General features: G+C 73.4%; 87 protein-coding genes and 2 pseudogenes. 42 read left to right on the top strand and 47 right to left on the bottom strand.

Features of this window, described 5'->3' with window-relative positions:
- A partial coding sequence (locus tag GA0070215_RS24495) for a glutamine synthetase beta-grasp domain-containing protein (protein WP_091050283.1) occupies positions 1-953 on the bottom strand: 953 nt, incomplete at its 3' end.
- 129 nt (positions 954-1,082) lie between these two features.
- On the opposite strand from GA0070215_RS24495, the gene GA0070215_RS24490 reads away from it, so the two are divergent.
- Positions 1,083-1,538, top strand: a complete 456-nt coding sequence (locus GA0070215_RS24490; RefSeq protein WP_091050279.1) for an RDD family protein — start codon at positions 1,083-1,085, stop codon at positions 1,536-1,538.
- A 61-nt stretch (positions 1,539-1,599) separates the two neighbouring features.
- Here GA0070215_RS24490 and GA0070215_RS24485 read toward each other — a convergent pair whose 3' ends face one another.
- From GA0070215_RS24485 to lipA, 3 genes are all read right to left on the bottom strand, one after another.
- Positions 1,600-2,289 (bottom strand): DUF4191 domain-containing protein, encoded by a 690-nt coding sequence (locus GA0070215_RS24485; RefSeq protein ID WP_018785400.1) that lies wholly within the window; start codon positions 2,287-2,289, stop codon positions 1,600-1,602.
- 133 nt (positions 2,290-2,422) lie between these two features.
- Positions 2,423-4,138 carry a DUF423 domain-containing protein gene (locus GA0070215_RS24480; RefSeq protein WP_244167132.1) on the bottom strand — a complete coding sequence of 572 codons (1,716 nt, stop codon included), beginning with the start codon at positions 4,136-4,138 and terminating at the stop codon, positions 2,423-2,425.
- Positions 4,139-4,198: 60 nt separating this feature from the next.
- The gene (gene lipA, locus GA0070215_RS24475; RefSeq protein WP_167361566.1) at positions 4,199-5,245 is read right to left on the bottom strand and encodes a lipoyl synthase; all 1,047 of its coding nucleotides are present in this window, start codon (positions 5,243-5,245) and stop codon (positions 4,199-4,201) included.
- A 353-nt stretch (positions 5,246-5,598) separates the two neighbouring features.
- Between lipA and aspS the strand changes: the two genes are divergently transcribed.
- Complete coding sequence (gene aspS / locus GA0070215_RS24470; protein ID WP_091050303.1) at positions 5,599-6,885, top strand: aspartate--tRNA(Asn) ligase; 1,287 nt, start codon at positions 5,599-5,601, stop codon at positions 6,883-6,885.
- 508 nt (positions 6,886-7,393) lie between these two features.
- On the opposite strand, the gene GA0070215_RS24465 is transcribed toward aspS, so the two are convergent.
- The 3 genes from GA0070215_RS24465 to GA0070215_RS24455 all read right to left on the bottom strand — a co-directional run bounded on the left by GA0070215_RS24465 (position 7,394) and on the right by GA0070215_RS24455 (position 10,408).
- A complete protein-coding gene (locus GA0070215_RS24465) occupies positions 7,394-7,786 on the bottom strand; it encodes a VOC family protein (RefSeq protein ID WP_091050268.1) in 393 nt (130 codons plus the stop codon).
- A gap of 5 nt (positions 7,787-7,791) precedes the next feature.
- Positions 7,792-8,433 carry a lipoyl(octanoyl) transferase LipB gene (lipB, locus tag GA0070215_RS24460; protein ID WP_091050264.1) on the bottom strand — a complete coding sequence of 214 codons (642 nt, stop codon included), beginning with the start codon at positions 8,431-8,433 and terminating at the stop codon, positions 7,792-7,794.
- A 70-nt stretch (positions 8,434-8,503) separates the two neighbouring features.
- Positions 8,504-10,408 carry a DUF6311 domain-containing protein gene (locus GA0070215_RS24455; protein ID WP_081635918.1) on the bottom strand — a complete coding sequence of 635 codons (1,905 nt, stop codon included), beginning with the start codon at positions 10,406-10,408 and terminating at the stop codon, positions 8,504-8,506.
- 81 nt (positions 10,409-10,489) lie between these two features.
- On the opposite strand from GA0070215_RS24455, the gene GA0070215_RS24450 reads away from it, so the two are divergent.
- The gene (locus GA0070215_RS24450; RefSeq protein WP_091050262.1) at positions 10,490-11,725 is read left to right on the top strand and encodes an extracellular catalytic domain type 1 short-chain-length polyhydroxyalkanoate depolymerase; all 1,236 of its coding nucleotides are present in this window, start codon (positions 10,490-10,492) and stop codon (positions 11,723-11,725) included.
- Between the two features lie 28 nt (positions 11,726-11,753).
- Here the strand turns inward: GA0070215_RS24450 and GA0070215_RS24445 are convergent, their stop codons facing one another.
- A complete protein-coding gene (locus GA0070215_RS24445; RefSeq protein ID WP_018785392.1) occupies positions 11,754-12,653 on the bottom strand; it encodes a TIGR01777 family oxidoreductase in 900 nt (299 codons plus the stop codon).
- Positions 12,654-12,776: 123 nt separating this feature from the next.
- Here GA0070215_RS24445 and GA0070215_RS24440 point away from each other — a divergent pair, with 123 nt between their 5' ends.
- Complete coding sequence (locus tag GA0070215_RS24440) at positions 12,777-13,247, top strand: helix-turn-helix domain-containing protein (protein WP_018785391.1); 471 nt, start codon at positions 12,777-12,779, stop codon at positions 13,245-13,247.
- Positions 13,248-13,258: 11 nt separating this feature from the next.
- Entirely contained in the window at positions 13,259-13,807 is a 549-nt protein-coding gene (locus GA0070215_RS24435; RefSeq protein ID WP_091050259.1) for a PIN domain-containing protein, read from the top strand.
- A 28-nt stretch (positions 13,808-13,835) separates the two neighbouring features.
- Here the strand turns inward: GA0070215_RS24435 and GA0070215_RS24430 are convergent, their stop codons facing one another.
- The 3 genes from GA0070215_RS24430 to GA0070215_RS24420 are packed head-to-tail and all read right to left on the bottom strand — an operon-like array spanning position 13,836 to position 16,102.
- Positions 13,836-14,846: an aldo/keto reductase gene (locus GA0070215_RS24430; RefSeq protein ID WP_091050255.1), complete on the bottom strand. Its 1,011-nt coding sequence runs from the start codon at positions 14,844-14,846 to the stop codon at positions 13,836-13,838.
- An 11-nt stretch (positions 14,847-14,857) separates the two neighbouring features.
- Positions 14,858-15,220 carry a hypothetical protein gene (locus GA0070215_RS24425; protein ID WP_244167131.1) on the bottom strand — a complete coding sequence of 121 codons (363 nt, stop codon included), beginning with the start codon at positions 15,218-15,220 and terminating at the stop codon, positions 14,858-14,860.
- 3 nt (positions 15,221-15,223) lie between these two features.
- On the bottom strand, positions 15,224-16,102 hold the full coding sequence (locus tag GA0070215_RS24420) for an oxidoreductase (RefSeq protein WP_018785387.1): 879 nt from the start codon (positions 16,100-16,102) through the stop codon (positions 15,224-15,226).
- A 259-nt stretch (positions 16,103-16,361) separates the two neighbouring features.
- Here GA0070215_RS24420 and GA0070215_RS24415 point away from each other — a divergent pair, with 259 nt between their 5' ends.
- Positions 16,362-16,577, top strand: coding sequence for a hypothetical protein (locus GA0070215_RS24415; protein ID WP_244167130.1), 216 nt, complete (start codon positions 16,362-16,364; stop codon positions 16,575-16,577).
- 62 nt (positions 16,578-16,639) lie between these two features.
- On the opposite strand, the gene sucB is transcribed toward GA0070215_RS24415, so the two are convergent.
- Together sucB and lpdA are read right to left on the bottom strand one after the other, a co-directional pair.
- Entirely contained in the window at positions 16,640-18,499 is a 1,860-nt protein-coding gene (sucB, locus tag GA0070215_RS24410; protein ID WP_091050252.1) for a 2-oxoglutarate dehydrogenase, E2 component, dihydrolipoamide succinyltransferase, read from the bottom strand.
- A 66-nt stretch (positions 18,500-18,565) separates the two neighbouring features.
- On the bottom strand, positions 18,566-19,957 hold the full coding sequence (gene lpdA, locus GA0070215_RS24405) for a dihydrolipoyl dehydrogenase (protein WP_091050248.1): 1,392 nt from the start codon (positions 19,955-19,957) through the stop codon (positions 18,566-18,568).
- A 179-nt stretch (positions 19,958-20,136) separates the two neighbouring features.
- On the opposite strand from lpdA, the gene GA0070215_RS24400 reads away from it, so the two are divergent.
- On the top strand, positions 20,137-20,466 hold the full coding sequence (locus GA0070215_RS24400) for a hypothetical protein (RefSeq protein WP_018785383.1): 330 nt from the start codon (positions 20,137-20,139) through the stop codon (positions 20,464-20,466).
- Positions 20,467-20,531: 65 nt separating this feature from the next.
- Here the strand turns inward: GA0070215_RS24400 and GA0070215_RS24395 are convergent, their stop codons facing one another.
- A complete protein-coding gene (locus GA0070215_RS24395) occupies positions 20,532-22,100 on the bottom strand; it encodes a leucyl aminopeptidase (protein ID WP_091050244.1) in 1,569 nt (522 codons plus the stop codon).
- A 166-nt stretch (positions 22,101-22,266) separates the two neighbouring features.
- Between GA0070215_RS24395 and gcvT the strand changes: the two genes are divergently transcribed.
- Complete coding sequence (gene gcvT, locus GA0070215_RS24390; RefSeq protein ID WP_167361565.1) at positions 22,267-23,391, top strand: glycine cleavage system aminomethyltransferase GcvT; 1,125 nt, start codon at positions 22,267-22,269, stop codon at positions 23,389-23,391.
- A gap of 7 nt (positions 23,392-23,398) precedes the next feature.
- Here the strand turns inward: gcvT and GA0070215_RS24385 are convergent, their stop codons facing one another.
- From GA0070215_RS24385 to GA0070215_RS24370, 4 genes are all read right to left on the bottom strand, one after another.
- Positions 23,399-24,688, bottom strand: coding sequence for a DUF2314 domain-containing protein (locus GA0070215_RS24385; protein WP_018785380.1), 1,290 nt, complete (start codon positions 24,686-24,688; stop codon positions 23,399-23,401).
- A gap of 63 nt (positions 24,689-24,751) precedes the next feature.
- Positions 24,752-25,525 (bottom strand): adenosylcobinamide-GDP ribazoletransferase, encoded by a 774-nt coding sequence (cobS, locus tag GA0070215_RS24380; protein ID WP_026267871.1) that lies wholly within the window; start codon positions 25,523-25,525, stop codon positions 24,752-24,754.
- Complete coding sequence (locus tag GA0070215_RS24375; protein ID WP_091050241.1) at positions 25,515-27,467, bottom strand: bifunctional adenosylcobinamide kinase/adenosylcobinamide-phosphate guanylyltransferase; 1,953 nt, start codon at positions 27,465-27,467, stop codon at positions 25,515-25,517. The genes cobS and GA0070215_RS24375 overlap by 11 nt, the downstream gene beginning before the upstream one ends.
- 48 nt (positions 27,468-27,515) lie before the next feature.
- Positions 27,516-27,725 carry a hypothetical protein gene (locus GA0070215_RS24370; RefSeq protein ID WP_018785377.1) on the bottom strand — a complete coding sequence of 70 codons (210 nt, stop codon included), beginning with the start codon at positions 27,723-27,725 and terminating at the stop codon, positions 27,516-27,518.
- Positions 27,726-27,896: 171 nt separating this feature from the next.
- Here GA0070215_RS24370 and GA0070215_RS24365 point away from each other — a divergent pair, with 171 nt between their 5' ends.
- The gene (locus GA0070215_RS24365) at positions 27,897-28,097 is read left to right on the top strand and encodes a hypothetical protein (protein ID WP_018785376.1); all 201 of its coding nucleotides are present in this window, start codon (positions 27,897-27,899) and stop codon (positions 28,095-28,097) included.
- Positions 28,094-28,891, top strand: coding sequence for a site-2 protease family protein (locus GA0070215_RS24360; RefSeq protein WP_018785375.1), 798 nt, complete (start codon positions 28,094-28,096; stop codon positions 28,889-28,891). The genes GA0070215_RS24365 and GA0070215_RS24360 overlap by 4 nt, the downstream gene beginning before the upstream one ends.
- Before the next feature lie 49 nt (positions 28,892-28,940).
- Here the strand turns inward: GA0070215_RS24360 and GA0070215_RS24355 are convergent, their stop codons facing one another.
- Positions 28,941-29,939 (bottom strand): aldo/keto reductase family protein, encoded by a 999-nt coding sequence (locus GA0070215_RS24355; protein ID WP_091050238.1) that lies wholly within the window; start codon positions 29,937-29,939, stop codon positions 28,941-28,943.
- Between the two features lie 44 nt (positions 29,940-29,983).
- Entirely contained in the window at positions 29,984-30,643 is a 660-nt protein-coding gene (locus GA0070215_RS24350) for a TetR/AcrR family transcriptional regulator (RefSeq protein WP_018785373.1), read from the bottom strand.
- Between the two features lie 80 nt (positions 30,644-30,723).
- Between GA0070215_RS24350 and GA0070215_RS24345 the strand changes: the two genes are divergently transcribed.
- Entirely contained in the window at positions 30,724-31,230 is a 507-nt protein-coding gene (locus GA0070215_RS24345) for a cupin domain-containing protein (RefSeq protein WP_091050236.1), read from the top strand.
- Between the two features lie 43 nt (positions 31,231-31,273).
- Here GA0070215_RS24345 and GA0070215_RS24340 read toward each other — a convergent pair whose 3' ends face one another.
- Positions 31,274-33,361 carry a WG repeat-containing protein gene (locus tag GA0070215_RS24340; protein WP_244167129.1) on the bottom strand — a complete coding sequence of 696 codons (2,088 nt, stop codon included), beginning with the start codon at positions 33,359-33,361 and terminating at the stop codon, positions 31,274-31,276.
- A gap of 3,126 nt (positions 33,362-36,487) precedes the next feature.
- Between GA0070215_RS24340 and GA0070215_RS24335 the strand changes: the two genes are divergently transcribed.
- From GA0070215_RS24335 to GA0070215_RS24325, 3 genes are read left to right on the top strand one after another with little or no spacing between them, the layout of a single operon-like run.
- Positions 36,488-37,339, top strand: coding sequence for an ABC transporter permease (locus GA0070215_RS24335; protein WP_018785367.1), 852 nt, complete (start codon positions 36,488-36,490; stop codon positions 37,337-37,339).
- A gap of 55 nt (positions 37,340-37,394) precedes the next feature.
- Positions 37,395-38,195: an ABC transporter permease gene (locus tag GA0070215_RS24330; protein WP_091050294.1), complete on the top strand. Its 801-nt coding sequence runs from the start codon at positions 37,395-37,397 to the stop codon at positions 38,193-38,195.
- On the top strand, positions 38,192-39,169 hold the full coding sequence (locus GA0070215_RS24325) for an ABC transporter ATP-binding protein (RefSeq protein WP_091050232.1): 978 nt from the start codon (positions 38,192-38,194) through the stop codon (positions 39,167-39,169). Before GA0070215_RS24330 ends, GA0070215_RS24325 begins: the two co-directional genes overlap by 4 nt.
- On the opposite strand, the pseudogene GA0070215_RS24320 reads toward GA0070215_RS24325, so the two are convergent.
- The 4 genes and pseudogenes from GA0070215_RS24320 to nadA all read right to left on the bottom strand — a co-directional run.
- Positions 39,153-39,351 (bottom strand): annotated as a pseudogene (locus tag GA0070215_RS24320) (cupin domain-containing protein); the annotation flags it as partial. The gene GA0070215_RS24325 and the pseudogene GA0070215_RS24320 sit on opposite strands and share 17 nt — an antisense overlap.
- Positions 39,352-39,627: 276 nt before the next feature.
- The gene (locus GA0070215_RS24310) at positions 39,628-40,236 is read right to left on the bottom strand and encodes a DUF3043 domain-containing protein (protein WP_018785362.1); all 609 of its coding nucleotides are present in this window, start codon (positions 40,234-40,236) and stop codon (positions 39,628-39,630) included.
- 79 nt (positions 40,237-40,315) lie between these two features.
- Entirely contained in the window at positions 40,316-41,671 is a 1,356-nt protein-coding gene (gene murA, locus GA0070215_RS24305) for a UDP-N-acetylglucosamine 1-carboxyvinyltransferase (RefSeq protein WP_036345331.1), read from the bottom strand.
- Between the two features lie 214 nt (positions 41,672-41,885).
- Positions 41,886-43,061 (bottom strand): quinolinate synthase NadA, encoded by a 1,176-nt coding sequence (gene nadA, locus GA0070215_RS24300; RefSeq protein ID WP_091050230.1) that lies wholly within the window; start codon positions 43,059-43,061, stop codon positions 41,886-41,888.
- A 43-nt stretch (positions 43,062-43,104) separates the two neighbouring features.
- Here nadA and GA0070215_RS24295 point away from each other — a divergent pair, with 43 nt between their 5' ends.
- The 4 genes from GA0070215_RS24295 (at position 43,105) to GA0070215_RS24280 (ending at position 46,477) form a co-directional block, all read left to right on the top strand.
- On the top strand, positions 43,105-44,265 hold the full coding sequence (locus tag GA0070215_RS24295) for a glycerate kinase family protein (RefSeq protein ID WP_091050227.1): 1,161 nt from the start codon (positions 43,105-43,107) through the stop codon (positions 44,263-44,265).
- 140 nt (positions 44,266-44,405) lie between these two features.
- The gene (gene erpA / locus GA0070215_RS24290; protein ID WP_013287705.1) at positions 44,406-44,774 is read left to right on the top strand and encodes an iron-sulfur cluster insertion protein ErpA; all 369 of its coding nucleotides are present in this window, start codon (positions 44,406-44,408) and stop codon (positions 44,772-44,774) included.
- Positions 44,775-44,954: 180 nt separating this feature from the next.
- A complete protein-coding gene (locus tag GA0070215_RS24285; protein ID WP_018785358.1) occupies positions 44,955-45,929 on the top strand; it encodes a carbohydrate kinase family protein in 975 nt (324 codons plus the stop codon).
- The gene (locus GA0070215_RS24280; RefSeq protein WP_091050224.1) at positions 45,926-46,477 is read left to right on the top strand and encodes a P-loop nucleotide/nucleoside kinase family protein; all 552 of its coding nucleotides are present in this window, start codon (positions 45,926-45,928) and stop codon (positions 46,475-46,477) included. Before GA0070215_RS24285 ends, GA0070215_RS24280 begins: the two co-directional genes overlap by 4 nt.
- A 60-nt stretch (positions 46,478-46,537) precedes the next feature.
- Here the strand turns inward: GA0070215_RS24280 and GA0070215_RS24275 are convergent, their stop codons facing one another.
- Both GA0070215_RS24275 and GA0070215_RS24270 read right to left on the bottom strand, forming a co-directional pair.
- The gene (locus tag GA0070215_RS24275; protein WP_018785356.1) at positions 46,538-46,756 is read right to left on the bottom strand and encodes a sulfurtransferase TusA family protein; all 219 of its coding nucleotides are present in this window, start codon (positions 46,754-46,756) and stop codon (positions 46,538-46,540) included.
- Between the two features lie 55 nt (positions 46,757-46,811).
- Positions 46,812-47,963, bottom strand: a complete 1,152-nt coding sequence (locus GA0070215_RS24270) for a cysteine desulfurase family protein (protein ID WP_018785355.1) — start codon at positions 47,961-47,963, stop codon at positions 46,812-46,814.
- A gap of 171 nt (positions 47,964-48,134) precedes the next feature.
- Here GA0070215_RS24270 and ctaC point away from each other — a divergent pair, with 171 nt between their 5' ends.
- Positions 48,135-49,106: an aa3-type cytochrome oxidase subunit II gene (ctaC, locus tag GA0070215_RS24265; protein ID WP_018785354.1), complete on the top strand. Its 972-nt coding sequence runs from the start codon at positions 48,135-48,137 to the stop codon at positions 49,104-49,106.
- Between the two features lie 10 nt (positions 49,107-49,116).
- Positions 49,117-49,542, top strand: a complete 426-nt coding sequence (locus tag GA0070215_RS24260; RefSeq protein WP_018785353.1) for a cytochrome c oxidase subunit 4 — start codon at positions 49,117-49,119, stop codon at positions 49,540-49,542.
- A gap of 685 nt (positions 49,543-50,227) precedes the next feature.
- On the opposite strand, the gene GA0070215_RS24255 is transcribed toward GA0070215_RS24260, so the two are convergent.
- From GA0070215_RS24255 to GA0070215_RS24240, 4 genes are all read right to left on the bottom strand, one after another.
- Complete coding sequence (locus GA0070215_RS24255) at positions 50,228-50,437, bottom strand: hypothetical protein (RefSeq protein WP_018785352.1); 210 nt, start codon at positions 50,435-50,437, stop codon at positions 50,228-50,230.
- 171 nt (positions 50,438-50,608) lie between these two features.
- Entirely contained in the window at positions 50,609-51,655 is a 1,047-nt protein-coding gene (trpD, locus tag GA0070215_RS24250) for an anthranilate phosphoribosyltransferase (protein ID WP_018785351.1), read from the bottom strand.
- An 80-nt stretch (positions 51,656-51,735) separates the two neighbouring features.
- Entirely contained in the window at positions 51,736-52,134 is a 399-nt protein-coding gene (locus tag GA0070215_RS24245) for a response regulator (RefSeq protein WP_018785350.1), read from the bottom strand.
- A 104-nt stretch (positions 52,135-52,238) separates the two neighbouring features.
- Positions 52,239-53,192 (bottom strand): cytochrome c oxidase assembly protein, encoded by a 954-nt coding sequence (locus tag GA0070215_RS24240; RefSeq protein ID WP_018785349.1) that lies wholly within the window; start codon positions 53,190-53,192, stop codon positions 52,239-52,241.
- A 108-nt stretch (positions 53,193-53,300) separates the two neighbouring features.
- On the opposite strand from GA0070215_RS24240, the gene ctaE reads away from it, so the two are divergent.
- The 5 genes from ctaE to GA0070215_RS24215 all read left to right on the top strand — a co-directional run bounded on the left by ctaE (position 53,301) and on the right by GA0070215_RS24215 (position 58,468).
- A complete protein-coding gene (gene ctaE / locus GA0070215_RS24235; RefSeq protein ID WP_026267866.1) occupies positions 53,301-53,900 on the top strand; it encodes an aa3-type cytochrome oxidase subunit III in 600 nt (199 codons plus the stop codon).
- 72 nt (positions 53,901-53,972) lie between these two features.
- On the top strand, positions 53,973-54,806 hold the full coding sequence (gene qcrC, locus GA0070215_RS24230; protein ID WP_018785347.1) for a cytochrome bc1 complex diheme cytochrome c subunit: 834 nt from the start codon (positions 53,973-53,975) through the stop codon (positions 54,804-54,806).
- Between the two features lie 67 nt (positions 54,807-54,873).
- Positions 54,874-55,962: a cytochrome bc1 complex Rieske iron-sulfur subunit gene (qcrA, locus tag GA0070215_RS24225; RefSeq protein ID WP_018785346.1), complete on the top strand. Its 1,089-nt coding sequence runs from the start codon at positions 54,874-54,876 to the stop codon at positions 55,960-55,962.
- The gene (qcrB, locus tag GA0070215_RS24220; RefSeq protein WP_026267865.1) at positions 55,959-57,590 is read left to right on the top strand and encodes a cytochrome bc1 complex cytochrome b subunit; all 1,632 of its coding nucleotides are present in this window, start codon (positions 55,959-55,961) and stop codon (positions 57,588-57,590) included. The genes qcrA and qcrB overlap by 4 nt, the downstream gene beginning before the upstream one ends.
- A gap of 209 nt (positions 57,591-57,799) precedes the next feature.
- Positions 57,800-58,468 (top strand): DUF4142 domain-containing protein, encoded by a 669-nt coding sequence (locus GA0070215_RS24215; RefSeq protein ID WP_018785344.1) that lies wholly within the window; start codon positions 57,800-57,802, stop codon positions 58,466-58,468.
- Between the two features lie 61 nt (positions 58,469-58,529).
- On the opposite strand, the gene GA0070215_RS24210 is transcribed toward GA0070215_RS24215, so the two are convergent.
- From GA0070215_RS24210 to GA0070215_RS24190, 5 genes are all read right to left on the bottom strand, one after another.
- Positions 58,530-58,817, bottom strand: coding sequence for an Lrp/AsnC family transcriptional regulator (locus tag GA0070215_RS24210; RefSeq protein WP_013287689.1), 288 nt, complete (start codon positions 58,815-58,817; stop codon positions 58,530-58,532).
- Positions 58,818-58,869: 52 nt separating this feature from the next.
- The gene (locus GA0070215_RS24205; protein WP_091050221.1) at positions 58,870-59,745 is read right to left on the bottom strand and encodes a nucleotidyltransferase family protein; all 876 of its coding nucleotides are present in this window, start codon (positions 59,743-59,745) and stop codon (positions 58,870-58,872) included.
- Positions 59,742-60,269 carry an NUDIX domain-containing protein gene (locus GA0070215_RS24200; protein ID WP_091050218.1) on the bottom strand — a complete coding sequence of 176 codons (528 nt, stop codon included), beginning with the start codon at positions 60,267-60,269 and terminating at the stop codon, positions 59,742-59,744. Before GA0070215_RS24200 ends, GA0070215_RS24205 begins: the two co-directional genes overlap by 4 nt.
- A gap of 39 nt (positions 60,270-60,308) precedes the next feature.
- On the bottom strand, positions 60,309-62,096 hold the full coding sequence (locus GA0070215_RS24195) for a RelA/SpoT family protein (RefSeq protein ID WP_026267863.1): 1,788 nt from the start codon (positions 62,094-62,096) through the stop codon (positions 60,309-60,311).
- A gap of 129 nt (positions 62,097-62,225) precedes the next feature.
- Positions 62,226-63,980 carry a DEDD exonuclease domain-containing protein gene (locus GA0070215_RS24190; protein WP_091050214.1) on the bottom strand — a complete coding sequence of 585 codons (1,755 nt, stop codon included), beginning with the start codon at positions 63,978-63,980 and terminating at the stop codon, positions 62,226-62,228.
- 127 nt (positions 63,981-64,107) lie between these two features.
- On the opposite strand from GA0070215_RS24190, the gene GA0070215_RS24185 reads away from it, so the two are divergent.
- The 4 genes and pseudogenes from GA0070215_RS24185 (at position 64,108) to GA0070215_RS24170 (ending at position 68,472) form a co-directional block, all read left to right on the top strand.
- On the top strand, positions 64,108-65,505 hold the full coding sequence (locus GA0070215_RS24185; RefSeq protein WP_091050211.1) for an NYN domain-containing protein: 1,398 nt from the start codon (positions 64,108-64,110) through the stop codon (positions 65,503-65,505).
- Between the two features lie 204 nt (positions 65,506-65,709).
- Positions 65,710-65,917 (top strand): annotated as a pseudogene (locus tag GA0070215_RS24180) (hypothetical protein); the annotation flags it as partial.
- 174 nt (positions 65,918-66,091) lie between these two features.
- On the top strand, positions 66,092-67,351 hold the full coding sequence (locus GA0070215_RS24175) for a M48 family metallopeptidase (RefSeq protein ID WP_091050204.1): 1,260 nt from the start codon (positions 66,092-66,094) through the stop codon (positions 67,349-67,351).
- Positions 67,348-68,472, top strand: coding sequence for a glycosyltransferase family 4 protein (locus GA0070215_RS24170; protein ID WP_091050200.1), 1,125 nt, complete (start codon positions 67,348-67,350; stop codon positions 68,470-68,472). Before GA0070215_RS24175 ends, GA0070215_RS24170 begins: the two co-directional genes overlap by 4 nt.
- 75 nt (positions 68,473-68,547) lie before the next feature.
- On the opposite strand, the gene GA0070215_RS24165 is transcribed toward GA0070215_RS24170, so the two are convergent.
- From GA0070215_RS24165 to GA0070215_RS24145, 5 genes are all read right to left on the bottom strand, one after another.
- Positions 68,548-70,224 carry a putative bifunctional diguanylate cyclase/phosphodiesterase gene (locus GA0070215_RS24165; RefSeq protein ID WP_244167133.1) on the bottom strand — a complete coding sequence of 559 codons (1,677 nt, stop codon included), beginning with the start codon at positions 70,222-70,224 and terminating at the stop codon, positions 68,548-68,550.
- A 76-nt stretch (positions 70,225-70,300) separates the two neighbouring features.
- A complete protein-coding gene (locus tag GA0070215_RS24160; protein WP_091050194.1) occupies positions 70,301-71,113 on the bottom strand; it encodes an SAM-dependent methyltransferase in 813 nt (270 codons plus the stop codon).
- 199 nt (positions 71,114-71,312) lie between these two features.
- Positions 71,313-71,981 carry a response regulator transcription factor gene (locus GA0070215_RS24155; RefSeq protein ID WP_013287678.1) on the bottom strand — a complete coding sequence of 223 codons (669 nt, stop codon included), beginning with the start codon at positions 71,979-71,981 and terminating at the stop codon, positions 71,313-71,315.
- Between the two features lie 7 nt (positions 71,982-71,988).
- Positions 71,989-73,683, bottom strand: coding sequence for a sensor histidine kinase (locus GA0070215_RS24150; RefSeq protein ID WP_018785333.1), 1,695 nt, complete (start codon positions 73,681-73,683; stop codon positions 71,989-71,991).
- 14 nt (positions 73,684-73,697) lie between these two features.
- The gene (locus GA0070215_RS24145; protein WP_091050290.1) at positions 73,698-75,500 is read right to left on the bottom strand and encodes an AMP-dependent synthetase/ligase; all 1,803 of its coding nucleotides are present in this window, start codon (positions 75,498-75,500) and stop codon (positions 73,698-73,700) included.
- 167 nt (positions 75,501-75,667) lie between these two features.
- Between GA0070215_RS24145 and GA0070215_RS24140 the strand changes: the two genes are divergently transcribed.
- The 6 genes from GA0070215_RS24140 (at position 75,668) to GA0070215_RS24115 (ending at position 81,214) form a co-directional block, all read left to right on the top strand.
- Positions 75,668-76,144, top strand: coding sequence for an SRPBCC family protein (locus GA0070215_RS24140; protein WP_018785331.1), 477 nt, complete (start codon positions 75,668-75,670; stop codon positions 76,142-76,144).
- Positions 76,145-76,165: 21 nt separating this feature from the next.
- Positions 76,166-76,798, top strand: a complete 633-nt coding sequence (locus tag GA0070215_RS24135; RefSeq protein WP_091050191.1) for a hypothetical protein — start codon at positions 76,166-76,168, stop codon at positions 76,796-76,798.
- A 73-nt stretch (positions 76,799-76,871) separates the two neighbouring features.
- On the top strand, positions 76,872-77,819 hold the full coding sequence (locus GA0070215_RS24130) for an ROK family glucokinase (RefSeq protein ID WP_026267860.1): 948 nt from the start codon (positions 76,872-76,874) through the stop codon (positions 77,817-77,819).
- Position 77,820: 1 nt separating this feature from the next.
- Positions 77,821-78,519 (top strand): endonuclease/exonuclease/phosphatase family protein, encoded by a 699-nt coding sequence (locus GA0070215_RS24125; RefSeq protein WP_026267859.1) that lies wholly within the window; start codon positions 77,821-77,823, stop codon positions 78,517-78,519.
- A 461-nt stretch (positions 78,520-78,980) separates the two neighbouring features.
- Positions 78,981-80,387, top strand: a complete 1,407-nt coding sequence (locus GA0070215_RS24120) for a flavin-containing monooxygenase (protein ID WP_018785326.1) — start codon at positions 78,981-78,983, stop codon at positions 80,385-80,387.
- Positions 80,384-81,214: an alpha/beta hydrolase gene (locus GA0070215_RS24115; protein ID WP_091050188.1), complete on the top strand. Its 831-nt coding sequence runs from the start codon at positions 80,384-80,386 to the stop codon at positions 81,212-81,214. Before GA0070215_RS24120 ends, GA0070215_RS24115 begins: the two co-directional genes overlap by 4 nt.
- 15 nt (positions 81,215-81,229) lie before the next feature.
- On the opposite strand, the gene GA0070215_RS24110 is transcribed toward GA0070215_RS24115, so the two are convergent.
- From GA0070215_RS24110 to GA0070215_RS24100, 3 genes are all read right to left on the bottom strand, one after another.
- Positions 81,230-82,648 (bottom strand): alpha,alpha-trehalose-phosphate synthase (UDP-forming), encoded by a 1,419-nt coding sequence (locus tag GA0070215_RS24110; RefSeq protein ID WP_026267858.1) that lies wholly within the window; start codon positions 82,646-82,648, stop codon positions 81,230-81,232.
- A 171-nt stretch (positions 82,649-82,819) separates the two neighbouring features.
- Positions 82,820-83,659 carry a DUF308 domain-containing protein gene (locus GA0070215_RS24105; RefSeq protein ID WP_091050184.1) on the bottom strand — a complete coding sequence of 280 codons (840 nt, stop codon included), beginning with the start codon at positions 83,657-83,659 and terminating at the stop codon, positions 82,820-82,822.
- Positions 83,660-83,867: 208 nt separating this feature from the next.
- Complete coding sequence (locus tag GA0070215_RS24100; RefSeq protein ID WP_091050181.1) at positions 83,868-87,335, bottom strand: ATP-binding protein; 3,468 nt, start codon at positions 87,333-87,335, stop codon at positions 83,868-83,870.
- Between the two features lie 139 nt (positions 87,336-87,474).
- Here GA0070215_RS24100 and GA0070215_RS24095 point away from each other — a divergent pair, with 139 nt between their 5' ends.
- Positions 87,475-87,717, top strand: coding sequence for a hypothetical protein (locus tag GA0070215_RS24095; protein ID WP_026267857.1), 243 nt, complete (start codon positions 87,475-87,477; stop codon positions 87,715-87,717).
- A 79-nt stretch (positions 87,718-87,796) separates the two neighbouring features.
- Here GA0070215_RS24095 and GA0070215_RS24090 read toward each other — a convergent pair whose 3' ends face one another.
- Positions 87,797-88,489 carry a Crp/Fnr family transcriptional regulator gene (locus GA0070215_RS24090; RefSeq protein WP_013287664.1) on the bottom strand — a complete coding sequence of 231 codons (693 nt, stop codon included), beginning with the start codon at positions 88,487-88,489 and terminating at the stop codon, positions 87,797-87,799.
- 247 nt (positions 88,490-88,736) lie between these two features.
- Here GA0070215_RS24090 and GA0070215_RS24085 point away from each other — a divergent pair, with 247 nt between their 5' ends.
- The 5 genes from GA0070215_RS24085 to GA0070215_RS24065 all read left to right on the top strand — a co-directional run bounded on the left by GA0070215_RS24085 (position 88,737) and on the right by GA0070215_RS24065 (position 92,722).
- Entirely contained in the window at positions 88,737-89,240 is a 504-nt protein-coding gene (locus tag GA0070215_RS24085) for a polyadenylate-specific 3'-exoribonuclease AS (protein WP_018785320.1), read from the top strand.
- Between the two features lie 58 nt (positions 89,241-89,298).
- Positions 89,299-89,802, top strand: coding sequence for a pyridoxamine 5'-phosphate oxidase family protein (locus GA0070215_RS24080; protein ID WP_091050179.1), 504 nt, complete (start codon positions 89,299-89,301; stop codon positions 89,800-89,802).
- A 178-nt stretch (positions 89,803-89,980) separates the two neighbouring features.
- Positions 89,981-91,009, top strand: coding sequence for a 6-phosphofructokinase (locus GA0070215_RS24075; RefSeq protein ID WP_091050286.1), 1,029 nt, complete (start codon positions 89,981-89,983; stop codon positions 91,007-91,009).
- Between the two features lie 81 nt (positions 91,010-91,090).
- Complete coding sequence (gene proC / locus GA0070215_RS24070; protein ID WP_091050175.1) at positions 91,091-91,903, top strand: pyrroline-5-carboxylate reductase; 813 nt, start codon at positions 91,091-91,093, stop codon at positions 91,901-91,903.
- A gap of 264 nt (positions 91,904-92,167) precedes the next feature.
- Positions 92,168-92,722 (top strand): maleylpyruvate isomerase N-terminal domain-containing protein, encoded by a 555-nt coding sequence (locus GA0070215_RS24065; protein WP_341845026.1) that lies wholly within the window; start codon positions 92,168-92,170, stop codon positions 92,720-92,722.
- Positions 92,723-92,736: 14 nt separating this feature from the next.
- On the opposite strand, the gene GA0070215_RS24060 is transcribed toward GA0070215_RS24065, so the two are convergent.
- Together GA0070215_RS24060 and GA0070215_RS24055 are read right to left on the bottom strand one after the other, a co-directional pair.
- Positions 92,737-93,285, bottom strand: coding sequence for a cysteine hydrolase family protein (locus GA0070215_RS24060; RefSeq protein WP_091050171.1), 549 nt, complete (start codon positions 93,283-93,285; stop codon positions 92,737-92,739).
- A 52-nt stretch (positions 93,286-93,337) separates the two neighbouring features.
- A complete protein-coding gene (locus tag GA0070215_RS24055; protein WP_341845025.1) occupies positions 93,338-93,682 on the bottom strand; it encodes a 5-formyltetrahydrofolate cyclo-ligase in 345 nt (114 codons plus the stop codon).
- A 243-nt stretch (positions 93,683-93,925) separates the two neighbouring features.
- Here GA0070215_RS24055 and GA0070215_RS24050 point away from each other — a divergent pair, with 243 nt between their 5' ends.
- The gene (locus tag GA0070215_RS24050) at positions 93,926-95,326 is read left to right on the top strand and encodes an IS1380 family transposase (protein ID WP_091050167.1); all 1,401 of its coding nucleotides are present in this window, start codon (positions 93,926-93,928) and stop codon (positions 95,324-95,326) included.
- Positions 95,327-95,470 lie beyond the last annotated feature (144 nt).

Raw genomic sequence — 95,470 nt, 5'->3', positions numbered from 1 at the left:
GGGTTGGTGAAGGCGAGCAGCGACGGGGCGTGGTGCAGCAGGCCGCCGATGTACCAGCGGGCGGTGTCGGACAGGCCGGCGTAGCCGGTCTCGTCGTAGAACAGCGGTTCGCCGCCGCGCCAGAGGCTCTGGTGGGTGTGCATGCCGGAGCCGTTGTCACCGAACAGCGGCTTCGGCATGAACGTCGCGGTCTTGCCGGCGGCCCAGGTCTCGTTCTTGACGATGTACTTGAACAGCTGGAGCTGGTCGGCGGCGTGCAGCAGGGTGGAGAACTTGTAGTTGATCTCCGACTGGCCGGCGGTGCCGACCTCGTGGTGCGAGCGCTCGACGGTGAAGCCGCCGTCGACGAGGCGCCGCACGATCCGGTCGCGCAGGTCGGCGTAGTGGTCCACCGGGGGCACCGGGAAGTAGCCGCCCTTGTACGCGGTCTTGTAGCCGCGGTTGCCGCCCTCCTCGATCCGGCCGCTGTTCCAGGCGCCCTCGATCGAGTCGATGTAGTAGAACGACTGGTGCGCGGAGGTCTCGTGGCGGATCGAGTCGAAGATGTAGAACTCCGCCTCGGCGCCGAAGTACGCGGTGTCGGCGATACCGCTGGCGGCGAGGTAGGCCTCGGCCTTCTTCGCCACGTTGCGCGGGTCGCGGGAGTACGCCTCGCGGGTGAACGGGTCGTGGATGAAGAAGTTCAGCGCCAGCGTCTTCTGCGCCCGGAACGGGTCGATGAAGGCGGTGGCGACGTCCGGCAGCAGCAGCATGTCGGACTCGTGGATGGCCTGGAAGCCGCGGATCGAGGATCCGTCGAAGGCGAGGCCGTCGGTGAAGACACTGTCGTCGAACGACTCGACCGGCAGGTTGAAGTGCTGCATCACGCCGGGCAGGTCACAGAAACGTACGTCGACGAACTTCACGTCCTCGTTGGCGAGGTATCGCAGGAGTTCCTCGGAATTGGCGAACACACGTCCTCCTGGCAGGTCCACTCCGGTAGCTGGCTACTGGCGACGCTATGACCGGGGGGTTGCCCGGCCGTGTCTCGTCTGTTTCCGCCGTGTTACGTCGCTTGCGGAGCGTCATCCCGGCACGCTCTGATGCTGTATGTCGTATTTTTCGTCAAGGATGGGAGCGGCGCTACCCTGGCCGCTGTGACCGATACCGCCGCCGCACCGGTGCCGCCCGCCACCGACCCCGCCTTCACCCCGCCCAGCCTCGGCCGCCGCTTCGGCGCCCTGGTCATCGACTGGGTGCTGTGCCTGATGGTGGCCCGGGCCTTCTCCGACCCGGTCCGCGACGGCTGGCCGCCGGTCCTGGTGCTGATCCTGGAGTACGGCTTCTTCATCGGCCTGTTCGCCCAGACCCCCGGCATGTACCTGACCCGGCTGCGCTGCGTGTCCTGGGCCGACGGCGGCCGGATCGGGCTGCTCCGGGGGCTGCTGCGCGGCCTCCTGCTGGCCCTCGTGGTGCCGGCCCTGCTGATGGACGAGCACCGGCGCGGCCTGCACGACCGGCTCGCCGGGTCGGTCGTCACCGACGCCCCGCGCCGCTGACCCGGACGAACAAGGAGCCGGCCCCGCACGGGGACCGGCTCCTTTCCGTGTACGCCGCAGGTCAGCGACCCCGGGTCTGCCGGAACGCGCCACGCGCCGGCCGCATGTTCTTCGGGATCGCGCCCTTGGGCATCTGCGGCCGTGCGGTGAGCGCCTTGAGCCGCTTGTCGAGGGCGTTGACGTCCTTCGGGGACAGGGCACGCGGCAGCCGCATCAGCGTCATCCGCAGCTTGCGGACCGGCAACTCACCCTCGCCCTGCCCGATCACGTAGTCGTGCAGCGGAGCCGTGCCGATCACCTTCGCGAGGCGGCGCTTCTCCTGGCCGAGCAGGCCACGGACGCGCTGCGGGTTGCCCTCGGCCAGCAGGATCACGCCCTGCCGGCCCACCACCAGGTGCACCATGTCCATCTGCGTGGTGGAGCTGACCGCCGGGGTGACCCGCCAGTCGCCGCGCATGCTCTCCATGATCTGCGCCGCCGCGCCCGGCTGCCCCTCGGCGGCGTTCATCATCGCCTTGTTGGAGCGCAGGTTGAGCACGATCAGCACGGCGAGCAGGGCGAGCAGGATGCCGATCGGCAGCCAGATCCAGCCCCAGGCGAGCACCGCGACCACGGTGAGCGCGAGCGGGATCAGCACCGCCGCAGCGGTCAGCGGCGCGAACCACTTGTCCTGCTTGGCGGTGAACCGGAACACCATCCCGATCTGCTTCAGCCGCTGGCCGAACGAGACCTTCTCCTGGGGCTTTGCCATGCCGCAGAGTCTAGTGGTCGGCGCGCATCACGTTGATCCGTGGCCGCCTGTTCCGCCGCGGGCTGAGTACCTTGCCGCCGTACCGGCCCGAACCGGCCCGCCGGTAAGGAGGCGAATCCGCGCCGGGTCCGGGTCAGCGGCGCGGCAGGTAGATCCGCCAGCCGGCCACGGTGACGACGTCGAGCGCCCCCGATTCGGCGCCGACGCGCTCGTCCAGCCGCGCGGCCAGCGGCGAGCCGACCGGTGCCACCCACGCCGCGTCCGGGTCGGCGGCCACTTCCCGCCGGTACGCGGGCAGCCTGTCGAAACCGGGGCTCAGGTCGTCGTCGACCACGGCGCAGACCACGTTCTCGCCGGTCGCGTAGGTGAGCCGGTTGCACGTCCAGTAGCCGCCGCGGACGTTCCGCACGCCGAGCGCGCCGAGCGTGTCCACGAGTGACCGGTGCCGGTCGGCCTCGGCGTGCACGTCGGGCGCGGTCCGCACCACGTCCACGGTGGCCGCCACGCCGGTGCCGAGCACCCCCGCGACAACCGTCAGCGCCCCGATCCCCGCCATCCGGGCCATCCTCCCGGCCGGCCGCCCGCCCGTCGCCTTGATCGACTCCACTTCGGGGGGGTGGCGGTATCCGCCCTCCCCCGATGCCGCCACCTCGGCGAACTGGCGCTGCGCCGTCAGCCGGTGTGCGGCGAGCGTGCGGGCGGCCTGCCGCAGTGGCCAGAACAGGGCTGGTAGGGCGACCGCCAGGCACGACAGGTAACGGCTGCTCTCGATCGGCGTCTGCCCGGCCGCGTTGCTCACCGCGTACGCGGCGATGACCCCGGCCGCGCCGCCGAGCAGCGCCAGCCGCACCCCGGCCGACACCCGCTCCGCCGAGCCCGGACCGCCGCCGACGCGGCGCAGGGTGTGCCAGGCGGTGAGCGCGGCGAGCACCAGCAGCACCGGGAACGCCACCGCCCACCAGAGCTGCCAGGTGGCGCACCGGCCGGGTGAGCAGAAGCCCGTCGCCAGCGACGGACCGAGGACCAGCGCGCCGTGCAGCCGGTCCGCCCAGTCCGACGGCGCGCCCGTGCCACCTGCGGCCAGCACCGCGGTCGCCGGGTTGCGGCCGTGCCCGATGCTGTCCACGAGCATCGGGGCCGCGCCCAGCAGCAGCGCGCCGGTCAGCACCACCCCGGCCCGCCCGGCCAGTTCCCGCCACCGCCGGGCCACCAGCAGCGCGCCGAGCGTCAGCACGTACGGCAGGATCAGCGGGTCCACCCAGAGCAGCACCCCGCAGATCAGGCCCCAGGCCGCCCAACGGGGCAGCCGCGCGCCCGCCCCGGTCAGGCAGAGCCCGACCGTCAGCAGCGCCAGCGCCGCACCGGCCGGGTTCAGCTCCGGATAGCCGCCACCGGCGATCAGCTGGTTCTTCACCACCCGGTCCGAGCCGAGCGCCAGCACGGCGACGACGAGCAGGGCGTACCAGCGGTCGCCGCCGAGCCGCCGGGTCAGCCGCCAGGACAGCAGCAGGAACGAGGCGTACAGCGCCAGCGTGGGCAGCCGCAGCACGAGCACCGACGGTCCGGCCAGCGCGACCAGCGGCGCGGCCAGGTACGCCTCCAGCGTGCCCATGTAGGCCTGGCCGTAGAACCAGATCGGGAAGTCGTCGCCGCGGGCGATGTGCAGGGCGGCCAGCCCCATCGTCGCCTCGTCGCTGTTCGTGGGCGGCACGTCGGCGAACAGCAGCGCCAGCCGGTAGCCCACCCCGGCGAACCCGACGAGCAGGGCGAGCAGTGTCGGCAACGGCAGCCGCCGGGGCGTACGAGGGTGTGCTGTCTCGCGTGGCTCCTCGCGTACCCCGGCGGTCATGCCTGTGATCATGGCATCCGGCGGGTGGCCGGCGGTGGGTGACGCGGTGTCCGGCCGGCCTCAGCCGGCGACGGCGACCTGCTCGCGGGCGGCGAGCGCCTGCTGGTAGAGCCGACCCGCCCGGTACGACGAGCGGACCAGCGGGCCGCTCATCACGCCCGCGAAGCCGATCTCCTCGGCCTCCTCGTGCAGCTCGACGAACTCCTCCGGCTTGACCCAGCGGGTCACCGGGTGGTGCCGGGGGGAAGGTCGCAGGTACTGCGTGACGGTGATCAGCTCGCAGCCCGCCTCGTGCAGGTCGCGCAGCGCCTGGGACACTTCGGCGCGCTCCTCGCCCATGCCGAGGATCAGGTTGCTCTTGGTGACCAGGCCGTCGGCCCGCGCCTGGCGGATCACGTCAAGCGAGCGCTCGTAGCGGAACGCCGGGCGGATCCGCTTGAAGATGCGCGGCACGGTCTCCACGTTGTGCGCCAGCACCTCGGGCCGCGAGCCGAAGACCTCGGCGAGCTGCTCGGGTACGGCGTTGAAGTCGGGGATCAGCAGCTCGACACCACAGCCGGACTGGAGCGCGTGGATCTGCCGGACCGTCTCGGCGTAGAGCCAGGCCCCACCGTCGGGCAGGTCGTCGCGGGCGACACCGGTGATGGTCGCGTAACGCAGCCCCATCGCGGCGACCGACTCGGCGACGCGGCGCGGCTCGTCGGCGTCGAACTCGGCCGGCTTGCCGGTGTCGATCTGGCAGAAGTCGCAGCGCCGGGTGCACTGGTCACCACCGATGAGGAAGGTGGCCTCCCGGTCCTCCCAGCACTCGTAGATGTTGGGGCAGCCGGCCTCCTGGCACACGGTGTGCAGCCCTTCGCGCGAGACGAGCCCGCGCAACTGGGTGTACTCCGGGCCCATCTTGGCCTTCACCTTGATCCATGGCGGCTTGCGCTCGATCGGCGTCTCGGCGTTGCGTGCCTCGATCCGCAGCATGCGCCGCCCCTCCGGGGCGACCGTCGCGGGGCGCGCAGGCTGCTCAGTCGTCGGCGCGGATTGCTCGATCGTCACAAAACCGAGCGTACGCCGGTCGGCGCCGGTCGATGAACGGCGGGCGACGGCCGTCACGCCGGAATCGCTGTGACACCGGACACCAGGGGCGAAAAAAACCGGTCACAGCGCGGCGGGTGCGGTGCTAGCGTGCCGGGCAGAGCTGTGACGGAGCCGAGTAACGGGCCGATCCGCCAGTCGAGAGAGCCGCCGGTTGCTGCGAGGCGGTCTGGCACCGGCCCGCGAAGACCCTCCCGAGCTGCGGGAAGAACGGCGCGACGCGCCCAGTAGAGCCCGCCCGGCCGGCCCCGGTGAAAAGGCGACGAACGAGGCTCCCGCTCCGGCGGGGGCGAAGGTGTGGTGGCACCGCGAGGTTCCCGCTCGCCCACACCTCCCTGGGGATCGCGTTGCGATTGGTCAAGGAGGTAGTCGTGCAACGCATCCTGTCCACCCAACTCCCCGCCCATGTGGGCGCCACCGTGCGGCTCGCCGGTTGGGTCCACCGCTGCCGGCTGCTCAAGTCGGTGGCCTTCCTGATCCTCCGCGACGCCGCCGGGCTCGCCCAGGTGGTGGTGGCCGCGCCCGCCGTGCGGGAGCAGATCGAGACGCTCACCGAGGAGACGGTCGTCGAGGTGGTCGGCACCGTGGCCGCGAACCCCGCCGCGCCCGCCGGGGTCGAGGTCGTCGAGCCGACGGTACGTCCGCTCGGGCCGCCCGCCGTTCCGCCTCCGTTCGACCTGTACCGGCCGGTGCTCGCCGCCACCCTGCCCACCCAGCTCGACCACGCGCCGACCGCGTTGCGGCACCCGAGCCGATCCGCCGCGCTGCGGATCTCGGCGGCGGCCGTGTCCGGCTTCCGGGCCACGCTCGACGGGCAGGGCTTCGTCGAGGTGCACACGCCGAAGGTGGTCGCCTCGTCCACCGAGAGCGGCGCGAACGTGTTCGCGTTGGACTGGTTCGGTCGGCCCGCCTACCTGGCCCAGTCGCCGCAGTTCTACAAGCAGCTCATGGTCGGCGTCTTCGAACGGGTCTACGAGGTGGGGCCGGTGTTCCGCGCCGAGCCGCACGACACGGCGCGTCACCTGGCCCAGTACACCTCGCTCGACGTCGAGCTGGGATTCGTGGCCGACCACCGGGACGTGATGGCGGTGCTGCGGGACACCCTGGCCGGGATGGTGGCGACCGTCGGCGATCGGGCCGGCGGTGCGCTGGCCACGCTCGGCGTGACGGCGCCCGCGGTGCCGGACGAGATCCCGGCGGTGCACTTCACCGAGGCGCTGAAGATCGCCGGGGCGCCGGCCGACGAACCCGACCTGGCGCCGGGGCACGAGCGGGCGCTGGGGGAGTGGGCACTGCGCGAGTACGGCAGCGACTTCCTCTTCGTCACCGGGTACCCGATGGCGAAGCGCCCCTTCTACACCCACCCGGACCCGGCCCGGCCCGCGTACTCGAACGGTTTCGACCTGTTGTTCCGGGGCGTGGAGCTGGTCACCGGCGGGCAGCGGCTGCACCGGCACGCCGACTACCTGGCCGCCCTGGCGGCGCGGGGCGAGCCGGTGGAGCCGTACGCCGGGTACGTGGACGCGTTCCGGCACGGCATGCCACCGCACGGCGGTTTCGCGATCGGGCTGGAGCGGTTCGTCGCGCGGCTGGTCGGCGCGGCGAACGTCCGGGAGGTGACCGCCTTCCCGCGCGACCTGCACCGCCTCACGCCCTGACGGCGGCGGGGCGTGGGCTCGCCGAAGCTGCCGCCCTCCCGAACCGGTTCCGTTCGACCACCGAGAGTGATGAGAGGTCGGCGCGCCTCGCCGTCACGCTCGGTGAGGGCGGGTTCGGAGTGGCTGGGATGCCCTCGACGCCGCCAGGTCGCGCTGAGCTGGGGTTATGTCGAACGGGCCTCGGGAGGGAGGGAAGGGTGTCTGCGCACTTTGCTCTGCAGCCCATGACGCAACAGTCGACCAGGAGTGACTGTTGCGGATCCGGCTGCAGAGCAAAGTCGGCGGGAGGCCACCCGCGGTGGGCGCGGCATTGTCACCTACCGTGATCGATGGCGGATGGTCCTGAGCGGTTGGCGATACGGACCGGCCGCCGCCGCGCCGCCGACCGGATGCGCGGACCGGATGCGCGGACCGGATGCGCGGTGGCCGAGGGCGGGACCACGCAGACCGCACAGGCGGGCGGCTCGGGTGGGACGAGGGTTCGGAGGCGAGGGAGGCAGGGGAGCGGTCAGGCCGGGCCGAGCAGGTCCCAGGGGTTGCCGGCGATGTCGCGGAAGACCGCGACCCGGCCGTACGGCTCGGTGCGGGGCGGCCGGACGAACTCGACGCCCGCGTCGAGCATCCGCCGGTACACCGCCTCGAAGTCGTCGACCTGGAGGAAGAAGCCCACCCGGCCGTGGGTCTGGTCGCCCACCGCGCCGGCCTGGTGCTCCCCGTCCGCCCGGGCCAGCAGCAGGCCGGTGCCGCCGCCCGGCGGGCGTACGACAACCCAGCGCTTGGGCCGGCCGTCGTTCGTCAGCGAGGGCGTGTCCTCGGCCAGCTCGAAGCCGAGCACCTCGGTGAAGAACGCGATGGCCGGGTCGTACTCGGCCACGACGAGCGTGACCAGGTCGAGCCGCACCGGGCTCAGGCCCGCGTCAGCGTCGGCAGGTGCCGCTCGACCACCGGCAGCACGTCGGCGACGGTGATCGGCCGGCCCAGCTCGGCGGTCAGCGAGGTGACTCCGGCGTCGCGGATGCCGCAGGGCACGATCCGGTCGAAGAAACCCAGGTCGCAGTCGCAGTTGACGGAGAAGCCGTGCAGCGTGACCCCGCGGGCCACCCGGATGCCGATGGCGGCCACCTTGCGGGCCGGCCCCCTGTCGTCCTCCGGCACCCACACGCCGCTGCGCCCCTCGACCCGGCCGGCGGCCAGGCCGAACTCGGCGCAGACGTCGATCAGCAGCTGCTCGGTGCGCCGGACGTACGCGACCACGTCGACCGGGTCGGGCAGCCGGACGATCGGGTAGCCGACCAACTGCCCCGGACCGTGCCAGGTGATCTTCCCGCCGCGGTCCACGTCCACTACCGGGGTGCCGTCCATCGGCCGGTCCCACGGCTCGGTGCGCTTGCCGGCGGTGTAGACGCTGGGGTGCTCCAGCAGCAGCACCGTGTCGCCCTGCTCGCCGGCCACCACCGACTCGTGCAGTCGGCGCTGCTCGTCCCAGGCGGCCTGGTAGTCGAGCAGGCCGGCGCGGACAGCGGTCAGCCCGGAAGTCGTCACGCTCACCCGTCCAGCCTAGTCCCGCCCTGCGGGAACCGGACCCGTGAGCCTCGTCGCCGTCGCGCCGCGGCGGCGATCAGGCGGGCACCCGCCACAGCCAGACGTCCTCCACCCGCTCGGGCGGGCCGAGCAGTGCGGTGGCGGTGCGCCGCAGCGCCTCCTCGTCGACGTCGTACTTGGCGCCGTGCACCCGGTCGGGCAGCACGACCGCGCGTACCCCCCAGTAGCGCAGGTCCGCCTGCGACGCCCGGATGCTGCCGTCGGTGATGATCGGCACCAGCCCGGTCTTTCCGGCCTGGTCCATCAGCGAGTCGAAGGTGCGCGGCACCGGGCCGATCCGGCCCCGGCCCTCCGGCCCGCCCGGCCCGAGGAAGAAGCCGGCCGGGATGCGGAACTCACCCTGCCGGTGGGCGAGCGCGTGCGCCTGCCAGCGCTGCCCGTCCGGGTAGACGTCGACGGTCAGCGGCAGCGGGGTCAGCACCCCGTCGGGCGGGACGTAGCGTTGCCACGCGCCGCTGGTGATGAACGCCGGGATCGGTTCCCGGACGCTGGTCAGCAGCGGGGTCGGCACCAGCGGCAGCAGCGCGGCGACGAAGCCGAGCGTCCAGGCGAGCCCGCTCACCCGGTGCCGTGGCGGCCGGGCGCGCAGCGTGTCGATCGCGTACGCCAGCAGCAGGCCGATGACCGGCGCGACGACGAGCGCCAGCCGGGACGGCAGCGCCGCGTTGATCACCGGCAGGTTGTCCAGCACCCCGAACGGCAGCGTCTGGTCGAAGCGGCGGCCGTTCCACTTCACGGTCGGCCCCCAGGACAGCACCGCGAAGACCACGGCGGTCACCCCGAGCGCGGCCAGCGTGGCCCGGAACGCCCGGTCCGCGCGCCACCACAGCAGCGCGAAGCAGGCGACGGCGAGCACGAGCAGCGGTACGCCGAAGAACGAGTTCTCCTCCGTCGGGTTTGGTGCCAGCGAGGTGCCCCACCCGGCCCACCCGGCCAGTGACCGGCGCGGGTACGACCCGTACGCGGCGATGTCCTCGGAGTGGATCAGTGGGTCGAACCCGGTGCCGTGGAACCGCTGCGGTCCGAGGAAGTGCAGCCACAGCGGGTACGCCAGCAGCACCCCGGCGACGAGCGCGGTCACGCCGAGCCCGGCGGCCAGCCGGGGCAGCGCGGCACGTACCTCGGACCGGCGGGCCGGGTGCAGCGCCCACACCGCGAGGAACACCCCGAGCGCCAGCGCGGTGAAGAACAGCCCCTCGGCGGCGATCGAGAAGGCGACCGCGACCAGCAGGCCGAGCACGACCCCGCCGGTGACCGCCCGGCCCGGGCGCCGAAGCCGGAACACGCCCCAGATCAGCAGCGGCACCAGCCAGCCGGCGGTCCAGTTCAGGTGCGCGTTCGCGTGCGACACCATCGCCGGGCAGAAGGCGATGAACAGGGCGCCCACGCCGGCGGCCAGCCGGCTGCCCACCAGGTGGCGGCTGAGCAGCCAGTACCAGGCCACCGCCGTCGCGGCCAGGTTGAGCGTGAGGATCACCAGGAACGTCGCGGGCGGCCCGATGAGGTACGTCAGCGGTGCGAAGACCGCGGCGTACACGGTGATCGAGGTGTTGACCGCGAGGTTCACCCCGTCCGGAACGTTGATCAGCGTGGTGAACAGGGGGTTCTGTCCGTGCGTCAGCGTGTGCCCGCCGAACGCCAGCAGCCACTCGAACAGCGCCTGGTCGCTGGAGTTGACCGTGATCGCGCGGCTGTTCGGATCCCGCCACATGCCACTCGTCACCCAGAGGGCCAGGGCCAGTGCGGCGAGCGTGACCAGCAGGTCGGCGCGCCGGTCGCGGGCGCGCGTCGGCGCCGGGCCGGCGGCCGGGGACAGGGAGGAGGGCACGCAGCGGACGTTACCAACCGGACCTGGGCAGACCGCCCGGACCCGGAACTCGCCGCACACTTCGGTGGCCGTAGATGTGTGAGCGGCGGCCATTCCGGTGTGATGAAACACGGCCGTAACGTCGCGGCAACTCGGAGGTGACTCAGTTCACATTCCACGATCGGGAGGTCCCCCGTGCCCCGCTCCTCATCCCTCATCGCCCGCGTCGCCGGGGCGGCGGCCGGGGTCGTGCTGGCCGCGGCCACCGCGCTGGTCGCCGCCCTCCCCGCCCAGGCCGCCTCGCTGACCCCGGTCACCGGGTTCGGGTCCAACCCCGGCAACCTGGCCATGTACGCGTACCGCCCGGACGGCCTGCCCGCCGGTGCGCCCGCCGTGGTGCTGCTGCACGGCTGCGTGCAGAACGCCTCGACGTACGTCGCCAACTCCGGCTGGCAGAAGTACGCCGACCAGTGGAAGTTCACGCTCATCGCGCCGCAGCAGCCCAGCGGCAACAACGCCAACTCCTGCTTCAACTGGTTCGAGACCGGCGACACCGCGCGCGGCCAGGGCGAGGCGCTGTCGATCAAGCAGATGGTCGACTACGCCAAGAACACCTACGGCACCGACGGCGCCCGCGTCTACGTCAGCGGTCTCTCCGCCGGTGGCGCGATGAGCGCCACAATGCTCGCGACGTACCCGGACGTCTTCGCCGCCGGCTCGATCATCGCCGGCATCCCGTACCGCTGCGCCACCAGCATGGTCAACGCGTTCAGCTGCATGAACCCGGGTGTGAACAAGACCCCGGCGCAGTGGGGCGACCTGGTTCGCGGCGCGTACTCCGGCTACACCGGCAAACGCCCCCGGGTGGCGATCTGGCACGGCACCAGCGACACCACGGTGGCCACCGCGAACGCCGTCGAGTCGCGGGACCAGTGGACGAACGTGCTGGGCGTCTCGGCCACCCCGACCAGCACGTCCACGCTGCCGGCCGGCACGAGCCTGGAGGTGTACGGCAGCGACCAGGTCCGCCTCTACCGGGTCTCCGGGATGGGCCACGGCACCCCCGTCGACCCGGGTTCCGGCACGGACCAGTGCGGCACCGCCGGAGCGTACTTCCTGGACACCATCTGTTCGACGTACCGGGACGCGGTCTTCTTCGGACTCGGCGGTGGCGGCTCCTCGCCCAGCCCGACCCCGACGGCGACCGCGTCGCCCAAGCCGACCGCGTCGCCGACGCCCTCGCCCACGCCGACCAGCGCGCCGGTTTGCGTCACCGCCAGCAACTACGGGCACGTCGTGGCCGGGCGGGCCTACCAGTCCGGCGGATACGCCTACGCGCTCGGCAGCGGGCAGCGGATGGGCCTCTACAACACCTTCTACACGAGCACGCTGAAGCAGACCGGACCCGCGTACTGGGTGATCGGCTGCTGACCCGCCGCGCCGCGCCGCCCTCGCCCGCTCACTCGGCGAGGGCGGCGCGCAACGCGCCCGGCAGGTCCGGGTGCGTCCAGGAGAAGCCCGCCTTGCCGAGCACACCGGGCAGCACCCGCGTGCTGGTGAGCGCCTCCTGCGCGAAACCGCCGAGCGCCACCTTCAGCGCCACCGCCGGAATCGGCATGATCGCCGGACGGTGCAGCTGCCGGGCCAGTTCCCGGGTGAACTCGGCATTGGTGACCGGCGCCGGTCCGACCACGTTCACCGGGCCGGCCACGTCGCCGCGGGCCAGCAGGAACGCCGCGGCGTCGAGCCAGTCCCGCATCGAGATCCACGGCAGCCACTGCCGCCCGCTGCCCAGCTTGCCGCCGACGCCGAGCCGGAACGGCAGCAGTTGCGGCTTGAGCAGGCCGCCGTCGCGGTGCAGCGGCAGGCCCGTACGCAGGCGCACCACCCGTACCCCGGCGTCCTCGGCCGGCCGGGTCGCGGCCTCCCAGACCCGGCAGACGTCGGCGAGGAACCCCTCACCCGCAGGCGCCTCCTCGGTGACCGCCCGGTCGCCGGTGTTGCCGTACCAGCCGACGGCGGAGGAGTTGAGCAGCACCGTCGGCCGGTCGGCGGCGGGCAGGCCGGCGATCGTGATGGCGAGCGTGGTGGTGCTGTCCACCCGGCTGGTCCGGATCAGCTTCCGGTACTCGTCGTTCCAGCGCTTGTCGCCCACGCCCGCGCCCGCCAGGTTCACCACCGCGTCGGCGTCGGCGACGCACTGCGGGTCGAGCTGCGCGGCGGACGGGTTCCACTGCCGTTCGGCGGGCGTGCGTGGCGGGCGGCGGACCAGGCGGGTGACCTGGTGGCCGTCGGCGGCGAGGCAGTCGACCAGTCGGGTGCCGAGGAAACCGGACGCGCCGGCCATGAGGATCCGCATGCTCCCATCTTCGAGTACGGAGCGCGATTCGGATGCGTTGAGCGAAATCACTCACTCGTCACGCCCGCCGGTTGCACGCACTGAACGCGTTGCGTTTTTTTCGAATAGCGATACGCTTGCGTCATGAGTAGCGCCCTGCGTGAACGTACGGTCCTCCCCCCGGACGACCCCGCCGAGCTGGCCCGGTTCGTGCAGGAACTGCGGAACGCCGGCGGTCGTGCGCGGGCCAGGCTGGTCGGGCCGGACGGATCCGAGATCGAGATCCCGGACGAGTTGTACGGGGTGCTGCGGGACGTCGTGACAGTGTTGTCCGAGGGCCTCGCGATCTCCATCGCACCGCACAACACGATGTTGACGACCCAAGAGGCGGCAGACCTTCTCAACATCTCCCGGCCCACGCTGGTCCGGTTGCTGTCCGAGGGTGAGATGCCGCACACGATGCGCGGCCGTCACCGTCGAGTCATGCTCCGGGACGTTCTCGACTACCAGGAGCGGACCCGGCAGGCGCGCCGCCGGACACTCGACCGGATGACCGCCGAAGCCGAGGACGACGGCCTGTACGACGCGACCTCCACGCCCCGCAGGACGAGATGAGCGTGACCTGAGTGGCGTTCCCGGCGTTTCTCGACACCTGCGTCCTCTACCCGGCGCATCTATGCGACACCCTGCTGCGGCTGGCCGAGGTCGCCGCCTACCGACCCCTCTGGTCCAGGGACGTGCTGGACGAGTTGCGACGCAACCTGATCGCACGAGGCATCGCGGAGGAGCGGGTCGACCGTCGGCTCGGCCACATGGCCGAGGCGTTTCCGGACGCTATGGTCAGCGGATACGAGTCGCTGATCGACGGCATGTCCAACGACCCCAAGGACCGGCACGTGCTCGCCGCCGCCGTCCGGGCGAACGCGGAGGTGCTGGTCACGTTCAATGTCGGTGACTTTCCCGAGCCGTCGCTCAAGTCCTTCGACATCGTGGCGGTGCACCCGGACGACTTCCTGCTCGACCAGCTGGACCTCTATCCGGGGCAGACACTCGACGTCCTGCACCGCCAGGCGGCCGCCTACCGCAAGGAGCCGACGACCGTACCGGGTCTGCTCGTACTGCTGGGACGCACCGGCCTGCCCCGGTTCGCCGCGGAGGTCCGCCGACACCTCTGAGGCGGACCCCGCGAAAGGGACCGGGCGGTCAGGCGTCGGCCGGGGCGGTACGCAGGTCGGCGAGCAGGCGTTCCACCTCGGCGAACGCGTCCTGCGGCAACGGCCCGTACGTCAGCGCGCCGAGGTTCTCCTCCGCCTGCGCGACGGTCCGGCAGCCGGGGATCGGCAGGGTGTGCGGGCTGCGCGCGAGCAGCCAGCCGAGCGCGCCCTGGGCGAGGGTGCGGCCGTCGGCGGTCAGCGCCTCGCGGACCCGGGCCACCCGCTGCGCCCACTCGGCGCGCGGTACGCCGCCGGTGAACCAGTCCAGCCACTCCGGGGCCACACCGCGCACGTCGTCGCCGCCCCGGGCGACCGGCGCGTCCTGGTACTTCGCGGTGAGCAGGCCCATCGCCAGCGGTCCCCGGTTCAGGGCGGCGAGGTCGAACTCCGCGCAGACCGCGAGCACGGCGGCGTTGTCCCGCAGCACCGACTGGTCGTGCTGGATCGCCGCGCAGTGCGGTCCGGCCTCGGCGAAGGCGCGCGCCGAGGCGGGGTCGTCGGTGCTCCAGCCGTACGCCCGGATCTTCCCCTCGGCGACCAGGTCCTCCAGGGTGCCGACGAGGTCCAGCGCCCGCGGCACCGGCAGGCCGCCCAGGTGGAGCTGGTAGAGGTCGACGTGGTCGGTGCCGAGCCGGCGCAGCGAACCCTCCAGGCTGCGCCGCGCGTAGTCCGCTGTGGCGTCCTCGCCGAGGGCCTGGCGGGTCTCCTCGTCGGTGGGGTAGCCGAACTTGGTGGCGATGACCGCCCGGTCCCGGCGACCGGCGAGCGCGCGCCCGAGCACCCGCTCGCTGTGCCCCGCACCGTAGTTGCTGGAGGTGTCGAACAGCGTCGCGCCCAGGTCCAGGGCTCGGTGGACGGTACGCACCGACTCGTCGTCGTCCACCTCGCCCCAGCCGAGCGGTTGGGTGCCGTCCCAGAGCGGACCGCCGATCGCCCAGCAGCCCATGCCGATCGCGTTGACCTCGATGCCGCTGCGGCCCAGCCGCCGTGTCGTCGTCATGCGCCAAGTGTTCACTTTCGAGTGTGCTCGAAGTCCAGCTCTTTTTCCGCCAGCCCCGCCAGCCCCGCCAGCCCCGCCAGCCCCGCCAGCCGGGGCAGGAGCGGGGCGAGCGCCTCGACCGCTCCGGCGCGTACCACGAAGCGGGTGACGCCCCAGCGGCGCCGGTGCCCGGCCACCGCCGCGACGATCTCGTCGGGCGTCCCCGCCAGCACGAACGGTGTGGCCAGCACCTCCGCCGGGGTGAGCCCGGTCTCGGCGGCCGTCCCGGCGGCGGCCGCCTCCGCGTCGTCGGTGACGGCGACGTGCTGGACCAGCGCCGTAAGGAAGGGCCCCTTCTTAACGCCTGAGGAGGTGAAAGGGCCCCTTATTAACACGCGTCACACGCCGTCGAGCCGGGCCAGGTCGGCGGGGGACAGGCGCAGCCCGGCGGCGGCGACGTTCTGCTCCAGGTGGGCCGGGTCGCCGGTGCCGGGGATGGCGAGCACGTTCGGGCCCCGGGCCAGCGTCCAGGCCAGCCGGACCTGGGCCGCCGTCACACCGTGCTCCCGGGCCACCGCGTGCACCTCCGTGTGTTCCTCGCCGGTGGCACCGGCCTCCCGGCCGCTGGTGACGAGGGAGAAGAACGGCACGAACGCGGTGCCGTGCGCCGCACAGTCCCGGATCAGCTCGTCGTGCTGACGGCGGTAGCCCAGGCCGTACGAGTTCTGCACGCACACCACCGGCGCGATGGCGCGCGCCTCGGCGACCTGGTGCGGGCGTACCGCGGAGACGCCGAGGTGCCGGATCAGCCCGGCGTCGCGCAGCTCGGCCAGCGCGCCGAAGTGCTCGGACAGCGGTTCCGGGCCGTGTACCCGCAGGTTCACCACGTCCAGGTGGTCGCGGCCGAGCTGGCGCAGATTCTCCTCCACCTGCCCGCGCAACTGGTCCGGCCGGGCCGCCGGCAGCCACTGCCCGGACGGATCCTTGCCGGGCCCGACCTTGGTCACGATGACCAGATCCTCCGGGTACGGCCACAGCGCCCGGCTGATCAGCTCGTTGGCCGAGCGCAGCGGCGAGAAGTAGAACGCGGCCGTGTCGATGTGGTTGACGCCCAGCTCGACGGCGCGGCGCAGTACGGCGACGGCCCGGTCCCGGTCGCTCGGACTGCCGTCGGCGTTCGCGGTCAGCCGCATCGCGCCCAGGCCCATGCGGTTGACGGTCAGGTCGCCGAGCTGCCAGGTGCCGGCCGCGCCGGCGTGGACGGAGTCGATGGTCATGCGGTCCCCGTATCCCTCGTCTGTGGCCCCACGGTGGGGCCGACAGGTACCACGGAGGCGGCGGGCAGCTGGTTCACCCGCCCTTTGATGCGCCTGTCGTGCCAGCGGGCCCGACCATGTCGTAGTGCGCCCACCAGAGCGCGGTGGTGAAGCAGATGCCGAGTGCCGCCGCTGCCATGCCGGCCAGGTGGGCGGCTGGCCGAGCAGGTTGCTGCCCACGCCGACGGAGATGACCGACTCGCCCAGGGCGATGATCAGGATGAGATCGTCGATCTTCGGTGGTAGCAGCGCGCCGACCAGCAGCAGCGTCGCCGCCTCGCCGCTGCTCGACGGCGTCGGCGGCCGGTACTTCGAGGACTGTCAGGAGGCCGGTCCGAACCAGCCCGGCACGCGCACCGGCTGGGCGCCGTACGCCCGCGACCCGGAGGCCGCCGAGCGGCTCTGGATCGTCTCCGAGGAGCACCTGCGCGGCTGACCCGCGGAAACGACGGAGGGGGCGCGCGGCATGTCGCCGCACGCCCCCTCGCCGTCTCGGATCTACAGACCCAGCTCGGCCTCGAAGTTGCCGCCCTCCAGCCGCTCCTTCACCGCGGTGAGGAAGCGGGCTGCGTCGGCGCCGTCGATCAGCCGGTGGTCGTACGACATGGCCAGGTAGACCATCGACCGGATCGCGACGACCTCACCCAGCTCCGCGTCGTTGACCACGACCGGGCGCTTCACCACGGCCCCCGTGCCGAGCATCGCCGACTGCGGCGACGGCACGATCGGGGTGTCGAACAGGGCGCCCCGGCTGCCGGTGTTGGTGAGCGTGAAGGTCGCCCCGGCCATCTCGTCCGGGGTGATCTTGTTGGCCCGGGTGCGCTCGGCCAGGTCGGCGATCCGCTTGGCGATGCCGCCCATGTTCAGATCACCGGCGTTGTGGATGACCGGCACGAGCAGCCCGCGCTCGGTGTCCACGGCGATGCCGAGGTGCTCGGCGGCCGGGTAGGTGATCGTGCCGCCGTCCAGGTCCATGCTGGCCTGGATGATCGGGTACGTCTGGAGCGCCTCGATCGCGGCCAGCGCGAAGAACGGCAGGAAGGACAACTTCACGCCGTGCTTGGCCTGGAACGAGTCCTTGGCCCGCGCCCGCAGCTTGGCGACCTTGGTGACGTCGACCTCGACGACGGTGGTCAGCTGCGCCGTCTCGTGCAGCGACTGCTGCATCCGCTTGGCGATGGTGGCCCGGATTCGCGGCAGCTTCTCCGTGGTGCCCCGCTTGGCGCTCGGCTCCGGCTTGGCGGCCGGCTTGGCCGGGGCCTCGGCCTTGGCGGCCGGAGCGGCGGCGGGCGCCGCCTTGGCGGCCTTCGCCTTCTCGGCCGCCTCCAGCACGTCCTGCTTGCGGATGCGGCCACCCACGCCGGTGCCCTTGAGCGAGCCCAGGTCCACGCCGTGCTCGGCGGCGAGCTTGCGCACCAGCGGCGTCACGTACCCGGCGGCGTCCTCGCCGTTCTGGGCCGGGACGCTCGGGCGCTGCGTGGCGGTCGGCGCGGCCGGCTGGGCCGCCTGCTCGGCCTTGGCCGGCTGCGCGGCCTGCTCCGTCTCGGCGGCCGGCTCGTTGTAGGACAGGCCCGGGGTCGGCTCCTCGACCTTGGGCTCCGGCTTCGGCTCGGCCTTGGGCTCGGCCTTGGGCTCGGGCTTCGGCTCGGCCTTGGGCTCCGCCTTGGGCTTGGGCTCCGCCTTCGCGGGCGCGGCGCCGGCCGCCCCGACGATCGCCAGCACGGCGCCGACGTCGGCGGTCTCGTCCTCGGCGACCTTGATCTCCTGCAGCGTGCCGGCGACCGGCGACGGAATCTCGGTGTCGACCTTGTCGGTGGAGACCTCCAGCAGCGGCTCGTCCACCTCGACGGTCTCGCCGACCTGCTTGAGCCAGCGGGTGACGGTGCCCTCGGTGACGCTCTCACCCAGAGCCGGCATGGTCACCGGCGTGCCCTCGCCCGACGGCGCGGCGGACTCGGCCGGCTCCTCGACGGCCGACTGCTCGGCCTCGGCGCCCGGCTCGGCGGCGGCCTCCTCGGCCTCCTCGGCCTGCTCCGGCTCGGGGCCGGTGCCCTCGGCGGCGGCCGTCGGCTCGGTGGCCGGCTCGGCCTTCTCGGTGGGAGCCGCGCCCGCGTCCTCGCCCTCGCCGGCGATGACCGCCAGCTCGCTGCCGACCTCGGCGGTCTCGTCCTCGCCGACCACGATCCGGCTCAGCACGCCCGCCGCGGGGGACGGGATCTCGGTGTCGACCTTGTCGGTCGACACCTCGAGCAGAGGCTCGTCGACCTCGACGGTGTCACCCTCCTGCTTGAGCCAGCGCGTGACGGTGCCCTCGGTGACGCTCTCGCCGAGCCGGGGCATGGTGACCGATACCGGCATGTTCTCCAGACTCCTTCATTCCCCTGGTGGGATCATCGCCCGTCGCCGGACGCCGCGGTTGTCGTGTCAGGCGTGCGCGTGCAGCGGCTTGCCGGCCAGGGCCAGGTGCGCCTCGCCCAGAGCCTCGTTCTGCGTCGGGTGGGCGTGCACGAGCTGCGCCACCTCGGCCGGGTACGCCTCCCAGTTGTAGATGAGCTGCGCCTCGCCGATCTGCTCACCGACCCGGGCGCCGACCATGTGCACGCCGACCACCGGGCCGTCGTCCACCCGGACCAGCTTCACGTGGCCGGCGGTCTTGAGGATCTGGCTCTTGCCGTTGCCGCCCAGGTTGTAGTTGTAGGTCTTGATCTTGTCGGCACCGTACTGCTCCTTGGCCCTCGCCTCGGTCAGTCCGACCGACGCCAGCTCCGGGTCGCAGTAGGTGACGCGCGGGATGCCGGCCTCGTCGATCACGGCCGGGGTCTTTCCGGCGATCTCCTCGGCGACGAAGATGCCCTGCTGGAAGCCGCGGTGCGCGAGCTGCAGGCCGGGCACGATGTCACCGACCGCGTAGACGTTCGGCACGCTGGTGCGCAGCCGCTCGTCGGTCAGCACGTAGCCGCGGTCCATCTTGACGCCCTGCTCCTCGTAGCCGAGGCCGGCGGTGTTCGGGCCGCGGCCCACGGCGACCAGCAGCAGCTCGGCCTCGACCGTGTCGCCGCCCTGAATGGTCAGCTTCACGCCCTTGTCGGTCTTCTCGACCTTCTCGAACGGCTTGCCGACCTTGAAGTTGATCTTCCGCTTGCGGAACGCCCGCTCCAGCGCCTTCGACGACTCCTCGTCCTCGGCGGCGACCAGGCGGGGCAGCGCCTCGACGATCGTCACGTCCACGCCGAAGGACTTCCAGACGCTGGCGAACTCGACGCCGATGACACCGCCGCCGAGCACGATCGCCGACGACGGGACGCGGTCCAGCGTCAGCGCGTGGTCGCTGGTGATGATCCGCTCGCCGTCGACGTCCAGGCCGGGCAGGCTCTTCGCGTACGAACCGGAGGCCAGCACGACGTTGCGGCCGGTGTAGCGCTTGCCGTCGACCTCGACGACGTTCTTGCCGACCAGCTTGCCGGCGCCCGCCACGAAGGTGATCTTCTTGCTGCTGCCCACCAGGCCCTGCAGGCCCTTGTACAGGCGGGAGATCACGCCGTCCTTGTACGAGTTGACCGCCTTCATGTCGATGCCGACCAGCTCGGCCTTCACGCCGAACTGCTCGGACTCGCGGGTCTGGTCGGCGATCTCGGCGGCGTGCAGCAGCGCCTTGGTCGGGATGCACCCGTTGTGCAGGCAGGTCCCGCCCAGCTTGCTCTTCTCGATGAGGGCGACGGAGAGGTCCAGCTGGGCGGCACGCAGCGCCGCCGCGTAGCCGCCGCTACCACCTCCGAGGATGACGATGTCGAAGGTCGTGTCGTTCGGCTCGCTCACATCCAACTCCCAGGTCGCGTCACTGCATCGGGGGTTACGGCGGAGTAACAGGTACACCCCACCTCGGTCATCTTGTCACCACCACGGACCGAGCGCGTACCGAGGTGCCCAACGACACGTCGGCGACACGTACCCTTGGCACCGACCTCGATGACGGCGGTGGGGGAGGAGTGGATTCGGTGGGGCTGTTCCGACGACGCAAGCGGGCGGTCCCGGCGAGCCGCGACCGCGCCGCCGACCGCGCCGATCTGGACCATCTGGAGAACTTCGTCCGGACCCGCAAGGGCGTCGAGGCGTACATCGAGCCCCGTACGACGGTCACCGAGACCACGATCATGCTGATCGCCGACGACGGCGAGTGGACCCGGCGGCGCGTCGGCGGGCCGGACGAGGCCCGCCGCTGGGCGCACCGGATCGCGATCCCGATCTACGACGTGCGGCTGATGGGCTACCCGCAGCGCATGCGCGACTACAACGAGCGCCGCAAGCGCCGGCCCGAGCTGTTCTGAACGCTTGTGTTAAAAAGGGCCCCTTCTACAACGCCAGGCGTTAAGAAGGGGCCCTTCCTTACCTGTCAGCCGTTGGTGGCGACGTCCTCGACCAGGTGCACGAGCGTCCGCACCGGCACACCGGTGCCGCCCTTCGTCCAATAGCCGGTCGCCTCGCCCGAGTGGTAGCCCGGACCGGCGATGTCGATGTGCGCCCAGGCCACGTCGTCGGTCACGAACTCGCGCAGGAACACCCCGCCCTGGAGCATGTGCCCGGCCCGGTCCATCCCGGCGTTGACCTGCGAGATGTCCGCGACGTCCGACTCCATGCCCTTGCGCACGTCGTCCGGCAGCGGCATCGGCCAGGCCGGCTCGCCGGTCGCGTCACCGGCGACCCGCACCCGCTCGCACAGCTCCGGGGTGCCCATCACACCGGCGATCCGCTTGCCCAGCGCGATCACCTGCCCGCCGGTCAGCGTGGAGGTCTCGAACAGGTAGTCCGCGCCGTCCGCGCAGGCCCGCGCCATCGCGTCGGCCAGCACCATCCGGCCCTCGGCGTCGGTGTTGAGCACCTCCACCTTCTTGCCGTTGAACATGCTGATCACGTCGCCCGGGCGGTAGCTGGTGCCCGACGGCATGTTCTCCGCCATCGGCAGGTAGCCGGTGACGGTCACCGACGGCTTGAGCGCCGCGACCGCCAGCATGGCCGCGCCGACGGCCGCCGCCCCGGCCATGTCCGACTTCATCTCCCACATGCCCTGCGCCGGCTTGATCGAGATGCCGCCGGTGTCGAACGTGATGCCCTTGCCGACCAGCGCGACCCGCTTGCCGTTGCCGCCGCCCTCGGGCGTCCAGGTGAGCTTCACCAGCCGCGGCGGGGCCTCGGAGCCCTGACCGACGGCGAGGATGCCGCCGTAGCCGCCGGCCTTCAGCGCCGCCTCGTCCAGCACCTCGACCTCCAGTCCGGCCTCGCGGGCGGCGGCGGAGACGGCGTCGGCGAACGCCGGGGGACGCAGCTCGTTCGGCGCGGTGTTGACCCAGTCCCGGCTGGTCCGCACCGCGCCGGCCACCGCCTGCGCCCGCGCGATCTCGGCCTGGGCGGTCGCGTCGGCCGCGTCCGGCACCGCCACCAGCACCTCGGCCACCGGCTCGCGCCGGGCCGGCTGCGGCTTGGTCTTGTAGCCGGCGAACCGGTAGCCGCCCAGCAGCGCGCCCTCGGCGACCGCGCGCAGGGCGGCCGGGGCGTCGGCGTCGTCGGGCAGCGGCAGGGCCAGGGCGACGCGCGGGGCGCCGGCCAGCGCCCGCACCGCGGCACCGGCGGCCCGGCGCAGCGACTCCGGTGCCGGGGCGGCACCGGCGGGCTCCGGGCCGAGGCCGACCGCCACGACCAGCGGGGCGGACACGGTGCCCAGCGTGGCCAGCTTGATCACCTCGCCCGGGCCACCGGTCGCGCCGAGCAGGGCCAGCGTCTCGGTCAGCTTTCCGTCGAACGCGGCGGCGATGCTCTCCCCGCCGCTCGCCAGCAGCAAAGCGTGGGCGGGTGCGCCGTTGCCCGGCTCGGTGGTCTGGCTGTGCACGCCGATCACGATCGCGTCGACGGCGAGTTCGGCGGGGTCGGTGTCGACCAGGCTGAGGGTGGTGCGGGGCGATGTCACGAAAGCTACTCCGGGCGGGCCGGGCCGGCCGCGTCGTCGCGTACCGGCGGTGAAGGTCTCTCCGGCGGCAACCTACCCGCCGGGAGTCGTGGCTGTCCCGCCGATGCGTGCCGACGGGATCCCGCCGATGCTAACCACAGCGGCCCGGGCCGGTAAGTTGCCACCCATGACCGAGGTGACCTCCGACGCCGCCGAGACCCGGCTGCGCCGTTCCCCGCTGCACGAGCGGCACACCGCGCTCGGCGCGAAGTTCGCCCCCTTCGGCGGCTGGCAGATGCCGCTCGAGTACGCCGGTGGTGGCGTGCTGAAGGAGCACACGGCCGTCCGCGAGGGCGTCGGCGTGTTCGACGTCTCGCACCTGGGCAAGATCCGGGTCGCCGGGCCGGGCGCGGCGGACTTCGTCAACGCCTGCCTCACCAACGACCTCGGCCGGATCGCGCCCGGCCAGGCCCAGTACACGCTCTGCTGCGACGACGCCACCGGCGGCGTGGTGGACGACATCATCGCCTACCTGCACGCCGGGGACCACGTCTTCCTGGTGCCCAACGCGGCCAACACCGCCGAGGTCACCCGCCGGCTGCGCGCCGCGGCGCCCGAGGGCGTCACAGTCACCGACGAGCACGAGGCGTACGCGGTGCTCGCCGTCCAGGGGCCGCGCTCGGCGGAGCTGCTGGGCGTGCTCGGCCTGCCCACCGCCCACGACTACATGAGCTTCTCCACCGCCACGCTCGACGGGGTGGAGCTGACCGTGTGCCGCACCGGCTACACCGGCGAGCTGGGCTACGAGCTGGTCGTCCCGGCCGAGCACGCGGTCGCCGTCTGGGACGCGATCTTCGCCGCGGCAGACGACGTACGGGCCTGCGGCCTGGCCGCCCGGGACACGCTGCGCACCGAGATGGGTTACCCGCTGCACGGGCAGGATCTGTCCCTGGAGATCACTCCGGTGCAGGGCCGTTCCGGCTGGGCGGTGGGCTGGGACAAGGCGGCGTTCTGGGGCCGGGACGCGCTGCTCGCCGAGAAGGCCGCCGGTCCGGCCCGGACGCTGCGCGGCCTCACCGCCGTGGACCGGGCCATCCCGCGCCCCGGCATGACCGTGTACGCGGGCGACCGGCAGGTCGGCACCGTCACCAGCGGCACGTTCAGCCCGACGCTCAAGCACGGCGTCGCGCTGGCGCTCGTCGACACCGACCCGAAGCGGGCCGACGGCGACGAGCTGGAGGTGGACATCCGGGGCCGCCGTGCCCGGATGCGCCTGACCAGGCCGCCGTTCGTCGAGCCCTCGGTGCGCTGAGCCCGGGTCAGTCCTCGCCGCGCTCACCGGCGTCGAGGACTGCCTGTGTCCAGCCGCCCTCCAGCACGCCGGTGCCGTCCAGCACGGCCCAGTCGACGACGTCCGACGCCTCCACCACCACCGGGGAGCCGATCCGCACGCTCGGGTCGGTGTTGGCGTCGCTGGCGCTCGCGCCGACGATCCGTTCCGGGGTGTCCCACGAGGTCACCCCGGCCCAGACGTACTCGGGGCCGTCGTCGCCGGGCAGGCCGTACTTGACCACGAGCTGGCTCTCCTCGGGCAGCCGCCCGGCCAGGAAGCGGGCCCGGATGTCGCCGAGCGCGGCGCGGGCGGTCTCCACCGCGCGGCTCATCGCGTCCCCGGTGCGGGTGTAGCGCACGTCCGGCTGGATGCCGTTGAACAGCGTCGCGCAGGCGGCGGCGAAGTAGCGGCCGGGCGGTCCCGGATGCCCGGGCGGCGGGTTGAGGCTCAGGAACGAGTCGGCGTCGGGGTCGGTGGCCGGGTCCAGCTCCAGCCGCAGCAGCACCGGCGCGGTCGCGCCGTGCTGCTCCGGATTGCCGTACGCCACGGCGATGTCGTGCCCGGTCACCGTGGCCAGCACCGGAAGCTGCACGAAGGCGGGCACCTCGTCGCCGGCGAGCCCGTCGGTCCAGTCCCGCAGCAGCCGCCGGGCCGCGCCGGTCATCACCGCGCCCCACGCCCGGGTCAGGTGGTCCGGTACGCCCTGCGCCTGCAACTCCAGCAGCCCGAACCGGCGCAGCCCCTTCGTGGTGAACCAGAGCCCGTCGGAGTCCGAGGAGTAGGGCACCAGCACCCAGTCGACGAGCCGGATCCGGCCCTGGTCGTCGGGCAGCGAGCGCAGCGCCGCCGCCGGGTCGAGGAACTGGAGCCCGAAGACGTCCACCACGTCCCCGCCGACCGTCTCGGCGACCGCCGCGGCCACCGCGCGGGCGGCCCACTCGTGCGCCGGCGGCCAGCCCGGCCGGTACTCGGCCTGCACCACCACCAGGTGGGTGGCGGCGGCCAGCCGGGCCAGCTGCTCCTCGGTGGCGCCGAACGCGGTGAGCAGGTCCGGCGGCAGTTCGGGGAACTCGTCGACGGTACGGGTGTCCACCGTCATCAGCGGGCTGTCGAGCATCTGCCGGGCCAGCCCGTGGACCGGTTCGGCGAGCCGGCCGGCCAGGCCGTCCACGGCGGTCTTCGGGCTCACCTTGGGCAGCCCGGTGATCGGCACCAGGTAGGTCGCGTCGAGCGACTCGGGCACCGGTACCGGCAGGAAGTCGTCCGTGATGAGCATGCCGTCCCCCTCGACCGCGCCGGTGCAATCGCCCCGAACGCTACCCGCCCGGACCGGTGGCGTTCAGCCGGTCAGCACCAGTCCCAGGTAGGACAGCGTGGTGACGATCTCCACGAGCGCCCCGAGCACGTCGCCGGTGATGCCGCCGAGGCGGCGTACCAGGTGCCGGAGGAGCCCGGCCGCGACGGCGAGCGCGCCGAGCACGGCGAGCGGCCCCTGCCACGGCCGGTCCGGCACCGCGGGCACGGCCGCCAGCGCGACGGCGACCGCGCCGAGCGTCAGGGCGGCCCACCCCACAGTGCCGGCGACGAGCGCGCCCAGGCCCTCCGGCCGGGCCGCCGGCACGCCACGCCGGCAGGCCAGGCCGACGGCGAGCCGCCCGGCCGCGGTGGCCGCGACCACCGCCGCGACCGCGGCGAGCGCGTCCCGGCCGGCCAGCTCCGCGAGCACCGCGCTCTGCAGCAGGAGTACGACCACGAGCGCGACCACCCCGAACGGGCCGACGTCCGGCTGCTTCATGATCTCCAGCGCGGCCGGGCCGCGCCGGTACGAGCCGAGCGCGTCGACGGTGTCGGCCAGCCCGTCCAGGTGCAGGCCCCGGGTGAGCAGCGCACCCAGCCCGACTGTCACCACGGCGGCGACGAGCGGTGGCGCGAGCGCGCCGGTGAGCAGCAGCACCCCGCCGAGTACGGCGCCGAGCAGCGCGCCGACCAGCGGAGCGAGCGCCATCGCGGTCCCGGCGGCGGCCCGGTCGACCCGGCCGGCGCGTACCGGGAGGGTGGTGAACGTGGTGAGCGCCAGCCGGATGCCGTCGGCGAGCCGCGCGTCAGTCGGCACGTCGGCCGGGGGAGACCGGCTCGTCGGCACCGACCGTGGTCGGCCCCGGACCGGCCGGCTCCGGCTCGGCGAAGTCCGGTTCGTCGCCGTCGTCGTCGGGGCCGCCCAGCGACGGGTGCGCCGGCAGCGTGGCGGCGAGCGTCAGCGCGGAGCGCAGCAGCGGCAGCGCGGCCAGCGCGGTCGCCCCCTCGCCCAGGTCCAGCCGCAGGTCCACCAGCGGGGTCAGGCCGAGCACGTCGGCGGCGAGCCGCACGCCCGGACGGCCGCCGTGGTCGGGCAGCAGGCACCAGTGCCGGGCCTGCCCGGCCAGGTCGCGGCTGACCATGGCGGCGGCGGTGCCGACCGGGCCGTCCAGCAGCACCGGCACCTTGCGGGCGGTGGCGCCCAGCAGCACACCGGTGGCCAGTGCGATGTCGCCGCCGCCCAGCTCGGCCAGCACGTCCTTGGCCTCCCGGGCGGAGCGCCGGGTGCGGTGCAGCGCGTCCCGTACCGTCGCGCAGCGGACCATCCACGCGGTGTCGTCGATCTCGCCCTGCTCGGTGATCACCCGGCCGAGTACGGTCGGCGCTTCCGCCCCCGCGGTGGCCGCGAGCACCGCCGCGGCGGCGGCCTCGGCACCCGCGCCGCAGGCGGCGAGCACCAGCAGCTGCACCCCGGCGTCGGCGGCCTGCTCGGCGAGCCGCCAGCCGTAGCGCAGGGCCGCCTCGACCTCGTCGGCGGGCAGGGCCGGGCCGTCCTCCATCGGCGCCGACACGGGCGCCTCGACGATCTGCAGGCCGGCCCGGTTCTCGGCGGCGAGCCGGGCCAGCGCGCCCCGGCCGGCGCGGGCCTGCCGGGCGCGGCGGGCCGACGCTCCGGGCGTCGCGCCGGCCGACGCGCCGCCCTCGTGGTCGCCCCGGATCAGCAGGACGCGTACGGAGTCCCACGGACGCGGCGTCGAGGTGCCCTGGGTGGCGGCGGCGAAGCCGACCACCTGCTCCAGCACGCCGAGACCGGCGCCGGAAATGTCGAGGGTGGCGAGCCGGTCGACCGCCTGCGGCCCGGTGTAGTCGTCGGGCATCGGCAGTTCCATGCCCGGCTGGATGACCAGGCCGGTGGCGATCATCGGCAGCGCCATGGTCGGTGCGGCCCAGTCGCCCGTACCCGGCGCGTCGGGGGCGGCCGGGGCGGGCGCCGGGGCGGCGGCCGGGGTGAGCACCTCGGGCAGTGTCAGGTCTGCGGCGCCGAGACCGGCCGGCGTGACCTGGTCAGGTGCGGCCTGGCTCGGCGCGGCCGTGGTCCAGGGTGCCGCGGCTCGGGGCGCTGCGGTCTGCGGCGCCGCGGCGTGGCTCGGCGCGGCCTCGGGCGGCGCGGCGGCGGGCGGCACGGCGTGCGCGGGGGCCGGGGTGGCCGGGGTGGCCGGCTTGAGCCACGCGGTCTGACCGGCCACCACGAGCGTGACCGCGTCGCAGGCGTCGGCGACCGCCCGGTTGGTCGCGCCGAGCGCGTCGGTGAACGCCCGGCCCAGCGGCGTGGTGGGCACCAGGGACAGGCCCACCTCGGGGCTGACCAGCACCAGCCGGGCCGTGCTGGACCGCACCGCCGCGGCCAGCTCGGCGATCGTGGCGGTGTCGTCGGCCGGCTGGTGGACCGGGTCGAGCAGCACCGTCACCCAGCCGCCGAGGTCGTCCACGAGCAGTGTGTCGTTCGGCCCGGCGGCGGCGATCACCTCGACCAGCCGGCCCGGGTCCGCCGCGGTCTCCTCGGTGCTCCAGCTACCCGGCCGCCGGGCGCGGTGCGCCGCGAGGCGGGCCGCCCACTCGGTGTCCTCCGGATCGCCGGCCGGGGCGGTGGCCACGTACCGGACCGTGGGCGCGTCGGCGACCAGCGACTCGGCGAACTCGGACTTGCCGGAGCGGATACCGCCGAGCACCAGGAGGGTGTGCCACCCGTCAACGGACATGCCCCGTACCTTAGATGCCGCCGCCCGGGCCTGGCAGTGAGAGGTGGGTCATCGCGGTCGGCGCTCGGGGGCCTCGAAGCGATAGTCGTTGGGATTCACGTCAACCGGCTTCGGATCCTCCTGCCAGGCTCCCTCGCCGGGGCGGGCGAGGAGCGCGTCGAGCAGCTCCTCCCGGTCCATCTCGTGGGCCGCCTCGATGCCGCCGCGTACCGCCATCGCCCGTATCTCCTCGGTGTCCATCTCCCGCAACGGCCGCATGGTGTCCTCCCTCGCTGACGACGTCCGGCGTGGATACCCCGCTGGTGACGGCCGAACCTTGCGGGCACCCGCGCGTCGGCCCGCGCCGGTCGAGGGGTGAAGCGTCGTGGGCGGGCGACTACGCTTGCGGAGGTTCGTCCCGGACGGGACGGCGGCGAGGGGAGACGCGGCATGGCGTGGAGCTGGCGGTACGAGGGCGCGAACGGCGACGCGGTCGACGGACCCGCCGAGTCGTTCACGAGCCAGGCGGACGCCGAGTCGTGGATCGGCCAGACCTGGCGGGAGCTCGCGGCATCCGGCGTCACCTCCGTCGCGCTGGTCGAGGACGACCGGGTGGACTACCGGATGAGCCTGGAACCCCCGGCCGAATGACCGGCTACGACCGCCCCGGTGAGCCGCTGGTCCTCGGCGTGCCCCGGGCGGCGTTCCGGCCGAGCCCGATCTTCCTGGCCCTGGTGGCGCTCTTCGTCGCCTCCGGGGTGATGACCTGGAACCGGTACGGCAACGTCGGCTTCGACGTGTTCCTCTTCGTCGTCTCGGGCTGGCTGGTCTCGCTGTGCCTGCACGAGTACGCGCACGCCGTGGTCGCGTACCGGGCCGGTGACCGGGACATCGCGCACCGGGGCTACCTCACGCTCAACCCGCTGAAATACACCAGCCCGCTGCTGTCGATCGTGCTGCCGGTGGTCGTGGTGCTGCTCGGCGGCATCGGCCTGCCCGGTGGCGCGGTCTGGGTGGACCGGCACGCCATCCCCGGCCGGCTGCGGCACACGCTCGTCAGCCTGGCCGGGCCGGCCACGAACGTGCTGTTCACGCTGCTGCTGGTGGCGGCGGTGGCGTGGGGGCCGGAACTGGGCGGGCCGCTGGAGTTCTGGGCCGGCATCGGGCTGCTCGCGTTCCTCCAGCTCACCGCGAGCGTGCTCAACCTGCTGCCGGTGCCGGGCCTGGACGGCGGCAACATGCTCCAGCCGTGGCTCAGTCCCGCCTACCGGCGGATGTACGACCTGTTCGCCCCGTACGGCTTCATCCTGCTGTTCGCGCTGCTGTGGAGCCCGCAGATCAACCGGGTGTTCTTCGGCGCGGTCTTCGCGGTCGGCGACGCGCTCGGCCTGCCGCGCGAGCTGTACCAGATCGGCTACGCCCTGATCCGCTTCTGGGAGAGCTGACCGGGTCGTTCCCGGGCCGGTGCGAGCCCGGCCCGGGAACGACGCGACGTCACGGGCGCTGAGCCGGGCTCTCGGTCTTCGCCGGGTCCCGCTCGGTGACCGGCTCGACGATCTCGTCGATCGCCTTGAGCAGGTCGGCGTCGAGCCGCACGCCCGCCGCCCTCACGTTGTCGTGCACCTGCTCCGGCCGGGACGCGCCGACGATCGCCGAGGAGACGTTCGGGTTCTGGAGCACCCAGGCCACGGCGAGCTGCGGCATGGTCAGCCCGGCCTGCTCAGCCAGCGGCTTGAGCCGCTGCACGCGGGTGAGCACGTCGTCGGTCATGAACCGGGCGATGAACCCGGCGCCGGACTTCTCGTCGGTGGCGCGGGAGCCGGCGGGCGGCGGCTGGCCGGGCAGGTACTTCCCGGACAGCACACCCTGGGCCATCGGCGACCAGACGATCTGGCCGACACCCAGTTCCTCGCTGGTGGGGATCACCTCGGTCTCGATGACCCGCCACAGCATCGAGTACTGCGGCTGGTTCGAGATCAGCGGGATGCGCAGCTCGCGGGCGAGCGCGTGCGCCTCGCGCAGCTGGGACGCCCTCCACTCGGAGACACCGATGTAGTGCGCCTTGCCGGAGCGTACGACGTCGGCGAAAGCCTCCATCGTCTCCTCCAGCGGCGTGCTGTAGTCGTAGCGGTGGGCCTGGTAGAGGTCCACGTGGTCGGTCTGGAGGCGGCGCAGCGAGCCGTCGATCGACTCCATGATGTGCTTGCGGGACAGGCCCCGGTCGTTGCGGCCCGGACCGGTCGGCCAGTAGACCTTGGTGAAGATCTCCAGCCCTTCGCGGCGCTCGCCCTTGAGCGCCCGGCCGAGCACCGACTCGGCGCGGGTGCCCGCGTACACGTCGGCGGTGTCGAACGTGGTGATGCCGCTGTCGAGGGCGGCGCGGACGCACGCGACCGCCGCGTCCTCCTCGACCTGCGAGCCGTGGGTGATCCAGTTGCCGTACGAGATCTCGCTGACCATCAGGCCGGAGCGGCCAAGGTGACGGAATTCCATGCTCCCGACCCTAGACCCGCCCGGTCCCGGCCGCCGTCCGGCGCTCACGCCCCCAGCAGCGCGTCGCGCATCCGGGCGGCGAGCCACCGCCGGAAACTCTCCTCCGTCCACCCGCACCGCTGCACCAGCGCCGCGTAGTGCGCCGGGTCGTTGTAGAACCACAGCGCGTCGACCGCGCGTCCGGTGCCCGCGTCCGGCCGGAGCGGGCCGTCCAGGCTGAGCAGCCGGTCGACCACCATGTCGGCGCCCGCGCGGCGGTTGCGCAGCAGCGTCTCCCACAGTTCGGCCACCTCGGGCGCCTCGTCCGCGGCGCGGCGCACCGTCTCGAAGACGCCGGCCGCGCGGTGGCCGATCAGCGTGCAGACCCCGGCGTACGCGTCGAGCGCCGCGCCCTGGTCGGCCGCCTCCCAGACCGGCTGGAACCAGGGGCGGCGCGCCACCGGCACCGGCTCGTCGTCACCGGCGAGCGCCTCGTCGAGCACCTGGCGCAGCAGGGCGGCCTTGGAGCCGAACACGGCGAACACGGTGGGCCGGGCGACGCCCGCCTCGGCGGCCACGTCGGCCAGCGACGTCGCCGCGTAGCCGCGCGTGACGAACAGGTCGGTCGCCGCCCGCACCACCGCCTGCCGGGTACGCCGGGCGCTCTCCTCGCGCACCGCCGAGCGGTAGGGGCGCGTCGCCTTGCCGTCCTTGACTCCAGCCATGACCTCGCGATACTAACAATGCATTCACTAGACTGCTGGCTATCGAATGTTCTCGCATTCACTGAAATTGGAGGCTGCTCATGTCCGTCCGCCCCTACCTGCTCGGCCCCGAAGACGGCGAGGCGTACTGGTTCCTCGGCAACCTCTGCACGCTGAAGGCCGGCGGCCGGCACACCCGGGACCGCCTCACCGTCGCCGAGTTCGTGAACCCGCCCGGCTTCGCCCCGCCACTGCACCGCCACCAGGTCGAGGACGAGATGTTCTACCTGCTGTCCGGCACCGCCCGGTTCCACTGCGACGGCGAGACGCTCGCCGCCGGCCCCGGTGACTTCGTCCTGCTGCCGGTGGGCCTGCCGCACACCTTCGTGGTCGGCCCGGACGAGCCGTTGCGCGCGCTCCAGATCACCACCCCGGCCGGGTTCGAGCGATTCGCCGCGGAAGCAGGCGTACCCGCGCTGCACCGCCGGCTGCCCGACCCGGAGCCGATCGACCCGGCCGCCCTCGGACACGCCGCCGCCCGCAACGGCATCGAGCTGCTCGGCCCCCCGCCGACGGCGGGAGCGGCCGGCCCGGGCGCCGGTCGCTGACGGACCGGGGCGCCGCCGCTGCGGGTGGCGTGCCGGACGCTGGTCAGAGCACCGGGCTGGCGTCGGCGAGCAGCCGGTCGATCTCCGCGACCACCGCCGTGCGCCCGGGGTGTACCGGGTCGATGAGCGGCTCGCCGCGCCGGTCCAGCGCGCCCCACCGGCCCGACTCGGTGGCGACCAGGAACGCCACCGGGTGCACCACCACCGTCGGGTACGCCGGTGTCACCACCACCCGGCCGGCCCGGTCCACCACGCCCCGGCGGCCGGCCAGCTCGACCACCGCCAGTCCGTCCGCGGTGAACCCGTCGACCTCCCGGCCGTCGACCAGCGACGTGCCGAGACGGTGGTAGCGGGTCGGCACCACCACCTCGCCGGTCAGGTCCACCGCGCCCCAGCCGCCGTTCTGCCGTACCGCCGCCAGGCCGTTGCGGAACGGCCGCGCCTCCTCGTACCCGGGCGGGATCTTCACGATGTTCATCCGGTCGACGGCCATCCACCGGCCCTTGCCGTCCATCGACACCCAGGACAGCCCATCCGAGAAGGGCACCACCGACCGGTAGCCGTTGTTCGCCTCGATCAGCGCCGTGCCGGACGTGTCGATCAGCGCCCACCGGGACGCCTCCGGCCGCCGTACCCAGGCCAGCCCCTCGTGGAACGGCTGCGCCTCCGCGTACCGGTGTGCGATCACCATCTCGCCGTCGGCGTTCGCATACCCCCAGAGCTGCTGCTCCTCGTCGAACGTCGCCACCGGCAGGCGCGGGGTGCCGAGCACCTCCTCGGGCCGGCGCGGCGGCGGACCGAAACCGTCCGCGGCGGCCCGCTCCGCGACCGCGTCCAGCGCCACCTCGACCCGGGCGCCGAGCTGCGGGTCCTCGCCGTGACGCAGGTCCAGCGCCCGCTCGAAGTGCAGGCACGCCTCGGTCAGCCGCCCCTGGTCGTAGCAGCACCGCCCGGCGTGCTCGTGCAGCAACGCGCGCAGCCGGTCCGGCAGCTCCGGCGAGTTCGCCTCGGCGAAGAGCCGGTCCGCCTCCGCGTGGTCCCCCCGCCACCGCAGCGCCTCGGCGAGGCGCGCGCGGGCCAGCGCGGTCCGCCGGAACTCGCCGGTGGCCTCCGCGTACGTGACGGCCAGCCGCGCGTCGGCGAGCGCGTCGTCCAGGTCACCGAGGATCCGGGACGCCACCGACCGCAGGCTGAGCAGCCGGGCCCGGCTCCGGTTGTCGAGCGTGGTGTCCAGTTTGCCGGTGAGCCCGTCCCGGATCATCCGCAACCGGGCCGGGTCGGGGGCCTGCTCGCGCAGCGTACGCGGATCCAGTTCCCAGCCGACCGCGGCGAGGGCCTGCTCCGGTTCCACCGGGGACGGCGGTTCGGCCTCCGCCGCCGGGCCCGCGTCGTCGCCGGTTGCGGCGTCGGGGGTACGCGGTTCCCGCGCCTCGTCGGCGTCGGCCGCGCCGCCGTCGTGGGTCGGCGCCTGTTTCTGTTGCGCGGGCGGGGCGTGTTCGTGGTCGTCGGCGCGCTCTGGCCCGTCGCCGACGGCGTCGCTGTGGCCGGTGTCGGCGAGTGGCTGTTCGGCCGGGCCGGTGCCCGCGGTGCCGGCCGGGGCGCCGCCGTGCTCGGCGGGCGCGATGCCGGGGGCGGCGATCTCCTCAGCGGTGGGCGAAGGCCGCGCGGGCGCGGCGTCGGCCGCCGTGCCGACCTGCTGAGGAGCGGGCGGGGCGGACCCGGTGCGGTCGGCGGTGGTCTCTGGTGCCGTGTGGTCGGTGGCCGTCTCAGGTGTCGGACGGTCGGTGGTGGTCTCTGGTGCCGTGGGATCGGCGGTGGCCTGCGTTGCCGGGTGGTTGGCGGTGGTTTGCGGTGCCGTCTCGTCGGCGGTGGCCTGCGGTGCCGCGCCGTCCTGACGTCTGTCGGCGGTGCCGGGCGAAGCGGCGGCCGGGAGCGGCGGGTCAGCGTCGCCCGGTGGGATGGTGGGGAACGGCGTAGCTATCGGGGACGGTGCAGAGTCGGGCAGGGGCGCGGCCGGGTCGGCGGTGGACGCTGGTACCGGACCGGCGCTCGGCCCCGGCGCGGGAGCACCTGCCGCTGTTGCTGCGGCATCGAGTCCCGCCGTCTCCGTCACGCCCGCCGTCTCCGTCACGCCCGGCGCCTCCGTCACGGCTTCCGGAGCAGCCGCCACCACGGCGGGGCGTTCGATCGAGTCGTGGTCGGACAGAGATCTTGGTACGAAACGGCCCCCAGAGGGGCCGGAATCGCGGAAGATCTCCGGCGGCTCCGGTGCTTCTGCGGGCCGGGCGGGCTGGGCCGGCTGGAACCACGCCTTCGCGCCGGGGGAGGGCGGGCCGGTCTTCCTTCCCGAGCGGCCGTTCTCCGACGGCTCGTCGCTGCGGTGCGGGGACGCTTCGGCTCCGAGACCGTCGGAGGGCGCGTCGGGTTCGGGGCGATCTGTGCCTTGGGTGGGCCGGGTGCGCGCGTCGGCTCCGGGGCGATCCGTGCCCTGCGCGGGCTGGGCGGGCACGTCGGCTTCGGACCGGCCGGCGTCCGTGTCCGGCGTGGACCGGGTGAACGCCCGGGGTGACGCGTCGACGTCGCGACGGCTGGCATCCGGGCCCGGCACGGGTCGGGTGCCGGTGGCCGGCACGGCTGGAGCCGGGCCCTGCGGCTCCTCCGTCCGTCCCCGCGACGGCGTGGGGCGGGTGGGCTCCCCGCTTCGCTGCGCCCCTCCGGTGCCGATCGGAGTCTGCGTACCGTCGCTGGGCCGGCCGGCGACCGGCGTGGCCGGACCGGAGACAGGCGCGTCGGCGCCCGGCATGCCCGCGGCGGGCGCCCCGGAGACGGGCCTGCTGGATTCCGGTACGCCCGAGACGGGTGCGCTGGTCGCCGGGCTCGCGGAAGCGGGCACGCCGGACCGGGAATCCGCAGTCGTGCCGGCCGTCGGGCCCGCGGGCACGACGGAAGTGGGCCCCGCATGCGTGCCGGCCATCGGGCCCGCGGGCGCGCGGAACGTCTGACCGGAAGGCACATCGAACGGGGCCGGTGCCGGCATCCGCTGCTGCTCGTCCGCATCGGCAGGCGGCACGGGCCGTAGCGGGGTGTCGCCGGTCGACGGCGAACCGTCGCCGGGGTGCACGGGCGGGCGGGTTGCAGCGGGCGGATCCGGCGCCGCCGGGACGGGACGGGGACGGGCGTCGGCGGGCGGGTGTCCGGCCGACACGGCCGGGGGTGCGGCCCGGCCGTCGGTTCCACGGACCGGACGAGCGTCGGGCCATTGCCCGGGCCGCGCCGTCGTCGGTGCGTCCGGCGGTGTCCGGCGCTCGTCCGGCCGAGTCGTCCCGGGCTCGTTCGGGCGTGCGGCCGTCTGGTCCGGGGACGCCGTCCAGGACCCGTCCGGGCGTGGGGCCGTCTGGGCCGGGGACGCCGACGGGCGCTCGTCGGGCCGTACCGGCCACTGCTGATCCGGACGGGCGGCGACCCCGTCCGACCGGCGACGGTCCTGCTCCGGCTGCGCGCCACCGGCCTCCGCACGTGACGGGGCGGTGTCCGGGCGCGCCGGGGCGGGGGACGGCCGGGAGGCGTGCGGCTGAGAATGACCGGTGCCGCCGGGCTGGGTGCCAGGGCGGGCAGGCCGGGCGTCGCGTGGGTCCGGACGAGGAGAACCGTCCTGTTCGGGGCGGCGCGCGTCGGGGCGTGGGGCGTCGGCGGGTGGCATCGGGTGCCGGGACGGTACCGGCCGATCCACGGTCGGGCGGTGCCGCTCGTCCGGCCGGTGCGCGTCGGGCTCCGGCCGGGGGTGTGGCTCGACGATCGGCCACTCGCCCTGGTGCGGGCGGGACCGGTCGGCCGGCGGGCGCTGCCAACGCTGGTCGGCGCCCGGCCGTGTCGGGGCGGTGGCTGGCGGGTCAGCCGGACGGTGTCCCTGCGGGACGTGGCGGTCGGGTTGCGCGGGCCGCCCGTTCTCCGGCACCCGGCGCCGGGTGTCCGGATACGCGGCAGCCTCGCGGCCCGGCGCGCGGTCGTCCCACCGGCCACCCGCCGGTTCTCGCCGGTCCGCGGGGGGACGCGGGCCGGGCTCCCGCCAGCCGTCACGGCCGGGTTCACGCCGTTCGTCGCGACCCGGCCCGCTCCAGCCGGGTTCCCGCCGGCCCGGCTCGCTCCAGCCGGCCGCGCTCCGCTCCGGCTGTGGCACCGCATCGTCGCGCCGGTCGAGGCCGGGACCACGCCGACCACGGTCGGGATCGTTCGGTGACGGCTCCGCGAACGGGCGGTGGCGCCCGTCGGGCCGGGGTTCGCGGCGCCCGCCCGGGAAGTGGTCCTGGTGACCGTCGGGCGAGTCCCATCGTTCGCCGGAAGCCGCCGGACGACCGTCGGCCGGGGCGCGCCTGCCGTCCGCCGGGCGATCGGTCCAGCGCGGGGCGGGGTGCGGGGTCTCGTTCGGCTCCGCCATCCAGCCGGGCTGGACGGCCCGGCGCGGGGGTCCGTCGGGGCGTACCCAGCGTTGGTCGAGCCGCTCCGGCGGCGGACCGGGGCGGTGGGGCTCCCGGCCGTCCGCGCCGGGGCCGTCCGAACGTCCGCGCCGCTCGCCCGGTCCCGGCGGGCGCTGTCCGCCGGGACCGGCGGAACCGACCGGGTACGCCCAGCGCGAGGCGGCCGGCCCGTCTGTGTGCCCGCCGCGTGGTCCTGCCGGTCCGTCCGGATGCGCGCCCCGTAGCCCGGCCGGGCCGGTCGGGTGTACGCCGGGCGGGACCGCCGGGCTGGTCGGGTACGCGCCGGGCGGGACCGCCGGGCTGGTCGGGTACGCGCCGCGTGGACCGGCCGGGCTGACCGGGTGGGCGTCACGTGGACCGGCCGGACTCACCGGCCGCCCGCTCTCGTCCCGCGAGGGCCAGGCACCGGCGGGGCTCACCGGGTGCGCGTCCTCGCCGGGCGCGGGGCTGACCGGGCGTACCTCGGCGCGGCCGACCACGGCGCGCGGGCGCGGCGTCAGGTTCTCGATGCCGATGTCGCCGGGGTAGCGCTGCCCGGGGAACTGCGGCTGCCATTCGTGGGTGGGCTCGGCGGCCCAGGCCGGTTCGGCCGGCTCGCGCCAGCTGCCCCAGCCACTCATCGGCAACCCCTCCCGCCGCTCGCGTGGCACGGCCCCGGGGCCGGCTCGCGTCGCTCGCTCACGGCGGTGTCACCTCATCGGAAAATCTCGCGCTGGGGCGCCGGACATGCCGGTACAGTCGCCCGGTCCAGCACGTCGTGGCTGCGGAAGGAGGGTAACGGCGTGGGCTCGGTCACCGCCACTGTGGCACCGCCCACCGGCGCACACGTTACCCCATGGTTTCGGACATTCGGCGCGATCGCGGCGGCCGGGTTCCGGCGGCACGCGACCTACCGCCAGGCCGCCGTGGCGGGGCTGTGCACAAACACCGTGTTCGGCTTCCTACGCTGCTACGTCTTCCTCGCGGCGACCGGCGCGGCGGGCACCGTGGCCGGGTACGACAGGGCCCAGCTCGCCACGTTCGTCTGGGCCGGGCAGGGGCTGCTGGCGGTCATCGCCATCTGGGGCTGGACCGATCTGGCCGACCGGATCCGCACCGGCGAGGTGGCCGCCGACCTGCTGCGGCCGGTGCACCCGGTGACCAGCTATCTCGCCACCGACCTGGGCCGGGCCGGGTTCGCGTCGCTGGCCCGGCTGGTGCCGCCGCTGGTGGTCGGCCCGTTCTTCTTCGCGGTGTACCTGCCCCGGCACTGGGCCACGGTGCCGCTGTTCCTGCTCTCCGCGCTGCTCGCGGTGGTGGTCTGCTTCGGTTGCCGCTACCTGGTCAACGCCACCGCGTACTGGTTGCAGGACGTCCGGGGCCCGATGATCCTGTGGACGCTCGGCTCGGGCGTGCTGGCCGGGCTCTACTTCCCGCTGGGCTTCCTGCCCGGCCCGCTGGAGGCGGTCCTGCGGTACGCCACGCCGTTCCCCAGCATCCTCCAGGTGCCGCTGGACGTGCTCGTCGAGCGGGAGCCGATGTCCACCGGTCTCACCCTGATCGGTGTGCAGGCCGGCTGGGCGGTGCTGCTGCTGGCCCTGTGCCGGCTGGTCCAGCGCCGCGCCGAGCGCCGCCTGGTGGTCCAGGGTGGCTGAGCGCGGCAGCGCGCCCGGGGTGGCTGAGCGCGGCAGCGCGCCCGGGGTGGCTGATCTGGCTGGGTTGCGCGCGTACCGGGCGCTGCTCGGCGCGCAGGCGCGCTCGCAGGCGGCGTACCGCACGTCGTTCGTGGTGGACCTGGTCGGCAACGTGGGCGCCACCGTGTTCGACGTGGTGACCGTCCTGGTGATCTTCGGTGTGACGCGGGAGCTGGGCGGCTTCACGCTGCGCGAGACGCTCGTCGTGGTCGGCCTGTCGTCGTGCGGCTTCGCCACCGCCGACCTGCTGGTCGGCAACATCGAACGGCTTCCCCGGTACGTGCGCACCGGCCTCTTCGACGCCGTGCTGGTGCGCCCGCTCGGGGCGCTGCCGCAACTGCTGCTGATGGACCTGCCGCTGCGCAAGCTGTCCCGGGCCGTGTTCGGGCTCGCAGTGCTGCTGTTCGCGCTCGTCTCGGCCGACATCGACTGGACACCGGGGCGGGTCGCGCTGGCGGTGGCCGCCCCGCCGGCCGCCGCGGTCTTCTTCGGCTCGGTCTTCGTCATGACCGCCACCGTGTCGTTCTACTGGGTCGACTCGGGCGAGCTGGCAAACGCGGTGACCTACGGCGGTCGCGACTTCACCTCGTACCCGATCACCGTCTACGGCGGCTGGTTCCGCGCGCTGTTCGCGTACGGGATGGGGTTCGCCTTCGTCAGTTACCACCCGGCGCTGGCGCTGCTGGGCCGCGCCGACCCGCTCGGCCTGCCGTCCTGGGCGGGCTGGGCCGCGCCGGGCGTCGCCGTGGTCGCGGCGGCGCTGGCCGCCCTGGCCTGGCGCGTCGGCGTCCGTCACTACCGGAGTACGGGGTCATGAGCGTCATCGAGATGGACGGGCTGCGCAAGGAGTTCACGGTCCGGGTGAAGGCCGGGCCGCTGCGGCGCGAGAAGCGGACGGTGACCGCCGTCGACGGGGTCGACCTGCGGGTGGAGCGCGGCGAGATGCTCGGCTGCATCGGCCCGAACGGCGCCGGGAAGTCGACCACGCTGAAGATGCTCACCGGCGTGCTGACCCCGTCGGCGGGGCGGGCCCGGGTGTGCGGGCTGCGGCCGGTGGCCGACCGGACGCGGCTGGCGCTGCGCATCGGGGTGGTGTTCGGGCAGCGCTCGCAGCTCTGGTGGGACCTGCCGCTGCGGGACTCGTTCGACCTGCTCCGGCACGTCTACCGGGTGCGCGCCGGCGAGCACGCGGCCCGGCTGGCCCGCTGCCGGGACCTGCTCGACCTGGACGCGTTCCTGGACACCCCGGTCCGGCAGCTCTCGCTGGGTCAGCGGATGCGCGGCGAGCTGACCGCGGCGCTGCTGCACGGCCCGGAGGTGCTGTTCCTGGACGAGCCGACGATCGGCCTGGACGTGGTCAGCAAGCAGGCGGTACGCGGTTTCCTGGCCGAGCTGGGCCGGGCCGGGGACACCACGCTCGTGCTCACCACGCACGACCTGGCCGACATCGAGCGGCTGTGCCGGCGGCTCGTGGTGATCGACCACGGGCGGGTGGTGCACGACGGGTCGATCGCCGAGTTGCACCGCCGGTACGGCTCGCGCCGGATGGTGGTCGCCGAGCTGGACGCGGCGCTACCCGAACCGCCGGTGCTGCCCGGCGCGCCGGTGCAGCGGGTGGAGGCGGACGGGCGGCGGCTGGTCTTCGCGCTGGAGCGGGCGAGCGTCGCCGAGGTGGTGGCCGGGCTGGCCGGACTGACCACGCTGCGGGACATCTCGATCGTCGAGCCGGACATCGAGGAGGTGGTGGCCCGGCTCTACCGGGCCCCGGCCGCGCTCATGGATGCTCCATGACGAGTACGGCGAAGGTGCCGGGGGCCAGCGCCTCGTACCGGTGCGGGATGTCGCCCGGGAAGGTGGCGTAGTCGCCCGGCTCCAGCACGACCGGGTCGGTCCCGCATCCGCCCGGCGGCGACCACGACGTGCTCGACACTGCGCGGGGTGTGCGCCTCGGCGAGCCGTACCGCGCCGGGTTCCGGCCGCCCTGGGGCTCGACGCCGCGTTCCCGGCCGGGCTGGCCGCCCTGCTGCTGCCGAGCCTGCGCGACCGGGAGGCCAGCCGGGTGGCGCTCCTCGGCGCCGGTCTCGCCGTGCTGGCGACCCCGCTGCTGCCGGTGCTGCTCGCGCTCGCCGCGCTGCCCCTGCCGCTGCTGGCCGTCGCGGTACGTCCGCCGTGCCGGGCGGCGGTCCGGTCTCCCCGCCGGACGTCACCGGCCCACCGGGGCGGAAGGGGCCGATCCGGGGCCGGTCCGGTCAGACCTGGTCGCCGATGTTCACCCGCGGCGCTGGTGCGCGCATCCGGCGGAACGTGATCGACCGCATGATCGCGTAGAAGTAGAGCGAGCCGAGTTTCTCGGTGCTCTTCGGGAAGCGCTCGCGGACCAGCCGCTTGATCTTCCGGGAGATCAGGATCGAGTCGATCAGCACGCCGAGGGCCAGCGCACCCCAGAGCACGTTCGACAGCAGCCGCACGATCGGCGGCATGGCCTGGTTGGAGCCGAACAGCACGATCAGCGCGCCGCCGAAGAACCAGGTGCCGATCGTCCGCCGGGAGTCGACCACGTTGCGGGCCAGCAGCCGCTCCGGGCCCCGGTCACGCGGGCCGCCCTCGCGGCGGAACTCGGCGGCGGCCTCGGCGCGGGCGGCACGGCGCTGCGCGCGGGCCTCCTCCTTGGTCAGCGGCTTGGCCGGCCCGGTCGGTCGGCGACCGGCGACCGGGCGCTTCGGCGTGACCTGCCCGAGCTCCTTCTTGCTGGGCGTGTAGCCCCGGGGGCGGGCGGCGGCGGACTCCTCGTCGGTCGCCACAGTGGTGACGGACTCCTCGACGAGGTCGGCGGACTTGCGGCGAAACAGCGACGGCACGCGGCAAGGGTAGCCAACCGGCCGCGCCCGGTGCACATCACGGGTGCACCGGGCACGGCCGATCGAGGACGCGGGACGGTCAGGGGCGCTCGACGTGCGCGCCGAGGTCGGCCAGCTTGGCCTCGAAGTCCTCGTAACCGCGGTTGATCAGGTCCACGCCGTACACTCGGGAGGTGCCCTCGGCGGCCAGCGCCGCGATCAGGTGGCTGAACCCGGCCCGCAGGTCCGGGATGACCAGGTCGGCCGCGTGCAGCTTGCTCGGCCCGGCGATCACCGCGGAGTGCTTGAAGTTGCGCCGGCCGAAGCGGCACGGGGTGCCGCCGAGGCAGTCCCGGTAGACCTGGATGTTGGCGCCCATCGTGTTCAGCGCCTCGGTGTAGCCGAGCCGCTGCTCGTAGACCGTCTCGTGGACGATCGACAGGCCCCGGGCCTGGGTGAGCGCGACCACCAGCGGCTGCTGCCAGTCGGTCATGAAACCGGGGTGCACGTCGGTCTCCAGCGCCACCGCGTTCAGTTCGCCGCCCGGGTGCCAGAACCGGATGCCGCCCTCCTGGCCCGGGCTGCCGCCGCGCGGCGGGCGCAGGTCGGTGACCTCGTACTCGCCGCCGACCGACCGGAAGATGTTCAGGAAGGTCATCATGTCGGCCTGCTGGGCGCCCAGCACCTCGACGTGACCGCGGGTCGCCAGCGCCGCCGCCGCCCAGCTCGCCGCCTCGATCCGGTCCGGGATCGGCCGGTGGGTGTAGCCGTGCAGCCGCTTGACGCCCTGGATCTCGATCACCCGGTCGGTGTGCACCTTGATGATCGCGCCCATCTTCTGGAGCACGCAGATGAGGTCGATGATCTCCGGTTCGACGGCCGCGTTGCGCAGCTCGGTGACGCCCTCGGCCATCACCGCGGTGAGCAGCACCTGCTCGGTGGCGCCCACGCTCGGGTACGGCAGCGCGAACTTCGTGCCGTGCAGCCCGTTCGGGGCGGACAGGTGCAGGCCCTCCGGGGTCTTCTCGACGGTGGCGCCGAACTCGCGCAGCGCCTGGAGGTGGAAGTCGATCGGGCGCGGGCCGATGTGGCAGCCGCCCAGGTCGGGGATGAAGGCGTGGCCGAGCCGGTGCAGCAGCGGGCCGCAGAAGAGGATCGGGATCCGGCTGGACCCGGCGTGCACGTTGATCTGGTCGGTGCTGGCGCTCTCGACATTCGTGGGGTCGAAGACGAGCTCGCCCTCCTCGTCGCCGTCGCTGACCTTGACGCCGTGCAGGCCGAGCAGACCGCGGACCACCTCGACGTCACGGATGCGCGGCACGTCGAACAGCCGGCTCGGTGTGTCGCCCAGCAGGGCGGCCACCATCGCCTTGGACACCAGGTTCTTCGCGCCGCGCACGCGGATCCGCCCTTCAAGCGGAGTGCCTCCGTGTACGACCAGGACGTCGTCGGTCAACGCAACCTCCAGCGCGTTGGGTGCTGCCGTGTCTAGTGATGGGCGCACGAAGTTCATCGCTACCCGGAACGCGGTCATGGGAAAACGGGCCGCGTGTGTCGTCGCCCCGGCAGCATAGCCCTCCGTGACGGGAATGGAATCGGTCACATCACCAGCGAGGGCACGAACCGGGGTGTCCGGTGCGTTTCCGTGCCAGCAAGGTCACCGACGGTGATCAGGCTCCCGGAAGGGCGAGCATCTGGTCCAGCGCCGACCGGGCGTGTCGGGCGGTCTCCGGGTCGACGGTGATCTGGTTGACCACGCGCCCGGCGACCAGCTCCTCCAGCGCCCACACCAGGTGCGGCAGGTCGATCCGGTTCATCGTCGAGCAGTAGCAGACCGCCCGGTCGAGGAACATGATCTGCTTGTCCGGGTGGGCCAGCGCGAGCCGGCGTACCAGGTTCAGCTCGGTGCCCACCGCCCACGCCGAGCCGGCCGGGGCCGCCTCGATCGTCCTGATGATGAACTCGGTCGAGCCGACCAGGTCGGCGGCGTTCACCACCTCGTGGCGGCACTCCGGGTGCACGAGCACGTTCACGCCCGGCACCCGCTCGCGTACGTCGTTGACGCTGTCGAGCGTGAAGCGGCCGTGCACCGAGCAGTGACCGCGCCACAGGATCATCTTCGCGTCGCGCAGCTGCTCCGGTGTCAGCCCGCCGCCCGGCTTGTGCGGGTCGTAGAGCACGCAGTCGTCGAGCGAGAAGCCCATCTCCAGCACCGCGGTGTTGCGGCCGAGGTGCTGATCGGGCAGGAACAGCACCTTGCGGCCCTGCTCGAAGGCCCAGTCCAGGGCCCGCTTGGCGTTCGACGAGGTGCACACCACGCCGCCGTTGCGGCCGACGAAACCCTTGATGTCGGCCGACGAGTTCATGTACGTCACCGGCACGGTCTCCGCCGCGATGCCCAGGTCGGTGAGCGTGTCCCACGCGGTCTCGACCTGCGTCAGCACCGCCATGTCAGCCATCGAGCAGCCGGCGGCCAGGTCGGGCAGGATCACCTTCTGCGCGTCCGAGGTGAGGATGTCCGCGCTCTCGGCCATGAAGTGCACGCCGCAGAAGACGATGTACTCCGCGTCCGGGCGGGCGGCCGCCTCCCGGGCCAGCTTGAACGAGTCGCCGGTCACGTCGGCGAACTGGATCACCTCGTCGCGCTGGTAGTGGTGGCCCAGGACGAACACCTTCGTGCCGAGCGCCGCCTTCGCGGCGGCGGCGCGGGCCACCAGATCGGGGTCGCTCGGCGCGGGAAGATCACCCGGACACTCCACGCCACGCTCGGTGGCGGTGTCGCTGCCGCGGCCGAGAAGCAGCAGCGCCGTGGCGGTGTTGGACGGCTCAACCCAGGTCGAAGTCACGACCCCATGGTCCCACAGCGTGCCCGCGCCGCAGCCGCCTCGGATGTGGCCTGCCACACTGCTGCGCATGCGCGTGCTGCTCTGTCCGGACAAGTTCGCCGGCACGCTGTCGGCCCCCGACGTGGCCGCCGCGGTGGCCGACGGCTGGCATGACGTCGCCCCCGGCGACGACCTGCTGGTCCGGCCACTCGCCGACGGCGGGCCCGGGTTCGTCGACGTGCTCGCCGGAGCGCTCGGCGGGCGCCGGGTGCCGGTGCCCACCGTCGACCCGCTGGGCCGCCCGGCCGCCGGTGAGATCCTGCTCACCGACGACGGCACGGCGTACCTGGAGAGCGCGCAGGCGTGCGGACTGCACCTGCTCACCGCCGCCGAACGCGACCCGAAGGCCACCACCTCGTACGGGGTGGGGCTGCTCGCCGCCGCCGCGGTCGAGGCGGGCGCGCGGACGGTGGTGGTGGGGCTGGGCGGCTCGGCCACCAACGACGGCGGCGCCGGGATGCTCGTACCGCTGGGTGTCACGCCGCTGGACGGCGCCGGCCGGGCCCTGCCGTACGGCGGCGCGGCGCTCGCCGGGGTGGCCGCGCTCGACGGAGAGCCCCGGCTGCGCGGCGCGACGCTCGTCGCCGCCACCGACGTGGACAACCCGCTGCTGGGGCTGCACGGCGCGAGCAGTGTCTTCGGCCCGCAGAAGGGCGCCGACCGGGCCGACGTGCTGCTGCTGGACGCCGCGCTGACCCGCTGGGCGGAGGTGCTGACGCAGCGGCTGCCGGGCTGCCCGGCCGGGCTGGGCGCGCTGCCCGGCGGCGGCGCCGCCGGCGGCCTCGGCGCGGCGGTGCTGGCGCTCGGCGGCCGGTGCGAGTCCGGCATCGGCCTGGTCACCCGCGCGGTGGGCCTGGACGCCGCGCTCGACGCCGCCGACCTGGTGGTCACCGGTGAGGGTTCGTTCGACCACCAGTCGCTGCGCGGCAAGGTGGTCGCCGGTGTGGCCGGGGCGGCCCGGGACCGGGGCGTGCCCTGCGTGGTGCTGGCGGGACGGGTGAGCACCGGGCGGCGGGAGGCGGCGGCGGCCGGCGTCACCGAGGCGCACAGCCTCGTGGAGCACTTCGGCGGCGAGGAACGCGGGGGAGTGGACGCGGCGATGACCCGCCCGGCCGAAGGTCTTCGCGCGCTCGGCGCCCGCCTGGCGCGGCAGTGGAGCCGCTGACCGGTTCCGCTGGTCACGCCGCCGGGTGGTGACGCCGGAGGCGGCGTACGATCGACAGACGGACCACACCGGGAATCACTGGCGGACGTACCGCGTTGGCCAGGACGTCCGGACCTCATACCGCGCAGGGAGACTTCCACGTGACCACGCCAGCGCAGACCGAGTCGACCGAGGCCAAGGCCCCCAGCACCGTCGTCCTCACCGACGTCGCGGCGCAGAAGGTCAAGGCCCTGATCGAGCAGGAGGGCCGTGACGACCTGCGGCTCCGGGTCGCCGTGCAGCCGGGTGGCTGCTCCGGCCTGCGGTACCAGCTGTTCTTCGACGAGCGCTCGCTCGACGGTGACGTCGTCACCGACTTCGACGGTGTCGAGGTCGTCGTCGACCGGATGAGCGCCCCCTACCTGGCCGGCGCCACCATCGACTTCGCCGACCGGATCGACGCCCAGGGCTTCACCATCGACAACCCGAACGCGGGCAACTCCTGCGCCTGCGGCGACTCCTTCAGCTGAGTCGGCAGACCGGCCGGAAGCGGCGGGCCGTCCCCGGGTGGGGCGGCCCGCCGCTTCGTCGTACCCCGGGTGTGTGACGTCCGGATGTGCGCCGGCCGACCGGTTGGTGACCGACCGCCGTCCACCCGGCCCGGGGGCCGGTAGGCTGACCGCGCCGTGCTCCCGACCCCGAGGGTTGACATGAAGATCGCCGTGACCGGCTCGATCGCGACCGACCACCTGATGAGCTTCCCCGGCCGATTCGCCGACCAGCTCATCGCCGACCAGCTCGACAAGGTCTCGCTGTCCTTCCTCGTCGACGAACTGGTGCTCCGGCGCGGCGGCACCGCGGCGAACATCGCCTTCGGCATGGCCCAGCTCGGGCTGCGCCCGGTGCTGCTCGGCGCGGTCGGCGCCGACTTCGCCGACTACCGCTCCTGGCTGGAACGCCACGGCGTCGACTGCGACTCGGTGCACGTCAGCGAGGTCGCGCACACGGCACGCTTCGTCTGCACCACCGACACCGACATGTGCCAGATCGCCTCCTTCTACGCCGGGGCGATGAGCGAGGCCCGCAACATCGAGCTGGCCCCGGTGGCGCAGCGCCTCGGCGGCCTGGACCTGGTGCTGGTCAGCGCCAACGACCCGGCCGCGATGATCAGGCACTCCGGCGAGTGCCGGGACCGCGGCTACTCCTTCGTCGCCGACCCGTCGCAGCAGCTCGCCCGGATGGACGGCGACGACGTGCTCGGCCTCATCGACGGCGCCGACTACCTGATGACCAACGAGTACGAGAAGTCCCTGCTGCAGAGCAAGGCCGGCCTCACCGACGAGCAGCTGCTGGACCGGGTCAGGGTGCGGGTCACCACGCTCGGCAAGCAGGGCGTGGAGATCGCCGGCCGGGAGATCGGCACGATCCGGGTGCCGATCGCGCGGGAGATCCAGGCGGTCGACCCGACCGGTGTCGGCGACGGCTTCCGGGCCGGTTTCTTCGCCGCGCTCGACTGGGGCGTCGGCCTGGAGCGGGCGGCCCAGGTCGGCTGCCTGCTCGCCACGCTCGTGCTGGAGAACTTCGGCGGCCAGGAGTACGAGGTCCGCCGCGACCTGTTCGTGAAGCGACTCGCCGAGTCGTACGGTGACGTGGCCGCCGAGGACGTCCGGCCGCACCTGCTGTGACCGGCCCGGCGGTGCCGGCCGGAGGGGTGGACCCGGGTGCCCGCCCCGGCTCCGGCGGCCCGGTGCTCGTCGCGTTCGCCGGGCTGCCGGGCGTGGGCAAGACCACGCTCGCCGCCCGGGTCGGCGCCGCCCTGCGCGCCCCGGTCCTGCCGGTCGACCCGGTCGAGCGGGCCCTGCACCGCTACGGCCTCACCGGCGACGTACCCGGCATGGCCGCCTACGGCGCGGTCGCCGGGCTGGCCGAGGTGCAGCTCGGCCTCGGGCTCAGCGTGGTGGTCGACGCGGTGAACCCGGTCGCCAGCGCCCGGGGTCTCTGGCACGACGTGGCCGAGCGGGCGGGCGTGCCGCTGCGGGTGATCGAGGTGCACTGCGGCGACGAGGAGGAGCACCGCCGCCGGGTCGAGGCCCGCCCGCCCGAGGAGCACGGCACCTGGGAGCAGACGCTGCGCCGCCGGGCCGAGTACGAGCCGCTGATCGGCCCGCGCCTGGTGGTAGACACCGCCGTGGTGGCCGACCCGCTGCCCGGCATCCTCGCCTACCTGCGCTGACGCGCCGGGCGTTAACAAGGGGCCCTTCCTCTACCCGAGGCGTTAAGAGGGGGCCCTTCCTTACACCCGGACGTCGTAGGCGGGGCCCGGGCGCTCGGCGAGGAACTCGTGGCCGCGCATCCGGCACCACGCCGGGATGTCCACCGCCGCGGCCGGGTCGTCCGCGAGCACCCGCACCACCGCGCCGGGCGGCAGGCCGGGCACCAGCCGGGCGAGATTGATCACCGGCAGCGGGCACCGCTGCCCCCGGCAGTCCAGCACCTCGTCCGGCTCACTCACAGGTCCGTCTCCGTTCGCGACTGCGGGGCTCGCAGGAGCGGCTCACTCCTCGCGCTCACAGGTCCGTCACCCCCGCTTCCGCCCGCAGGTCCGCCACGATCCCGGGCAGCTCGGCCAGGAACCGCTCCACGTCCGCCTCGGTGGTCTCCCGGTGCAGCGACACCCGCACGTTGCCGTGCGACAGCACCCCCATCGCCTCCAGCACGTGTGACGGGCGCAACGTCGACGACGTGCACGACGAGCCGGAGGACACCGCGAACCCGCGCCGGTCCAGCGCGTGCAGCAACGCCTCGCCGTCGACGTACAGGCAGGAGAACGTCACCAGGTGCGGCAACCGGTCCACCGGGTCGCCGACCACCTCCACGTCCGGCACCTCGGCCGCCACCCGCGCCCGGATCCGGTCCACCAGCGGACCCAGCCGGGCCGCCTCCGCCGCCGCGTCGGCCGCCGCCGCGCGCAGGCTCGCCGCCGCCGCGACCACCGCCGGCAGGTTCACCACGCCCGGGGTACGCCCCGACTCCCGCTCGTCGGCCGGGTACGGCGACTCCCACCGGGTGCCCTTGCGGACCACGAGCAGCCCGACACCGGGCGGCCCGCCCCACTTGTGCGCACTGGCGGTCAGCACCGACCAGCCCGACGGCAGCGGCACCCGGCCCGCCAGCTGCGCCGCGTCCACGTACAGCGGCACTCCCGCCTCGGCGCACAGCTCCGCCGCCGCGGGCACCGGCTGCACCGTGCCCACCTCGTGACTGGCCCCGATCAGGGCGGCGAGGGCAACGCCGGGCGCGGCCACCGCCGCCGCCCAGACGTCCAGGTCCAGCCGGCCCGACCGGTCCACGGGTACGGACACCGCCGCGCCGCCGCCGGCCGTGTGCCGCTGGGCGGCGTGCAGCACCGCCGAGTGCTCGATCGCCGAGTGCACGAGCGTCGCCCCGGCCCGGCGCCGCCCGGCCAGGCCACCGAGGACGGCGGCGTGTGCTGCCGCCGTACCGCTGGGGGTGAAGGACACCTCGTCGGCGCGGACGCCGAGCGTCTGCGCGGCGGCCTCCCGCGCGGCGTCGAGGAGCCGGCGGGCCCGGCGGGCCGGCGCGTACAGCCGGGCCGGGTCCGCCCAGCCGTCGTCCAGGGCGGCCAGCAGCGCCTGCCGCGCGACCGGATGCAGCGGTGCCGCGCTGGCGGCGTCCAGGTAGACCGGGGAGACGCTCATGAGGCTCCACGCTATCGCCCGGTTACGCCCAAGATCCCCCCGATGGGGGTGGACAGCGACCCCAAGACGGCCTGGCCGGTCATGGTCGAGTAATCTGCGACCGTCGGTGACGCCTTTGCCGTCGGTGTCAGGGAGAACAACCGCCGCGGCGCGCTAGGGAGGCAGGACCAGGTGGTCGCAAGGAGTTCGGAGGTACGGCGCTCGGCCGTACGGCACAGCGCTTCCCCGGGGGCCGGTGGGCGCCGGCGGCGTGGTGCTGGTCGAATCGCCGGGCTCGGTCTCGGCGCGGCGGCGCTGCTGGTCTCACTCACCGGCTGTGACGTCGGTAAGACGTTCGGCGGCTTCGGCTGGCCGCAGGGCGGCATCACGCCCGAGTCGCACCGCATGTACGACCTGTGGATCGCGTCCTGCATCGCGGCGCTCGCCGTCGGCGTGTTCGTGTGGGGCCTGATCTTCTGGTGCGTGGTCCGCTATCGCAAGCGCGGCAACGAGCTGCCGGTGCAGACCCGCTACAACCTGCCGATGGAGTTCCTCTACACCATCGCGCCGATCCTCGTGGTCTCCGTCCTCTTCTACTACACCGCTGTCGTGCAGACCGACGTGGTGAAGGAGTCGAGGAACCCGGACGTCACCGTCGAGGTCGTGGCGTTCAAGTGGAACTGGCAGTTCAACTACCGCGACGGTCAGGGCCGTGACGCCAACACCGTCGCCTCGGTGCTCGGCACCAGCGAGGTCATCCCGGTGCTGGTGCTGCCCAGCGGCCGCTCGATCCGGTTCGAGGAGACCAGCCGCGACGTCATCCACTCGTTCTGGGTGCCGGAGCTGCTGTTCAAGCGGGACGTCATGCCGGGCAACATCCGCAACACGTTCGAGGTCTCCAGCATCGACCAGGAGGGCGCGTTCGTCGGCCGCTGCGCCGAGCTGTGCGGCAGCTACCACGCCTTCATGAACTTCGAGCTGCGGGTCGTCTCGCCGGAGAGGTACGACCAGTTCCTGGCGGCCAAGAAGGCCGGCAAGTCGACCCAGGAGGCGCTCGGCGCCATCGGTGAGCCGGAGTACGCCACCGAGACCAAGCCGTTCGACACCCGGCGAGACGCGAACAACTTCAACCCGTCCGACGCGACGGCCGGCGCGGGAAGCTGAGGGGTTCGGCATGAAGACCGAGTGGAAGATCTTCACCATCATTTCGGTGTTCCTGTTCGGCGCCACGATGCTCTACGGGCTGTGGACCTGGGGCGAGAGCGGCGCGGTCGAGTGGATCGGCACCGTGGCGCTGATGCTCTCCGGCCTGCTCACCTCGATGTGCGGCGGCTTCTTCTGGTTCGTCTCCCGCCGGATCGATCTGCGCCCCGAGGACCGGCCGGACGGCGAGATCGCCGACGGTGCCGGTGAGGTCGGCTTCTTCAGCCCGGGCAGCTACTGGCCGTTCGGTCTGGCGCTGGCCGCCGCGATCGCCGGCCTCGGCCTGGTGTTCTGGCAGTTCTGGCTGCTGGGACTGGGCCTGGTGGCGGTCGTCTTCGCGACCTGCGGGCTGCTGTTCGAGTACTACTCGGGCACCCGCCGTACCGCCGAGCACTGACCCGAAGCGCCGCCGCAGGCCCGCGCCCCGCATCAGGGGCCGCGGGCCTGCGGCGTTCCACCCCCTAGGCGCTCTCCCGCCCTGGGCCTCGCCCCGTCGATCATGAAGTTGACGGCACCAGCGGTCCTATTCGTCCCCGGCAACCTCATGATCACCCCCCGGGCGGGGTCGGTCGGCGTTCCATACGACAATTCCATTCGCCGAGAGCCGTCGTTCCGCTTGGCTTGTCGCGTCGGCCTGGCGCCCGGCGCGCACGGGCCTCGCGCCCCGCCCGACCCTGTTGATCAAGGAGTTTGGGGCGATTTCGCGCACCGTCAGAGACGCAAACCCCTTGATCGCCGCCTCGGATGGCAGAGCCCTCACCACCCCCCGATCACCAGGCGGTGATCAAGGAGTTTGTGTCCCTCGCGGTGGTCCAGGCGGACAGAAACTCCTTGATCACGCGCGTCGGACGGTTGGGCCGGCGGGGCGGGGGCGGGGCGGGGGCGGGGCGGGGGCGGTGCACGCAAGGGGCGCGGCGTGGAAGGGCGCGGCGTGGATCGGGCGCGGTACAGGAAAGGCGTAGCGCGGGATTGGCCCGGCGTGGACGGGCCCGGCGTGGACGGGCGTGGCGGAGGAAGGGCGTCGCCGGGGGAGGGAGCAGAGTCAGACCGGGCCGGGTGACCCCACCGCTACATCCTCACTGTCAGGCGGCCCGGGCGTGGGAGGGCCGGCGAGGTGCGCGGCGGCTCGCCAGGCGGGTCTCGCGGAAGGCGAACGTGGCGATCACCACGGCCGCGCCGCAACCGGTGCAGATCAGCTCCGGGCAGTCGGCGCCGTGCCCGTCGCCGCACGGCGGCGCCTCGAACGGCACGACGCCCGCGCAGGTGTCGCAGTGCAGCTCGCGGTCAGACACGGGTGGCTCCTCTCGCTCCCGGGCACCGGCCGGTGCGGTGAGACGCGGCCGGCGGACCAAAGGTCCGGCCAGGTAAGCGGCTCGGCCGGCGCGACGGCTCGGCCGAACCAACTGCCGAAAACGGAAAATAACTCCCGTGTAGTTTGGCACGCGGGTACGACAACCCCGCCGTCAGGCGGTGCGCGCCACCTCGAGCCACCGCTCCAGCGCGGCCGCGGCGGAACCCGAGTCGACCGCCTCGGCGGCCCGGTCCAGGTTGGCCCGCAGCACCTCGTACAGGTCGCCGTCGAGCGGACCCTGGGTGGCCAGCGCGACGGCGGCGTTGACCAGCACCGCGTCCCGTACCGGACCGGTCTCACCGGCGAGCAGCCGGCGGACCACGTCGGCGTTGTAGACCGCGTCCCCGCCGCGCAGGTCGGCCAGGGTGGCCCGGGGCACGCCGAGCTCGGTGGCGTCCAACACCGCCTCCGTGACTGTGCCCTGCTGCGCCACCCAGACCCGGGTGGGGGCGCCGGTGCTGAACTCGTCCAGGCCGTCCTCGCCGCGTACCACGATCGCGGAGTCACCCCGGGCCGCGAAGACGGCGGCCATCACCGGGGCCATCCGCTTGTCGAAGCAACCCACGGCACCCGCGCGGGGCCGCGCCGGGTTGGTCAGCGGGCCGAGGAAGTTGAAGGCGGTGGGTACGCCGATCTCGCGCCGGACCGGGCCGGTGTGCCGCATGCCAGGGTGGAACCGGGCGGCGAAGCAGAAGCCGATGCCGGCCTCGGTGACGCAGCGGGCCACCTGCTCGGGCGCCAGGTCGAGGGAGACGCCGAGCTGCTCCAGCACGTCCGCGGTGCCGCAGGAGGAGGAGGCGGCCCGGTTGCCGTGCTTGACCACGCGGACCCCCGCCCCGGCGACCACCAGCGCCGCCATGGTGGAGATGTTCACCGTGTGGGCGAGGTCGCCGCCGGTGCCGACCACGTCCAGCGCGGTCGCGCGTACGTCCTCGGGCAGGTGCACCGGCACCGCCCGGGTCAGCATGGCCTCGACGAGGCCGCCCAGCTCGGCGGGGGTCTCGCCCTTGGTGCGCAGCGCCACGGCGAACCCGGCGATCTGGGCCGGGGTGGCCGAGCCGGCCATGATCTCGCCCATCGCCCACGCGGTGTCGGCGGTGGAGAGCTCCTCGCCGCGCAGCAGCGCGTTGAGCAGAAGCGGCCAGGTCCGTTCGCCCATGGCGGGCCTCCCGAGCGGCGTGAGGAAAGCGGTTGGGGCGCGCTACGGCCGCGTCGCCGTGGCGCGCTGAGGCCGGGCGATCAGGCCGCGGCGTGGGTGCGGCGCAGCAGCTCCGCGACGGTGCTGCCGGCGACCACCGGGTCGAGCGGGTGGGTGAGCGTGGCGTCGACCTCGGCGTACGCGGCCAGCCAGCGGTCGGCGGCGCGAGCGAGCACCACGCAGGTCGGCGGCGCGTCGTCCCGGTCGTCCTTGATCTGGCGGGCGATGCCGATGCCGCCGCCAGGGGTCGCCTCGCCGTCGAGCAGGAGCAGGTCGATCTCGTAGTCGTCGACCAGCCGGACGCAGGCGTCGTAGTCGTCGGCCTCGACGAACTCGACCTCGAGCCCGGGCGCCGGCCGGGTGCCCACGGCCAGCCGCATCCGGTCGCGGACCTTCGGGTCGTCGCTGTAGAGCAGGACGGTGCAAAGACGATCGCTCATCGTGACGTGGCTCCCACCTCGTAGCTGCCCGCTGATCGTAGCGGTCGTCACATCCGGGTCGTCGCCCCGCCCGGGCGGGCTCGGGGCGTACCACTGACCCGGCCTCAGGCGCTGGCCTCCGCGGCGCGCTCGCGGGCCTCCTGGCGGTCCAGCTCGCGGTCGAGCCGGCGGGCCTCGCGCTCGGACTGCCTGACCCACTGGACGACCAGGACGGCGAGCATGGTGACGCTGACGAACTCGCCGCCGGCCCACAGGATGCCGCCGGCCACCACCTGGTCGTTCCAGGGGTCGGACCAATAAAGGTTCAGCGACGGGTACCAGTCGCCGCCGAACAGCGTGGTGCTCTGCATGATGGTCAGGCCGAGGACGGTGTGGAACGGCACCGAGAGCAGCATGAGCAGCGCACGCCCCGGGTACGGCCAGCGGCCGGGCAGCGGGTCCAGGCCGAGCAGGGGCCAGAAGAAGACGCAGCCGGTGGCGATGAAGTGCGCGTGGACCAGTTCGTGCGCCCAGTCGTGGCGCAGGGTGAACTCGTAGAGGTCGGTGAAGTACAGCGCGAACGGGTTCACCACGAAGATGGCGAACGCCACAAGCGGGAAGGTGTAGATCCGGATCACCTTGCTGTGCACGATCGCGAGCAGCCGCTTGCGGGGCCGTGCCGGGAGCGTGCGCAGCGCCAGCGTCATCGGGGCGCCGAGCGCCAGGAAGATCGGCGCGATCATCGACAGCACCATGTGCTGCACCATGTGCACCGAGAGCAGGGCGGTGTCGTACGCGCCGAGGCCGGTGAGCGTGACCAGCGCGATGCCGCCGAGGCCGGGGCCGAGGAACGACACGGTACGGACGACCGGCCAGCGGTCGCCGCGCAGCCGCAGCCGGTGCACCCCGTAGAGGTAGAGGCCGGCGGCCAGGACGATGCCCAGCGTGAGCCAGCTGTCCAGCCGCGTCTCGGTGAACACCCGGGTCACCGTGAACGGCGGCGGGGCGCTCTCGCCTCCCGCCGCCAGCGTCGCCGGAACAGCCGAGGTGACGGCGCGGATCTGATCGACGTGCAGCACGCTTTTCAGGGTAGGTCAGGCGAAGCGGACCACCACGATCGGGCCACGGAGGGGCCGGGTTTGGCACCCCGCTGATCGTCGGTCCCGGTCAGGGGCAATAATGACCGCGTGACTGCGGCCCCAGCCATTGACAAGAGCCGGATCCACTCCCTGACGCGGCCCAACATGGTCAGCGTCGGGACGATCGTGTGGCTCTCCAGCGAACTCATGTTCTTCGCGGCGCTGTTCGCGATGTACTTCTCCATCCGCGCGGCGGCGCCGGAGCAGTGGGAGAAGCACACCGAGGTGCTGAACGTCCCGTACGCGACCACGTTCACGGTGATCCTGGTGCTCTCCTCGATCACCTGCCAGATCGGCGTGTTCGCGGCCGAGCGCGGTGACGTCCACGCTCTGCGCCGGTGGTTCACGATCACCTTCGTGATGGGTCTGATCTTCGTGCTCGGTCAGCTCAACGAGTACCGGACCCTGGTGCACGAGGGCGTGAAGATCAACGAAGACGGTTACGGGTCGATGTTCTACCTCACGACCGGCTTCCACGGTCTGCACGTGACCGGCGGTCTCATCGCCTTCGTGATCTTCATGATCCGTACCACGATGGGCCGCTTCACCCCCGCCCAGGCGACCTCGGCGATCGTCGTGTCCTACTACTGGCACTTCGTGGACGTCGTGTGGATCGGGCTCTACGTCATGATCTACTGGCTCCAGTGATCTTGGCGCGTCACGAACCGCGCCGCTGCTCCGTCCCCTGAGACAAGGTCCAACCGGTTAAGGACACAGGTCATGACTTCTGACAACGACCGCCGACGCGGTCTGCTCGCGCGCCTGCGCGGGCGGCCCGTTGCGCGCAGCAGGGGCCGCCGCCGGCTGGGTGCCGCGGTCCGGCTGTTCGCCGCCCTGATGCTGGCCGGCGGTGCCTACACCGTTTTCGCCCCCGGCGTGCAGGCGCAGGACAACCCTCCGTTGACCGCCGCAGGCAACGAGGGTAAGGCGCTGTTCGACGTGAGCTGTGTGACCTGTCACGGTCGCAACGCGCAGGGCATCGAGGGCCGCGGTCCGAGCCTGATCGGTGTCGGGTCCGCCTCGGTCGAGTTCCAGGTCGGCAGCGGTCGCATGCCGATGGCCCGCCAGGAGGCCCAGGCGATGCGCAAGCCGCCGGTCTTCACCGACGAGCAGGTGCGCCAGCTCGGGCAGTACATCCAGGAGCTTGGCGGCGGCCCGCAGGTCCCCGGCGGCGACCTGCGTGAGGGCGCCAACCTGTCCACCGGCGGCGAGCTGTTCCGGATCAACTGCTCGCAGTGCCACGCGTTCGGCGGTGGCGGCGGCGCGCTGTCCTCCGGCAAGTACGCCCCGAGCCTCGCCCCGGCCAGCGACCGGCAGATCTACGCCGCCATGCTGAGCGGCCCGCAGAACATGCCGGTGTTCGGCGACAACCAGATCACGCCCGAGGAGAAGGCGGACATCATCGCCTACATCCAGGAGACGCTGAAGCACGACGGCGACCCGGGCGGTTTCAACCTGGGCCGCTACGGCCCGTCGACGGAGGGTCTCGCGATCTTCCTGGTCGGTATCGTCGCGCTGGTCTTCGCGAGCCTGTGGATCGCGGGCAAGTCGTGACCGGACGAATCAACGCTTCCAGTGCTGTGGCGCCGACCCCCGGCGTCACCCGTAGCGAGGTGACGGCATGAGCACCCACACCGAGCACCAGGCCCAGCAGGGCCCGGAGCCGCTCGACGTGAACGACCCCCGGCTCTCCCGGTTCGACGTCGTCCAGGAGGGCGCGCGGCGGGACGACATCGAGATCGTCCACTACGAGCCGCAGGTGGCCCCCGGCAGCAAGGCCGAGCGCCGGCTGACCCGTACGGTCGCCCTGATGTTCCTGCTGACCGGCGCCTTCGCGACCGCCTTCCTGGTGGTCTACATCTGGTGGCCGTGGCAGTGGGAGCCGGGTGCCGGCGGCGACAAGCTCTACACGCCGCTGCTCGGCGTGACCCTCGGCCTCGCGCTGCTGGGCGTCGGCTTCGGCATCCTGACCTGGGGCAAGAAGCTGCTGCCCAAGGAGGTCTCGATCCAGGACCGGCACGACCAGGTCGACAACCCGGAGGATCGCAAGATCACCGGTGAGACCATGCTCTACCTGGCCGACGAGATGGGCGTACGCCGCCGGCCGCTGCTCGGCATCTCCCTGCTCGCCGGCCTGGCGCCGGTGGGCGCGGTGGCCGCGGCCCCGCTGATCGGTGGCCTGATCGAGCAGCCGCACAAGAACAACCAGATGTTCACCACCGGCTTCCACCCCGCCGAGGGTGGCCGGAAGATCCGGCTGATCCGTGAGGACGGCCGCCCGATCCGCCCGGCCGACGTCAGCGTCGGCGGCCAGCTCACCGTGTTCCCGGGCATCGACGGCGGCGTGAGCAACCTGCACGCCGACTCGCCCACCCTGCTCATCCACCTGCGGGAGGACGACGCGCAGAAGTCGCGCGCCGCGAACGAGCGCAAGGGTCACGGCGACTACATGTGGGGCAACTACGTCGCGTACTCCAAGATCTGTACGCACGCCGGCTGCCCGGCCAGCCTCTACGAGCAGCAGACCAACCGCCTGCTCTGCCCCTGCCACCAGTCCCAGTTCCTCATCACCGACAACGCCAAGCCGATCTTCGGCCCGGCCAACCGGCCGCTGCCGCAGCTGCCGATCGAGGTGGACGAGGAGGGCTTCTTCGTGGCGAAGTCCGACTACACCGAGACCATCGGTCCCGACTTCTGGGAGCGGCCATGAAGCGCCGAAAGTTTGATGCAGCCGCGCTGCCGGCCAAGAGCGCGCGGGCGGTGGACGACCGCTTCCAGGTGGCCACGCCGCTGCGCAAGCTGCTGAACAAGGTCTTCCCCGACCACTGGTCCTTCCTGCTCGGCGAGATCGCGCTGTTCTCGTTCGTCGTCCTGCTGCTCACCGGCGTCTTCCTGACGTTCTTCTTCGAGCCGGCGATGACCGAGGTCATCTACAACGGCAGCTACGCCCCGCTGCGGGGCACCCCGATGTCGGCCGCCTACGCCTCCAGCCTGGACATCTCGTTCGACGTCCGCGGTGGCCTGATCATGCGGCAGATGCACCACTGGTCGGCCCTGCTGTTCATGGCCGCGATCGTGGTCCACATGCTGCGGGTCTTCTTCACCGGCGCGTTCCGCAAGCCGCGTGAGACCAACTGGATCATCGGCTCGCTGCTGTTCTGGGTCGGCTTCCTGGCCGGTTTCACCGGCTACTCGCTGCCGGACGACGGCCTGTCCGGCACCGGTCTGCGGATCGCCTCCGCGATCATCCTGTCGATCCCGGTGATCGGTTCCTGGGTCAGCTCGTCGATCTTCGGCGGGGAGTTCCCCGGCACCATCATCATCAGCCGCTTCTTCATCGCCCACGTGCTGCTCATCCCGGGCCTGCTGGTGGCGCTGATCAGCGTCCACCTCGGCTTGGTGTTCAAGCAGAAGCACACCCAGTGGCCCGGCCCCGGCCGGACCAACTCCAACGTGGTCGGCGAGCGGATGTTCCCGCGCTACGCGCTCAAGCAGGGCGGCTTCTTCATGGTCGTCTTCGGCGTGATCGCGCTGATGGGCGGCCTGTTCCAGATCAACCCGATCTGGCTGTTCGGCCCGTACGAGGCGTGGGTGGTCTCGGCGGCCAGCCAGCCCGACTGGTACGTCATGTTCCTCGACGGCTCGACCCGGCTCATGCCGGGCTGGGAGATCAGCATCCCGATCGGCGACGGGTACGTCATTCCACCGTTGTTCTGGCCGACAGTGGTGCTACCCGGAATCCTGGTCGGCCTGTCGACGATGTATCCGTTCCTGGAGGCGCGCCGCCTCAAGGACTACAAGCACCACAACCTGCTCCAGCGGCCCCGGGACGTTCCGGCCCGGACCGCCGTGGGCGCCATGGCGGTCACCTTCTACATCGTGCTGACCCTCTCCGGCGCCAACGACGTCATCGCGGACAAGTTCCAGATCAGCCTGAACGCGATGACCTGGGCCGGCCGGATCGGCCTGCTGATCCTGCCGCCGATCGCGTACTACGTCACGTACCGGCTCTGCCTGGGTCTGCAGCAGCACGACCGGGAGGTGCTGGCCCACGGCGTGGAGACCGGCATCATCAAGCGGCTGCCCGACGGCCGGTTCGTCGAGGTCCACCAGCCGCTCACCTCGGCCGACGGCCACGACGGTCACCCGCCGGCGCTGGACTACGTCGGCTGGGTGGTGCCGAAGAAGATGAACCGGCTCGGTGCCCTCGGCCCGGCGATCCGGGGCTTCTTCTACCCGATCGAGAAGCCGGCCGAGGCGCCGGTCTCGCCGGGGCACCCGCCGGTCGAGGCCCGGCCGGAGCGGGAGGAGATCGGCAGCGGCGAGAGCCGTCGCTGACCCTCAGCGGTACGACTGGCAGTGGCGCCCGCCGGATCCTCCGGCGGGCGCCACTGCCGTTTCCGCCCCGGTCGTCCCGTTGCCTCCCGCGCGGGCCGGACGACCGGTGCGCCGACGGCAGTCGCCCCGACACGGACGAGTGGAATCGCAGGAATAACCCCGGTCAGCCGGGTATCCGTGCGGTCCGACGTCTCATGGGGGAGGAACGAATGTTGGGAATCAAACGCCTGGGCCTGCTGGCCGCGCTGGTGGTTGTGGGGCTGGCGCCCGCCGCCGCGGCGCAGGCGGCGGCGCAGCCGTCGACGCAGGACACGCAGTACCTGCAGGCGGTGCACCAGGTCAACCTGTTCGAGATCACCGCCGGTAACCTGGCCCAGCAGAAGGGCCAGAACCAGCAGGTCAAGGACCTGGGCAAGATGTTCGTGACGGACCACACCCAGCTGGACCAGACGGTGCAGTCGACCGCGCAGCAGCTCAACGTGCAGTTGCCGGCCGAACCGACCGCCGACCAGCAGCAGGTCCTGGACGAGCTGAACAACCTCAGCGGGGCCGAGTTCGACAAGGCGTGGGTGACCGCTGAACTCGCCGGCCACGTCCAGGCGATCCAGGCCACCCAGACCGAGATCTCGCAGGGCTCCGAGCAGTCGGTGGTGCAGCTCGCCCAGGACGCGCTGCCGGTGCTCCAGGCGCACTACGACGCGCTCGTGGCCCTGGCCCAGACCCTGGGCGTCCCGGTTCCGCAGGCCAGCGCCAGCGGCACGCCCAGCCCGGGCGGCACCACGTCCCCGGGTGGCACCGAGTCGCCGGCTCCGGGTGGCACCGAGACCGAGGAGCCCGCTCCGGGCACCACGGAGACCCCGGTGCCCAGCCAGAGCTGACGTACCGCACGGTCGACGGTGGCCGGTCCGCCCGCGAGGGCGGGCCGGTCACCGGCTCGTGTCAGTCGGCGTTGGCCAGCCCGATCGCGAACGCCTCCTCCAGGTCGTGCTGGGAGTAGGCGCGGAACGCGATGTGCGACTCGGTGTTGAGCACGCCCGGCACCTTCGAGATGCTGCCGGCGATGACCTGGGCGATCTGCTCGAACTCCCGGACCCGGACCATGGCGATCAGGTCGACGTGCCCGGCCACGGAGTAGACCTCGCTGACACCGGGCAGGTTGGCCAGGGTCTCGGCCACCTCGGGGATGGAGTCGGTGGCGCAGTCGATCAGCACGATCGCGGTGATCACGGGACGGTTCTCCGTTCGTCGGCGACGAGGCCCATGCTAGAGCCCGCGGCCCTCAGCGCGCCGCCGGGACGGTCAGGTCGTCCCCGGCCCGGATCACCTCACGCAGGCGTTCCCCGGCCGCGACGGTCGCGCCCGGCCACACCACCGACCGGTCGACGTCGCCGTGCACCCGCGCGCCGGTGCCGACCACCGAGCCGGTGACCCGGCCGTCCACCGTCGCGGCCGGGTCCACCAGGCCGCCCGGTCCGGCCGCGTGTAGGTTGGCGGCCAGGTAGTCGGCCGGGGTGCCGGTGTCGTAGAACGTGCCCCGGTAGGGCACCACCGTCAGCGCCCCGGCCGCCTCCGCCGGCCGCCACACCGCCCGGACCAGGTCGCCGAACGTGGCGGGCAGGTCGCGGACCAGCCGCCAGGGCAGCAGCGAGAAACCCACGAACTCGTGGCCGTCGAAGGTGCCGGGGGCGTCCGGGTCGTCGGCGGGCCGGCCGAGCAGGCGTACGCCGTGCCCGTCCCAGCCGTGCAGCAGCGCGGCGATGTCCGGCCCGGGCGGGGCCTGCGGGTCGGCCAGGTACGCGTCGGCGTTGCCGACCAGCACGCCCCGGCCGGCGATCCACTCCCGCAGCCGGCCCACCCCTCCGGCGGTGCCCAGCGGCGCGTCCGGCTCGACCGACAGGTGGGCCCGGTCGCCCACCCGCGCGACCACCTGGTCGCCCAGGTAGCAGGCGTTCACCGCGACCCGCTCCGGGCCGGTCAGGCCGAGCCCGGCCAGCCGGGCCAGCGCCCGGTCCAGCAGCGGGATGTTACCGACCGGGCAGAGCGCCTTCGGCACCCGCTCGGTGAGCGGGCGCAGCCGGGTGCCCTCGCCCGCGGCCAGCACCACCGCGCACACCTCGACCCCCGGCGCCGGAGCGCCCGCGTACGGGGCGCTCACGGGGCCGGAGGGTGCTCGCCGGCGCGCGGGCCGATGCCGTAGTACCCGAGCAGGTTGGCGGTGGCGCGGCTGAGCCGGGGAAGGTCGTCGAGAGGATGGAACGCGGCCTCGAAGACCTCGGCACCGTCCACCTTCAGCTCGGTGGCCGACGCCGGCACCTCCGCCTCGAAGACCACGTCGACCCAGCCCTTGGCGTGCACCACCGCGTTCGGCACCGCCGGACGCAGCGCGTCGGGGGACAGGCGGACGCCGGACTCCTCGTACAGCTCACGGGCGGCGCCGACCACCGGGGCCTCGCCGCGTTGCAGCAGCCCGGCCGGCAGCGTCCAGCTGTAGCCGGGCGGCTGGCGCAGCAGCAGGATCCGACCCGCGCCGGTGGCCTCCGCGTCCCGGACCAGCGTGACCGCACCCACGATGTACTTCGGTACGGCCAGCCGGACCAGCCGCCGTCGCAGCGGGACCGGAAGCCGGTAGAAGATCTGGTAGCCGAGGGCCCGTCCGGTGGCACGCGCGCGGGGGATCATGCCGTCCAGGCTAGTGGTCCCGGCGCGGACCGGCTCCGTCTACTGCCGGTGATCGACCAGATCGATCAACTGCCGGACCACGGTGTCCGGCTCGACCGTACGGTCGAAGACCGCCACCAGCAGCGTCTCCAGGTCAGGGTAGCCCAGTTCCTCGGACAGCCGCAGCAACGGCAGGTCGCTGGCCAGGCCCCGGTTGTGCTTGCGCAACGCCAGGCCGATCGAGGCCCGGCCGAGCCGTACCTTGTCGGCGATCGAGATACCCGGCTCGGTGTGCTCGGCGAACCAGCGGTTGATCTGCATCTGGGCGTGCGGGGACTTCACGAAGCCCAGCCACTCGCGGCGCGGGCCGCGCGGGGCCACGTCCGCCTCGAAGCCGCTCTCCGCGTCGTTCTCGGTGAAGATCTCCACCACGTCGCCCTCCTCCAGTTCGGAGGCCAGCGGCGCGAGGCGGCCGTTGATCCGGGCGGCCAGGCAGTGGTCGCCGCGCTCGGTGCCCAGCTCGTACGCGAGGTCGACAGGCGTCGCCCCGGCCGGCAGCACCACCTGCCGCCCGTCGGCGACCACCTGGATCTGCGCCTCGGACAGGTCGCAGCGCAGCGACTCCATGAACTGGGTCGGGTCGACCGTCCCCTGTTCCCAGTCGAGCACCCGGCGCAGCCAGGCCAGCTCGTCCGCCCGGTCGGCGGCCCGCCCGGCGGCCCGGGGGAAGCGGTAGTGGGCGGCCACGCCGTACTCCGCGGAGCGGTGCATCTCGGTGGTGCGGATCAGCACCTCGACGGTGCGGTCCTGGGGCCCGCAGACACTGGTGTGCAGGGACCGGTAGAGGTTGTTCTTCGGGGAGGCGATGAAGTCCTTGAACCGGCCCGGCACCGGCCGCCAGAGCCCGTGCACGGCGCCCAGCGCGGCGTAACAGTCGGTCGCCGGACCGTCCACCACGATCGCGATGCGGGGCAGGTCGTACGGTACGGCGTGGTCGCCGGCGACGGTGTCCTTCCAGATCGAGTAGAGGTGCCGGGGGCGGGGGGAGACGTCGGCGTCGACCCGGTTGCGGCGCAGCGCCGCCCGGGTGCGGGCCACCACGTCGGCCAGGTAGGCGTCCCAGCCGGGCCGGTCGTGCACGAACCGGGCGATCCGCGCGTGCTCCTCCGGCCGCAGGTGCAGCAGCACCACGTCGTCCAGCTCGCGTTTGAGCGTCTGGATGCCCAGCCGGTCGCAGAGCGGGACCAGCACCTCCTGGGTCTTGCGGGCGATCCGCTCCCGGGAGGCGGCCGAGCGGACGCCGAGCGTACGCATGTTGTGCAGCCGGTCGGCCAGCTTGATCACCAGCACCCGGACGTCCTTGCCGGCCGCCACGATCATCTTGCGGACGGTCTCCGCCTCGGCGGCCTTGCCGTAGAACGCCTTGTCGAACTTGGTCACGCCGTCGACCAGGTGGGCGACCTCGCGGCCGAAGTCCTCCTGGAGCGCCTGCAGCGTGTAGCGGGTGTCCTCCACCGTGTCGTGCAGCAGCGCCGCGACCAGGGTGATGGTGTCCATGCCGAGGTCGGCGCAGATCTGCGCCACCGCCAGCGGGTGGGTGATGTACGGCTCGCCGCTCTTGCGGAACTGGCCGCGGTGCATGTTCTCGGCGATCGTGTAGGCCCGGCGCAGCACCGAGGCGTCGGCGCTCGCGTGGATGCCCCGGTGGACCCGGACCAGTGCGGTGACCGGGTCACCGTCGGAGGTCGGCCAGGTGAGCAGGGAACGCAGGCGGCGGGTGAGTGGTAGTTCGCCCTGGGTTGGAAGCGCGCCACCCAGGGCGGCGCCGTGTCCGGCGTCGACGTCCACCTGGGACACCTCCTCACCCCGGCCCTCGGCCGCCGGGAACCGGCGACCGGGAGCAGAGCCCGCGAATCGGGCAGGTCTGCACTCCTTTAACAGACTAAGGGAGTCGAGGTAGTCCGATCGGTCAGTTGGTCATGAGCGTTCGGTCGAGAGTTTGGCGGATCCGCCGTTCTCCGCCTTCGTCAGCAGGTCACGGAAACGCCCCGCGCCCGCCACCGGCGAGGCCCAGCCGTCGGTCGCCTCGACCAGCCGGGTCTCCGGTCGCTCCAACCAGGACAGGATCCGCTCGGTCTCCTCGGCCGTCGCGGCCGGCACCGGACCGTGCCCGGGCAGCACCGTCTCGGCGGTGGCGCGGATCGCGGTGATTGTGGGTCGCGGGTGGACACCCGGCGGGGACACCCCGGCCCCGGCCAGCCGGCCGTGCCGGATCAGCGCCAGCTCCCAGCCGCCCCGGGCGGCCGGCCGGGCGGCGGCGAGTTCGGCGATGCCGGTCAACGCGGCCAGCCGTTGCATCCGGACCGCCGCGCGCAGCACCGCCACCAGCCGGCCGCGGACCACCGCCGCCTCCTCGTACCGCCGGGCGGCCGACAGCACCTCGATGCGGGCGAGCAGCGCGTCCACCACCACACCGGGGTCGTTGCTGGTGGCGGTGCGGAACGGTGTCGCGGCGCGGTCGTCGTACTCCTCGGGGGTGATCCGGTGCTCGCAGGGCGCCGGGCAGCGACCCAGCTCGGCCAGCGCGCAGGCCGGCGTGGTGGTGCGCCGGGAGAGCCGGTGCGTGCACTGCCGCAGCGGCACCGCGTCGTGGAAGCCGGCGGCGGCCAGCTCCGCCGCCTGCCGGGACCGGAACGGCCCCAGGTAGGCCGTGTCGGTGGGTGCGATGGCGCGCACGACCGACAACCGGGGGTACGCCTCGTCGGTGAGCTTCAGCCACACCTGGCGCTCCGGATATTTCGACCGGCGGTTGTACGGCGGCGCGTGCGCCGCGATCAGCCGCAGCTCGCGGACCTCGGCCTCCAGCGAGTGGGCGCACTCGACCGCCTCCACCCGCTCGGCGGCGGCGAGCATCTCGGAGATCCGGGCCCGCTTCTCCGCGGCGGTGAAGTAGCTGCGGACCCGGGTGGCGATGTCGCCGGACGTGCCGACGTAGAGCGGCCGGTCGTCGGCGGCCCGGAAGATGTAGACGCCCGGCACCTTGGGCAGCCCGTCGGCGAGGTGCCGCTTGCGGCGCTGGGTGGGGGTGACCGCGCGGGCGAACTCGATCGCCTCGCCGACCGTGTCGACCCGGTGCCCGCCGAGGCGGCCGATCAGCCCGTGCAGCACGTCGACGGTGGCCTTCGCGTCGTCGAGCGCCCGGTGGGTGGGCTGGGTCGCGGTGCGGAAGTAGGCGGCGAGCGTGCCCAGCTTGCGGTTGGGCACCTCGTCGCGGGTGAGCACCCGCCGGGCCAGCGCGGCCGTGTCCAGCACCCGGGGGTTGGGCCAGCGGTAGCCGTGTTTCGCGCAGGCCGCCTTGAGGAAACCCACGTCGTACGGCGCGTTGTGGGCGACGAGCACGGCGTCGCTGACGAACTCCAGGAAGCTGGGCAGCACCTGCTCGATCGGCGGGGCGGGCAGCAGCATGGCCTGGGTGATGCCGGTGAGCACGGTGATGAACGGCGGGATCGGCACGCCCGGGTTGACGAGTGTGGCGAGCACGCCCAGCTCCTCGCCGCCGCGGACCTTCACCGCGCCGATCTCGGTGATCCCGCCGCCGTCGGGCGTGCCGCCGGTGGTCTCCAGGTCGACCACCACGAAGGTGGTCGCGTAGAGCGGCAGCGCCGGGTCGACACCGCTGCCGGCCGGGTCCAGGCCGGCCAGCGACTCCTGGACGTACTCCGCTCGTGTCACCCGCGGGACGCTAGCGGCACGGTCCGACACTCCTGTCACCGCCGCCCCAGGAGATACCACGGGGGTACGATGAGAGATCGGCTCACTCACCGGGCGGTGGGCCCGTTCGGGGTGGGAGACTTGCCTCATGCCCCTCACCGAGCCGCACGACGACCGCTCCTCCGCGGAGGAGCCGGTGGTCGGTGTGCCCGCCGACGAGGAGGCGCCGGCAGCGATCGAGCCCGAGCCCGTGCTGCCCGAGCCGGTCCGGCAGCGGATCGTCACGCTGACCGCCGCCGTGCTGCCCGGCCTGCCCGCCGACGAGGTGCCCGTGCCGCTGCGGCGGGTCGCCAAGTTCGCCCCCAACCGCCGCGCGCGCCTGGGCGCGCCCGCGATCGCCGCCCAGCTCACCGCCGACCCGCTGTTCCGGCAGCGGATCACCGCCCGGGTGCTCGCCGACGCCGGTGACCTGGGCGCGGCGGTGGTCGAGGGCACCGCGCCCGCCGCCGCCGACCCGGTCGAGGTGGCCGCCCTGGCCTACCTGGCCCGGCCCCGCGGCTGGCGGGAACTGATCGAGGCCAGCGGCGAGGCGGTACGCGCCGAGGCCGACAGCGCGGTCGTGGCCGAACTGGTCCGCGAGGCCGAGCAGCGGGCCGCCCGCGCCGAGCACGACCGGGCGGTGGCCCGGGTCGAGGCGGAGAAGCTGCGCGACGAACTGGCCCGGGTCCGGGAGGAGCTGGGTCAGCTCCGCGAGGAGGCGCGCCAGCTGACCCGTACCCTGCGGGAGACCCAGGCCCGGGAGCGCAAGGCCACCGAGATGCTCGCCACCGAGCGGGGGCGGGCGACCCGTGCCGCCGCCGACGCGGACGCGGAGCTGCGCCGCGCCCGGGCCCGGCTGGCTGAGGCGGAGGCCACCGCCGGGGTGGCCCGGGCCAGCGCCAAGGAGGCCCGCTCGGTCGACGACGCGCGGCTGTGGCTGCTGCTGGAGACGATCGGCCAGGCCGCCGTGGGGCTGCGCCGCGAGCTGGCGCTCGACCCGGTGGACAAGCTCCCGGCCGACTTCGTCGCCGACGCGTTCGCCGAGCAGCCGGGCGCGGCAGCGGCCGGCCCGTCGACCCGGGCCCGCGACACCGACGACCCGGCCCGCCTCGACCAGTTGCTCGCGCTGCCGCGGGCGCACCTGGTGGTGGACGGCTACAACGTGACCAAGCGCGGCTTCGGCGAGATGTCGCTGGAGCAGCAGCGCAAGCGGCTCATCACCGGGCTGGGCGGGATCGCCGCGCAGACCGGGGACGAGGTCACAGTCGTCTTCGACGGCGCCGAGCGGATCCACGGGCTGCCCCCGGCTCCGCGCGGCGTACGCGTGCTGTTCTCCCGCAAGGGCGAGACCGCCGACGAGCTGATCCGCCGGCTGGTCCGCGCCGAGCCGGCCGGGCGGCCGGTGGTGGTGGTCTCCTCCGACCGCGAGGTCGCCGACGGGGTACGCCGGCACGGCGCGTACCCGCTGGGCGCCGACTCGCTGCTGCGGCGCCTGGCCCGGTCCTGAACTTCGCCCCTACCTGATCGACGCCAGGTCGGGGAGGTGGCGGGTCGAGGGCGTGTTGATCGCGCCACTTCGGCGTACTGGTTCGGGTTCGCGGCGGGTGCTGCCTCGTTGTCCGGTTCTGTCATACCCGAGCGTTAGCGTTCCGGTGACCGACGGTGGTGGTCCCTTGCCTGAGCGCCACCGGCGACCTGTCAGGAGGCGTTGATGCTCATCGACTGCGACACCTGCGGCAACCGCGGTGCCGGCTGCTCCGGCTGCCTGGTGACCGCACTGCTCGACTCCGACCCGGCCGACCTGGGCCCGGCCGAGCACCGGGCGATCGAGGTGTTCGCGCGGGCCGGGTTCGAGGTCGAGGTGCTGCCACCCGCGCCCGCCGCGGCGCCGGCCCCGAGACGGGCGCCGCCGCCCCGCCGCACCGGCCGCCGCCGGATCGCCTGACGCTCCCGCTGCCCGCTGCCCGCTGCCCGCTGCCCGCTGCCCGCTGCCCGCTGCCCGCTGCCCGCTGCCCGCGCCGGGCAATAGGATGGGCGGTCACGGCGGGAGGGGGCGGCATGACTCGGACCGGGCACGACGGCGGGGCGGGGCGATGACCCCGCGCGCCTGGGCGTTGCTGACCCTCGGCGGCCTGGTGGTCGCGCTGCTCGTGGCGGTGGCGCTGCTGGTGCCGTGGAGCCGTCCGCCGGCACCCCGCGCCGACCAGCTCGCGGCGCTGCGGGATCTCCCGGCCGAGCAGGTGACCCGGGGCCGGGCGTTCCACGGCGCGCTGCGCCCGGCGGCCTGGTCGGCGCTGGCGGTCGGGCTGGTGGTGGCGCTGCTGCTCGGGCTGACCCCGCTGGGCGGGCGCCTGGTCGAACTGGTCGGCCGGCCGTTCGGCGGGCACTGGATCGCGCAGGCCGTGCTCGGCGGGCTGGCCGTCGTGTTCCTCGCCGACCTGCTCACGCTGCCGTTCGCGGCCTGGCGAAGAACCGTGCTGGTCCGGTACGGGCTGAGCACCCAGGGCTGGGGCGGCTGGGCGGTCGACCTGCTCAAGTCGTACGCGGTCAGCGCGGTGATCGGCGCGCTGGTACTGCTCGGCTTCTACACCGTGGTCCGGCTCGCCCCGCGCTGGTGGTGGGCGTTCGGCGCGGCCGGAGCGGCGGCCCTGGTGGTGGTGCTGTCGTTCGTGCTGCCGGTGCTGGTCGAGCCGGTGTTCAACAGGTTCACGCCGATGGAGCCGGGCCCGCTGCGCAGTGAGCTGACCGCGATGGCCGCCCGGGACGGCGTACCGGTGCGTGACGTGCTCGTCGCCGACGCGTCCCGGCGCACCAGCGCGGTGAACGCGTACGTCTCCGGGCTCGGCCCGACGCGGCGGGTGGTCGTCTACGACACGCTGCTGCGCGAGGCGGAGCCGGCCGAGGTGACCAGCGTGGTCGCCCACGAGCTGGGGCACGCCAAGGACCGGGACGTGTGGACCGGCACGGTGCTCGGCGCGCTCGGCGCCGCCGCCGCCGTGGTGGCGCTCTACCTGATCGGCTCGTGGACGCCGCTGCTACGGCTCGCCGGCGTCGACTCGATCGCCCAGCCGCGGGCGTTCCCACTGCTGATCGCGCTGGTCACGGTCGCCGGCCTGCTCGCCACCCCGGTCCAGGCGCTGGTCTCGCGCCGGATCGAGGCCCGCGCCGACGCTCATGCGCTGGCACTCACCGGCGACCCGGCGACGTTCGAGGCGATGCAGCGGCGACTGGCCGGGGTCAACCTGGCCGACCCCGACCCGCCGCGCTGGGAGCGCCTCTGGTCGGCGACCCACCCGTCCACCGTGGAGCGGATGGCCGCCGCCCGCGCCTACGCCAGGGAGTCCGGCCGATGAGCCGTACCGTGCTGATCACCAACGACTTCCCGCCGCGCCCCGGCGGCATCCAGTCGTTCGTGCACAACCTCGCGGTACGCCAGCAGCCCGGCGCGGTGGTGGTGTACGCGTCGAGCTGGCGCGGGGCGGAGAAGTTCGATGCCGACCAGCCGTTCGAGGTGGTCCGGGAGCGGACCCGGGTGCTGCTGCCCACCCCGCTGATCGCCCGGCGGGCGGCGCGGCTGGCGCGCGCGTACGACTGCGACACCGTGTGGTTCGGCGCGGCGGCCCCGCTGGGGCTGCTCGCGGGGGGCCTGCGGCGGCGGGCCGGGATCCGCCGGGCGGTGGCGCTCACCCACGGCCACGAGGTCGGCTGGGCGGCACTGCCCGGCGCCCGGTCGGCGCTGCGCCGGATCGGCCGGGGCGTGGACGTGACCACCTACCTCGGCGAGTACACCCGGGCGCGGCTGGCCCGCGCACTGGACGGGCTGACCGAGTTGCGGCGGCTCGCGCCCGGCGTGGACGTGGAGACCTACCACCCGGATGTCGACGGCGGGCGGGTCCGGTCGCGGCTCGGGCTGGCCGACCGGCCGGTGGTGGTGTGCGTGTCGCGGCTGGTGCCCCGCAAGGGCCAGGACATGCTGATCCGCGCGCTGCCGGAGATCCGCCGCCGGGTGCCCGACGCCGCGCTGCTCGTGGTCGGCGGCGGCCCGTACCGCTCGACGCTGGAGAAGCTGGCCCGGCAGACCGGGCTGGAACGCGACGTGGTCTTCACCGGCTCGGTGCCCTCCGCCGAGCTGCCCGCCCACTACGCGGCCGGTGACGTCTACGCGATGCCGTGCCGCACCCGCAACCGGGGCCTGGACGTGGAGGGCCTCGGGATCGTCTACCTGGAGGCGAGCGCGACCGGGCTGCCGGTGGTGGCCGGCGACTCCGGTGGTGCCCCGGACGCGGTCCGCGAGGGGGAGACCGGGTACGTGGTCGGCGGCCGGAACGTGGCCCAGCTCGCCGACCGGGTGGCCACACTGCTCGCCGACCGGGACCTGGCCCGGCAGTTCGGCGCCGCCGGCCGCGCCTGGGTGGAGCGGGAGTGGCGCTGGGAGACGCAGGCGCAGCGGATGGCCGCCCTGCTGGCCGGCTGACCGCGCGCCGGTTGGGTCAGGGAGGCCGCGTGCCGGCCGGATCAGGGCACCGCCGGCCGGGTCAGGGAGGCCGGGTCAGGAAGCCGCGTCGACGTGGGCGGGCACCCGGCCCAGGTGCGGCGCGGCCGGGCCGGGACGGCCGAAGTGCCAGCCCTGCCCGGCGTCGCAGCCGATCGCGCGCAGCCGGTCCGCCTGGTCGGCCGTCTCCACGCCCTCGGCGGTGACGGTGAGGTCCAGCGCGTGCGCCAGCGAGACGAGCGAGGCGAGGATCCGCTCGTCGGTACGGCTGCCCGGCGCGCGCAGGCCGGTCACGAACTCGCCCGCCACCTTCAGCTCGTCGACCGGCAGGTCCCGCAGGTACGCGAGGTTGCAGTAGCCGGTGCCGAAGTCGTCGATGGCGACCCGGACCCCGAGGTCGCCGAGCACCCGCAGGGCCCGCACCGGCTCGACCACCGTGCTCATCATGGTGCTCTCGGTGATCTCCAGTTGCAGCCGGTGCGGCGGTAGGCCGGTGCGCCCGAGCACCCCCCGTACCTCGGTCACCAGGTCGGCGCGGTGCAACTGCCGCACGGCGAGGTTGACGCTGACGAACGGCGCGTCGCCGTCCGCGCCCGGCCAGGTGCCCGCCTCGCGGCACGCCTCGGCCAGCACCCAGCTGCCGAGCCGGACGATCAGCCCGGTCTCCTCGGCCAGCGGGATGAAGCTGTCCGGCCGCAGCACACCCAGCTCCGGGTGACGCCAGCGCACCAGCGCCTCCATGCCGAGCACCCGCCCGTCGCGCAACGACGTCAGCGGCTGGTAGTCGAGGTAGAACTCGCCCCGGTCCAGCGCGGCGGGGATCGCCGCGGAAAGCGCGTACCGGGCCAGCTCGCGGCGGTTGCGGTCGGCGTCGAACAGCGACCAGCGGGCCCCACCGGCGGCCTTGGCCCAGTGCAGGGTGCTGTCGGCCGCGCGCATCAGGTCCATCGGCGAGGTGCCTGTCACCGGGCGCTCCACGATGCCGATGCTGGCGGACACGGTCAGCTCGTGGCCGTCGACGAGCGCCGGTTCGCGTACCGCGGCCAGCGCCGCCTCGGCGACCTTCACCGCGTCGTCGGTGCCGGCGGTGCGTTCGACCAGGATCACGAACTCGTCGCCGCCGAGCCGTGCGACCAGGTGTTCGCCGAGCGCCCGGTGCAGGCGCTGCGCCACAGTGACCAGCAGCGAGTCGCCGATCTGGTGGCCGAGGGAGTCGTTTACGACCTTGAACCGGTCCAGGTCGAGGAAGCAGACACCGACCCGGTCGGCGCCCCGCCCCGGCGCGGTGATCGCGGCGGTCAGCCGTTCGGTGAACAGCGTGCGGTTCGGCAGGCCGGTGAGCGGGTCGTGGGTGGCCTGGTGCCGGAACCGGGCCTCGCTGTCGCGCAGCGCCCGTTCCGCCTGCGCCCGGGCCATCATGGCGGCGCGGCGGATGGACTCCTGCTCGTCCAGCGTGCGGTCGCGCAGGGCGCGGGCGTAGCCGGTGGCGACGGTGGCGAGCAGCCGGGCCATCCGGTCCTCGACGTCGTCGACGACCAGGTCGAGATCGCGGACCAGGCGTAGCTGGATCACCTCGACGGTGCGGCCCAGCCCTTCCGCGGAGGCGATGTGCGCCTGCACCAGCTCCGCGCCGACCTGCTGGCCGATCCGCAGGTCGAACGGCTCGGCGCGCAACGCCTGGGCGAGCCGGTCGGTGAGCCGCTGCAGCATCTCCTCCAGCTGCGCCTGGGTCATCGGCAGGTAGCTCGTGCCGGACACCGCCTTGGCCCAGGCCCGGGCGAACACGCCGGGCCGGCAGCGGGTCGCGTCGTCACCCACCGAGCCGCCCGACCCCGCCCATGAACACGGCCCGTTCGGCGTTCTCCGCCTGGTCGGGGGAGTCCGGCCGCCACTGCGGCACCCACACCACACCCGGGTCGACCAGCTCGAAGCCGTCGAACAGCGCGGTCAGCTCGGATCGGCTGCGGACCCAGAGCTGGCTGTCGGTGCGCCGGTAGACCCGTTCCGCCTCGGCCCGCTCGCCGGTGCCGTCGCGGCCCTCATCGCTGGCCTGGGAGAGCACCAGGTGGCTGCCGGGCGCCAGCGCACCGCGCAGCGTCCGGAGGATCTCCTCGGGCCGGTCGGCGTCCGGGACGAAGTGCAGCACCGCCACGACCATCACGGCGACCGGCCGGCTGAAGTCCAGCAGCCGGGTGACCTCCGGGTGGGTCAGGATCGCCTCCGGGTTGCGCAGGTCCTCCTGGAGCACCGCGGCGTGCGCGTTGCCGGCCAGGATCTCCTGACTGTGCGCCACCGCCACCGGGTCCACGTCGACGTAGACCACGCGCGACTCCGGATCGATCCGCTGGGCGATCTCGTGCACGTTGCCGACGGTCGGGATGCCGGAGCCGATGTCCAGGAACTGGCGGATGCCCGCCTGGGCGAGGTACTGCACCGCCCGGCGCAGGAACGCGCGGTTGGCCTGGGCCATCAGCGGCGCCTCCGGTACCGCCTCCACCATCGCGCGGGCGGCCGCCCGGTCGGCGGCGAAGTTGTGCGAGCCGCCGAGGTAGTAGTCGTACATGCGGGCGACGCTGGGGCGCTCGATGTCGATGGTCTCGGGTGCCCAGTCCGGCCGCTGCATGTCCTGCCCCTCGGGTGTCGGCGACACGCGGTCGTCACCGCCGCGCGGATCACCCGGGTATTCTGCCCCTCCGCCGCCGCGCTGCAAAGACCGCCGTCACTGGGCGTCCGGCCGCTCACCGTGCGCGACCACATCGGGGCCGGGAACGCCGAGAGGCCCGCGTCCGAGGTGGACGGGGCCTCTTCCGGCGGTGCGCCGTTCAGAACTTCGGGGCGTCCGGGGCCTCCAGCAGCCCCAGCCGCAGCGCGGTCATCAGGGCCTGCGCCCGGTTGGCCGCACCCAGCTTCTCGTAGAGCTTCGAGATGTGGGTCTTGGCGGTCGACTCGCTGACGAACAGCTGCTTGGCGATGCCGGCCACGCTCATGCCGTCGGCGAGCAGACGCAGCACCTGGCCCTCACGGGGGGACAGCTGCGGGCCGGACGGCGCAAGCCGGCGCTTCATCGCCTCGGCCAGGTCGGCGGCGGTGAACGCGCTGGGGGAGGAGGCGGCGTGCCGGGCGGCGGCCACCACCTCGTCGGCCGGGGCGGTCTTCGGCACGAACGCGCTCGCGCCCGCCTCCAGGGCGCCGAAGAGCTGGTCGTCGCCGGCGTACATGGTCAGCACGACGATGCCCATCGACGCGCTGGACTTGCGCAGGGCGCGGGTGGCCTCCAGGCCGCTGCCGTCGGGCAGGCGGAGGTCCATGATCACCACGTCGGGCTGGAGCGCACCGGCCTGGCGCACGCCCTCCGCCGCGGTGGCCGCCTCGCCCACGACCTCGAACTGGCGGTCCCGCTCGAACGCGTGACGCAGCCCCTTGCGGATGAGGTCGTGGTCGTCGACCAGGAGAACCTTGGTACGGGTGGCCGGTGTCGGACTGCTGGTCATCCTCGGGTTACTCCCCTTCTGCTGCTGCGGCGCTGCCGCGCACCTTATCGCGCCGGGGCGACGAACCGAGCACCACCGCCACAGTCGTCCCACTCGGCTGTCGCGGCCTGATCTCCAACCGGCCTCGGATACGTTCCGCCCTCTCGGCCATGATCGCAAGGCCATAGTGCCCGTCCGGGCGCTGGTCACCGATGCCGTGACCGTCATCCGACACTTCGATCCGGGTGTACGGGGGATCCACCTCGCACGTGACCCACAGGTTCGACGCGCCGGCGTGCTTGCGCGCGTTGGTCACCGCCTCCTGCGCGATGCGCAGCAACTCGGCCTCGGTGGCGGCCGGCAGCCGGGCGGTGGACTCGTCCAGCGACAGGTGCACCCGCAGGCCGCCGGAGGCGCCGACGGTGCGGGCGTACTCGGCGATCGCGGCGGCCAGGCCACCGTGCCGGTCCACCTCGCTGCGCAGCTCGAACAGGCTCAGCCGCAGCTCGGTGATCACCCGGGTGACCTCCTGGCGCAACGTCCGCAGCGAGTCGGCCGTCTCCTCGGCGTCGTCGTGGACGGTGGCCAGCGCGTTGTCGATGCCGTACCCGACCATGACCAGCTCCTGGGCGACCCCGTCGTGGATCTCCCGGGCCAGCCGCTGCCGCTCCTCGTTCGTCGCCAGCGAGCGCACCTCGTCGAAGAGCAGCGCCGCCTCCAGCCGCAGCGCCGCCGGGCCGGTCAGCGCCGTCACCCGGGACACCACCGGCGGCGGGTACGCGGCGGCGGTGTCCGCCTCGATCACCACCAGGCCGACGGTGCGTACGCCCGCCACCAGCGGGACGATCAGCGCGGAGACCTCGCCGGAGTGCCGGGACCGGGCCTGCGAGCGGGCCGAGACGGTCGGTTGCTGGCTGGCCCAGGCGTCGGCGATGGCCGAGTCGGCGTCGAGCGTGGTCTCCCAGTCGACCCGGTCCGCGCCGATCTGCGCGAGCACCACGAGCCGGCCGCCGCCGCTGGCGGACAGCACCGCGCCCCGGTCGGTCTTGGCCACCACCCGCAGCTCCTCCAGCAGGTGCTCGGAGATGCCGCCCGGGTCCAGCGTGGCGCCGGGCAGCTGGCGGGCGACCGTACGGAGCTGGGTGAGCAGGCGGGTCGCCTCGGCGTACGGCTGGGGTTTGCCCTCGCCGCGCACCCGCATGACGCGCTGGAGCGTGCCGGCGGTGTAGAGGCCGAGCCCGGCGAGGATCAGCCACTGGGCGCAGACCGCGAGGTAGCCGACCTGGCCGAGCTGCGGTCCGCCGTCGACCTGGGTGAACGCGGCGCTGGCCAGCAGCGTCGCCGCCGCCACGGTGAGCAGCGCGGCACCTTCGCGGAACCGGCGGCTCAGCGCGGTGACGGTGACCGGCACGGCGAGGTACGGCAGCACCGCCGAGGCGCCCACCCCGCCGGTCACGCCGGACAGGTGGGTGTCGGCGGCGACCTGGCTGGCGGCCAGCCCGAGCACCACGACCTCGGCGAAGCGGCTGATCGGGGCGAGCAGCCGGTGCTGGGGGGCGAGCACGGCGGGCAGGCCGGCGACGCCCAGCAGCGCGATCCACCAGAGCTGGGTGGCGTCGCGGGTGGCGAACAGGGTCAGGGCGGCGACCAGCGCGAGGACGACCGCGCGAGCCGCCGCGGCGAGGGGCTGCGTCGACGGCTGGCGGGATGTGGAGGCGGGCACGTGACGGATGGTAGTCAGCCCCGGTAGATCTCGGCGATCTCCGCGGCGTACGTCTTGTGCACGACCTGACGCTTGACCTTCAGCGACGGGGTCAGCTCGCCGGTGGTCTCGGTGAAGTCCTGCGGCAGGATCCGGAACACCTTGATCGCCTCGGCCTTGGAGACCGCCTGGTTGGCCTGGTCGACCGCGGACTGCACCTCGGCTCGCAGCGCCGCGTCCTCGCGCAGCTCGGCGATGCTCGTGGTCTCCGGGCGCCCCTGCCCGGCCAGCCACTTCGGCAGCGCCTCCTCGTCGATGGTGACCAGGGCGGCGATGAACGGCTGCCGGTCGCCGATCACCACGCACTGGCTGATCAGCGGGTGCGCCCGTACCTGGTCCTCCAGCACCGCCGGGGCGACGTTCTTGCCGCCGGCGGTCACGATGATCTCCTTCTTCCGGCCGGTGATGCTCAGGTAGCCGTCCTCGTCGAGCCGCCCGAGGTCGCCGGTGCGGAACCAGCCGTCGGCGGTGATCGCCTCGGCGGTGGCCGCGTCGTTGTGCCAGTAGCCCTGGAAGACGATGTCGCCGGCGATGAGGACCTCGCCGTCGTCGTCGATCCGGATGGTGACGCCGGGCAGCGGGCGGCCGACGGTGCCGATCCGGGTGCCGGTGGGCAGGTTGGCGGCGGCGGCCGGGGAGGTCTCGGTGAGGCCGTACCCCTCGCAGATGGTCACTCCGACGCCGCGGAAGAAGTGCCCGAGCCGCGCGCCGAGCGGCGCGCCGCCGGAGATGGCGTCGCGGCACCGGCCGCCCATCGCCGCCCGCAGCTTGCGGTAGACCAGCTTGTCGAAGACGGCGTGCTGGGCGCGCAGCCCCAGGCCGGGACCGCCGGGCAGTTCCTGCGCCTCGCTCCACGCGATGGCGACCTTCTCCGCGCGGTCGAAGATCTTGCCCTTCCCCTCGGCCTCGGCCTTCTGCCGCGCGCCGTTGTAGACCTTCTCGAAGACCCGGGGTACGGAGAGCACGAACGTCGGCTTGAAGTCCTGGAGCTCGGCGACCAGGTTCTTGGTGTCGGAGCAGTGCGCCATGGTGGCCCGGGCGTGCACCACGCCGACCTGGATGAGCCGGGCGAAGGCGTGCGCGAGCGGCAGGAACAGCAGGGTGGAGGCGCCCTGGCGGAACAGGTTCGGCAGCACCGGCACCGCGTTGGCGATGTCGGAGTAGATGTTGCGGTGGGTCAGCACGCAGCCCTTGGGCCGGCCGGTGGTGCCACTGGTGTAGATGATCGTGGCGACGTCGTCGGCCTTGAGCAGCGAGCGGCGGGTCTCCACCTCGGCCTGGTCCACCGACGCGCCGGCGGCGATTAGGTCGTCGACCGCGCCCAGGTCGATCTGCCACACCTCGCGCAGTTCGGGCAGCCGGTCCCGGACGCCGGCGACCAGGGTGGCGTGCGCGGTGCTCTCCACCACCACGGCGACGGCGCCGGAGTCGCCGAGGATCCAGGCGGCCTGCTCGGCGCTGGAGGTCTCGTAGATCGGCACGGTCACCGCACCGGCCGCCCAGATCGCGTAGTCGAACAGCGTCCACTCGTAGCGGGTGCGGCTCATCAGGCCGACCCGGTCGCCGGGGGAGACGCCGGCCGCGATCAGGCCCTGCGCCACCGCCGCCACCTCGTCGCGGAACTGGCGGCAGGTGACCTCCTCGCGCGCGTCCGTCCCCGCGCCGGGGCGGACGAACTGCACGGTGTCCGGGGCGACCTCGGCGTTTTCCCAGACCGGGTCGGTCAGGGTGGCCGCGTCGCCGACGGTGACGATCGGCGGGACGGAGAACTCGCGCACCTGCACTCCCTCGTGCTCTACCGGCGGGGGCCGGCCTGGTCGGCTCTGTCGAAACCTACCCGCACACCCAGGGGGGTCTGCCAGGGAGGTTGCCCGCCCGGCTGGTGGGACGCCGTCCGGCGGGTGGAGCGGGACCGGCCGCGGGGCGGCCGGGTAGCCTCCCCCCCATGGCGGACACCTCCACCCAGTCGATCATCATCGGCGCGTCACCGGACCGGGTGGCGGCGGTCATCTGCGACTTCCCGAGTTATCCCGAGTGGGCCGAGGCGGTACGCCGGGCCGAGGTGATCGAGGAGTACGAGGACGGCTACGCCAGCCAGGTCCGGTTCACCCTCGACGCGGGCGTGATGGCCGACGAGTACGTGCTGGCCTACGAGTACGCCGAGGACATCTCCCGGATCGAGTGGCACCTGGTCGCCGCGTCGAAGATGCAGCGCTCCCAGCGCGGGTCGTACGACCTGGCGGGCAACGCGGACGGGACGACCACGGTGACCTACACGCTTGAGGTGGAGCTGTCCGTGGCGATGCTCGGCATGTTCCGCCGCAAGGCCGAGAAAATGATCATGGATGCGGCGTTGAAGCAGCTCAAGCGCCGGGTAGAAGCACCCGGTGCGGCGCACGAGACCCGACCGTCGTCCCGGTAGTCACGCTGGAGGAGCCGAACCATGGGCACCACTGATCCGGGTTCGGCCCGGGAAGAGGCCGAGCGCCTCGTCGCCACACTGCTCGCCGGCGCGAAGATGGCCGCCGCCGCACCCGGCTCCGGTGCCTGGGGTCCGCTCGGTGGGATCCTCTCCGGTGTCCTCGGTCACACCCCGCCCGGCGCCGGCCCGGCCCCGGAGACGCCCGCGCCCGCCGGTTTCGCCACCGGCTCGCCGGAATGCTGTGTCTGCCCCGTCTGCCGCGGTATCGCCGCGTTGCGCGATCCGAGTCCGGAATTCGCCGAGCGGCTCGCCACCGGCGCCGGGGACCTGGCGGCCGGAGTGGCGAGCGTGCTGCGGGCGTTCACCCCGGCCGAGCCGGAGCGAACCGCCGACGCCGGCACCGCCGCGCCGGAGGGATCCGGGGACCACGTGTGGCGCGAGGCGACCCGTAGCGGGCATGATTCTCAGCCGGCACCCGAGCAGGACGTGTGGTCCGCCGCCACCCGGGGGGAGGGCGCGGCCGATGCGGGTGCCGCCGACGCCGCCGGGCCGCCGGAGCCGGCGACGAGCCGGCCACCGGCCGGCCGTCCCGCGGTGCCCGCCTCGCGGGCGTCCGGAGAGGTGGGCGCGGACGCACCAGGCGACGGGGCCTGACCACCGGACATCCCGGGACCGTACGGCCGGTTCGGCCGGTTCCCGGGCAGCACAGCAGAGGGGAGTGGCAGCGGTGACGCTGACCATCGGAGTCGACGTCGGTGGCACGAAGGTGGCCGGCGGTGTCGTGGACGACGCCGGCACGGTACTCGTGCAGACGCGACGGGACACCCCCGCCGACGACGTGGCCAAGACCCGCGACGTCATCATCGAGGTGGTCACCGAACTGGCCGCCGGTCACGCCGTGGAGGCGGTCGGCATCGGCGCGGCGGGCTGGATCGACGCCTCCCGCTCGACCGTGCTGTTCGCCCCGAACCTGGCCTGGCGGGACGAGCCGCTGCGCACGTACGTCGGCGACGCCACCGGCCTGCCGGTGATCGTGGAGAACGACGGGAACGTGGCCGCCTGGGCGGAGTTCCGCTACGGCGCGGCCCGCGACGCCGACGACTCGATGGTCATGTTCACCATCGGCACCGGTGTCGGCGGCGGCATCGTGCTCGGCGGTGGCCTGGTTCGTGGCGCCAACGGCATCGCCGCCGAACTGGGCCACATGCTCACCGTGCCGGACGGCCACCAGTGCGGCTGCGGCCGGCTCGGTTGCATCGAGCAGTACGCCAGCGGCAGCGCCCTGGTCCGCTTCGCCCGCGCGGCCGCCCGGCAGGAGCCGCACCGGGCGACCGCGTTGCTGGAGCTGGCCGGGGGCGAGGCCGAGACGATCACCGGCCCGATGGTGACCGCCGCCGCGAAGGGCGGCGACCCGGTCTCCACCGAGGCGTTCGCCCAGGTCGGCCGCTGGCTCGGCACCAGCCTCGCCGACATGGCGCAGATCCTCGACCCGCAGGTGCTGGTGGTGGGCGGCGGCGTGATCGACGCCGGTGACCTGCTGCTCGGCCCGACCCGGCGGTCGTTCGCCGACGCGCTGGCCCAGCGCAGCCGCCTGCCCGTCGCCGAGGTGCGCCCGGCCGAGCTGGGCAACACCGCGGGCGTGATCGGCGCCGCCGACCTGGCCCGGCGGATCTGACATGACTGATGCGGGTGTGCCGCTGCGGGTCCTGTCGTACAACATCCACAGCCAGCGTGACGACGCCGCCGCGCTGGCCGAGGTGGTCCGGACCGCCGCGCCGGACGTGGTGATCGTCCAGGAGGGACCGCGCCGGTTCCGGTGGCGGCAGAAGTGCGCCGCGCTGGCCGAGTCGTTCGGCATGGTGGTGGCGGCCGGCGGCCTGCCGTCGCTCGGCAACGTGTTGCTGACCAGCCTTCGGGTGCGCGCCGTCGACACCAGCTGCCAGCGGTATCCGCTGACGCCGGGGCGGCACATGCGCGGCGCCGCGTACGCGCAGTGCCGGGTCGGCGGCGTCGACGTGCTGCTGGCCGGCTCGCACCTGTCCACCGACCCGGCCGAGCGTCCGGCCCAGGCGGCGGCGTTCAAGCGGGAACTGGCTGCCTCCACGCTGCCCGTGGTGGCCGGCGCGGACGTCAACGAGGGCCCGGACGGCCCGGCGTGGCAGACGCTCGCCGAAGGGCTCACCGACACGGCGCTCGCCGCCGACCGGGCCGACCGGCTGACGTACTCCTGCGCCGACCCGCGCCGCCGCATCGACGCGCTGTTCGTCGATCCCCGGATCACTGTGGTCGACTACGACGTGGTGGACACCCCGGCGGCCCGCCGGGCCAGCGACCACTTCCCGGTCCTGGTCGACCTGCTGCTGCCCACCGCCTGACCGGCACGGACCGCCGGGCCGCACCGTGCCCGGCGGCCCGTCCGCGCCCGACGCCTGCGCCGCGCGCCGTCCGCGCTTGCGCAGCAGCCGGACCGCGGAGGCGGTGACGCACGGTGAGGTCCAGCGGCCGGCGGGCCAACCGCTTCGCCGCCTTTGCTCTGCCGCCATATGCGCACCAGCTACCCACCGTGACCGGCGGGCCGCGTTCCGGCCGGATGGCCGCGAGACATCAGGGCAGCTCGCGGCGGTGCTGCGTCAGTGGCGGCAGAGCAAAGGGCGAACGAGGGTACGCCGTCCGCGCAGCCGGTCCACTCACGCTCGGTGACCGACCCGGTGGTGACGCTGTGTCGGGGAAGCCCGGCGGGTGGGCGGTGCCGGATCGGGTGGCTGGACAACGGCTGGCATTCTCGGCAGGATTTCGCTCCGACCCGGCACGCGTGCCGCACAAAGGAGAATTCCCGGTGTCCTCCTCCACCGACCTCGGCCGCCCCGATCCGGACCGGACGGTCGTACCGAGCCGCGACGACCGCCCGGTCTCCGACCGGGGCGACACGGTCTGCGTCATCGGCGCCGGCGCCAGCGGCCTGACCGCCGTGAAGAACCTGCGCGAAGCGGGCTTCGGCGTGGACTGCTACGAGCGGGAGACGGGCGTCGGCGGCGCCTGGAACTGGCGGCACGACCGCAGCCCGGTGTACGCCAGCACCCACCTGATCTCGTCCCGGCCGTTCACCCAGTTCCCCGACTTCCCGATGCCGGACGACTGGCCGGACTACCCGCACCACAGCCAGCTGCTGTCCTACTTCGAGCGGTACGCCGACCACTTCGACCTGCGCCAGCACGTCTGGTTCGGCACCGAGGTGGTCCGCGTCGAGCCGGTCGAGGGGGACCGCTGGGACGTGACCACGCGCAGCACCGGCGGCTACGGCCCCGAGCGCACCTCCCGGTACGCCGCAGTGGTGGTCGCCAACGGCCACAACTGGTCGCCCAAGCTGCCCCGCTACGAGGGGCTGGAGGAGTTCCGGGGCGAGGTCATGCACGCCTCGTCCTACAAGGACCCGGCGCAGCTGCGCGGCAAGCGGGTGCTCGTGGTCGGGGCCGGGAACACCGGCTGCGACATCGCGGTGGAGGCGGCCCAGCAGGCGTCGCGCTGCTGGCACTCCACCCGCCGCGGCTACTGGTACGCCCCGAAGTACGTCCTCGGCCGCCCCGCCGACCAGGTGAACGACACGCTGCTGGCGCTGCGGGTGCCGTTGCGGGTACGGCAGTGGCTCTACCACTGGACGCTGCGGCTGACCGTCGGCGACCTGACCCGGTTCGGCATGCCGAAGCCGGACCACCGGGTCTACGAGACGCACCCGATCGCCAACAGCCAGCTCGTCTACTACGTCGGCCACGGCGAGGTCACCCCGGTGCCGGACGTGGCCCGGTTCGACGACCGCGCGGTGGAGCTGACCGACGGCCGCCGGATCGACCCGGAGCTGGTCGTCTTCGCCACCGGCTACCTGCCGCGCTTCGAGTTCCTCGCCGGCCGGGTGCTCGGCGACGAGGACGGCTCCGGGCGGCCCCGGCTGTGGCTCAACGCGTTCACCGCCGGTCACCCCACGCTCGCCGTGGTCGGCCTGGTGCAGCCGGACTCCGGCATCTTCGCGATCTCGCACTGGCAGAGCGTGCTGTTCGCCCGGCTGCTCACGCTGCGCGCCACCCGGCCGGAGCTGGCCGCCGTGTTCGACCGCAAGGTCCGGGCCGGTCTGGGCGAGCGGTACTCGGCAAAGGTCAAGGACAGCACCCGGCACTGGTTCGAGGTCGGGCACGCCGACTACCTGCGCGCGCTCCAGCGGGCGCTGCACGAGCTGGAGGACGGTAAATGACGGCGAAGACGGATCGTGTCCGGGTGGTCCGGTCCTGGGAGTGGGCCCGGCCGGAGCGGCCCGCCCGTCGCGAGGTGCTCGCCGCCGTACCGGAGCGGGAGGAGGCGAAGCCGCCGCTGCTGTTCGTGCCCGGGTTCGGGCACGGGGCGTGGGCGTTCGCCGAGCACTGGCTGGGGCACGCCGCCGGTCGCGGCTTCCCGGCGTACGCGCTGAGCCTGCGCGGGCACGGCGGCAGCGAGCCGGCGCCGGAGGCGACGCTGCGGTCGTACACCCATGACGTGACGCAGGTGGCGGCGAGCCTGCCGCGGCAGGCGGTGCTGGTGGGGCACGGCGCCGGTGCCCGGGTCGTGGCGCACGCGATGGCCCGCTACCCGGTGCGGGCCGCGGTGCTGGTGGCGCCGGTGCTCGGCGGCTGGGCGACGTTCGGCACGGCGTTGCGGCGCAACCCGGCCGGCACCGTCCCGGCGGTCTTCGGCGCCGGGCTGCGGCTCAACCGGCGGCAGTTGTTCAGCCGGGAGCTGCCGGACGCCGACGCGCGGCGGCACCTGGCCCGGCTGGGCCGGGCCGGACGGCGGGCGCAGTGGCAGCTGCTGACCGGCCGGGCACCGGAGCCGGCGGTCGGCCGGCCACCGGTGCTGGTGCTCGGCAGCCCGGACGACCGCGTGCTCCCGGCCACGGCGCTGACCAGGGCCGCCCGGGGGTACGCCTCGGCGCCGCTGCTGTTCCCCGGCATGGGGCACGACCTGATGCTCGACGCCCGTTGGCGCGAGCCGATCGACGCGATCCTGGACTGGCTGGACAAGGACCCGGCGCCCACCCACGGGTGAGCGCCGGGGCCCGGGTCACCGGGCGGCGGGGCGGCGGCCGGCGAGGGTTCCGCTCTCCTCCAGCGCGCTGAGGTAGGACGCCGCCCAGGCGTGGATGTCGTTGCGGGCCAGGTGGTCGCGCATCGCGCGCATCCGGGCCGCGACGTCCTCCGGGCCGGCCCGCAGCGCGGCCAGCAACCCCTGCTTGAGGCCGTCGAGGTCGTGCGGGTTGACCAGGTACGCCTGTTCCAGTTCGGAGGCGGCGCCGGCGAACTCGCTCAGCAGCAGCGCGCCGGTGCCGTCGACCCGGGCCGCCACGTACTCCTTCGCGACCAGGTTCATGCCGTCGCGCAGCGGCGTCACCGCCATCACGTCCGCGACCCGGTAGAGCGCCACCAGTTCGGCGCGGTCGAACGGCTGTGTGAGGTAGTGGATCGCCGGCTCGCCGACCCGGCCGAACTCGCCGTTGATCCGGCCGACCTGGTGCTCCACCCGGTCGCGCAGGATCTGGTACTGCGCCACCCGGTCGCGGCTGGGCACCGCCACCTGGACCAGCACCGTGTCGCGGACCTTGATGTCGCCGTTGGCGAGCAGCTCCCGGTACGCCTTGAGGCGCTGCTCGATGCCCTTCGTGTAGTCCATCCGGTCGACGCTGAGGATCACGTGCTCGGGCCGGCCCAGGTCCTGCCGCAGCCGGTGGGCCCGCTCGGCGACCTCGGGGCGGGCGGCGAGCGCGGACATCTCGGCGGTGTCGATGGCGACCGGGAAGGCGCCGATGCGCACCACCCGGCCGTCCACGCCGATCCGCCGGTCGCTGGCGGGCAGGCCGAGCACCTTGGTGGCGAGCTGGGCGAAGTTGTGGGCGGCCTGGGCCCGCTGGAAGCCGACCAGGTCGGCACCGAGCATGCCGCGCAGCAGTTCGGCCCGGCGGGGCAGCTGCATGAACAGCTCCGGCGGCGGGAACGGCACGTGCAGGAAGAACCCGATCCGCAGGTCGGGGCGCAACTCGCGGAGCAGGCCGGGCACCAGCTGGAGGTGGTAGTCCTGCACCCAGACCAGGCCGCCCGGCTCGGCCACCTGGGCCGCGGCCTCGGCGAACCGCTGGTTGACCCGCTGGTACGCCTCCCACCAGCGGCGGTGGTACTCCGGCTGTTCGACGGCGTCGTGGTAGAGCGGCCAGAGGGTGGCGTTGGCGAAGCCCTCGTAGTGGTCGCGGAAGTCGTCGGCGCTCAACGGCACGGTGTGCATCCGGACGCCGTCCACGTCCGGCAGCTCGGGTGCGGGACCGGTGCCGCCGGCCCAGCCCACCCAGGTCGCGGGTGTGTGCCGCAGCAGCGGGTGCAGGGCGCTCACCAGACCGCCGGGGCTGCGGCGCCACTCGAAGGCGCCGTCGGGCGCCACACTGTCGTCGATGGGGAGGCGGTTGGCCACCACCACGAGGGGGCTCAGTCGCATCTCGGGCATTCCGCTCAGCAGGGGACCGGCGACCCGGAAGGAGACGCAAGCCGGACAGCCGGTGCGGGACGTGACGTTCAGCCTATTCCTACTGACTGTAAGTTACACGCTTGTCACGCCCTCGCCCAGGGCGGGCGGCGTCCCGCCATCCGGGCGGCGCCCGGTGCCGCCTCAGACGACCGCGCCGTCGTCCGGGTCGTGGTCGTCCCGGTCGCCCGGGCGCAGTCGCCAGATCAGCATCACGAATCCGGCCAGGATGCCGGTGAAGCCGAGCAGCGTGACCACCGACGGGTCGACCAGCGACACCACGGTGGGGGACAGGAACAGCAGGAAGCCGAGCACGATGCAGGCCACACCGAGCACCGCGTACTTGGAGAAGCGGGGCAGCGGGGGCGGCGGGGGCGGGGTGTAGTGCTCCTCGTCGGACGCCTCGTCGGGCAGGTTCGCGCCGAACGTGTCCAGGCCGTCGAGCAGCGAGGGCTCGTCGTGCCGGTCCCGGCTGAGCGAGACACCGGAGATGTCGGCGGCGTACGGCAGCCGGCGCACGTCGGTGGCGGTCGGGCCGGCGGGCTCCTCGGCCCGGCCGCCGGCGGCGGTGCCCGGCGCGGGCGGGTCGTCCACGTCCTCCGCGGTCGGCCAGGGGCGGCTGCCGGCGCTGGGCGCGGTGTGGAAGCCGGCGACGATCTTCGCCCACTCGGCCTCGATGTCCGGCTCGTCGGCGCGCGGCGGGTCGCCCGCGCTCTCGTCGGCGAGCTGGGTGAGGTAGTCGCGGGCGGTGGTCAGGTGCGACCTGTCGACGTAGAGCCGGTCGACCGGGCGGGCCGGGACGGTGGTGGTGCGGGTCACCGGGTTCAGGTCGGCCGAGGGCTGGAGGTAGGCCGCGATGCCACCGGCGGCGAGCACGTCGAGCAGGTGCTCGCCGACGCGTGGATCGACGTCGCCCGCGACCGCGTACTCGGCCGCGTCGAGCCCGTTGTCCCGTCGTCCCCGACGGGGCCCGCCCCCTGACACCGGACACCCCCTTCGCCGATCCCTGCCCGTGCCCTGAATCGTGACACGTCGGCACCCGGTTCCGGGAGTGCGTTGTGGCGTGCCGCTCGTCGTTCGTACCTCATCCCGGACTCTCGGAGGCACCGCCGCGAAAAGTAACATCCATCGCGAAAGCCGAATACTCCACCGGTAAGGGGCATCTACCCGCAGCCGGTCCCGGCCTGACCCCTCAGCCCGCCCCGGCGATCCGCAGCAGCCCGCCGGCGGCGTGCCGGCCGGCGAACGCGCGTACCCGGTGCAGCGTCGCCGCCGCGGCCGGCGGGTCCGCCTCGGTCAGCGGCCCGACCGCCAGCGCGTCCGCGATCATCTGGTCGGTGACGTCGGTCATCTCCGCGTACCCCTCGGCGGCGGCGGTGAGCAGCCGGCCCGCCCGCCCGGCGTCCCCGTCGCCCCGGGCCAGCGCCGCCTCGGCCGACCGCCCGGCCTGCCGCGCCCACCGGGTCACCCGTGGCGCGTGGGCCAGCAGGTCGCGCACCAGCACCGCGGCGTCGCCACCGAGCAGCGCGGCGACGTGACCGACCGCCGGTACCCACTCGGCGAACGGAATCATCGTGGTCTGCCGCCAGTCCTCGTCCAGCTCGGTCAGCAGCGCCATCGCCTCGTCCCGGCGGCCCTGCACCGCGCGGCAGAGCGCGGCGTGCGCCAGCGTGGAGCGCAGCACCCGCTGGAACCCGCTGCGCCGGGCCGCGACGAGCGCCTGATCCACCAGGTCCTCGCCGGTGCCCGGGCCGCCCGGGTCGTCGCCGAGCGCCCGGATCCAACCGGACACGGCCACGATGTGCAGGTCCCACTCGTCGGTCGGGCGCCGGGTCGACCCCTCGGCCATCCGCAGCGCCGACGTCCAGTCCCCGCTGTAGTACGACCGGGCCCACTGGTCGCTGAAGCTCACCGTCAGGGCGTGCTCACCGGCCAGGTCCAGCGAGCGCTGCTCGTCGACCAGCCGCGCCGAGCCGGTCAGATCGCCCTCCTCCTGGAGCACCCAGGCCAGGTTGTGCATCGCGCGGCGGCGGCTGGTCAGCCGCTCCACCCGGCACTCCTCGGTCACGTCGGCCAGCTCGGCGTACGCCTCCTCGGCGCCGGCCTGGTAACGGACCACCGCGAGCGTGATACGCGCGTTCGCCCGGGCCTCCCGCAGCTCCAGCCGCTCGGCCAGCTCGGCGGCGGTGCGCGCGGCCACGCACGCCGGCTCGGTCTCGGCGTCGAGCATGTGCGCCCGGGCCAGCTCCAGCAGCACGCCCACCTTGTCCTCGCTGTCCGGCAGCGTGGCGTGCAGCCCGATCGCCCGGTCCAGGCAGCGCATCAGCTCCGAACGGTCGGCCCGCGCGAACGCCGCGGTGGCCAGCAGCCGCCACGCCTTCGCCGCGCCGGGCCGGTCACCCGCGTCGGCCAGCCGGCCGGCGAGCGCCGTGAGCAGCGCCGTGCCGCCGCCGTCGAGGAAGCCGTCCCGGTCCCGGTAGAACGCCAGCTCGGCCTGGAACAGCTCGAGCGCCGGGTCCGGGCCGCACTCCACGCTCAGCGCGCGGTCCACCAGCGTGGCCGCCGTCTCCAGCGCGTGCAGGTCGTACGCCCGGCGCGCGGCCCGGTGCAGCGCGGACCGGGTCGCGGCCGCGTGCGGTGCCTGGTCCAGACCGACCGTACGGGCGATCTCGTGCGCCGCCCACCTGTGGTTGGCCAGCACCTCGGCCAGGTCGTGCTGGCGGCCGTCGGCGAGCTGCTCCAGCCAGTCGGCGGTGCGCTGGTGCCGGGCGACCCGCTCGGCCCGGGGCAGCCGCTGATAGCAGACGTCCCGGACCAGCACGTGCCGGAACCGGTACTCCGCCTGGCCGGGCATGGTCGACACGGGCAGCTCGTAGACGAGGTCACGGCGCTGGAGGTGGTGCAGCGCGCGTTCGACCCACTCCGCCGGGCGGCCGAGCGCCAGCGCCACCGGCGCCGCCCAGAACTGCACGCCGACGACCGAGGCGGCCTGGAGCACCGCGCGGTCGGCCGGGTCGAGCAGGTCCAGCCGGTTGGCGATGACCGCCTGCACGGTACGCGGCATCCCGGCACCGCCGACGGGGTCGACGAGCGCGAGCGCGGCGGTCCGCTCGGCCAGCCCGCCGTCGAGCAGCATCCGCGCGTACTCCTGGGCGTAGAGCGGGTTGCCGTCGGCGAACTCGATCAGCGGTGCCCGCGCGTCCTGCGGCAGCGTGGCCTGGCCGAGCAGCAGCGAGTAGAGCGTGTCGATGTCCCCGTCGTGCATCGGCGGCACCGAGATGGACATCGCCCCGCTGATCGTGCCGGTCCAGGCGGGATGCCGCTCGCGCAGCTCCGGCCGGGCGGTCGCGACGACCAGCAGCGGCACGTTGCGGGCCGCCGCGCCGAGCTGCTCGACGAAGGACAGCATCGCCTCGTCGGCCCAGTGCATGTCCTCGAAGACGAGCACCGTGGGACCGGTCGCGGCCAGGGCGAGCAGGAAGCGCCGCCACGCCGCCTCGGTCTCGGCCGAGGTGAGCCGTTCGCCGGAGACGCCGACGAGCGGGCCCAGCGCCTCGGCCAGCCGTACCGCGTGCGGCTCGGTGAGGTGGCCCAGTCGCTCGCGCAGCCGTTCCCGGATGGTGGCCGGATCGTCGGCGCCGGTCAGCCCGGCCCAGCTCCGGACGATGTCGGCCAGCGCCGCGTAGGTGACGTTCTCGCCGAACGGCGGGCACTGGCCGGTCAGCCAGGTGACCCGGGCGCCGGGCAGGCTGGCGGCGTGCCGGGCCAGCTCGCGCAGCAGCCGGCTCTTGCCCACCCCGGCCGGGCCGAAGACGGTGAGCAACTGCGAGGTGCGCTCGGTCAGCGTGCGGTGCAGCGCGCTGACCAGCAGGCCCCGCTCGTGGTCCCGGTCGACCATCGGGGTCAGCTCGGCGGTCTGGTCGTCGCGCCGTGGCTGTGCCCGTACGGCCAGCCAGATCCGGCTCACCGACGACCGGCCGCGCAACGTCACCGGTGGCTGGTCGTCGTACTCCATCTCGCGCCGGGTGGCCGCCCAGGTGCTCTCGTCGACCACCACGCCGCCGACCGGGGCGAGCCCCTGCAACCGGCTGGCGGTGTTCACCACGTCGCCGGTGACGAACGCCTGGCCGCCGTCGCGCGCCGCGGCCAGGTCGACCAGGGCCTCGCCGGTGGCGATGCCGACCCGGAACCCGAGCGGCGGATGCGGTCCGGCCGGCTGCCGGGCCAGGCTGCGTTGCAGCTCCAGGCCGGCGCGTACGCAGCGCAGCGCGTCGTTGTCGGTGGCCACCGGCGCGCCGAACAACGCCATGACGGCGTCGCCGATGTACTTCTCCACCACGCCGCCGTACTGGTGCACCAGCCGGCGCACCGTGGCGAAGTAGGCCTGTTGCAGGCCGCGGGCCTGCTCCGGGTCGGCCCGCTCGGCGTATGTCGTGAAGTCGACGATGTCGACGAAGAGCACGCTCACCTGGCGGCGGTCCTCCTGCACGGTGACCGCGTGGTCGCGCAGCGGCTGACCGCAGTTGGTGCAGAAGTTGGCGCCGGTGTCGTTGGCGTGGCCGCAGCCCGGGCAGGCCGCGGCCAGCGGACGGCCGCACCCACCGCAGAAACGGTCGTCCGGCCCGGCGGTCCGGGAGCAGTGTCCACAGGTGAGGTCGATGTCCGGCTCCGTACGCGTGAGGTCCCCAGTGTCCCGCGCGGCCGTGCAGTCGGGTACCCGACGGGTCGGCGGGACGTCACGGCTGTTCGGCCGGGTCTAGTCTCCCCTAGCAGGAAGTCCCGTCGACAGGGAGATTGCCGTGCACGTCCGGCTGTCCGCCTCATGGACCGATCCACGGGGGACGGTGTGGGCCGTCGGTGACACGGTCGACGTGGACGCTGTCACCCTCGCCGAACTGGAGGAAAAAGGCATGGTGGAGCAGCCCGCGGGCAGCGGATCGACCGAGACCACGACCACCACGACGACCCCGCCGAAGAAGACCGACCCGTCGAAGATCGGCCCGGGGCCGAGCGCGCCCCCGGCCGACACCGAGAAGGACTGACCGGGCGTACGAACGAACTGGCGTACGACGAACGCGGCGGGGGCCGGCGGGACGACCGCCGGCCCCCGCCGTCGTCGCGTCAGCGGTCGTTCATGCCGGCCCGGCGGCGCAGCGCGGCCACGTCGGTGACCACGATGCGGCGTCCCTCGGTACGCAGCCAGCCCCGGCTGGCGAACGAGCCGATGGCCTGGTTGACGCTCTGCCGGGAGCCGCCCGCCATCTCGGCGAGCTGGCTCTGGTTCAACTCGATGGTGATCATCGGTGCCTGGCTCTCGCCGGCCAGCCGGACCAGCGTCTTGGCCACCCGGCCGGGCAGGTCGAGGAAGACGTGGTCGGCGTTCTGCTCGGTGAGCCGGCGGATCAGCTGGCCCAGCGAGCGCATCACCGCGTCCAGGATGCGCGGGTTGGAGTGCACCAGTTCCATGAACGCGGGCCGGGACAGCGCGAGCGCGGCGCAGTCCTCGATCGCCTCGGCCGACGCCGAGCGGGTGGAGGCGTCCAACAGGGACACCTCGCCGAGCACGTCCGGGGGTCGGATCACCGACAGCACCGCGCGCTCGCCGGTCGGGGCGGTGCGGAACACCGCCACCGCGCCGCGGCGCAGCACGATCAGCGACTCGCCGGGGTCGTTCTCGACGAAGAGAAGCTGGCCCTTGCGGTAGGTGCGCGGCACGGCGGCGGCGATGACACGCTGCCGCACCTCCGGCTCAAGCCCGGCGAACATCTCCACACCCGTGAGCGCGTCACCCGGCTCCGGCAGGCGAGACTCCACGGCTCAACCCCTCCCCGGTCAGAAGTCACGACTCGCACACCGGGTGAAGCTGTCAGTCCCGGTACGAGGCAGCTCAACCGGTTCGGCGCCCGACGGCGGTACACATCAGATCATGACGCTCCCGTCGCGTGCTGTACACCCCCGGAAACACTTCCGTGACCATGCCCGGCCGCCGCCGGTACGGCCGCCGACCTCGGCGGACGCCCCGGCGACCGGCCCGTGCCGGTAATGGGCGAGGATGGGGGCGATGGTCTACCGCTATTTCTACGACTGCGAATTCATCGAGGACGGCCGCATCGTCGACCTGGTGTCGATCGGCGTCGTCGACGAGTACGGCCGCGAGTTCTACGCGGTCTCCACCGAGTTCGACGACTCCCGGGCGGTGCCCTGGGTGCGGCGCAACGTGCTGGACAAGCTCCCGTCGCCGGCCGACCGGGCCTGGCGCTCCCGCGCGCGCATCCGCGACGACCTGCACGAGTTCCTGCTGGAGCCGGTGCGGGACCGGCCGGGCGAGCAGTTGGAGCTGTGGGCCTGGTACGCCGCCTACGACCACGTCGTGCTGGCCCAGCTCTGGGGTGCGATGCCGGCGCTGCCCCGGGAGATTCCCCGCTTCACCAAGGAGTTGCGCCAGCTCTGGGACGACCGGGGGCGTCCCCGGCTGCCGGACGCCGAGGCCGGTCGGCACGACGCTCTCGTCGACGCCCGGCACAACCTGGCGCGGTGGCGGGCGATGACGGCGCGGGAGGTTTGACCGGTTCCGCCCAGGGCACGGGAGCGGCATCTACGCCGATCCGAGACAGGAGTGCCCCATGAGCAATGAGCCGACAAACGCCGCGGACGCCCGCCGCCGGGTCACCGAGCTGATCCGGGACGCCCGGATCTGCCTGCTCACCACCACCGGCGTGGACGGGCGTCTGGTGAGCCGCCCGATGGGGTTGCAGGAGGCGGACTTCGACGGTGACCTGTGGTTCTTCGCGTACGCCGACTCGGCGAAGGTGCGGCAGATCCGGGTGAACCCGCAGGTGAACGTCGGTTTCTCCGACCAGCGCCACCACGCCTGGGTGTCGGTCGCCGGCACCGCCACCGAGGAGTGGGACCCCGATCGGGCGAAGGAGTTGTGGAACCCGCTGCTCAAGGCGTGGTTCCCGGACGGGCTGGACACGCCCGGGATCACGTTGATCAAGGTGCACGCCGGGTCGGCGGAGTACTGGGACTCGCCCGGCAGCACCGTGGTCAACCTGCTCGGCTTCGCCAAGGCGGCGGTGACCGGCAAGCCGCCGAAGGCGGGGGAGAACCACGAGGTCAGCTACTGACGGGTAGCCCGTCCGCCGTCCGGGACGGCCCGGGGTGCGGTGTCGGCGTACGCCTGTGCCGACTACAGTGCGCAGTGACGGCCCGCCCCGGGCCGGCAACGGCGCCGATGGTCTGATCTGACACATATCCTGGGGCTTATCCGGGCTTTACCTGATGCTCCAGGAGGATGAGCAGATCATGCGTATCGGCGTGCTCACCGGCGGCGGCGACTGCCCAGGTCTCAACGCGGTGATTCGGGCGGTGGTCCGCAAGGGCGTCGCCACCTACGGTCACGAGTTCGTGGGCTTCCGGGACGGCTGGAAGGGCCCGCTCGAGGGCCTGACCAAGCCGCTCGGCATCGCCGAGGTGCGTGGCATCCTGCCCCGCGGCGGCACCATCCTCGGCTCGTCCCGCACCAACCCGTTCAAGATCGAGAACGGCGTGGAGCGGATCAAGGAGAACCTCGCCGCCCAGGGCGTGGACGCGCTGATCGCGATCGGCGGCGAGGACACGCTCGGCGTCGCCACCAAGCTGCACGAGCTGGGCGTCCACGTCATCGGCGTGCCGAAGACGATCGACAACGACCTCGGTGCCACCGACTACACCTTCGGCTTCGACACCGCCGTCAACATCGCCATGGAGGCGATCGACCGGCTGCACACCACCGCGGAGAGCCACCACCGCACGCTCGTGGTCGAGGTCATGGGTCGGCACGCCGGCTGGATCGCCCTGCACGCCGGCCTCGCCGGTGGCGCCAACGTGATCCTGCTGCCGGAGCGGCAGTTCGACGTCGAGCAGGTCGCCGGCTACGTCGAGAAGCGCTTCCAGCACCAGTACGCCCCGATCGTCGTGGTCGCCGAGGGCGCCCAGCCGCTGGACGGCCAGATGGTCCTGCACAACCAGGAACTGGACGCGTTCGGTCACGTCCGCCTCGGCGGCATCGGTCAGTGGCTGGCCGAGCAGCTGGAGGCGAAGACCGGCAAGGAGGCCCGCACCGTGGTGCTCGGCCACATCCAGCGCGGCGGCACCCCGACCGCGTTCGACCGGGTGCTCGCCACCCGGCTCGGTCTCCAGGCGATCGACGCCGTGCACGAGGGCGACTGGGGCAAGATGGTCGCGATGCAGAGCACTGACATCGTCCGCGTCCCGCTGGCCGACGCCACCCGCGAGCTGAAGACCGTGCCGCTGGAGCGGTACGCCGAGGCCGAGGTCTTCTTCGGCAGCTGAGTTGTGTAAGGAGGGGCCCCTGCTTAACGCCTCGTGCAGAGCAGGGGCCCCCTTTTAACAGAGTCGGAGAAGGGGGCACGGGTGGGCGGGCACACGGTCGCGGTGATCGGCGCCGGCAAGATCGGTGAGCTGATGCTCTCCGGGCTGCTGCGCTCCGGCTGGCCGGTGGAGCGGCTGCTCGCCACCGCGCGGCGGCCGGCACGCGCGCAGGAGCTGACCGACCGCTACGGCGTACGGGTGGTGGACAACCTGACCGCGGTGACCGAGGCCGAGGTGCTGGCCGTGTCGGTCAAGCCACAGGACGCCGCCGCGCTGCTGGACGAGATCGGCCCGAAGGTGCCGGCCGACAAGCTGGTCATCTCGCTCTGCGCCGGCCTGCCGACCGCCTTCTTCAACCGCCGGCTGCCCGAGGGCACCCCGGTGGTCCGGGTCATGACGAACACCCCGGCGCTGGTCGACCAGGCGATGAGCGCCATCTCGGCGGGCGCGTACGCCACCGGCGAGCACCTGGCCCTGGCCGAGGAGATGTTCTCCCCGCTCGGCGCCACCGTCCGGGTGCCCGAGTCGCAGCAGGACGCGGTCACCGCGCTCTCCGGCTCCGGACCGGCCTACTTCTACCTCCTGGTCGAGGCCATGATCGACGCGGGCATCCTGCTCGGCCTGCCGCGTCAGGTGGCGCACGAGCTGATCGTGCAGACCGCGATCGGTTCGGCGGTGATGCTGCGCGACTCCGGCGAGCACCCGGTGAAGCTGCGCGAGGCGGTCACGTCGCCCGCGGGCACCACCATCTCCGCGATCCGCGAGCTGGAGAACCACGGCGTACGCGCGGCCATGCTGGCGGCGCTGGAGGCCGCCCGGGACCGGGCCCGGGAACTGGCCGCCCAGGCCGACTGACGCTCAGCCGGGCCGTGACGCCGGTCCCGGTCGCCGGTGCCGGCGCAGCAGCAGGATCACGTTCTCCGATCATCTGCGGCTCATCGACGAGCGGTCGACCGCCTTCCGCGCCGCGGTCGCCGCGGCGCCCAGCCTCGACATGCAGGCGCCTGACCATCCGGAGCGGACGCTGTCCGAACTGGTCCGGCACGTGGGCACGGGCCGCCGCAAGACAGCCGCGATCGTCGCCGCCGGGCCCGTGGACGGCCCCCCGGACAAGTCGGCCTGGGAGGACGGCACGGGCGCGCCCCGGGATCGCGAGGCACTGCTGGCCTGGTGGACCGAGTCCGTCGATCTACTGACGAGCTGCGTGAGGCCGGCCCGGATCGCCGTTGCTGGACGTGGTGGGACGACTCGCCGTCACCGCAGACCTCCGGTGCCTGGGCGCGGCGACAGGTCCCCGAGATCGCGGTGCACGCCTACGACGTCCAGCTCACGGTGGGCGCCCCGCAACCGCTGTCGGAGGAGGTCGCCCTCGACGGTTTCGACGACTGCCAGTTCACCCTGTGCGCGACGACTGTCGCCTGGCCGCACCAGCCCGCCGTCGTCGACTACCACACCACCGAGGGCCGCTCCTGGCGTCTGCGGTTGTCCGCCGACGGGGCGCAGGTCACCCGCCTCACCTCCGCTGCCGCCCCGGCCCCGGCCGATGTCTCCGCCCGGGGCACGGCAAGTGACCTGGTCCTGTTCTTCTACGGCCGCATTCCGCTGAATGCGCTGAAGTACGAGGGCGACCGGCGCATCTTCGATCAGCTCATCGCCTGGGACCCGTCCGTGTAACCGGTCCACCGCCATCATCGACCATCGAACAGCTCACCGACCGTCTTCGTGTCGATGAGCTGGCCGGCACCGACGAAACGCTGTGCCACCAGGATGCCCGCCTCGTGTGCGGCCGGACCGCCGTGGCTGGCCGACGCATCCGTGACGAGCCATGGCGTCAGGCTGCGCTCGAACGCGTCCACCGCTGATTTCAGCACGCAACTCTCGGTGGCGACGCCGCAGAACACCAGATCAGTCCAGCCCTCCTGAGCAGTCAGATCCGCGCCCTCGCTCGTGAAGTACGAGTAGATGGGCTTGTCGAGAACGGCTCGTGCGCGAGTAGCTTGTCGGCGCAGTTCGGGCACGATCTCTGTCTCTGGCGCATGCTGCATCTTCGACCAGTGGATCAGCCTTTCGAAAGGGCTGTCCGGATAGTTGTAGTAGCGCGTAAAGACGATCGGTCTGCCCGTGGCCTCCCACCGTTCGACCAGCTCCACGACCCTCGGGACGACATGCCGGCTCCGCTCGTTGATGAAGCCGTTCTGCATGTCGATGACGATCAGGGCCGCATGCGTACCGCTCATACCCGGCGCCGCTTTCCTCGTAGTCGATGGGTGCGTGCTACGCACGAGAGCCTCAACCGGAAGCAGAAGATGCCCTGAGGACCGGAATGGAGTCGATCTTCTGGGCGCTGAGGCTTTCCCAGTAGATGCCGGCCGGTCGCTGGCTTCGGTGGCACTCGATCACCTCGTCCGGGGTGACGATCAAGTCGACTCGGAAGTCGTGCGACGACTCGGGAAGCGGTCCTTCGACGACCTGTAGCGGATGAACAGTCGTTGCGAGGATGGTGGAGGGGCCGACTAAGCCGGCCTCGGTGAGCAGGGCGATCTCGATGTCCGCGTAACCCGCGCCCTTTCCGATCCGTGCTCCGTCACGATTGACCGCGACGCTGCCGCACACCACCAGGTCCACGGGCTTCATCTCGCTGATATTGACTTTCGGGGCATGGTCCGCCGCGCCGCTGCCAGTGGCGATGTCGGCTGGTGCTGCGTCCAGGGTGGCGGGATCGAGCAGGTAGAAGGGTCGGAGGTCGGCGAGCTTAGCCTCGGCCCTTGGTTAAGGGCCTGTCCAAGGAGTGGACCGGAAACGAGGAAGTGCCTTCTGATCAGGGAAAATAGGACTTGCTGAGGGTCCGATGTTCCTGTCACGGAAGGCACTTGCTGGATGAAGGCTACCGCAATACGTCCGAAGATCATGGTGACTGGAGACGGGCGGGGCATCGTCGGGCACGCTGGTGCCCGGCTGCTCGCTGATCTGGCTGATGCGACCGGCCTGACCAGCGCGTTCAGCCACGCCCTTGCGGGTCTGCGGCAGCGGCAGCGCGGGCACGACCCGGGTCGGATCGCCGTCGATCTTGCCGTGATGCTCGCCGACGGTGGTGAGGCCATCGCTGACCTGGCAGTACTACGAGACCAACAGGCGCTGTTCGGGCCGGTGGCGTCCGACCCGACCGCGTGGCGGCTGTTGTCGCAGCTCGACGACACGGTGCTGGTCGATCTGCGGTCTGCACGGGCACACGCCCGTGAGGTCGCTTGGGCCCAGCACGCCGAGGTCCGCGGTGACCTGCCGCAGCCGATGGTGGCCGGCCGGCAGGTTGACGGCCTGGTCCTGGACATCGACGCGACCATCGTGATCTGCCACTCCGGCAAGGAATCAGCGACCCGCACCTGGAAGAAGACGTTCGGCTACCACCCGCTGCTGTGCTTCCTGGACAACACCGGCGAAGCCCTCGCCGGCCTGCTGCGCGAAGGCCGGGCCGGATCCAACACCACCACCGACCACATCACCGTGCTCGACCAGGCCCTCGCTCAGCTTCCCGACGCCCACCGGCACGGCACCCCGATCCTGCTGCGCGCCGATTCGGCTGGTTCCAGTCACGGCTTCCTCGCCCACATCCGGTCCTTGCGCGAGCAGCACCACCTGGACATCCGGTTCTCCGTCGGTGCCGCGATCACCGCCGGCGTGCGCGAGGCGATCCGGGCTGCGACCGGCTGGGCTCCCGCCGTCGACACCGTCGGTGACCTGCGTGAACATGCCGAGGTCTGCGAGATCACGGGCCTGTTCGACGCCACCGGCTGGCCGGAGGGCACCCGGTTCCTGGTCCGCCGGGAACGCCCGCACCCCGGTGCCCAACTGTCGCTGTTCGACACCATCGAGGGCTGGCGGCATCAGGTCGTCGCCACCGACACCCCACCCGGCGGCGGCAGCGTCCAGTTCCTGGAGGCCCGGCACCGGGCACACGCCCGCGTTGAAGACCGCATCCGCACCGGCAAGAACACCGGTTTCGGCCGGTTCCCGTCCCGACACTTCGCCATCAACCAGGCCTGGCTCCAGTTGGCGCTGACCGGCATCGACCTGCTCGCCTGGACCCAGAACCTGCTCCTGGACGGCGAACTGGCCACCGCCGAGCCCAAGAAGCTGCGTTACCGGCTGCTACACGTCGCCGCCCGGATCACCCGCACCGCCCGCAGGACACGACTCGCCATCGCCGCCAACTGGCCCTGGGCCAACGCCCTGACCAGCGCATTCAACAAGCTCGCCGCACTACCCCGGCCCACCGGCTGACGTCGAGGCTCACGCTCCAACCCGCAACACGGAGGAACCCGGCCCAGCGCCGGGCCCTCAGCATGCCAACAAAGCGGCAAAACCAGCGCGAATCAACTTCATCGATAACAAGCTATGGATCCATGCTCAAGTGAAAGACCGAGG

Origin of the sequence: Micromonospora marina (assembly GCF_900091565.1) — a bacterium.
Lineage (GTDB): Bacteria > Actinomycetota > Actinomycetes > Mycobacteriales > Micromonosporaceae > Micromonospora > Micromonospora marina.
Note: the sequence above shows the minus strand (reverse complement) of the source record. Positions and strands in the feature narration are given on the sequence as shown.

What these genes read in the sequence shown, in the direction of transcription:
- GA0070215_RS24490 (WP_091050279.1), top strand. Translation starts at nt 1,083, where the DNA reads ATGCTGTATGTCGTATTTTTCGTCAAGGATGGGAGCGGCGCTACCCTG.
- GA0070215_RS24485 (WP_018785400.1), bottom strand. Translation starts at nt 2,289, where the DNA reads ATGGCAAAGCCCCAGGAGAAGGTCTCGTTCGGCCAGCGGCTGAAGCAG.
- GA0070215_RS24480 (WP_244167132.1), bottom strand. Translation starts at nt 4,138, where the DNA reads ATGACCGCCGGGGTACGCGAGGAGCCACGCGAGACAGCACACCCTCGT.
- GA0070215_RS24455 (WP_081635918.1), bottom strand. Translation starts at nt 10,408, where the DNA reads ATGGCCGCCGCTCACACATCTACGGCCACCGAAGTGTGCGGCGAGTTC.
- GA0070215_RS24445 (WP_018785392.1), bottom strand. Translation starts at nt 12,653, where the DNA reads ATGCGGATCCTCATGGCCGGCGCGTCCGGTTTCCTCGGCACCCGACTG.
- GA0070215_RS24440 (WP_018785391.1), top strand. Translation starts at nt 12,777, where the DNA reads ATGAGTAGCGCCCTGCGTGAACGTACGGTCCTCCCCCCGGACGACCCC.
- GA0070215_RS24430 (WP_091050255.1), bottom strand. Translation starts at nt 14,846, where the DNA reads ATGACGACGACACGGCGGCTGGGCCGCAGCGGCATCGAGGTCAACGCG.
- GA0070215_RS24420 (WP_018785387.1), bottom strand. Translation starts at nt 16,102, where the DNA reads ATGACCATCGACTCCGTCCACGCCGGCGCGGCCGGCACCTGGCAGCTC.
- GA0070215_RS24415 (WP_244167130.1), top strand. Translation starts at nt 16,362, where the DNA reads ATGAGATCGTCGATCTTCGGTGGTAGCAGCGCGCCGACCAGCAGCAGC.
- sucB (WP_091050252.1), bottom strand. Translation starts at nt 18,499, where the DNA reads ATGCCGGTATCGGTCACCATGCCCCGGCTCGGCGAGAGCGTCACCGAG.
- gcvT (WP_167361565.1), top strand. Translation starts at nt 22,267, where the DNA reads ATGACCGAGGTGACCTCCGACGCCGCCGAGACCCGGCTGCGCCGTTCC.
- GA0070215_RS24385 (WP_018785380.1), bottom strand. Translation starts at nt 24,688, where the DNA reads ATGCTCATCACGGACGACTTCCTGCCGGTACCGGTGCCCGAGTCGCTC.
- GA0070215_RS24375 (WP_091050241.1), bottom strand. Translation starts at nt 27,467, where the DNA reads ATGTCCGTTGACGGGTGGCACACCCTCCTGGTGCTCGGCGGTATCCGC.
- GA0070215_RS24370 (WP_018785377.1), bottom strand. Translation starts at nt 27,725, where the DNA reads ATGCGGCCGTTGCGGGAGATGGACACCGAGGAGATACGGGCGATGGCG.
- GA0070215_RS24365 (WP_018785376.1), top strand. Translation starts at nt 27,897, where the DNA reads ATGGCGTGGAGCTGGCGGTACGAGGGCGCGAACGGCGACGCGGTCGAC.
- GA0070215_RS24360 (WP_018785375.1), top strand. Translation starts at nt 28,094, where the DNA reads ATGACCGGCTACGACCGCCCCGGTGAGCCGCTGGTCCTCGGCGTGCCC.
- GA0070215_RS24355 (WP_091050238.1), bottom strand. Translation starts at nt 29,939, where the DNA reads ATGGAATTCCGTCACCTTGGCCGCTCCGGCCTGATGGTCAGCGAGATC.
- GA0070215_RS24350 (WP_018785373.1), bottom strand. Translation starts at nt 30,643, where the DNA reads ATGGCTGGAGTCAAGGACGGCAAGGCGACGCGCCCCTACCGCTCGGCG.
- GA0070215_RS24345 (WP_091050236.1), top strand. Translation starts at nt 30,724, where the DNA reads ATGTCCGTCCGCCCCTACCTGCTCGGCCCCGAAGACGGCGAGGCGTAC.
- GA0070215_RS24325 (WP_091050232.1), top strand. Translation starts at nt 38,192, where the DNA reads ATGAGCGTCATCGAGATGGACGGGCTGCGCAAGGAGTTCACGGTCCGG.
- GA0070215_RS24295 (WP_091050227.1), top strand. Translation starts at nt 43,105, where the DNA reads ATGTGGCCTGCCACACTGCTGCGCATGCGCGTGCTGCTCTGTCCGGAC.
- GA0070215_RS24285 (WP_018785358.1), top strand. Translation starts at nt 44,955, where the DNA reads ATGAAGATCGCCGTGACCGGCTCGATCGCGACCGACCACCTGATGAGC.
- GA0070215_RS24270 (WP_018785355.1), bottom strand. Translation starts at nt 47,963, where the DNA reads ATGAGCGTCTCCCCGGTCTACCTGGACGCCGCCAGCGCGGCACCGCTG.
- GA0070215_RS24260 (WP_018785353.1), top strand. Translation starts at nt 49,117, where the DNA reads ATGAAGACCGAGTGGAAGATCTTCACCATCATTTCGGTGTTCCTGTTC.
- trpD (WP_018785351.1), bottom strand. Translation starts at nt 51,655, where the DNA reads ATGGGCGAACGGACCTGGCCGCTTCTGCTCAACGCGCTGCTGCGCGGC.
- GA0070215_RS24245 (WP_018785350.1), bottom strand. Translation starts at nt 52,134, where the DNA reads ATGAGCGATCGTCTTTGCACCGTCCTGCTCTACAGCGACGACCCGAAG.
- qcrC (WP_018785347.1), top strand. Translation starts at nt 53,973, where the DNA reads ATGACTTCTGACAACGACCGCCGACGCGGTCTGCTCGCGCGCCTGCGC.
- qcrA (WP_018785346.1), top strand. Translation starts at nt 54,874, where the DNA reads ATGAGCACCCACACCGAGCACCAGGCCCAGCAGGGCCCGGAGCCGCTC.
- qcrB (WP_026267865.1), top strand. Translation starts at nt 55,959, where the DNA reads ATGAAGCGCCGAAAGTTTGATGCAGCCGCGCTGCCGGCCAAGAGCGCG.
- GA0070215_RS24215 (WP_018785344.1), top strand. Translation starts at nt 57,800, where the DNA reads ATGTTGGGAATCAAACGCCTGGGCCTGCTGGCCGCGCTGGTGGTTGTG.
- GA0070215_RS24200 (WP_091050218.1), bottom strand. Translation starts at nt 60,269, where the DNA reads ATGATCCCCCGCGCGCGTGCCACCGGACGGGCCCTCGGCTACCAGATC.
- GA0070215_RS24185 (WP_091050211.1), top strand. Translation starts at nt 64,108, where the DNA reads ATGCCCCTCACCGAGCCGCACGACGACCGCTCCTCCGCGGAGGAGCCG.
- GA0070215_RS24175 (WP_091050204.1), top strand. Translation starts at nt 66,092, where the DNA reads ATGACCCCGCGCGCCTGGGCGTTGCTGACCCTCGGCGGCCTGGTGGTC.
- GA0070215_RS24170 (WP_091050200.1), top strand. Translation starts at nt 67,348, where the DNA reads ATGAGCCGTACCGTGCTGATCACCAACGACTTCCCGCCGCGCCCCGGC.
- GA0070215_RS24165 (WP_244167133.1), bottom strand. Translation starts at nt 70,224, where the DNA reads ATGACCCAGGCGCAGCTGGAGGAGATGCTGCAGCGGCTCACCGACCGG.
- GA0070215_RS24160 (WP_091050194.1), bottom strand. Translation starts at nt 71,113, where the DNA reads ATGCAGCGGCCGGACTGGGCACCCGAGACCATCGACATCGAGCGCCCC.
- GA0070215_RS24155 (WP_013287678.1), bottom strand. Translation starts at nt 71,981, where the DNA reads ATGACCAGCAGTCCGACACCGGCCACCCGTACCAAGGTTCTCCTGGTC.
- GA0070215_RS24140 (WP_018785331.1), top strand. Translation starts at nt 75,668, where the DNA reads ATGGCGGACACCTCCACCCAGTCGATCATCATCGGCGCGTCACCGGAC.
- GA0070215_RS24135 (WP_091050191.1), top strand. Translation starts at nt 76,166, where the DNA reads ATGGGCACCACTGATCCGGGTTCGGCCCGGGAAGAGGCCGAGCGCCTC.
- GA0070215_RS24125 (WP_026267859.1), top strand. Translation starts at nt 77,821, where the DNA reads ATGACTGATGCGGGTGTGCCGCTGCGGGTCCTGTCGTACAACATCCAC.
- GA0070215_RS24115 (WP_091050188.1), top strand. Translation starts at nt 80,384, where the DNA reads ATGACGGCGAAGACGGATCGTGTCCGGGTGGTCCGGTCCTGGGAGTGG.
- GA0070215_RS24110 (WP_026267858.1), bottom strand. Translation starts at nt 82,648, where the DNA reads ATGCGACTGAGCCCCCTCGTGGTGGTGGCCAACCGCCTCCCCATCGAC.
- GA0070215_RS24085 (WP_018785320.1), top strand. Translation starts at nt 88,737, where the DNA reads ATGGTCTACCGCTATTTCTACGACTGCGAATTCATCGAGGACGGCCGC.
- GA0070215_RS24080 (WP_091050179.1), top strand. Translation starts at nt 89,299, where the DNA reads ATGAGCAATGAGCCGACAAACGCCGCGGACGCCCGCCGCCGGGTCACC.
- GA0070215_RS24075 (WP_091050286.1), top strand. Translation starts at nt 89,981, where the DNA reads ATGCGTATCGGCGTGCTCACCGGCGGCGGCGACTGCCCAGGTCTCAAC.
- GA0070215_RS24060 (WP_091050171.1), bottom strand. Translation starts at nt 93,285, where the DNA reads ATGAGCGGTACGCATGCGGCCCTGATCGTCATCGACATGCAGAACGGC.
- GA0070215_RS24055 (WP_341845025.1), bottom strand. Translation starts at nt 93,682, where the DNA reads ATGAAGCCCGTGGACCTGGTGGTGTGCGGCAGCGTCGCGGTCAATCGT.
- GA0070215_RS24050 (WP_091050167.1), top strand. Translation starts at nt 93,926, where the DNA reads ATGAAGGCTACCGCAATACGTCCGAAGATCATGGTGACTGGAGACGGG.